The organism is Nakamurella antarctica (assembly GCF_003860405.1).
In the GTDB taxonomy this organism is placed as follows: Bacteria; Actinomycetota; Actinomycetes; order Mycobacteriales; family Nakamurellaceae; genus Nakamurella; species Nakamurella antarctica.
Genome location: NZ_CP034170.1, coordinates 2,992,573 through 3,107,915 on the forward strand (window position 1 = coordinate 2,992,573; position 115,343 = coordinate 3,107,915).

The following is a 115,343-nucleotide window of genomic DNA, read 5'->3' on the forward strand; positions in this document are numbered from 1 at the left end:
TAGCCCGCCTTCATAACCTACCGAACCTGGCCTGACCAGCCACAACAACCAACCCCAGCAACCCGAAGCAACAGGACCGGCACGTGGAACCGGCGCCCACCCAGCGACCCAAGGCCCACCAGACCTACCCACAACAGAAACGAGACCCCAAAACGACCAAAAACCTCTTCAACCAAGAAACCCCAACCACCCCATGAAAGATCGAGGCTAACCCGTACCCCCGCTCACCCCCCCGCCCCGGGGCAGTCGATGGTTATCGACGTGCGCCATCAGCAGTCTCAAAGTAGGTCCAAATAAACTATTGAATGATCGTAAGCCACGCGATTTAAACAATTTACATGAGCACCTAGGAATTGATTTTCTTGATGACCTTCCCGCTTAACCATCGCAACTACATAATCGGGCGTTTCGAAGTGCCAGATTGCGAATGAAAAAGAACATTTTCGGTAAGTCTGAGGTAGTCATTACCAGTTCCCGCTCGCTACCTTGGCATCAATGGAACTAAAAATGTTGTAATAGAGTAAATAAAGGGCCTTGATTGCCCGAAAATACAGTGTTGAATGGTACTTCACCGCTCCCCCATTCAGGGCCTTTGCCAAAAGAGTTAGCCCAGGAGTGGCCTGCAATTTGTAGGTGTTTGATGAAGGTGGGCAATTCAGCTGGTTCAGATTGAAGAACACAATCCGCTTCGGTAATTATAGTTAGGTAGGCTTTTGCCGGTAGATCGGAGAGGTCAGTAATGCATTCATTAAAAGCCGGCCAGTTTCCTCCAAAGTAGGAAGGAAATCTAAAAATCTCGGCATATCGCGCAAATAGTGAATCGAGATTTTTCATGTCCTTCCCATCAATTTTGATAGTTATTCCGAGCTTGTCGGTAACTACGGGCAGGTGCGCCTTTTGCTGATCGAGAAAGTGAACCCAAGGGCCACTGCGATCCTTCAAATTATAGTCAGCCATCATGGAACCCTCACGAAGCTTTTGTAGTGGTCAGGCGAGTAATAATATGATCCATCCGAACCAGTGACGATCCGTTCTCCTCCGGCATTAATGTTACCCGTTGCCGGTACCGTGCCCCACTCGCGGTAGGTGATCTTTGAGCCGTTGGCATCTGTTTGAGGGAGAATGCTGCTGCCTGACCGGCCATCATTTTGGAAAATCTTGGGAACGGATGGACCCTTAACGCCTGATTGCCAAATCACGCCGTTGGTTCGGATGCTATCGATCACGGCCTTTGATTCGGCAGGGATCGGCGCGCGAGCAGATACGGCTTTCCCTGCTGAGCTTGCATATTTGATGATGAATCCGGCCGCGAGGCCGAAGCCGGCACCTTCCGCGGCGGCTATCACTTGATCTCTGACGCTGGCACCGTTGTATGCGCTGCCGGACCAAGTGGCGGTGGCGCTTGCTAGGACTACGCACCCAACGACCATTGTTCCAGCTGTTGCAAAGGTGCAGGTCGCCGATGCAAGGGCCCCTGAAGTAGTTACAACAGCAATGGTGAGGACTGCGTTGACGAGCGGGTCTAGGTCGCTTGCGAAATTTGCTACCACCGAGACCTGAGCCCCCCAGGCTTCCCGCTGCAAATCATATTTGACGACAGCATCCGAGTAACACGACCAACTTTGGCAGCCTATAAATAGGCGCCAAAGTTCCTGCCCACTGAGCCTGGTGTCGAGTGCGAACTTAGCCACCCATTTGTTGTATTTGTCTTGTGGAAATGGGTGGGTGACTGAGACGTCACCCGCCTTGACTGGTGCATTTCCACCTGCTGGGGAGGTAACCGCGGGGACTTTACTGGGGCTACTCGAACGAATTTTGGAGGCGCTCTTTGCGCCTACAACGATGTTGTCGGACACCAGCGGTGGTGTGATTCTTACTGATGAGAGGTCTCCGGCTGACTGGGGGTCTCTGAGGAGCGCTGTGTGTCTGACGGGTTTGGGTTGGCCTCCGCAGCGGGGGCCGCCTGTGAAGTCGCTGGAATTGAGTGGGCAGTAACCGAGGTAGTCCGTGTTCGTAGTGGGGTTGCCTGCGACGAATGCGTACCTGTTTTGGGATTGCGACGCGAACACTGACCCCTGGTAGGGGTCCGGGCTGAGCCAGGTCGCGGTGACGGGGTCGTATTGGCGGGCGTAATAGGAGCTCAAATGGATGGTGGGATCAGTGATCTCGCCGCCGAACCCAACCCTTGCATTCCACCCAGGGGTGTTGAACGTCTGATTCCCATAGTCACCGTAGGTGGCTTGTTCGGTGACAGTTGCGCCGATTGTTTGGGCGATGGGTGAGCCTTGGGCATCGGTGAGGTTCCACCGCACCCCGGTGCCTGGGGTGGTGAGGGTGGAGGCTTGGATAGCGACGTTGCCGGTGATATCCCGAACCATGTTGGTGGTTCCGGAGGCGGGGTTGGTTTGCGACAGGACACTCAGGCCGTCCCAGACACTGGAAGTCACAGTGGGTTGCCCCACAGGGCTCCCCGCATTGCCGCCACCCGCGCCGCTGCTGGCGTTACCTGTGCTGCCGGTGGTGGTGGTGTCGGTGCTGGTTTGGAGGCGGCCGATGCCGTCGTAGGTGTTGTCGGTGGTGCGGCCGTCTCTGGTGATGTGGGTGAGCCGGTTTTGCGGGGACCACCCGTAGTTGGTGGTGGATCCGTCGACGGTTTCGGTGGTGCGTTGCCCAACCCCGTCGTAGCTGTAGGCGGCGGTGTGGGTGCCGGTGGCGGAAATGATTTGATTCAAGTTGTTGAACGTCGCGTTGGTGGTGGTGGGGTCGGCGCCGGTGGTGACTGCGGAAACCCGGTTCCCGGCCGCGTCATACCCATAGGTGGACGCCCCATCCCCACCCGCACCGGCTGCTGCAGCTCCGCCAGCACCTGCTCCGCCAGCATCTGCTCCCGTTGCGCCTGTCGTTGCGCCAGCACCTGTGTTGGTGGTGGTTGTTGCGGTGAGCCGGTTGAGGGGGTCGTAGGTGTGGGTTTGGGTGTTGGACGTGACTGGTTTCGCTGGGCCTGCGGCGACCCCGGCGACAGTCGTGGGCGTGAGCAAAGCGGCCAGCCCAGCCCGAGGGTCGATGCCGCTGGTGGTGACGGTATTGGTTTCGGTGGTGACGTTGCTGCGGGTGTCATACCCGTAGCCGAGAACAATTTTGCCGCCCGCCGGTACCTGCCCTTGCGCGGTCGGAACATCCCACCCGGCTAGGTAGTCACCGGGGGCGATCCCACCAGCTGGGTTCCCGCCGCTGCCGGGGACCACAGGGCCCAACGGTGTGGGGGTGGGGTCGGTGGGGAGTTGGTGGGTGATGGTGGTGACCCGACCAGCTTTGTCATACCCGAAGGTGGTGTTCACCCCATTCGACCGATCCTGCGACACCAAGCGCCCAGCTTTGTCGAAGGCGTATTTCAACTCCCCAAACGGCGACTTCTGCGCCACCGGCAACCCAGCCGCGTCGAAGGTGGTGGTGAGGGTTTCACCGGTGGGGTAGGTCAAGGCGGTTTGTTGGCCAGCTTTGTTGTAGGCGTGGGTGATGGTGGCGCCGGTGGGGTTAGTTTCGGTGAGGAGCTGCCCAGTGGGGTCGTAGGTCCAGCCGGTGACACCGACACTGTCGGTCATCGCGATGGGTCGACCTACTGCATCGAACTCCCACCCCACCGTCGTATCAGGTGCCGGGGCCTGTCCAGGTGCGGCGCCGGTGTTGGCGAACTTTTGCTGGGTGCGCAGTCCGGCAGGGGTGTAGGTGTTGGTGGTGGTGTCCCCATTGCCATCCACCGAAACCAGCACTTCCCCGACCGGGTCGAAAGTGTTTTTGGTGGTGACAACACCAGCGGCGTTCCTCACCTGGGTGGGTCGGGACAGGGCATCGAAGTTGGTGGTGGTGGTGTTGCCGTTCGGGTCAGTAACCGAGGTGCGGTTCCCAATTTTGTCGTACCCGTATGTGGTGGTCACATTCGCGGCCGCCCCCGCAATGCCGGTGGGGGTTGCTGCTTCGATGAGTGTGGTGAGTTGCCCGACCGGGTCGTACCCGAATGTGGTGACGGTCCCGGCGGGGTCGGTGACGGTGACGGGTTGCCCAGCTGGGTCGAACCCAGTGGTGGTGACGGCTCCCATCGGGTCAGTAACAGTGGTGACCCTCCCGGCGGGGTCCAGGGTTTGCGCTGTTACCGCGCCGAGGGGGTCGGTGGCCGTGAGGGCCCGACCCGCTCCGTCGTAGGTGAAGGTGGTGGTGTTCCCAGCGGGGTCGCTCGCCCCGGTGACGAGGCCCCTGGAGTCGAGGGTTTGGGTGCTGGTGCGCCCCAACGGATCCGTCGATGACGTTAATCGGCCGGCGGTGTCGTAGGTGAAGGTGTTCACCGCACCCAACGCATCCGTCACAGCGACGAGGTGGCCGCGGGTGTCGTAGGTGTAAGAAGTGACCTGCCCCGCCGGGTCCGTGACCGTCTTCACTTGCCCGGTGGGGGTGTAGGTGTTGGTGGTGACCCGACCATCGGGGTCTGTGACCGAGGCGATTTGCCCGTTCACTGTGTAGGTGTAAACGATTTCCGACCCGACAGCGTCGATGGTTTTCACCACCCGGCCCAGCACGTCGTAGATGTAACCGGTGACACCACCGGCGGCGTCGGTGGAAGCAATAACCCGGCCGACATTGTCGTATTCGGTGGTCCACACCCCACCCCGGGGGTCGGTCACTGTGATGACGCGGCCGTTGGCGTCCACAGTGTTGGTGGACACCGCACCCAACGGATCCGTGCTGCTGGTGACTTGCCCGGTGGCATCGAACCCGGTGCCCCAGGTGTTGCCGTTCGGGTCGGTGACACCCACCACCCGATACAGCTGATCCCGGGTGTATTTGGTAACCGCACCCATCGGATCAGTGGTCGCGGTCAAATTGTCTTCGGTGTTGTATTCAAACCCGGTCACCGCGCCGGTGGGGTCGGTGACGGAAGCCATCCGGAACAGCACGTCCCACACGTAAGAAGTGACTGCGCCCGCTGGGTCGGTGGAGGTCAGGACATGACCGTTGCGGTCATACGTGTATGAGGTGACTGCCCCCGCCGGGTCAGTGACTGTGGACAGGTTCCCGGCGGGGTCGTAGCCGAAGGTGGACGTGTTCCCCGCCGCATCCGTGGTACTCACGGCTTGACCGGCGTTGTCATAGCCAAGGGTGGTGATGTTCCCGGCGGGGTCGGTGCTGGACGTTAACTGCCCCACCGAATTCCACGCATACAGGGTGGTTTCCCCACCCGGATTAGTTTGAGACAGGACGTTCCCCGCCGCATCGAACGTCGCCGCAGTTGTGGACCCATCCGGCAGATGCGCACCGGTGACCAAACCCTGCGAGGTGACATCGAAGGTGGTGGTCCGGGTGGCGCCGCCCACCCCGCCGGTGTCAGTGCTGGAAGTAACCGTCCCAGTCTGGGAGTACGTAAACGACGTGACTGTGCCGTCGGGTTGGGTGATGCTGGTGGTGTTTCCGGCGGTGTCGAAGGTGTAATTCCAGGTCCGGCCCAACTGGTCGGTGGAGGCCACCACATTGTTGGCGCCGTCGTAGGCGAAACGTTTCACCCCGCCAGCAGCATCGACAATGGCGGTGACTCGGGAGGCGGTGTCGAATTCGTAGGTGGTGTTGTTGCCTTCGTTGTCGGTGTAAACGGTGCTGCCAGCGTTGTAGGTGAAGCGGCGGATGTTGTTTTGGGCGTCGCGTTGTTCCACGACCCGACCCGCGGTGTCGTAGGTGTTCACCAAATACAGCACATTTAGGGGGTCGGTGGCTGTCAGCAACTGGTGGGCGCCGTCGTAGGTGAAGGTTCGCACCCCACCGTCCGGGTAGGTGATGGATGTGAGGTCACCCGCGTTGTAGGTGAAACCCCACACCCGCCCGCCCGGCACCGTGTATGAGGTGATGTGACCGGCGTCGTCGGAGCCGACGGTGATGACTTGACCGTTGGTGTCAGTGATCGAAGCTAGGGGTAGGAACTGGGCGTTCGCCGAAGGGGCGCCGTATTGCAGGGTGTAGCCGTGACCGCGGGCATCAATGTATGAGGCGAGCTGCCCGATGCCTTCCACACCTGCGGCATCAAAAACCCACGTCCGCCCATCCGGGGACGTCATCGTTAACCGGCCGCTGCCAGTATCAGCCAAGGCAAGGTTCGCCCCTGGGTCCGAGGTGAAACCACCAGCCCCATCAGGGTTGAAGACGTAGGACGCGCCGTCGCCACCGGCCATCATCACCGACCCGTCGATGAACCGCTGCACATGCGCGCCCGGCCCCATCGACCACCCGGCGCCGTTTCGGGTGAGGCGGCCGTCTTGGGAGTTATACGTCAACCCCACATCCACCCCGCTGTCACCGGGCAGGCTGTAGATGGGCAGCTGCTCAATCAGGTTCCCGGTGGTGAACGCCACCGGCTCGGCCCCATACGTTTGATAGTTGTGCACACCCAGCTGCCGCCACCGGGCTTTCTCGGCATCCGAGGGTGGGGCCGGCCAACCAGTGGTGGCGGGGGTGCCGCAATCAAACCCCGCCCCCGTCAAGTACTGCGCGAACGAGGCGAACAAACCGTTGGCGATCGATTGGAACCCGTCGTGGATGACCGCCCAGTCGTAGTTGTTGTCCAAGTTCAACACCTCAAGGTGCGTGTAAGCGCCAGCAATATTCGCAAACGCCGCATGCGGCACCCCATTAGGTAGGGCGTTCCACTTCTGGGCCGGGCGACCCGTGTATGTGGGCAGACCAGCGATGATGTTCCCGGCCAACGCGTCATCAGCGGGGCGATTGAAGTTGAAAACCTTCGTCCCACCCTGCGACGGATTGGTGCCCCAGGCATGCCCCTCCGGGGCGTCGAAAGCGATCGTGGCGGTCAAAGCCGGATTCGCCGCCGCCGCAGTAGCCGCCCGCATCGACTCCGACACCACCCTCGTGTTCGGGTCATCGCGGGTGAGCGTCACCGTCGCTAAACACTGCTGCTCCAACAACACCTGCACGGCCTTGGACAACGCAATGTTGTAAGGCAACTCCGACGCCACCACACCCGGTGAAGTCGTGTTCGCCACACCATCATCAGGGTCCAACACAATCGACGGCCCAACAGGGGCAACGAACGGGAAACCGATCACCACGAACTGCGACAAATGCGCAGACTCCCCCACCACCCTGCCCGACCCCGCAGCCCCCGACCCCGCATCAAACCGGGACGCCAACGCAATCCACGGGTCGCCGGTGTTTTCGCGGGTGAAGATCTTCACCGTGGCCGGGTCCACCCCAGCCGCGGCCAACTGTGTTTTATCCACGTCGAAGGTGACAGTGACACCTGGGTCCACCGACGTCACAATCACCGGGCCGTCAGGGACTTTCACCGTCGTCACCGCAGCCTCAAACCGCGTCACCCCCACCCCAGCACTATCAGTGGCAGTAACTTCCACCGGCGCTGACACCGCAACACCATCCACCGCAATAGCCGCAGCCTCAGAAACCGTCACCGGTAACTGCGCAACATCAACGGCCAACACACCTGCGGTTTTCTCACCACCAAAAACGATCGACGCACCCACCGCATCAGCAGACACCATGTCACCAGACCCCGGGGTGACCCGACCGGAACCAACAACAACATCCCCACCCACACCGCCTGTGCCAGAGCTACCGGAACTGCCGAGGGTTGCAGGATCCGTACCAGCAGGACCGGTGCCAGTGGGGTCGGTGCCAGCCGGATCAGCGGGGCAGAACGGATGTTCGCAGCCGCCGCGGCCCGCACCTTCGCCAGCGTCACCACACCCGCCGCCGCTGTCCGTTCCTTCACGGCTTGGGCTGCGATACCGGCGTAATCAACGACCGGAATGGGGAACGCCTGCGCCGGAGCGACAGCAGAAACCACCAACGCTGCGGCAATCACCCCCGCCAACACACCGCGCATCCCACCCACACGCACACGAGCACCCACAAACCCCGAAGCTGCCCGCATCAGATCGAACCCATTTCATCAGAAGACGCAGAACCAGCACCAGCACCCGCAGAGCCGTTTGGCCCACCGTCGGGCCGGCGGCGCCGAGACACCGCCAACAACCCAGCACCCAGCAACAACAGCACCCCAGCCAAAACCACCCACACCGCCACATTCACACCCGTCACCGGCAACGCACCCCCACCGGAACCGCAAACACACCCACAGGTCTCACCACACCGCCGCCGCTGGCAGCAACACCACCACCCGCACCACGGCTAGCCTGCGCGTCACGGCTAGCCTGCGCGGCGGCAGCAGCCGCGGCCGCTGCAGCGGTGTCATCAAACAGTTTTTTCAGCTGCTTAGCATCCGAAACACCGTCGGCGTTGAAGTCCTCAGACCCCACAGCGCAAGTCACGTCGCCGCAGATCAACACCTCCACCCAATCGGGGATACCGTCGGCGTCAGCGTCAGCGGAACCGTCCTCACAACTAGCGCTCCCACAGATGATCTGTTCCACATAATCAGGAATGCCATCGGCGTCAGCGTCAGCCTTCGGGTCAGCACATACCGCCGTGCCGCACGCCCGCAGCTCCACCCAATCAGGAACACCATCCCCATCACTGTCCTGCCCCGGCGTCAAACACGTCGCAGTACCGCACACCTGACGCTCAACAACATCAGTGATCCGATCACCATCAGAATCGCACTTTGTGGCATCCACCCCCACACACGACACCGACACATCACCAAGCGCTGCAGAGACGCCCAAAGGAGATCTCGCTGAGGCAGCGATAGGCGTATCTGCGACAGCAGTGCTCACTGGTAACGCAAAAAGAACCATCAACACACTGGTGACACCCAGTAAGAACTGACGCATGATCGCCTCATTAGTCGAGTGATTTTCACCCCGAAGAGACGCATACAGACGAATCAAATGGGAATTGCTTGTGAATGTAGCGCACCTTTGGCGCTACCCCTTCCACCAGTTAAGCGTTGTGCGTCGAAAGCTCCATGCATTCTTCACTTACGAGACACCTGCCTTTGCCCCCTGGGTCCCAGGGGGGCACGGGCCGGTCGTGCTCAAAACCTCAGCCGCCGAATCACGCACAGCAACTATCAAAACCCCGCCGCCGCTACCACCAACAAACTAGCTAGCGCGGTTTCGATGCTGGCGCCGAGAACATCGCCGGTGATCCCGCCGAACCTCTTTACGCAGCGCCCCGTCAGCGCCGCCACCGCCAGCGAAGCGATAACCACGGCGAGTGCGCCCTGCCACCACGGGCGCCCAGTCGGGATCATCGTCGCGCATATGAGGCCAACGGCGACTACAAACCCAAACGCTGCAACAGCTTTCGGCACGACGCCAGCAACCACAGCGCCGAGACCTCCGGGCCTGGCAGCCGGAACCCCCACGGCGCACGTGAACCAGAGCGCCATTCGGGACACACAGATCACGACACCCACCAGCACCGGCGCCCACGGCAGGAGCAGCACCGCAGCGAGGGAACTCACCTGGATTCCGAGCACGATCACCACAGTTGCAGCGCCCATCGGACCAGTGTCGCCTCTGCGCATAATCTCCAGCGCCCGCTCGCGGTCATACGACGCGGAGAGTCCGTCTGCAGTGTCCGCAAGGCCGTCCAAATGCAGGCCTCGGCTCCCCAACGCCACCGTCCCCACAACAAGAAATGCCACCAGCAATGACGGCAAATGAGCCAGGCCACCCAGGTACGCAACAATCCCAGCAGGCACCGCAATGAGAGCGGACGCGAAGGGAGCCAACACCATCGCGGCGCGAGCCGTCGAACGATCGATGGTACTGGGGCCCCGGACCGGGACGGCCGTCAAAGTGCCGACAGCCATGGCAAGCCCGTTCTTCAACCAGCCTTTCGGCTCGCTCTCCTCCATCAGGTCGTCCTCCATCAAGTGGTTCCCATCAGGTGGTCCTCATAGGGCGACCCGTCACGGTGCCAAGTCCGCAAGCAGCGCCATATCGCCGGCAAGCCGAGCGGCCGCCCGCACCAAAGGCACTGCGGCGACGGCGCCCGTACCCTCCCCCAGCCGCATCTTCAGATCCAATAGTGGCTGCAATTCCAAAGCTTCGAGCGCCAACTGCTGCGCGGGCTCCGTGGAGCGGTGCCCCGCGGCGAACCAGGCAACACAATTGGCCGAGAAGGCCTGGGCCACCAGCGCTTCGGCTACCGAAACGATCCCGTCGAGCAGCACGGGCACCCTGCACGCAGCCGCGGTCAGCATAAATCCGACCCCTGCGGCTATGTCGGCGCTGCCCACGGCCGCGAGCAGTTCTATCGGCGTCAGGTCGTGATCTGAAACCCGTTCCAGCGCTTGGTTTATCAGAACGGACTTGGCCGCCAGCGCGGCATCATCAATCCCGGTGCCCCGGCCTACCACCTGCGCCGCAGGCAGTTCGAGAAGCGCCGCGATCAGGGTCGCCGCGACCGTGGTGTTGCCGATCCCCAAATCACCCACTATCAACAGGTCTGCGCCGGCGGCGATCTCTTCCAGCGCGACCTTGGCGCCGACCTCCAGAGCGAGCACGATTTCGCTAGTGCTGCAAGCGTTTTCGAGGTGGATGGGGCCACTAGATCGACGCACTTTATGAACAACAATCGCGGGATCAACGCCATCGAGGTCGTCGTCAACGGCAACGTCAAGTACCCGGAGGGCGATATCGTTGGCTGCGCACAGAACGGAGATGCCCGCTTTCCCAGCAGCAATGGTTCGCACCATGGCGGGTGTAACCTCGCGTGGGTAGGCCGAAACCCCGAACTGGGAAATGCCGTGGTCGCCGGCAAACACGACAGCACGTGCCTGGTGCGGCGCTGTCGGCGGGTTGTGGTCCTGACATCCGGCGAGCCAGACAGCAATCCCTTCGAGATCGCCCAAGGCCCCCAACGGTTTGGCCAAGGCATCGATGCGGGTTCGCGCGGCCTTGGCGGCTTGTGCCGATGGGCGATCAATGGCGGGCACAGCCCAAGAAGAAGTCACCGCGCTGAGGATAGTCGACCTGCCGACAGCGGTCCGAGGCTCTGCAAGTTCCATCGTCCGTTCTTGCCGCTCAGCACAGCGGTCGTCAAGGGCCCAACGTCGAGGCGATGGAAGAGCGTCATCGGCATCTCCAGCAGCGCCACCAACGAAGCCCGAACGACCATGGCAGACGCCACAACCACGGTCCGGCCCTCCCCCCACTGCTGCTCTCCCAGCCAGCTGCCGACCCTCGCAACTACATCCGGAAGCGACTCACCCTGGGGCGCAGGGGTTTCGCCAGCCAGAAACGGGCCAAGCAATTCCAGCGGCAGATCTTCCCACGCTTGGCCAGCCCAGGTACCCGCTTGCAAGTCTGCCAATTCGGTCGTTACTCGCGGCTGCAGACCAAGCCCCTTCGAGGTCTGTACGTTTGCAGGTTCCGGTCCGCACACAGCAGTCAACGCCCGGATGCCGAACCCCTCTAACAACTCGGGCCGCGCGAGGCTTTCCCCAGCCGGAAAGGCCATTCTCGTAGTCGCCGAGGTGGCCGCGTGGGCCACAAACTGCAGCTTCACCGTCATGCGCGCCTTTCCTCTGAGCCTGAAACGATTGACCCTACCGACCGGGTAGGGATAAGTTCGAACAGTTATAGTTCTGCTCGAGGAAGCCGGCGAGAATCCGGCACGGTAGCGCCACTGTGTGAATCAATGCGGGTCACGGGTCAATGCTGATCATTGATTGGTTTTGATTCGAGTCAGACCCTTGTTCACGAACTTCCGCTCCACATACGGGACGCTTAATCCCACAGGAGGTTTCACAGATGTCACAGGCCCTCACCGCAGCTCCGGGACTACCCGCCGTCGCGATTCCCAGTATCCCGGTGCGCGAATTGCTGCCGTGGGCATTCTTCTTCGGACTACTCGCCATGATCATCGTCTACTTCGTCGGCGCCGAACAGGGCGCAACCTCACTGTTCGCAGGTACCGACATTCACGAATGGGTCCACGACGGCCGCCACTTGCTCGGCTTCCCCTGCCACTGACCGAATCGCTGACCCAGCAACAGATTCGGGACACCCACACATGAATGCCACCAACGTTCTTTCTGCGCGCAATTTTCTGATCCGCGGACTTCTAGCCGGCTTCATCGCTGGCATCCTCTCGTTCGGCGTCGCCTACCTTGTTGGCGAGCCTTCGGTAGATGCCGCTATTGCGATCGAGGAAGCTGGCTCAACTACCGATGCTGCACCCGCACCGGCTGCGCAACATGCCGATTCCGACCATCACGACGGTAGCGAGGCCGCCGCTGGCCACTCCCATGGCGAAGAAGCGGTCGTATCACGTGCCACCCAATCCACCTGGGGCCTCCTGACGGCTACTGTCCTGTTCGGCACCGCACTGGGCGGCATTGTCGCGCTTGCGGCTGCCTTCGCGGCAGGCCGAGTCGGCAGGTTGCTGCCTCGAGCCTCCACCCTGGTGGTCGGCGCGGTCGGTTTCGTCGCCGTCTACCTCGTGCCGTATCTGAAGTACCCACCCAACCCGCCGGCTGTCGGCAACCCGGACACCATCGGCCCGAGGACCAGCCAGTACTTCATCATGTTGGCGGTTTCGATTGTTGCCGCCGTCGTGGCAATGGCGATCGTCCGCAAGATAGCCGCGCATCTGGGTGGGTTCAATGCCGCATTGATCGGAATTGCCGGCTTCGCCGCGGTGACCTTGGTGACGGCCAAGCTGCTGCCCGTGATTGATGAGGTTCCTGCCAGCTTCCCCGGCGATCTGCTCTGGAGCTTCCGGCTCGGATCCATCACGGTGCAAGCAACTCTCTGGCTTAGTCTCACAGTGATTCTCGCGGTTTTGGTGCACTCGATGACGCAACCTCGCGACGTCGCACTCCCACCCTCGCGGCCTGTCGCCTCGCTTTAGCTGCAGCAAACCCGGTGTGACAGGCTGGCACCATGCGTAACCTCAGAACATCCGGTGCCAGCCTGGCCGCCTGCTGTGTCGTTCTGCTCAGTTCCTGCAGCTCAAGTGAAGAAGGCCGAGCCACTGCTACCCCTTCCCCCAGCAGATCTGAATCAGCAACCTCAACGATGGTTCAACCGCCTGAGGTTGAAACGACATCTGTGGACAGCGCGCCCGAAGAGACCACCACCGTGCCCACCACCACCGTTCCCACCACCACCGTACCCACCACCACGATGTCGTCCAGCTCCACCTCCAGCACACCCGACCCCACTACCGAGCAATCGAACTTCCCCAGCGCGACGGTAAACACCAATTCACCCGAAGCCATCGACTTCACGAAACGTCTGAAGGCCGCGCTCCTTACGGCCGAGGAGGTAGGCGCCGGGTTTGAAATCCGGGACTACGCATCACCGACGGCAGAGCAATCTGTGAACGTGCCCTGCGGCCAACCAGCCACCTTTCTACAATTCCCGAACGTCCTGCGCGCAGGGACCAACGTGGTGCTCGGACAAAGCGTGCAGTTTCAGGAAGCCGTCAACCTCTATGTCGATGCTGCCACCGCCAGCGCTGCCTACGATTATGCGGTTGCCGGTCTGGCGTGCGGGGACGGCAAAATTGGCAGCACCGCAGTCACCATCTCCGAACCTGAGGATGTGACAGCGACTGTCGGCGGTGACTCCGCGACTACGTGGACAGTTGGCATCGAGGGCGAAACAGGCGTGCTGGTTTCTGTTCTCAGCGGGCCGCTCATCATTAATTTCACCTTCATCGCAGCCGCGGGTGCCGACAGCTCCGCCCTGCCCGACCCGCTGGAACTCGCGAAGGCCGCTACCGCAAAACTGATCGCCGCAGGCGGCTGATCTTCTTCGCGGAATTACAGCACCACAGTGTTGATCTCGCAATTGCCAACGGGCCGCCACGCCATATGACGTAGTTGCTCCCCGGCGTGGTCTGCGAGTGCGACGCGGATGGTGTCTCCATGGGACACCAGAACCACGTCAGATTCCTCCTGCCACAGGGTTTTCAGGAGTTTGCGCACCCGCCCCAGCGCATCTGTGAACGATTCACCGCCCGGCGGAGCGAGGTTCGGATCGAAGTCGGCGCCGTTGGACGCGTTTACCTCCCACCAGGCAGACGCCTGCGCCGAGGTACCTCCTTCCAGGCTGCCAAGACATATCTCTCTCAGCAGCGCGTTGGCCTCCGGTTCGATACCGGTTGCTGCGCCGATGATCTGCGCCGTTTGCTGGGCCCGCTGTAGGTCGGAGGTGATAATCCTGCGCACCGGGTACACCTGCAATGCTGCGGCAACTTCGGCTGCTTGCTGCAGTCCCACGGTGGTGAGCCGTGCCTCGTCAGACTGGCCTTGCAGCCGGCCCGCCAGGTTCCAGTCGGATTGACCGTGTCGCACCCAATGGATCCTTGTCACACAGCCACTTTCAGCGCTTCGACGGCGGCCAGGAAGGAGCGCATGACCGCGTCATCGCGGACCGCAATACGAATCCAGTCCGGGCCCAGGCCCGGAAAGCTCTCCCCACGCCTGACGGCAAACCCAGCCTCTCGCAACGCGAGTCGCATCCAGCCCGGCTCTCGACCGGCCACGCGCGTATCAACCACAACGAACGGTGTCTGCGGGTTTGCCACCACGCCGTATCCGAGATCAGTGAGGCCACAGACCAGCCGATCCCGAATCTCCTGCATGTAAGGCACAGCAGCGGCCGCCTCACGTATCGCAGACTCGGCGCTGCACGCCACCATCGCCGCCAGCGCAGGAGTGGAAACCGACCACGGCGGCTGCTGCTTCGCCAGGTCTGAGATTAACGCGGCCTCACCCAGCACATAGCCGGCCCGCAGCCCGGCGATACCCCACGTCTTCGTCAACGACCTGAGCACCAGCAGGCCCGGAATCTGCTCCGCCGCAAGGGATTCCCGCTCTCCCGGCACCGAGTCCATAAACGCTTCGTCCACCACCAGCGTTCGGCCGGGCCGGGTGAGAGCACGTAACAGTTCTGCCCGGTGCAGCACGCCCGTGGGGTTGGTGGGGTTGCCGATCATGACCAGGTCGGCCGGTTCAGGAATATCAGTGGCCGCGAGCCGAAACCCTTTTGCTGCAGTCAGAATCACCCGATCCACCCGGTGCCCCGCGGCCACCAACGCCGCCTCCGGCTCGGTGAACTGCGGATGAACCACCACAGCATGCTGCGGCGCGAAAGCGCGAGCAATCAACGTGAAAGCCTCCGCCCCACCGGAAGTGGGCAGCACCTGATCCAGTGGCCTGCGGTGCCGCTCGGCGATCGCAGCCCGAGCCGCCTCTGGCTGTGGGTAGGTGGCGAGGTCTCCCACGGTCGCGACCAGCACATCCTGCAGCCATTGCGGCGGCTCCGATAGCCGGACGTTGACCGCGAGATCCACCAAGTTCTCGGCGATGTCGCGGTCGCCGTGGTGCAACAGGTCCACTTCGTCGCTCAAAGGCTGGGCAAAGCTTCGATGGGAGCGTGCGCTTGGGTTTCAGCTTGGGCTTGGGCTTGGGCTTGGGCGAAGTCCTTGACGGCGCAGGCGAATTGGGCGGCGAGCTGGGGATATCCCGCCCAGTGTGTGTGCAGATACGAAGCGTGCACTGTGGCCCGGCCGGTGTCAGCTGGGTCCAACGCAAAACCCATTTCGGCGTCGCTGCGCACCCACGCGGGCACTTCCGACTGCGCCGGTTCGACGATGGTGCGGTGGAACTCGTGGCCTGTCACGGTCAGTCCCAACGGCGCCAGCGCGCTCATCGCCGGGGCTTTCGCCTGCCGGTACGACAGGGTCAGCTTCGGGCTCATCCTGCCGTCCGCTGGTACGGCTCCCACCATCTCCGTGCCGTCCAAGCTCCGACACAAGTACAGCAGTCCCGCACATTCGGCGACGGTCGGCATCCCCGAATTGATTGCTGCCAGCAGGTTTTCGCGCATGTGTGCGTTGCCAGCTAGATCTGCGGCGTGCACTTCCGGAAAACCGCCGCCAAGGTAAATACCCGCCGTCCCCGCTGGCAGCTCGGTATCCGTCATCGGGTCGAACACGACAGGATCCAGCCCGGCAGCACGCAGAAGCTCGTCTGTCTCCGGGTAGCGGAAGGTGAAAGCGCGCCCGCCAGCGATAGCTACCACCGGCCTTTGCGCACCTGGATACACCTGCAGCGCAGCCATTTCGGCCGCGGGATCCCACGGCGTCGCTTCCACTAGGGCGGCCCTGCCTGCAATGGCACGCACGGCGTCCAGATCAACGCCTGCGGCGACCTGGGCGGCGAGCAGGTCGAGCGCGAACTCAGCCTCCCCGCGCTCGGCCATCGGGATCAACCCCAAATGCCGTGAGGGCGCGGAGATTCCGTCATCACGCTTCAACACTCCGATGACGGGAATACCGGTAGCAGCCATCGCCCTGGTGACCTCGTCGGAATGCCGCACCGACCCGGCTTTGTTGAGGATGACGCCGCCAATGCGAATGCCCGGCTCAAAGGTGGCCAGCCCGTGGACCATCGCCGCGATCGTTCGCGATGCCGACGAGATGTCCACCACCAGAATTATCTCGGCACCCAGCACCCGCGCCACGTGCGCCGTGGAGGAGAACCCGTCGGTCCCGATAGCGCCGTCGTACAAACCCATCACGCCCTCAATGACGGCGATATCGGCTTGTACCGGGGTTGCCGCTCCGTGCAGCAGCAACGGCGCCAGCCGCGATTCGCCGACCATGTGGGCATCGAGGTTTCGGCCGGGCCGACCGGTCGCGAGCGAATGGTAGCCGGGGTCGATGTAGTCGGGGCCGATTTTGTGGCACGACACCACCAGCCCGGTGCGACCCAAGGCGGCCATCAAACCCGTTGCCACTGTGGTCTTCCCATGCCCCGAGGCGGGCGCCGCAATTACTACTCGAGGTAGCACGGTGCGTACTGGCTCTACCATTCGATCCCCCGTTGGCCCTTTTGACCCACATCCATCGGGTGCTTGATCTTCGTCATCTCGGTGACCAGGTCGGCGATCTCGATCAGCTTCGGGTCGGCTCTGCGGCCGGTGATCACGACGTGTTGCTGGCCCTGCCGTCCGGCGAGAGTCTCCACCACATCGTCAATGTCGACCCAACCCCAGTTGATCGGGTAGGTGAACTCGTCGAGCACGTAGAGCTGGTGGGTCTGGGCCCGGATACGCCGCTTGATCTCCGCCCATCCCTCCGCGGCCTCCGCCTGGTGGTCATCGGCGCTGCCAGCTCGACGCGACCACGACCAGCCGGAGCCCATCTTGTGCCACTCCATCGGCCCGCCGATGCCCTTTTCGGCATGCAGCTCAGCCAGGGTCTCCACCGCTGTTTGCTCGCCGATCCGCCACTTGGCGGATTTGACGAACTGAAACACCCCGACCGACCAGCCCTGATTCCACCCACGCAACGCGAGACCGAAAGCTGCGGTGGACTTTCCCTTGCCGTCGCCGGTGTGCACCATCAGCAGCGGGCGATTGCGCCGCTGACGGGTGGAGAGTCCGTCATTCGGGACGGCGACCGGTTCCCCCTGCGGCATCAGGCGGCGCTCGCGGCTCGGACCACATCGGTGAGACCAGCGGCACCGACCTCGCCGAGCGCGATGTACTGCGCTCGCATTGCCTCCGAAAGTCCGGCGGCCAGACCCATCCGGAAGCGGCCGGTCTCGCAATCCACCACCACGCCAGCGACGTGCGAGTCTGCAAGCAGCCCGCCAGCTTGTAGGGAGCGCGGAAGCGCTCGCGGGCCGAAGGTTGCGCGGCCGTCGGTGACGACCACCAGGAGTGCGCGCCGCTTCGGATCCCGAATGCGTTCAAGCCGCAGGGTTTCGGCCGCCATCAGCAAGCCTTCGGCCAACGGCGTACGCCCACCTGCGGGAAGCTCCTGCAACCGGCGGGCGGCAACTTCCACCGACGACGTCGGCGGCAGGGTCAGTGTCGCGCCGTCGCCCCGGAAGGTGATCAGTCCGACCTTGTCACGTCGCTGGTAGGCATCCATCAGCAGCGACAACACCGCGGTTTTCACCTGTTCCATCCGGCGCCGCGCCGCCATCGAACCCGATGCATCGACGCAGAACAGCACGAGGTTCGATTCGCGGCCCTCGCGAACTGCAAGGCGAAAATCGTTGGGGCGCAGCATCAAGGCCGTCCCCACCCGGCCGCGAGCCACCTGATGCGGTGCGGCTGCTCGGATGGTGGCCAACAGGTGGACCGGTCCGCGATGGCCCGCCGTCGGGGTGGACCCCACGGTTCTGCCCAACGTGGTGATCGCGCGGGATCGTCGCCCAGCCTCGCCCGCACCCAGGCCCGGAGCCTTGAACAGCTTGGTGCGCACAGGGTCTGCCGCAGATGCGGTGGTGTTGGCCGGCGCCTTGCCGTTGGCCGGGGCCGGTGTCGACTGTGGTTCCGCGGCTTCCGGCTCTACGGATTCGGCTTCGCTAGCCTTTGAATCGTTCGCCTCGGGTTCCCCCGGAGCCTTGTCCGCGGGGCCTGACTGCGGTGCATTTGCAGATTGCTGATCTGCGCTGTCGTCGCCGGAATCCGTGGCGTCCGGTGGGGTGGGGGCTGGTGGCTCCGGGTCGGGCTCTGGGTCGGGCTCTGTGTCTCCCAGAATCTGGTCTAACAAGTTCTCGTCGAGCCCGGGGGCGTCAAAGGGGTTGCGGCGCCGCCGATGTGGCAGGGCCAGCCGCGCCGCGGCCCGGATATCCTCGCGAAGCACCCGTAACCGGCCATGCCACGCCGCGTGCGCGACGGCGGCCCGGGCGGTGACGATATCGGCTCGCATGCCGTCCACCTCGAAGCCGGCGCAGACCTCGGCGATCTTTGTAATGGCCGCGTCGGAGAGCTGGACGTGCGCGAGCGCAGCCTGGGCGGCAATGATTCTCGCCGAGAGAGCCTGTTCCATGTCAGCAAAGCGATCGGTGAAGGCGACTGGGTCCGCGTCATAGGCCAGACGTCGACGCACCACCTCGGCGCGTACCTGCGGGTCCCGCGGAGCGGAGATTTCGACCGTCAAACCGAAGCGGTCAAGCAGTTGCGGACGTAGCTCGCCCTCCTCGGGGTTCATGGTGCCCACCAACACAAACCGCGCGGCGTGGGCGACAGACACGCCCTCTCGTTCCACAGTGGAACGGCCCATCGCGGCGGCGTCCAACAGTAGATCGACCAGGTGATCGTGCAGCAGGTTCACCTCGTCTACGTAGAGCAAGCCCCGGTGTGCAGCAGCGAGTAGCCCCGGCTCATACACCGTGCTTCCGGTGGCCAGCGCCTGCTGAAGATCAAGAGAGCCGATGACGCGGTCTTCTGTGGCGCCGACGGGCAATTCCACCAGCCTGGCTGGCCGGGTATGGCCAGATGCTTGGTGACTGTCGGCGTCAGGGCAACGGGGGTCCGGGGCGCTCGGGTCGCACGAGAAACGGCAACCCGCAAGCACACTGACAGCAGGCAACAGCGCCGCCAACGCCCGTACTGCGGTCGACTTCGCTGTGCCCTTTTCCCCCCGGACCAACACCCCGCCTACAGCAGGCGACACGGCGCACAGTGCGAGTGCCAGCGCCATATCCTCGCTTCCGACGATGGCGGTAAACGGGAAACCTGTTGATGCAGAGGTGCTCGTCATGCACGCCTTCCAGTCCGGCGGGTGTCCGCGCCCGCGCAGTTGTTGATGCGGGCGGCTTGCGAAGATCTGACTCCCGCAGGGCTTGCCCGCGGTCACAGTGGCTCAGACCGCTCCGGATTCGCACCGGATTCCACCCAAACCGTCCACCCACATGGTCCCACAGGCTCGGATCTGCGCGACCTGCTCCGCCGCAAACACACCTTGGGCTCTATTCCACCCAGTGCGCCAAAATTTCCGCAATCCTGGCGACGTCAGAAAGCTTGCCATCGGCAATCTGCATGATGAACTCGTAAGCGGCATCGTTCGTTGCAGTCACCTTGTAGCCATTGATCCCATAGAAAACGATGACAGCGGCGAGACCCAAGCGTTTATTGCCATCGACCAGTCCATGGTGGGACACCACAGAATGAACCAGCGCTGCGGCCTTCACGTGGATAGACGGATAGGCATCTTGGCCAAACACTGTCGCCGAGGGCCGAGCCGCCGCCGAGTCCAAAAGGCCGAAGTCCCGAACCGCAACTTGCCCGCCGACTACCCGGCGGGCGATCATCAAAAGGTCTTCCAAGCTCAGCAAAATCACTTGCCGAGTCGCTCCAGAGCTTCCGCGAACCGTGGAAGTTCCGAATCCATCACTTGGGCGAGCAGAGTAGCTTTCGAGTGGCGTTCGATGTACTCGCGCAACGCTTCTCGCGCAACCTCTTGCATAGATCGCGATTCCAACGTCGCGCGATCCCGCAGAGCTGTAGTTTCCGCCTCGGTCAGCCGCAATGTCATAGCCATGATCCGACGGTATCACCTCTGATACCAGCAGCAATCGAATAGGGTGGCAGCGTGAGAGCCCCTGACCATCCGCGCACCGTTTCCATTGTGGGGCTGCCCGCCGGCGGCTGGGCGGAGTTGGGCGAGCAGGCACGGTCCCGCATCGCCGCTGCCTCCGTGGTGGTCGGAAGCGCCAGGCAACTCGACCTCGTGCCCACCCATCCCGCGCAGACCCAGCGCGCGTGGCCGTCCCCGTTGCTGCCGGCACTTGCCGCGATACTGACCGAAAACGAGAACAGTGACGTTGTCGTACTGGCCTCCGGTGACCCGTTGGTCTCCGGCATCGGCAGCACCATCATCGCCCTCATCGGCGCGGCACGTGTGCACATCCTGCCCGCAGTTTCCTCCCTCGCTCTCGCTCGTGCCGCTATGGGTTGGGCCAGCGAGACCACGGTCGCCGTCACTCTTGTCGGGCGCGATCCGCACGCAGTGCTACGTGAGCTCGCCCCCGGTCGCAGGGTTATCGTGCTGTCGAGCGATTCGCGCACTCCCCAGCGCGTGGCGGACCTGTTGGTGGGAGCCGGATATGGGACCAGCACCATCACGGTGCTCGGAAACCTAGGAACAACAAAAGCGTTTCGCGCCAGTGCCTGCGCCGAATCGTGGCCGAGCGGCGAAGTCCCGGCACTCAACCTGTTGTGCATCGAATGCCGCCCATCTCCCGAAACCGTTCTGCTGGCTGCCGTTCCCGGCCTGCCCGACGACGCCTTCGAACATGACGGCCAGATCACCAAGCGCGATGTGAGAGCCAGCGCGCTGGCCCGGCTTGCACCGGTTCCCGGCCAGTTGCTCTGGGATGTCGGCGCGGGAGCGGGTTCAGTCGCCGTCGAATGGGCGCGCAGCCACCCCACCTGTCGAGCTATTGCAGTGGAAAAGAACTCGGAACGCGCACAGCGGATCGCCCGCAACGCGAGCATGCTCGGTGTCCCCAGCGTGCAGATCGTCATATCTTCAGCCCCGAGTGGGCTCGCCGATCTCGAAGCGCCTCACGCTGTGTTTGTTGGCGGCGGCGCCACCGCACCCGGCGTGCTCGAGTCTTGCTGGGAAGCGCTACTGCCCGGTGGCCGTTTCGTCGTGCACGGCGTCACGCTTGAGACGGAAGGTGTTCTCTTCCAGTGGTTTACGCGCCTCGGCGGCGAACTCATCCAGCTCGCTGTCAGCCGGGCCGAGGCCATCGGAACCTTCACCGGATTCACCCCGGCCCGTCCGATCACCCAGTGGTCCATCACCAAGCGGTCAACCAGCCAACATTCGGCCACTCCGAAGCAGGCCAACGAGCAGAACGTCCAGGGAGACTTATGACGGTCCACTTCGTCGGCGCTGGCCCCGGCGCAGCCGACCTCCTCACCCTTCGCGCGGCCAGTATTCTCGGGGCTTCGCCGGTGTGCCTGTACGCCGGGACGTACATCGGCGCCGCGGTTTTGCAGCACTGTCCTGTTGGCGCACAGCTCATCGACACCCAGCACTTGGATCTTGACGCCATTATCTCTCACCTGGTGGAGGCCGACCGCGCCGGCCACGACGTGGCCCGACTCTGTTCGGGTGACCCTTCTCTGTATTCGGCGCTCGCAGAGCAGACCCGGCGCCTCGACGACGCCGGTGTGCCATGGGATGTCACCCCGGGCGTGCCTGCCTACGCGGCGGCAGCGGCCATCCTCGGCCGGGAACTGACAGTCCCCGAACTTGCGCAGACTGTCATCTTGACCAGGGCGCAAGCACGGTCGACGGCCATGCCCACATCGGAGCGCCTCTCGGAGGTCGCGAAGATCGGCGGTACCCTAGCCCTGCACCTGGCGATCACTCGCACCCGGGCGGTGATGGCGGAACTACTTCCCGAATATGGACCAGATTGCCCAGTGGCAGTAGTCGCTGATGCATCGACCGACCGCGAGATAGTCTTGCAAGGAACGGTTTCCAGCATTGCCGACCAGGTTGAGGCAGCGGGGCTGAAGCAGGCGGCGGTGATTCTGGTGGGACCAGCTCTGGCCCGGCCGGGCAGCGCCGAGTCACACCTGTACAGCAAGCGTCCGCGTAGCGGGTCGCCGGGCTAGTCGACGTACCGGGGGGTCCACACCCCCTGAGGCGTCACCGAAGTGCCCGACGACCCGATGATCAGCAGACACTTCATGTCTACCAATGACGCGTCTAGCTCGCCCAGCGTGGTCACCGTCACCGACTCCTCGGCGCGGCCCACATCGCGGCCAATAATCACTACGGTCTCGGCAGACCTGCTGCGCAGCAGTACTTCCCGAGCCTTGGCCACCTGATCCACCCGGGTCTTCGACGCGGGGTTGTAGATAGCAAGGGCCAAATCGCTCGACGCGACGGCAGCCAACCGGGTCTCGATCACCGACCACGGCTTGAGTTTGTCCGACAGCGACATCACCGCGTAGTCCCCGCCCAAAGGTGCACCCGCTCGGGCCGCAACCGCCTGCGCAGCAGTCACTCCCGGCAAAACCCTCACTGTGACGCCCGCGTACCGCTCATCCCTGGCAGCTTCCAATACAGCCGAAGCCATGCCGAACACCCCGGCGTCACCACCGGAAACAACGGCCACCCGTTGGCCCATCGCGGCGAGGTCGAGCGCCTCTTGGGCCCGGTCCAGCTCCACGGTGTTGCCCGACGCGTGGCGCGTCAGGCCATCGCGTTGCGGTACTCGATTCACATACGGTGCGTACCCGAACACGTGGTCGACTTCCGAAAGAGCCTGCGTTACTTCGGGTGTGACCCAGCAATCCGGTCCCGGACCGAGGCCGATGACGAGCAACTCGTGTGGCTCCGCCAAGGATCGGCTCAGATCCACTGGAACCGTTTCGTCCGCGATGCGGCGATCCTGGCCCGGTACCAACACGATCGAAAAGTACGGAACCTGCGTGGGGTCCACTTCGGAGACGGGGAGCATCCGCTGTCCCGCCGACGATGCCCGCTCGACATACACGGCGCGCGCGAGCTGACCTGACTGCGCCAATGCCTCTCGTACAGCGGGAAAAGTGCGTCCCAGCTTCATGATTGCCGCGCCTTGGGTGTCTGCCAACCGACGGGCAAGCTCCGGCGCTGGCAAAGTCCCGGGCAGGATCGTGAGCACGTCCTCGTGCCGCACCAACGGCAACGCGGCAGCCGCCGATGCGGCCGACACGGACGTCACCCCTGGGACCACTTCGGTGACGAACTCACCGGCCAACCTGTCGTGCAGGTACATGTACGAGCCGTAAAACAGCGGGTCGCCCTCGCAGAGCACCACGACCGTCCTGCCGACCCGAAGGTGCACGGCAAGTCGGGCCGCGGACTCGTCATAAAATTCGCCCATCGCGCCGTAATAGCCGCCCGGGTGGTTCGTTCCGCCGACCGTCACCGGGTAGATCAGTGGCTCTTCGATCACATTGGCGGGCAGGAGGTCTGCAGCAATAGACCTGGCAATGGACCTGCCGTGGGTTCCCGAGTGGTAGGCCACCACGTCGGCGGCGGCCACCAGCCTCGCCGCTTTCACGGTGATCAATTCGGGGTCGCCAGGGCCGAGACCGACGCCGAACAGCAAGCCGGGAGTAATCATTCCTCCTCCTGCGCAAGAGCATTGACAGCCGAAGCGGCCATGGCGCTGCCACCGCGTCGGCCGTGGACCACCAAGTACGGGATTTGCGCCGGGTGGTCTGCGAGCGCCTGCTTGGATTCCGCGGCGCCAATAAAGCCCACCGGCACACCGATGATCGCCGCGGGCCGCGGGCCACCGTCGTCGATCACTTCCAGTAGGTGAAACAACGCTGTCGGGGCATTACCGATGGCCACCACCGCGCCTTCCAGCAGGCCGTCCCACAGCGACACCGCGGCCGCAGACCTCGTGGTGCGCCACGCCTTTGCCAGCTCTGGAACCCGGAGATCCCGCAGCAGGCAATGCACCTGGCTTCCGCCGTGCAGCCGCGCAAGGGTGATCCCCGCAGCCACCATGTTCGCATCGGTCAGGATCGGGGCACCGCTGTGCAGGGCGGCCCTGGCTGCGGGGACCAGTTCGGGATGGATGCGCAAATCCGCCGTCAGATCTGTTTGTCCGCTCGCGTGCACCATCCGGACGGCGACCTTTTCGGCATTGGCCGGCACAACGGTGAGGTCCGCTTCGGCTCGGATCATGGCGAACGACCGGCGATAGATTTCGTCGCCGTCACCCTCGTAGTTGTAGCGGCGGGGCGGCGGGGAGAGCGTCATGCAGGAAGGTCCGCTTCTGTGATGGCCGCGACCAGATCCGGTCGCACGATGGAGGTCAGGGTTCCGCGGTCGTAGGTGGTGTGGCCGGCGAGTACGGCCAGATGACGACCAGCTGGCGACCCGCAGCGCCGCTCGCAACCGGAGATATGGAGCGGCGACGCGAGTTGGTCCAATTCGGCGGCCAGTTCGGCGGCCAAGAGGTGGGTGTCGGCTGCCGATTTTGCGCAGCCGGGCGAACCAGTGCAAGCGCTGATCCGCGTCCAGATCGAGCCCTCGTCCATCACCAAACCGGCTGCAGTGAGGCTATCGGACGCGGCATCAACGTCGTCGGGGGAGAGGCCTGCCATGACGAAACCCCGCCACGGCGTCAGGATGATGTGGCTCGCGCCCGCGGCGGTGATCGCTTCGACGTGGCGTGCGGTCAGGACGCCCAGTGGTACGTGGACGCTCAGGGCGACGGTCGCGTCATCGGCGGCGATCCTGCTGGCGGCCCGCGGCACGGATACAGGCACAGCGGATACAGGCACAGCGGTAGAAGGCACAGCGTCAGCAGGCCCAGCGGTAGAAGGCACAGCGTCAGCAGGCCCAGCGTCAGCAGGCACAGCGTCAGCAGGCCCAGCGGCTGGATCACCATCTGTCCCCAGCAGCTCCGTCGCCAGCGGGCCCAGCTCCGCAGCGTCCAACTCCCGCAGATGCCACGCTGTCCCGCGAAAGCGCAGGAATTCCAGAGCCAGTTCGATCAGCACCCGCGGCGCGTCCGCCAACGACACCACCGCGCCCAGTTGGTCGCCGATCCGGAGTCGGCAGGACACGGTGTCGAGAGCGCGTATCGCCAGGTCGGACCGCAAATCTAAAACGTCACCACGGCCGTCATCGACGACGAAGAAGAAGCGCCCCGGCAGCGCCGCCAACCTCGGTTCTGCGCACAGGAGGGCATCCAACTGAGCAGCTGTACCGCGAATATCCGCAAGCCCGCCAGCGATTCCGCTCAGCGGGGACAGGCAAATGTTGCGGACCAATTCGTGGCTCGGGCTGCTCAGCAATCCCGCCGCAACGACCGCCTCGCGCAGCGCCGCGTCCACGTCACCACTGGCATCGAGTGTGATCCCCCGCATTTGCAGGTTGGCGCGTGAGGTGAGGGCAATGTTCCCGTCGGCATGTAGTGCGGCCGCCTGCGACAGCACACCCAAGGCCGCCAACGAGAGCCGGCCACCCGGCACACGGAGCCGCACCAACGCGCCGTCCGCTGCCTGAAACGGCCTGAGAACCCCGGGGCAGGCGTCGGCTGCTGACCGCACATGCGGATGGGGCACGGGAGGTTGGGAGACCGGCGGCTGGGGGTTTGGGGGCGTCACTGCAAGCACGCCCCCATGGTTGCACGAAGGCGGCGGCGGCCGATCCAGCTGGCACCCGAAAGACGTAGGCTCAGCGGAGAAAACCGCAGGAAGTGAGGGAACCCGGTGCAATTCCGGGGCGGCCCAAGCCACTGTGACCGGCAATGCCGGGAGTCAGATACCTGACCTGCGGTTCTACCTACGATCCGGGTCTTTGGGCCCCGGCCTGAGGAGCGATATGCCCCGCGTTGCACTGCTCTCGACCTCCGACACCGACCTGCTGTCGGCTCGCGCCAGTGCGGCCGACTACGTACTCGCGAACCCCACCAAGATGGATCACGCCGCGCTGCAAGAGTTTGTCGCCGGATCCGAAGTGGTGATCGTGCGGATCCTCGGGGCGGTCCAGTCGTGGCGCGACAAGCTGGATGCGATCGCGGCAGCCGGGCTGCCGACGATCGTGCTTGGCGGGGAGCAAACCCCCGACGCGCAGTTGATGGCGCTGTCCACGGTTCCCGTCGGCACGGCCGCGCAGGCGCACCTCTATCTCGCCCAAGGCGGGCCGGTGAACCTCGTGCAGCTGCACGCTTTTATCTGCGACACCATGCTGCTGACCGGTGAAGGTTTCGAGCCGCCACTACAGCTCGCCGAGTGGGACGCCCTGCCGCGGCCCGCAGGCGGAACGGGCCCGCGAGTGGGCATCTTGTTCTATCGGGCCCAGTTCACCAGCGGAAATACCGCCTATGTCCACGCGCTGGCCGACGCCGTCGATGCCGCGGGCGGCATCGGGATGCCGATCTACTGCGGTTCACTACGCAGCGCCCCGTCCGGCTTACTTGCGTTGCTCGGCACGTGTGACGCACTGGTGGTGACAGTGCTGGCCGCGGGCGGCACGAAGCCCGCAACCGCGTCAGCAGGCGGGGATGACGAAGCTTGGGACGTGGCAGCCCTGGCGGCGCTTGATATCCCGATTCTGCAGGGATTGTGTCTCACCAGCGATCGCGCCACGTGGGCTGCATCCGACGAGGGCCTGTCGCCGCTGGATGTCGCCACCCAGGTGGCGATCCCCGAGTTCGATGGCCGGATCATCACCGTCCCGTTCTCGTTCAAAGAAGTCGATGAAGACGGGCTACCGCGCTATGTCGCGGACCCCGAAAGATGTGCGCGCGTCGCGGGTATTGCTCTGGGGCACGCGCGACTGCGGCACACCCCGCCCGCCGAACGCCGGATCGCGATCATGCTGTCGGCCTACCCGACCAAGCATTCCCGGATCGGCAACGCGGTCGGCTTGGACACCCCGGTCTCGGCGATCCGGTTGTTGCGCGCGATGGCCGCCGCTGGTTACGACCTCGGCCCGCTCGATGGCCCGGATGCACTCCCCGGCCTGGGAAAGCTGGATCCCATCGAAGGCGAGGAGCCGGACACCACCGCGGGCAACGCGCTGATTCACGCGTTAATCGCCGCCGGCGGGCAAGACGAAGAATGGCTGACCAGCGAACAACTCTCGGGCTCGCCGGTGCGCATCTCCGCCGAGAACTACCGCACCTGGCTCGCCGAGCTACCGGCGGAGCTCACCGACGCGGTGACCGAAACATGGGGCGAAGCGCCGGGGTCACTCTTTTTGGACACTTCTCGCAACGCAGAGGGTGAGATCGTGCTGGCAACGCTGCAGGCTGGCAATGTCGTCATTCTCATTCAGCCGCCGCGTGGTTTCGGCGAGAACCCGGTCGCGATCTACCACGATCCGGATATGCCGCCATCCCACCATTACCTGGCCTGCTACCGCTGGCTCGAAAAGGAATTCGGCGCACACGCGGTGGTGCACCTGGGCAAACACGGTAACATGGAGTGGCTGCCCGGCAAAGCGGTCGGAATGTCGGCCAGCTGCGGTACCGATGCGGCGATTGGCAATATGCCGCTGATCTACCCGTTCCTGGTCAACGACCCGGGCGAGGGTGCGCAGGCCAAAAGGCGTGCACACGCCACCATTGTGGACCACCTGATCCCGCCCATGGCCAGGGCCGAATCCTATGGCGACATCTCCCGTCTGGAACAGCTTCTTGACGAGTACGCCAACGTCGCAGCCATGGACCCGGCCAAGCTGCCTGCCATCCGGGCGCAGATTTGGACGCTGATCCAAGCCGCGAAGCTGGATCACGATCTGGGGATGACCGACTCCGTCGACCGACCCGCAGACGCAGAGTTCGACGAATTCATCCTGCACGTCGACGGCTGGCTCTGCGAGATCAAGGACGGCCAGATCCGCGATGGGCTACATATTCTCGGCCAAGCGCCCGTCGGCGAAGCCCGGGTCAACCTCGTGCTGTCCGTGCTGCGGGCAACTCAGATCTGGGGTGGAGCCCAAGGCGCCGTCCCTGGTCTTCGCGCCGCGCTGGGGCTGAAGGAGAATGCCGAGCTCAAAGCAGTGGATGCCATCGAGACCCAAGCGCGCGCATTGATTCTAGGGCTCGAGGCCGCTGGTTGGGAGCTCGCAGCCATCCCCGGCGTCATCGCCGAAGTGCTGGGGGAAGTCAGCGATCCAGCGGTCGCCCAGGTTCTGGAATTCGCCACCCTCGAGGTGGTGCCGCGCTTGGCGGGCACCGCCAACGAACTGACGGCTGTGCTGCACGCGCTCGACGGCGGGTTCGTCCCCGCCGGCCCGTCCGGTTCTCCGCTCCGCGGGTTGGTCAACGTCCTCCCCACCGGCCGCAACTTCTACACCGTCGACCCCAAGGCAGTGCCGTCGAGAATGGCCTACGAGACGGGGACCGCGATGGCCACCTCCCTCATCGACCGGTACGTCAAAGACAACGGCGAGTACCCGCGCAACGTGGGCCTGTCGGTGTGGGGCACCTCGGCGATGCGCACCTCCGGCGACGACATCGCAGAAGTTCTTGCCCTGCTGGGTGTTTCGCCCGTCTGGGACGAGGCATCGCGCCGGGTGAGCCGCCTGGAAGTGATCGAGTTGGAAGAACTGGCTCGCCCACGCATCGACGTGACAGTCCGCATTTCCGGCTTCTTCCGTGATGCCTTCCCACATGTGGTCAGCATGCTCGATGACGCCGTGCAGATGGTCGCCGGCCTCGACGAGACGGACGAGCAAAACTACGTCAAGGCTCACACCAATGCCGACATGTTGGTGCACGGCGACACCCGACGCGCGACCACCAGAATCTTCGGTTCGCGGCCCGGCGCTTACGGCGCCGGCCTGCTGCCGCTGATCGAGTCCGGAAACTGGCGTGACGACAGGGATCTCGCCGAGGTGTACACCGTCTGGGGCGGGTTCGCCTACGGCCGCGGTCTCGACGGCGTGCCCGCCCGCGAGGATATGGAAGCCAACTACCGGCGGATTGCCGTCGCCGCAAAGAATGTCGACTCCAAGGAACACGACATCGCGGACTCCGACGACTATTTCCAGTATCACGGTGGGATGGTTGCCACCGTTCGGTCGTTGACCGGGTCCGAGCCTGCGGCATATATCGGCGACTCCACCACCCCGGACGCCGTCCGCACCCGGTCCCTCACAGAGGAAACTGCCCGCGTCTTCCGGGCTCGCGTAGTCAACCCCCGCTGGATCGCCGCCATGCGCCGACACGGTTACAAGGGGGCGTTCGAACTTGCCGCCACCGTCGACTACCTCTTCGGGTATGACGCCACGGCTGGCGTTGTTCCCGACTGGATGTACGAAACGCTGGCGAAAACGTACACGCTGGATCCGGAGAACCAGGCGTTCCTGCGTCATGCGAACCCCTGGGCGCTACGCGGCATCGTGGAACGGCTGAATGAGGCCGCCGACCGCGGACTGTGGGCCGAACCCGACCCGGCAATTATGTCGGCGATGGCGCAGGTATACCTCGACGTCGAAGGCGACCTCGAGGACGCCTAGGTCCCGTCAACTCCGCTGGCAGCCGGGTTGGCGTTCCCGAACCCATACACATCTGTCGACCTAGAGATCGAGAAAATCCCGAAGCCGCACCCGCACGGATTCAAGACACCCCGGTGCGACTTGTCCCGCGATTGCCGTAATGGGAAGGACAATGACCAGCGCCCCCGCGGGCAGCCTGAATCTTTAACTGGTCTCGAAGTGCTTTACTCACCTTAATCGTCGTTGTCGTACTTCAGGTATGACAACCGCGTCAAGGAGGCCGTTCACCGCCGGCGGATTAGGTAGGTGTCCATGATCCAGCCCTTGCGTTGCTTCAGTTCTGCCCGCAGGATCGCGAGCTCCGCACCTACCTCGGCGAGCGATCCGGAGAGCAAAGCCTCGTCCGCCGTGCCAAGGTAGGCACCCCAATAGATATCGAGTCCCGACTCGGCGATCTGCAGACACGTCAGATGTGAATCGAGCATGACGACCACGTCATTGAGCTCAGGACCCCACTCTGCGAGAAGCCGGCGGCCGGTGGTGATGTGCACCGATTCCCCGATGCGATGCAGCACGATCCGGTGCGCGGCCGTCAATGCCGCAACACTGGTAACGCCTGGTATCACGGTGATCTCGACCGGGAGGCGGTCCAAAATCCGCAGGGTGCTGTCGTAGAGAGCTGGGTCGCCCCACACCAGGAAGGCGCCAACCTCACCCGGCGCCAGCTGCGCCAGAGCGGTCTCATAGACCGCCGCGCGCGCGTCGTGCCAAGTAAGCACGGCGGCCGCGTAGTCAGCCGGCTGCCGATCCCGGGGCACTTCCGGGATGTCCACCACCCGGTGGCGTCCCGCATACAGCCTGATCATTTCCGACCGCACTGCCACGAGATCCGCTGTGGCATCGCCCTTGTCGAGCACGAAGAAGACGTCGACACTGGCCAGCGCGCGCGTTGCTTGGACCGTGAGCTGATCGACCCCACCAGGCCCGATCCCGATCACGAAGATCTGGTTCATGCCCCTACCGCGGCGAGAAGGGCCGCGGTGTCGAGGTTTTCCTCTACCGCGTCTGCGAGCGTATCGATCATTGCCTCCCGCGCAGCCGCGAAGCCCGGTCCGTCTGAGGCAACGAACGACGGCGCAACCTCGAGAAGCCACGCACGCCGGAACTTATCGTTTTCAAAGACGCCGTGCCACGTGGTGCCCCATACCGAGCCGAACCTGCACCCATCGAGGAACGCTTCGCCGGAGTTCACGGTAGCCACCCCGTGGTGAATCTCGTAGGCCTGCACCGGATGCCCTCGCCATTCGCCGGTGGGCCGACCCAACACCTTCTCCTCGTGGAAGACCACTGCCGTTGGTAGGAGCGCCAAACCGGAAACCCGCCCGACCTTGGATTCGATCGGATCCTCAATCGATCCGGCCATCATTTGGTAGCCGCCACAGATACCCAGAATCGGGACGCCCTCCGCTGCGGCCTTTTCGATCACCTCGGCTAAACCCCGCTCCTTCAACCACATCAGGTCCGACACGGTCGCCCTGCTTCCCGGGAGCACGATAATCTCGGCGCTAGCCAGCACCAGCGGATCAGTGGTCATGATCAGTTCGACGCCGGGCTCGCTTGCCAGTGCGTCCAAGTCGGTGACGTTGGACAGCCTTGGTAGTTGTACTGCAACTATCCGAACCCTGGGAGCCGTTGTGGCAACCGGGGTTGCGTCCCGCCACCGTCCCACCTGCAGAGTGTCTTCGCCGTCGAGCCAGACGTCGGGAAGCCAGGGCAGCACGCCCCAGAACGGCACCCCCGTCATCTGCGTCAGTTGGTCCAGGCCCGGTTTCAACAGTGTGACATCGCCGCGAAACTTGTTGATAATGAAGGCTTTAATCAAGGCGCGGTCTTGCGCCCCTAAGAGCCCCACCGTCCCGTAAAGCGAAGCGAAAATACCCCCGCGGTCAATGTCGCCGACCACGACCACGGGCAAGGAGAACTGCCGCGCAAGGCCCATGTTGACATAGTCGCCCGCGCGTAAGTTGATCTCTGCCGGCGAACCTGCACCCTCACTGATGATCACGTCGTACTTGGCAGCAAGTTCTTCATAAGCCTCAAAAGCCGCCAGAGCCAGGTGTTTACGACCGGTGGCAAACTCGCCAGCTTCCAAAACTCCATCCGCCCGCCCGCGAACCACCACATGTGAGCGCCGATCGGATCCGGGCTTCAAGAGCACCGGGTTCATCGCCGACTCCGGCTCTGCGTTGGCCGCCTGGGCCTGCAAGTACTGTGCCCGGCCAATCTCTGCCCCGTCTGCGCAGACCATCGAATTATTCGACATGTTCTGTGCCTTGAACGGCGCCACCAGGATTTTCTGACGACTCAAGAACCGGCAGATCCCCGTAGTAACAAGGGATTTGCCCGCATCCGATGACGTGCCCGCGACAAGCAGCCCGCGATACTTCATGGCGCCATCAAATGCTTGAAGGCCTTTAAATTCGCCAGCGATTCGCCGCGGTCGGTGCGCCACGCCCATTCGCGACGGATCGAGGACGCAAAGCCCCGTTCCAGGATGGGGTTGAAATCCGCGTCGGATGTCTGAAGAACCACGCCAAGCACGGTGTCGATCTCTTCTGGCGTTACCGAATCCAAGCCGATCCGGCCGACGAGGTGAATATCGCCCACCGCATCGAGGCAATACGCAACCGAACGCAGTTTGCTGTTGCGCTGCAACAGGAACTTGTATACACCCGCGAAATTCTCATCCGGCTTTCGGCACACAAAGGACTCAATCAACAGCTCGTGGTCGCCGATCAGCAGCCACACCAGTGTGCGATAACGACGCTCCCCCGGCAGGGTCAGCAAGAACGCCCCGTCCTCTGGCTCCGTGTAGTCAACACCCGCAGACGTGAGCGCAGACGTGATGAGTTCTGAGACCTCTGCACTCATCGTTGGTCCGCCCTCGCCCGTCGAGGAACTTGCTGCGGCATGGATGTGGAAAGGCCAGAGTTCGCAGAGCGCATCGCCGAGCGATAGCTCGCCATCAAAGAGTCCACCGTTGCCTCCCAAGAGAATTGACCCGCATGCGGGGAAGCGCCAGCAGCAAGTCGCGCCTGTCGCGCGGGGTCGAGAACCACCGATGCGAGAGCGTCTGCCCACGCCTGGATTTGGTGCCCCTTGACCAACACACCTGAAACGTCATCTGCCACAGCAACAGTGAGTCCACCCACCGCGGCGGCAACAACGGGAGTGCCGCTGGCTTGGGCCTCCAGCGCCACCAGCCCAAAGGACTCGTTGTAGCTCGGCACCGCCACCACATCGGCGGCGCGGTAGAGCTGCACCAGGTCGACTGGCGGCATCGGATCGAGGAAGGTGACCTGAGCGGCGATCCCCAAAGACTGGGCAAGCCCCGTCAAGGCGTGCGGCGCCGCCCGCCCAGTACCGGAGACCCCGCCCACAATGACGATCCGCCACTGCCGATCCGGGTATCTAGCCGCGAGCACCGCTGCAGCCTTGACCAACACATCCGGCGCCTTCAATGGCTGAATACGACCCACGAAGGCGATGACGATTTCGTTCTCGCCGAGCCCAAACCGGCGCCGGGCAATCCCCCGATCGCCGGGAACGAACACATCTGTGTCGACCCCCGGGAACACCACATCGATTCGCGCCGGGTCCGCCCCATACAGATCACGGAGGTCAGCCGCTTCGGCGTGGGTATTCGCGATCAGTCGATCAGCCTCAACAACCACCTGATCCTCACCGATCAACCGACCGGCAGGTTCGGGCGAATCGCCGTCGGCCATGGATGCGTTTTTAACCCTTGCGAGGGTGTGCGCCGAATGCACCATCGGCACCCCCCACCGATCTTTAGCCAGGTAGGCGACCTGGCCAGAGAGCCAGTAATGCGAGTGGATCAGGTCGTAATAGCCACGATCCCGACTGGCTTCGGCCCGCATGACCCCGTTGGCAAAGGAGCACAGCTGGCCGGGGAGGTCATTTTTGTCCAGTCCCTCGAAGGGGCCCGCAACTATGTGACGGACCAGCACTCCGGGCACCAGTTCCATCACCGGCGGAAGGTCCGATGACGTTGCTCGGGTAAAGATCTCCACTTCGATCCCACGGGCAGCCAACCTGCGCGCCGTCTGGTCTACGTAGACGTTCATCCCCCTGCGTCACCGGCGCCAGCCTGCGCCAGTGGGGACGTATGCAAGGAAATGGCGGCAACTCTACGAACTGGGTCGAAGCCGTTGGTTGACGTCATTTCCGCAGGTGTGCGCGGTCTCGGACGCCAACGGTTCTCACCCACAGAACTATACGCGGGCTGCGCAGGGCTACAGGGCTGAGAACTTCTTCCACTGGTCGTAGGTATACGACCAGTCGTAGTTGTAATCCGCTGGGCCAAGGTCGGGGGCACCAGGTGAATTACTCACCGTCACCGGGTCACCGTATAACGCCATGTCGTAGAAAATCTTCGCGTTGGCTGTGCTCATGTTGACGCAGCCGTGGGAAACGTTGGCCACGCCCTGCTGCGGGATGGTGCTGTCGTTCTCATGGATGAACTCGCCATTGTTATTAATGCGGACGGCCCACTTCACCTTCACGCCGCAGTAATTGAACTGCGTGTTGCACATATCGTAGTCCGGGAATTTCTCCTGCACGATGTGGATGCCGTTGCGAGTGGCCCGCCGCACGTCCTCGGTCTTGCCATAAGAAACTGGGAAGTCCTGCACCTGGGCTCCGTCTACCGTGACCTTCATCCTGAAGCTGGACACGTTCGCATCCACCCGAAGATCGCGGCCGATGGTGAAGGTTTGGGAGACATCCTCGCGGCCCCAGGTTCCACCCAGATTCACTCCGTACAGGTTGGCCTTCACCGTTACTGTCGTGTAAGCGGGCCAGAAGTCTTTTGGCCGGAAGTGCACCTGCGACTGCAGCACCCCAGCGGTCTTGATCTCCTCGTCCTGGAGCCAGCCCCAGCTTCCCTCGACATTCAGCGGCGCTCCACTTTTGTCGACCGCTGTCACTGTCAGTGCCCGCTGAGCAGCTGCTCGATCCTTCACTTGGCCGTAAAACTGTATGACAATCGGCGCCGCAACCCCAACGGTCTCTCCCTGGGACGGCGTAATGGCGGCGCGGTTTGTATCTGTCGGCGCGACCGTTGCCATCGTCCCGGTAATGGGAGTCTCAGTGCCGTCGGTGCCCTTGGCTACCCCGACAAAGTTGTAGGTCTGGCCATATTTCATCCCCTGGCTCAAGGTGAACGTAGCGCCGTCGGCCGAGATATCGCCTTTGAGTGCGGAGCCATCCGAACCGGTAACCGTCATACCCGTGATGTCGGCGTTGAACACCGTCACCGTGATCGGGGTGGCCGGCGCCAAGTCCGTGCTGCCGAAGGCGGGCAGGCTAATGATGTTGACCTTCGCCGCTGCAGGCGCCGCTGCCGAGGCAGCGGGTGCGGATGAGACCGCCACCGATTGCGTGGGCGGAACGGTTACTTGCGAGGGAGCGGGGGCTGCGTTTGCACCTGCGGTCTGGAATTCGGTGACGACCACGTCCTGACCTGTGCTGGAACATGCGCCCACGGTGAGGACGGCCGCCACACCCACAGCGATGATCGACAACGATCGACGCACGCCACTTTTCCTAGCAAGGAAACCAACAGCCACCAGTATCTCCACTTCACCGAATTTTTTGGATAATAGCTTTTCGCCCACGGTAGCGGCTCAACGTGTGATCTGCGTGGGATGGTTGAACTGCGCGGATGACTCAGTCGAGCGTCACGCCTACAAAAACCGGTTCTGGAATCAACGTCACACCGAATTTCGCAACAACTCCATCGCGGATATATCTGGCCAGGTTCACCAAATCCCTGGTGGTGCCGCCCCGGTTCACCAACGCCAACGTGTGTTTGGTCGAGACACCGGCGCCGGCGCCGAGGTGGAAGCCTTTGCCGAATCCGGCACGCTCGATCAGCCACGCTGCGGACAGCTTCACCCGGTCGCCGGCGGGAAAGTGCGGATAACTGACATCGGAGCCAAGCGCCCCGCGAATTCGACCATCCGCCTCCCGGGCCTGCTCGGCGGAGAGCAGCGGGTTGGTAAAGAAGGATCCGGCACTGCGGGAATCGGGGTCGCCAGGGTCGAGCACCATACCTTTGCTGCGCCGAAGACCCAAGACACACTCGCGGACAACGGCTGGAGGCACGCTCTCCCCCGGCGCAACCCCGAGCGATTTGGCAAGCTCGGCGTACTTCACCGGTGTCTCCCGGCGGCTCAGCCGCATCTGGATCCTGAGCACCACCGCCCGATCGCTACCGCGCAGCACGCTGGAGCGGTATCCCAACTGCAGCTGATCTGTGTGCAGCAGCTGCACGCCGCGCGTCGCCCGGTCGAAGACCGTGACGTTCTCGAGTACTTCGCTGACCTCCATGCCGTAGGCGCCCACGTTCTGCACGGGGGTGGCGCCGGTAGACCCTGGGATGCCAGAGAGGAATTCGATCCCGGACCAGCCTTCGCCGCAGAACTGCGCGACCAGCTCGTCCCAGTTCACGCCGGCTGCTGCCGTCACCAAGAGGTCATCGCCGTCACGAACAGCGCTCACACCCGTGTTTGCCACTTGGACCACGGGCCCCGCAATACCTTCATCGGCAATTACCAGGTTGGATCCACCGCCCACCACGAGCAGCGGTGCACCCGCAAAATCTGCCTCTGCCACCGCCGCGCAGATCTCGTCATCGGTGGCCGCAACAGTCAACGACGGCGCCGGACCGCCGAGACCGAGGGTGGTCAGCGTCGAGAGGTTGATGGATGCGGGCATTCGGTCACCGTACCGGGATGCGGTGGGCCACCGCCGCGAGTTCCGCAACAAGTCTCGAGTTCCACAACAAGTGGCGCGCGAAGTGGCGAATGGTCGGGCTCGAACACCATTGCCTTCAAGGGCTGCGTGGGAGGAGCCGGATAGTCTTCAACCCAGCACGTTTTTTTAAAACCCACCCAGGAGGCACCAGTGTCCACCCAGATGACCGTCACCCAGCATTACGCAGCCACCCCGGAGAAAGTGTTCGCCCTGTTTGGCAACCCGGTGTTCTTGGCCGCGCGCTTGGCGGCCAGTGGCGGCATCGACCCTGAAATTGTGTCCCAGACTTCCGACAATGAGACCGTTGAACTCGTGACCCGGCAGGGCATTCCGGCCGCAGTGCTGCCGTCCATCATCGGCTCGTTCATCAGCGGTGACCCATCCACCCAGCGCACCGAGAGCTGGAAGGCCAACGACGCGGGCGGCTACGACGCCAATTTTAAGGTCACCATCCAGGGCGCGCCGGCCTCTCTGAAGGGCACCATGTCACTGGCTGCGAGCGGCGAAGGCTCCGTGCTGCACATCGATGCCGAAGCGATCGTTCCCGTGCCAATGTTCGGCCCGAAGATAGAAAAGGTCATCGTCGAGCAGGTGTCGGAACTGCTGGCACGCGAGGAGATGTTCACCCAGGGGCAGCTCGCGCAGTAAGCGGGACAAGAAAAGGGCAGAGCGCGAGGCTTCGGATACCCATGGCCGGCCACGGTGATGTCCGGGTTCGGCGCTACGCCGCTGGCAGGGCGCGCACGCTCGGCGCACCCACGCGCGGCACAACCGCGCCAAACCGGCTGCGGCGCAACGATAACTGGATCGCTTCGTGGCCCGCCGTAGCCGCCGCTCTACAAAAGCCGGATGCGCTTGCCGTGGATCTTGGCTACGGAGCCAGCGCCGTCACGACGGTGGAGTTCGCCGCCCGGCTCAGGCGGAACCACCCTGGCGTTCGAGTGCTGGGTGTAGAAATCGAGCCCGCCAGGGTCGCGGCAGCCCAGCCCTTCGCCGACCCCCGCGCCTGGACTTCGCGCGCGGCGGATTCGAATTGGCGGGCCGCCGCCCACAGCTGGTCCGTGCGATGAATGTGCTGCGCCAGTATGACGAGGAGCCAGCACGGCAAGCATGGGTCGATGTCTGCTCCCGGCTCGCCCCCGGCGGCGTCCTGGTCGAGGGCACTTGCGACGAGATCGGCCGTATCGGCTCGTGGGTGCTGGCCTCCATGCATGGCCCCGAGTCGCTGACACTCTCCTGCTCCCTCAGGCACCTCGACCACCCGCGGACTCTCGCCGAAAGGTTGCCGAAAACCCTGATCCACCAGAACGTTCCGGGTACCGCAATCCATAAATTTGTGCGGGATCTCGGTCTTGCCTGGGATAGCTCGGCGGCGCTGGCGGTTTTTTCGGCCCGTCAACGGTGGATCGCCGCAGTGAAATCGTTGGGCCACGACTGGCCGCTCCTCGGACCCGAGAGCCGCAGCAGGTTCGGCGAACTCACCGTGGCCTGGTCGGCCATCGATCCAGACACCGGCTGAGCCACACTCGGCGTCAGGGCGTCAGGGCGTCAGGGCGTCAGGGCGTCAGGGATAATTACCCATCGTGACTTCCCCCGCAAGAACGCCAGGAACACCACCGGCGTCCTCCGAACGCCGCTATATCCTCACTCTGGCCTGCCCCGACGGTACGGGCATCGTTGCCCGGATCACCACATTTCTCGCCGACATCGGCGGCTGGATCGTCGAGGCGGCCTACCACTCCGATGACGAATCCGGCCGATTCTTTACTCGCCAAGAGATCCGCGCCGACTCTCTAGCCATCGACTACACAGAGCTGAGCGCGCGGTTCGCCGAAGTAGCGCAGGCTCTCAAAGCCGACCAGTTCCAAGTCATCGACACTCTAGGCCGCAAGAAAATGGTGCTGCTGGTCTCCAAGGAAGGGCACTGCCTCTACGACCTTCTCGGCCGCTGGCATTCGGGCGAACTGGATGTCGACATACCGCTCATCATCGGCAACCACCCGGATCTCGGCCCGGTGGCGCACATGTTCGACATTCCCTTTATGCACGTGCCGATCACGTCAGAAACCAAACCTGCGGCATTTGCCGAAATCGCCCGGTTGGTCGAGGAGCAGCAGCCCGACGTCATCGTTTTAGCTCGGTTCATGCAGGTTGTCCCGCCCGCGCTGTGCGAGAAGTGGGACGGACTGCTGATTAACATCCATCACGGATTCCTGCCATCCTTCCGCGGCGCGAAGCCCTACCATCAGGCCTACCAGCGCGGCGTCAAACTGATCGGCGCCACCTGCCATTACGTCACGGGTGAGCTTGATGCGGGCCCCATCATCGAGCAGGACGTGATCCACGTCGATCACACCGATTCGACGGCCGCCATGGTGCGTCGTGGCCGCGACATTGAACGTTCCGTGCTCTTTCGCGGCCTGAGCAACCACCTGCAGAACAGAGTGTTCCGCGATGGACTACGGACCGTCGTTTTTAAGTAGAGGCATCATGGAGGGTGCCCGAAGGAATCACTTCCCGCCTTCCGGTGTTTCAACCAGTACTAGCCACACCACTGCAGTCTGCGAAAGGTACGTCATGCCCCTCGAGCCCGGCGAGTTGTACGAGCTCCATTTGGAGGACTCGCGCATCGAAGATTTGAGCGAGCCCGTTCTGGTGCACGCCCTCGCCGGATTTGTCGACGCCGGATCTGCGGGCAAGCTTGCCGTCGACGCGATCTTGGAATCGCTCGAGCACTTCACGCTCGCCACCTTTGATGCGGATCAGTTAGTGGACTACCGCTCGCGCCGTCCACTGATGACGTTCGAGCAGGACCGTTTCACCGCATTCGAGGCACCGGAGCTCAAGGTTGTTCAGGTTATCGACCGCGCCGGCACGCCGTTCCTGCTCCTCACCGGTTTTGAACCAGACTTCGGCTGGGAAGGCTTCGTCGCCGCCGTCGGCCACATCGCTGACCGCTTCGGCGTCCGACTGACAGTGGGACTCAACGCAATTCCGATGGGAGTGCCCCACACTCGCCCCACTGGGTTAACCTCGCATGCCAACCGTGACGGTCTGCTGACAACCGCACCGTTCTGGAATGGCTCCATGCAGGTCCCCGGTCACATTGGCGGGCTTATCGAGTTCCGCTTCGGCGAGGCTGGCCGCGACGCCATCGGGTTCGCTGCGCACGTCCCGCACTACTTGGCCAGAGCCGAGTTCCCCGAGGCGAGTCGCGAACTCCTCCAAGCCGCTTCTGAAGCAGGCGGCTTGGATCTGCCGACCGAACGGCTCACCGAACTTGCCCAAGCCAATCGCGTGGCCATCGACGAGCAAGTATCGGGGTCCGAGGAGGTCGCCAACGTTGTTCAGGCGTTGGAGCAGCAATACGACACCTTCATTTCCGCGCGCGGAAAAGGCCTCCTCGCCGACAACGCCCCGCTGCCCACCGCCGACGAGTTGGGCGCCGAATTTGAGGCGTTCCTCGCGGGTCGTAGCACCGTCGAGGAGTAGAACAGCGCTCAAAGGTCGTAGTGTTGCCCTCGTGGCACAGGACAATGACGCGCGGCTCGCGTTTCCGGAACGTAAGCGCGGTCCGGTGCGCGCCATCTCGACCCGCATCCTCATCGCAATCGGCTGCATCGTTCTCACCGCCACGATCGTGTACTTGGAACGGGCCGGCTATCGCGATGTGGAAAACGACCACCCGATCGAGGGCTGGTTGGGCAGTTTTTACTACGCCACCGTCACCCTGTCCACCACCGGCTACGGCGATGTCACCCCCTTGTCGGATTCGGCTCGACTGACCAACATTTTGCTCATCACCCCGCTGCGATTCCTTTTCCTCATCGTCTTGATTGGAACCACCATTGAGGTGCTTACCGAGCGCAGCCGACAACAGTTCCGGTATGCCCGCTGGAGGAGACGCGTGAAGAAGCACACGGTAGTAATTGGTTACGGCATGAAAGGGCGCTCGGCAGTCTCTGCGCTGAAAGACCAGGGCCACAGCGTCGAAAGCATCGTGGTCGTGGATGCCAGCAACGCCAACATTAAGCTGGCGAATTCTGACGGCTGCGCCGGGGTGGTGGGCGATGCCCGACGCGAGGAGGTCCTGCGGCGGGCGGAAGTGCCCAGCGCGGACCGGGTCATTGTCGCCACCGACCGAGACGACGTCTCGGTGCTGGTTACCCTTACCGCCCGGAGGCTCGCCCCCCATGCGACCATCGCCGCGGCTGCCCGCGAGGAGCAAAACATCCCGGTGCTCCGTCAATCCGGCGCTGACGTCGTCATCCCCACGGCGGAATCTGCTGGCCGCCTGCTCGGCCTTTCCATCGTGGCTCCGATGGCTGGCGAGCTGATCGAGGATTTGTTGGAACCCGTTGCGGGACTTCAGATTCTCGAGCGGGAGGTGACACCCGCCGACGTTGGTCTCTCGCCCGCACGGCTGACCGCTCAGGGGGAAATTGTGCTGAACGTGGTTCGCAATGGGGTATCCCACCGCTTTGATTCCGGCGGCGTGCGCGTTTTCCAGCCCGGCGACCGCATCGTCGTCATCACCGCTAAGCAATCCACGCATCACTCCGCAAACTCACGAACCGACCCCCAAGATCCGCCACCGTTGAAGCCGGGCCGGTCTCGTACCTGACACCTACCAGGTCAGGTCTTTGCACATGCTGTGATCAGCAGGCTCGACCTGCAGCGTCGCGTGCTCTATCTCGTGTTTGGTGGTGAGCATCTGTTGCGCCGCGTCCAGAACGCGGTGCGCATCCGCGCCGGGCGCGAGCACCAAATGCGCGGTCGCCACGTTCATCCCCGACGTCAGGGCCCAGATGTGCAGGTCGTGAAGTTCAGCGACCCCCGGCACCTGACCCAGGTCGGCGCTAATCTCTTGAAGGTCAACCCCTTCCGGGATGTGCTGCCCCAGCACCCGCAACACCGAACGCGATAAGCTGACGGCCCGCACCACCACGAAGGCTCCGATACCGACTGCAACGATGACGTCCCAGATCGGGTTTCCGGTAGCGCTGATCAGGATGCCCGCGGCAAGGACCCCGACCGAACCGGCCGCATCTCCGAGCACCTCAATGTAGGCGCCACGCATAGTGATCGAATCCTGAGAACCCCTGCGCAGCAACAGCAACGACACCAGGTTGACGACCAACCCGATGACGCCGACGATCATCATCAGCCGCGTTCCCACCACCGGAGCCGCACCGATCCGGCCCACCGCCTCGATCACGACGAAGACCCCGACCCCGAGCATCAGCAAGCAGGTGAGGCCGGCTGCGAAAACCTCGGAGCGGTACCGGCCGTAGGTCCGCTTACCCGTGCTATCCGGCCGACCCGCGATGCGGGTGGCGACCAGCGCTGCCCCGAGGGCAACCACATCGGTGGCCATATGGCCGGCGTCGGCGATCAACGCCAATGAGTCCGAAAGTAAGCCTGCGACAAGTTCAATGACGAAGAAGCCTGCCGTCAGCGCGAAGGCGATGGCTAGCCGGCTGGTGTAGCGGGAACCGGTATTGGGGCCTGACCCCTGGCCGACCGGCGGAGCGTGGCTGTGGCCGCCGATACCGTGCGAATGGGAGTGGCCCTTGGGGGCTGGCTTGGCGGGATGCTCGTGGCTCATAGCTGGCCCGCGCTCTCGTGCCGGGCATGTTCGCGCGAGAGATCCAGCAGCATCCGTACGTGGGCGTCAGCGAGACGGTAGAACATCATGCGTCCGTCGCGACGGCAGGCGACGACACCGGCGGTGCGAAGCAGCCGCAGAGCTTGGGACACCGTCGTCTCGGCAACCGACACGGTGGCCGAGATATCGCACACGCAGAGCTCTCCGGCCTCCAGCAACGAGTAGAGGATGCGCGTCCGCGTGGGGTCGCCCAGCAGCTTAAAAAGCCCAGCCAGTTCGATGGTTTCGGCCAAGGACGGCCCTGCCTCGCGCGCGAGCGCCACTTTCTCGGGGTGCACCAGCGGCACCACACAGCCGTCGATAACAGCCGTCGCCGGATCAGACTGGGACATAGCGTTCGTCATTACGCTCCGATCACGATTCAATATCTGCACATCTATGCATATGTTGCCCGTAAGTGCGTACGGCTGTCAACCCTCGACTGTCAACCCCCGCCTGTTCACCCTCGCACCTGTGCAGCTGCCAGCCGGGTACTCGACGGGATGGGTCGGCCACCCGCATAGTGAGGCGTGATGAAAACTCTGATTCTGCTTCGCCACGGAAAATCCGGCTACCCCGAGGGAGTTGCCGACTAGGAGCGCCCACTTGCTGAACGAGGCTGGGCCGAAGCCGCCGAGGCAGGCCGATGGATTCGACAGCACGTGCTCACCAGCGCCATCCCCGGACGCGCCAGCGCCGAAGCAGCCAGCTCAATTAGTTCGGCGATCCCATCGTCCGGATTTGCAGCACTCTGCTCGTCTGCGGTCCGCACCCAACAGACGTATGACGCGACCGGATTCACCGGCCCTGTGCGCTTCTCGCGAGCGGTCTACGACGCCACCCCCGGCGAAATCCTGACCGAGATCGGCCGCACGGCAGCCGATGTGACGACATTGCTCGTGGTGGGCCATGCGCCGGGAATCCCAGGGCTCGCGGCCATGTTGGCTCTACCCGATTCCCACGAGGCCCACTTGACCGAACTTAGCGTGAAGTTTCCGACATCAGCGATCGCGGTGCTCACCACCGCCGGAAGCTGGGAGGACCTCGCGGCCACCGGAGCCACGCTCACTCACTTCTACGTCGCGCGGGCCTGACCCCTTTTCAAGCCCAGGGCGTCCCTACCTACTTCGGGTCATTTTTTGCTGTCCGCCGGCCGTGCTGAGCAACGTGATAAGCGAACAGCTCCAGCACCTGCCTGGCCGCCGTCGAATCCTTGCTGACCAAATATCCCAACTTGAGCCCGTCAACAGTTGATACGACCAAGTGGGTCAGCTCAGTGACCGGACGTTCCCACTTGATGCCGTGGCTCTGGGCGATGGCTTCCAGGATCTGCTGAACACACGCGCAGTAGGCCTCGTGCTGCGCCTGGGCAACAGAAATCGGCTCACCGTGTCGCATCCCCGAGAAGGTGAGTTCGTGGGCAGCTTGCTGGAGTTCAGGGTGTTCCTCGACCGTCGCCCACAACGCAAGCAAAGCCAACCTGACAGTTTCGGTCAAGGAGCGGCGCCGGCTGAGCGTCGCGCGCACGGCGGCATCCTCCATATGAGCCAACGAAGCTCCGATGTGCAGAAGCAGGCCCCGCCGGTCAGCGAAGAAATCCGTAAAGTCCGCCTCGTCCAGCCCTGCCCCAGTGCACACCTTGGCAATGGTGGCTGATTCGACGCCTGCGAGATTGATCTGGACCACCGCAGCCTGAACCAGTTGGTTTCGACCTAGCTCGATCATTTCCGCTTCCATCACGCTTTCCCCATCCAGACGGACCCACGTGGGCCGAACATTCGCCGCATGGGCGACGGTCCTCTGGATATCAAGGGCCGCACCGGCACTGGCGCACCATTACGGGGCTGGGAGGCAGAAGGTCTTTCCATCACGTGGCCCTGCAAGTAGGTGACTCAGTTCACCATGCTTTAACTCAGAGTATTCGCCATTCAGCCATGTGGCCTAATCCAGCATCGAGCAGTAGTGGGCAGATTCCAGGACCGAAACCGCGCGGTGGGAGAAAACAGTGTGCTCACCCCCGAGCTCAGCAACCCAGAGCACTCTGCCACCCTGGCAAGTTGGCGCGGTGGAAGCCGCAGATCTGCATCCCGCCTTTGGCCCACGCCCGTCACTAGCGAAAGATGGAGGGTACTTACAACGTCGGTCACTAGGAAGAGAAGCACTTGACGGAGTCGAATCTGTTGCTCCCACGGGGTTTTGGTTTTGGAATCGTGTCTGCAGCCACGGCCGTCGAGGGCCTGGATGCCGCACGCCTCGACGACGAGAGCGCCTCTGGGCTCACTCACGCCGGCGCCTCAATCTGGGACGTTTTTGCAGCCTCGCCGGGACGAATAGTCGATGGCACTACGCGCGCAGACGGTCCTGGTCACCTGCGCAGTTCCGCCAATGTCAGCACTGACGTCGATCTCATCACCCATCTCGGGGTTTCGCACAGTCGAATTTCACTCTCTTGGTCAGCACTAACGGGAGCCGAATCCGGCAACCGGTACGACCGCTACTCCCGCTATATTGACGATCTGCTCGCCAAAGGGGTCGAGGTTGTTGTCACTTTGACCCATTACGACATGCCCCTGACGGTAATGACGGACGGCGGGTGGCTCGTGCGTGACACCGCAGAGGTTTTTGGTGACTACGCTGCGACGGTCGCCGCCAAAATCGGAGACCGCGTCTCGCGCTGGGTCACCATGAACTCCCCGTTGGTGCATACCGCCTACGGTTACGGGCTCGGCATCGAGGCTCCGGGGCTCACGATGCTGGGAGAATCGCTCCGGGCCGGAATCAACCAGCTTGTGGGGCACGGATATGCAACCCAGGCACTGCGTGCCAGCGGAGCGCAGCAGATTGGCATCGCCAACCATCACACCCGCGTCCGTCCGGCCTCAGAGTCCCGCGAGGACATCGCCGCGGCCGAGCTCTATTCGATCCTGCACAACCGCGCCTTCACCGACCCCCTGTTCGGCCTTGGATTTCCAGGGGAATTGGCGGGCCTCATCGCCAGCTCCCCGGATCTGGACTTCGCCAGCGCCGCCGACGCCCACCTCGTGGCGCAGCCACTCGACTTTTACGGAGTCAACTATCACCACCCCGTGATGGTTGCTGCCGCCACCGACAACGCCACCATCCCGTTCACGCTGGTAGAAGATCCCGCTGCCGCCACCGATGACGCTGGCTGGCCCCTCGACCCGTCAGCGCTGACCCAGGTGCTGCTGGAACTCACTGCCCAATACCCAGCCCTACCGCCGCTGTATGTGACGGAGAACGGAACGCACACGGCGCCTGGCATCGACGACGCCGATAGATGTGAGTACGTGGACCAACACATCACAGCCATCGCTGCCGCTATCCGCGATGGCGCTGACGTCCGCGGGTACGACCATTGGACACTGCTCGACTGTTGGGAATTTGGCGAAGGCCTTACACGGCCAATGGGGCTCGTCGCAGTGGACCCGCTCAGTCAAGACCGAACACCGAAGGCCAGCTACCACCACTACGCTGCGCTTATCGCCGCTCACCGCGCACGCTCGTACTGACCACACCAGCATAACGGGCCACATTCAGCGGCGACCATAGCTACGGAGGGCCACAACGAGGCCAATAGGACACTTTCCGCACCGCCCAGATCTGATGCCGAGCTCACCCCGATGAGGTGGAGAAACGCGCGGTGCATCGCTTTACGAAGTCGTGGCCGCACGCCTACGTGCAGCAGCAAGCACACCGGCCCCCAGCATCAGCAGGATCGCGCCGACCCACATGAGTCCAATGGTCGCATCGGAGATGCCGGTGCTGGCCAACCGAGATCCATCGGCCTTGTCGGTGGCGCCAGCAGCTGTCCTTGCTTCTGGCTTGAGCGCGGTGGCGTGGGTGCCAGCCACGGCAATGCTCACAGCCGCGCTCGGCGATGCGCTAGGGGTCACGGAGTCGCTCGTGGGAGGCGCAGATAGTCCCGGGGCAGCAGCGGGCGCAGTTCGAATCGTGAGTGGAAGACGCACTGTGGTTCCGCTGGGAATCGCGGTGACCTGTAGGCGGTAGCTTCCACCCAGCGACTTCGGGATTGTGACACTCACTTCGGCGCCACCGTCAGTGACCGGGGTGACGCCCAAGTCGATCGCTGATGACGCAATCAGAATCGGTCGCAGGCCGCTACCTTCAGCCGCCTCCAAGGACACGGTGATGGCGCTATTTTCAGGAGCCCCGTTGCTGTCCATATTCAACCCGGCAACCTTGAAGGTCAGGGATTCCCCCGCCGTGACCGATCCGGCATAGCCCGTGACCTGTACAGAGTGCCGCGCAAAGTCCGGTGCTACGAGGGGCTTTGACTCCAGGTAGCGCACGAGTGCGTCACCATCGGAAATTCTGGTTGCCACCGAGTCTGTGGCCAAACCGAGCGCAGGGAAGCCTGCGCTGTCCCGCGCCAGCGTCGAGTACGTGCCGATCCGGTACGTTGCCGCGTTGTCGAGTTCAGCGCCATTAATGGTCACGGCACCGATGCGTGAACCTGCTGGGGCGGCGTCATCAAATGTGTACGTCACGTTGTCCGAGAGACCGAACTGCACGTACGACATATCTGCTTGCCATTGCTCTTCGAGCAGTTGCCTGAACTGCGCCCCGGTGAGTACAAACGTGGCGAGCAAGTCGTTTCTTGGCATCACCGCAGCTGCTTCGCGTGCGGTAACGATTCCGTCCGGAGCCAGCAGCAGGTCGCTACCGATGGCACGCGGGTCGACCAGGCCGATCTCTGTTGCGTTGTATTGCGGAGCTGCCACTGCGGCCTTCACCGAGTTAGCCAGCAAATTGCCAAGGGCCGATTCTTTGGCAGAATCGCTCGTCCCGTTGCCTACATAACTGCTGTTGACGTAGCTACCGGCGGTAAAAGCCCTGGTGATATCGGCGGCAACGGACCCAACGGTCCCGTCGGCTGGCACTGATGGCGGCGCCGGGAGGACTGGGCCCACTGGCACATTAGGGGTGCCCGGACCAGCGGGAACAATCGGCCCAGCCGGGATTACGGGCACAGCCGGGATTACAGGACCGGCCGGGATCATCGGGGTATCTCGCTGCGGGCCTGGAAGACCCACCGTGGGAGTGGCCGATGCAAAATCGGCAGCGCTGACGCCGGTGCGGGTGTTGGCGGCGTCTCGACTTAAAGCCTCCGATGGCCCGGCGGCCTGGGCAGGCGCGAGGACGGAGCCAGCCAACGAGCCATAAAACATATCGTCAAGAACCCCCGTGCCAGCGGTGCACGCATCCCCGTCGCACGTCAGAAGGTCCGTCCCCGCGACAAGAGCCACCCCGCCAGCGTTACTTCCCAGCTCTAATTCCGGCGAAATCAGTTGCGACACCGTATCCAAGGATTGCCCGGATCGGCCCCGCTCGGGTCCGGTCACGACAAAATAGCCACCGGGAAGAAGGGCGCCTGCCAGTGGGACCTGAGTCCAGGTGCGTCCGTCATCGGAGAACTGGAGAGAGACGCCGCTGAGCTGAACTGTGGAGGAACCGTGGTTGTAGATCTCGACAAAATCACTCACAAATGCAGAAGCAGCTTCGTTGCTGCCAGCGTAAATTTCGGAGATGACGAGGTCTGGCAGCACGTCCGCAGTGGCGACACCGGGCGTTATCAGAAGAGGGCTCACCAAGGCCAGACCAGCGACCAACGTGGCGGCCACAGTTCTCTTGGGACGATTCAAGCCCATGACGTACCGCTCCTTCATAAAAAACCGTTGTGCGCCCACTCCATGACCGGCCGAGGGCAATCCTGACTATGAGTCACACCTTAGGCCATTTGGGGGATCCATGTCCAGCCTGCGAGCCTCGATTATTACTCAGGGTATCCAATTGAGCGAATGTGTCTCAAACATTCAAGCAATCACCCGTTGAGGTGACTCTGCGGGCGCCGGCGCCCCAGCTGATTTTTAGGGCAGTAGCAGCGAGTCCGGCATGGCAACCCTAATCACGGACGCCAGCTAATTCGGCCGCTGTCATCACCAGCGACCGCAACTCGTCATGCAACGCGGGTGCGGCAGCCAAGACACCGGTTGCAACCCCCGTTGGCGTGAAGGTAGTGACGGTGGCACCCGCTTCGGCGGCGATCAGTCCCCCAGCCGCGATATCCCAACGCTGCACGCCCTCTTCGAAGTAGGCGTTGGTGGCGCCAGCAGCGACGCCGCACAAATCGAGCGCGGCGCTACCGATCCGGCGGATATCTCGAACTAGCGGAAGCACCCGAGCGATCACAGCGCCTTGGGCGGCGCGGCGCGGCGCGCTGTACCCGAAACCTGTTGACACCAGCGCTAGCGCTGCGGGTACGGCTGGCGCGCAGTGAATCTGCAAGCCGTTTCGATAGGCACCGCCGCCGCGGCAGGCGGAGAACATGAGGTTGCGCACAGGGTCATAGACCACCCCCACTACAGCGCCCTGTGCATCCTCGGCCGCCACGCTCACGGAGAAGTTATCGAGCTGGTAGAGGTAATTGACGGTGCCATCCAGCGGGTCGAGAACCCAGGTGATTCCGGACAAGGAGAGGACCGCTGCGCCTTCCTCACCCACAAAGCCGTCTCTTGGACGCTCTCCGCTGATCATCGCGACCAACAAGTCCTCGGCCGCGCGATCAGCATCCGACACTGGGTCCGTAGCGGAGCTTTTCGCATCCAACCCGGAGACAGTTCCATAGCGGGAGAGTAATTCGGCCCCGGCGGCCCGAGCAGCTCTCATAGCCAGATCGAGGAGGGATTCAGACAGGGCAACGGGATCCGGGCTCATCGACTCATTGTTTCACGCCCGGAACCCGTCCTCCGGGAGGCTTCCGGGAGGCTTCCGCCCGAGACAAACACAGCCCGCTACGGCGCGACGGCTAGCGCTGGCACCGCCGCTAGTTCCAGCAAAACAGCCTGCCCGGCAAACAGTTCGGCCGTATTCACCGACGTCAACTGGGCGAAGACGAGAGTCTCGTCATGCAGCCTGACCTGGACACGTCCGTGCGCGCCAAGGAAGCTGGTCGTCACCACCCGCGCATTGGCTACGGCTGGATCAGCTGGCATGACACGGACAGCCTCGGGGCGCACCAGCACCACTGCCGCACCCGATGGCACAGAACCCGGCAGCAGCGGGACCTGCGAACCGAGAACCGTTGCCGCGCCGCCAGAAACGGTGCCCACAAGCCGGTTGGTGGAACCGATGAATTCGGCTACGAACGCTGAATTTGGGTTGTTGTAAATCACTTCGGGGGCGTCGATCTGCTCGATCTTCCCTGCCTTCATGACCCCCACCCGGTCGGCGATCGCGAGAGCTTCCTCCTGGTCGTGGGTCACAAAAAGCGTAGTAATGCCCACTTCGAGTTGAATACGCCGAATCTCGTCACGGAGCTGTACCCGCACCTTCGCATCCAAAGCTGAGAGCGGCTCGTCGAGCAGTAGCACCTGAGGCTGAATCGCCAAGGCCCGAGCTAGTGCCACCCGCTGCTGCTGGCCACCAGACATCTGATGCGCGTAGCGATCTCGCTGGACGCCGAGCCCGACCAGTTCCAGGTACTCATCTGCGGTTTTGTTCCTCTTTGCCGCATCCACTCCGCGAAGACGCAACCCAAAGGCCACGTTTTCCTGCGCCGTCATGTGCGGGAACAGCGAGTAGGCCTGAAAAACCATGCCCATATCGCGCTTGCTGGTCGGGACGCTGGAGATGTCCTTCCCATTCACTACGACGTGACCGGAGTCTGCATCCTCGAGTCCGGCAAGTACTCGCAGTGCAGTAGTTTTGCCGCAGCCGGACGGGCCAAGCAGAACGACCAATTCGCCGGGCGCCAGCGTCAGCGTCATCCCGCTGAGAGCCTGAAGTTCGCCGTAGCTGCGACGCAAGTCCTGTAGGGAGACCCCCACGCCTGTCGAGCTGCGTACATCCGTGGTCACGAAGTTTTCCCCTTACGGCGGGTGCGGCCCTTGCGGGACGCGGTTAGGAGCGAAAGGAACAGGAGGAGGAAGAGCGCAACGAGCAACGACACCAGCGAGAGTGCCATCGCAAGGCGCGGATTATCCTGCCCGATACCCACGATTGAGGTCGAGAAACTCTGCCGTGCAAGCCTTTCGGCAAACGTAAACTCTCCCAGAACCAAGGCGAGAGAGATGAAGCTGGCGCTCACGAGCGCTGTCCTGATGTTCGGGATCACCACCCGCCAGAGGACCCCCAGCCACGACGAACCCAGCGAGCGCGCGGCTTCGGACAGCGTCTTGATATCGATCGCGTCCAACCCTGCGTCGAGCGAACGGTACGCGAACGGGAGAACCAGGATTGCGTACGCGAAGCAGAGCCAGAGTGTGTCGGTAGAGAGCACATTTGACAGCGTGCGATAGATCGGCGCCAACCCCACCACCAAGACGATCGCTGGGATCGTCAACGCTAAAAGGCAGGTGAATTCCATGGTGCGCCTGAGCCATGGGAGGCGAAGGCGAATCCAGATCATTGCTGGGACGAGCAGGAACAGCATCAGTGCGATAGTGAGGACGACTAGAACTAGCGAGTTCGTGAGGCCGGTCCAGATTTGCGCACTTTGGATGCCAACCCGCCTACAGGCAGCGATTAAGGTTTGATTTCCCTCGGCGGAGCAGTCCTTACTTCCGGCGGTTGCCAAACCGCCAACAGCTTTCCAGGCAGTCCAGATCCACTTCCCACTCAAGGTGTGGCTGCTGGAATAGAACAACGAGTACATCGGAATCAGGAAGAAGAGACCGACGACGGACACTGTCGCCCAGCGGAAAACAGTTGTTTTACGTCTGCGCGAGGCACGAAGCTTACGCGAGCTGGGACCCAAGGTCGCTGGGGTAGTGGACGTCGCAGGAATGATCGAAACGGAATCCGTCGTCATCTGAGCCATCTTGTCGCCCGCCTTTGAAGTCGCGCGTTGGCGAACATGATGATCGTGACAACGACGATCATTCCCAGCGCCAAGACTTGCGGATAGTTACCCTGGTCGGTTTGCTCATTCGTCATCGCGTCGGCGATTGCCGTAGGTACCACGGTGCTCGAACGGGTCAAAGCTGCGATGGTTGCGTAGGCAGAAAAGGAATTCGCGAATAGCAGCAGAAATGATGAAATAAAGGCTGGGGCCAGGATCGGACCAGCCACACTTCGCCAATACATCCAGGTTGATCCCCCAGGGTCTCTGCCGCCTCACGCCACTGCGGTTTGATGCCGTCGAGCGCGGGGAGGAAAATGATCACCATCAGCGGGATCTGGAAGTAGGCGTACACCAACACGAAACCGTTGAACTGGTAGAGCCACCCCTGGGATAGCTCGATTCCGAAGGAGTCTCGCAGCAGCCCGGTAACAAATCCCTCGTTGCCGACCGAGGCGATGAATGCGAACGCCAGCATGACCCCGCCGAACTGGGCGAGGACTGAGCAAGCAGCGACCAGTACTTTACGAACCGAGGCCGTGGGCGCAGCTGTCGCTAGCGCGTAACAGAGAAGACCGCCGACCACCACACCGAGGAAGGCGCTGGCAAGGGAAAGCAGCATCGATTCCTTGAACACGGTGAGAGCCGATGAGCTAAACAGCCGCTTCAGGTTCTCGGTGGTAAATGCACCTTTTTGGTCCTGGAAGGACTGCACGATCACCAGGATCGTGGGGAGGATGAGAAAGATAGCGACGTAGATGAAAAAAGGCGCCGTCGGCAGAGCGCTTTTCAGATTGCGTGTCCAGCTGCGCCCCCTGGCCTGAACGGCCGGGGGCGCAGCGGATACCGTGCTGATCATCGAAATTCGTTTCCCGGTCTGGAAAATCAGCCCGTGATTTGCTTCCACTGTACGAGCAGATCTGCCTTCGACTTCTCGGTCTGAGCTGCGGTCTGGCTCACTGGCGGGGTGGCGCCACCAAGTGCGTCGAGACTGGCCTGATCGACCGTCTTGTCCTTGATCATCGTGTCAAGCAGGATCGGTCGTGCGCCACCGGCGAGCCACAGATTCTGGGCTTCGGGGGTGTAGAGGAACTCCTGCCACAACCGAGCGGCGGCCGGGTTGGGAGCGTCGAGGTTGATTGCCTGGTTGTAGTAGGAACCAATTGCGGCGCCTTCCGGGACAAAGGTCTTCCAGTCGGTGCCTTCAGCGCTCATACCTTGGGCGTATCCGGTCTGCAGGTAGCTCCAGTCGATGACGACGCCGACTTCGCCCTGGGTAACGACGGCAGAGGTGACATCTCCGAGAAACATGTTGCCGGCGTCGTTGAGCTTCTTGAAATAGTTTACACCGGGAGTGATGTCGTCCAACGAACCGCCGTTAGCAAGCGAAGCCATCACGACGCCGTTATAGGCCGCGCCTGCTTCGTTCGGGTTACCGTTGACGGCGACGACGCCTTTAAACTTCGGATCAAACAGCTGGTCGAGGCTAGTGATTTCGCCGAACTTGGTGGAGTTGTAACCCACGGCCATGATGCCCGTGTAGTCACTGGTCCAGAGGCCGGTGGCTTCTTTGTTCAGCTCCGGAATCTTGTCCCACGCCGCGACCTTGTAAGGCGCGAATTTGTCGAGGCTACCCAAGGTGACGCTGGTGCCGAGGTCAAAAACATCGGGTGCCTTGTCGGTGCCCTTGTTAATCTCGGCTGCGGCGATCTCTTCTTTGGAGGATGAGTTGGGCGCCTGCTCTTCGACCTTGATGCCCGGGTACTTGGCCATGAAGGCGTCCAGAACCGCGCCATAGTTGGCCCAGTCACGTGGGAGGGCGATGACGTTGAGCTTGCCTTCTTTGTTAGCAGCTGCTTCCAATCCGGCCATGCCACCGAAGTCGGCCAGCGACGTTGCTTTCTTCGCATCTCCCATCGCCGCTGGTGCTGCAGAGCTGGAGGCATCCGAGGTGGGGGCAGCGGAGCTCGCCGCCTCAGAGCTGGAAGATGCCGGAGCTGCGGCCGAGGTGCTGCTGCTGGCGGCAGGTGCGGCAGCTGATGTGCTGCTGCTCATCGCACCCTTGTCGGAACTTCCACAAGCGGACGCGGCGAGGGCGAGGACTGCGAGTGAGGCGATGATGCCTACACGTTTTTGTGCGATGCGCACTTACTACCTCCTGAGGTGGGAACTGTCGATGATCGTGCAAGGACAACTCTGATGCAGCCAGATGAACACGCGGTGTCCTGCAGGCCGACTTGTAAGTAACGAGACCCAAAAGGTAACAACTTTGTAATGAGTTGCGGATCACGAAACGGCCTCAATTTTTGGCACGAATCTTCATCGCGTGGAACTCGTCGGCTCACTCGCCAGGCCGTCAATCACCTCGGCACCTGGCAATGCCGCGAGGGATGCGCCAGCGATAACGATCTTGGACTTGCGCAAACCACTTCCAATGACCACGAGGCCCGCCTCCACCACCGCGCGATCGATGTAGACAGACCAGGGCGCCGGCAACCCGATGGGAGTGATCCCGCCGTATTCCATCCCGGTGGCCGACACCGCTGCGTCCATGGGGGCAAAAGAAACCTTCCGCACGTCCAGCAGCCTTTTAATGGTTCCGTTCACATCCGCTCTCGTCGTCGCTAGCACCACCGCCGCAGCCCACTTCCACTGATCACCTCGTTTTCCCAGCAGCACCACGCAGTTGGCGCTGGAGGAGAGCCGCACGTCGTAGGCGGCGCAAAAGGCAGCTGTATCAGCAACTCCCGGGTCGATAGGGGCCACCGCGACGGCGAAGGTTGCAGAGGTTGCCAGCGCCTGCGACACCGAAGCGGCGAGTAACTCCGGCGCCTGCCTGGCGTCGACGGTGGCAAGATTTCCCAGTGTCAAAGCGGTCATGTTTTCACACCATAGTGCTGCGATCGCTGGCGATCAGGGACAATGGGCCAGTGAGTACCACCATTGAAACCCCGACCGCTGACGTCGCTGCCCACGGTCCGGCGAACCCCGCAATTGCCCCCCTGCAAATCGGGCAGTACAGCGTCTGGCCGCCGGTGGTGCTGGCGCCGATGGCAGGCATTACTAACGGTTCTTTCCGCAAACTGTGCCGCGAATTTGGCGCCGGCCTCTACGTCTGCGAAATGGTGACCACGCGGGCGCTGGTAGAGCGCGACCCCAAAACGATGGACATGGTGCGATTCGGCCCTGAGGAAAAGCCTCGCTCGCTGCAGCTGTATGGCGTAGATCCCGTAGTCGTCGGCCGGGCCGTGTCAATGGTGGTGGACGACAACCTGGCTGACCACATCGATCTCAATTTCGGGTGCCCGGTCCCCAAGGTGACACGACGCGGCGGCGGCTCAGCGCTGCCTTACAAGCGCAAGCTTTTCGAGTCGATCGTGAGCACCGCGGTTCGAATCGCTTCCACTGCAAACATTCCGGTGACGATCAAAATGCGCATCGGCATCGACCCCGAACACATCACCTACCTCAATGCGGGCCGGATCGCGGCAGATAGTGGGGTTGCTGCGGTCGCACTACACGGCCGCACCGCGATTCAGCACTATTCGGGAAGCGCTGATTGGTCAGCGATTTCACGGCTCAAGGAGGCGGTGACCACCGTCCCTGTCCTCGGTAACGGCGATATCTTTGCAGCCGGCGACGCGCTTGCGATGATGGAGCAAACCGGATGCGACGGGGTTGTTGTTGGCCGCGGCTGCCAAGGTAGGCCGTGGTTATTCGCCGAGCTTGCCGCCGCCTTCGATGGCCGAACCCTACCTACCCCACCAGACCTGCGGGCCGTCGCAGGCATCCTTCAGCGGCACGCCCAACTTCTCGGCGAAGAGATGGGGGCAGACCGCGGCATGCGCGATATGCGTAAGCACTTCGCCTGGTACCTCAAGGGTTTCGCTGTGGGTGGGGAGATCCGGGCCGCCCTCGGGACGGTGTCCTCGATGCCCGAGCTTCAAGATTTGCTGAGCCGAATGGACCTGGACCAGCCCTACCCACAGGCTGCCGAGGGCCCCCGGGGGCGTCAGGGAACGGCGCAGCGACGGGTACACCTGCCCGAAGGCTGGCTTGACGATCCGGAGGAGGACGTGGTGGTCGCCAAGGATGCCGAGTTGGACATCAGTGGCGGCTGACCGGCTCTGCGGCAGGGAAGAGACAACTCGTACTCTGACCCTGGCGCTGACGCTCCTGCTGGCTCTGACCCTCATCGGGTGCTCCGACAGTGAGAATTCTGCTCCAACAAGCTCCACCGCCACCGCCAGCGAAGTCGCGGTCACGTCTGCGCTAACGGCCGCCGCTTCCCCTGGTGCCGCTTCCCCCGCCGCCGATGTACCCGCCGCCGACCGCCGCGCAGTGGATGACGTGATCAGTCAGATCAACGCGACGTCCCGCGGAGATGTTGCCGCGCAGCGAGCACTCCTGGTGTCGCTGGCACACCCTGACTTTGCCGGCCAGCAGCGCGCCTGTGCTCCCTCAACCATCACTATCGGACTCGACCCTGCAAACGATCACCTGCTCGCGACTCCCGGCTGGCGACCACTTGGCGTCCAGGTGGACCCGTCGGGCATCCTTTATCGCGTTCCCGCGCTCATCACCGTCTACGTGGACGGTCGGCGGACCGGAACCGATATGACCATGTTGCGATTCGCTATTCTGGGCGGCGCTGCCAGGCTATTTCCCTTCTGCCTGAACTAAGACCCCCCTCCTTGTGCGGATCTTGCCGAGGTAGGGCTCACGATGTGTGCTTCCCGAGAACCCGGGAGAGTGATTGCGATGGCTTGAGCAACCCGCGCCGGGCGCCGAATATTGGCCTCGGTACTGGCTTGAACAGGCAAGACGGACAAGTGTGGGGTATCAAACATCCATATCCCGGCAAAACGGTTAATAATGAACGAGGGTTAGCAGGAACCGATGCCCTGCACAGCGCGTCTGAAACCTAGATTCGTAGCCACACCAGATTCTAGATTCCCGACCACAACAGCACGGCATCCGGAATACCGACCTGATGGCGAAGTAAAGGAGGTGGCGTGAGCGAGAGCCCACGCTCCGGCGGCGAAGGCCCCGGCCCAGCACTCACCGACGCGAACGTCGACGCTGGCGACACCGCCCCCCCGCAGCCCTGGGATCGTCCTCGAAGGTGGAACACGGAGAGGATGGACGCCACGCGCGTCGACGATCTCCTAGCAAGGCTTGGCCCGCCCGCTGCGGGCGACGCCCCTCGCCGCCGTCGACGATCTGACCGTGATTCAGACGCAGCAGCTTCCGCTCCGAGTAGCCCCAGCGCCGAACCGGCTCTGACCCCTCTTCCTGAATCGTCCACCTCCCCGTCAACCGCTCCGACTATCGCCGCCACACCGCAGCAGCAGGCCGTTTCTGTCGTTGTCCCTGCGTCGAACCCGGAAGAGGATCCCCCCTCGGCGCCGCAACCTGGACCGACCCTGAGTGCAACGCCGACGATAGCCGCGCCGCCGCAACAACCTCTTGGCCGCTCATTACCGCAGCCCCGCAACCACGAAGAATTTCGTCACCACCACCCTGTGACGCCCCCTAGCGATGATGCGAACTCTCGGACCGACGTCATGCCGCGAATGAGCGGCCTGCCTGTATCGGCCGAGGCCGCTGCCGTGCGGGAGTCTCTTCGCGCTTCGCTGGTCAGCGCCCAGGCGCTCGCATCCGTGCGGCCCGCAGATGTGGGCCACCCGGCAGCGTCTCGGGAGCGGGATGCCCCCGCTCCCCTTCCGGTTGGCGCACTAGCCGCAGTTCCTTGGGCGAAGGCAACTCCCCGGAAGCCGGCCACCACGTCACCTATCCGGCATCACTACGCCAAGCGCGGTGCCAGCGTCCTGCTGGCGTTGGTGTCAGCGCTGGTGCTGGTTGTCACCGGCATTTACTCAAACATCCTCGCCAATGGCGAATCCGGTCTTGCGGCCAATTCCGTCGATGCCGGCCTCAGTGATGCCCCACCACCGGCTGCTGTCCCCACCGGGGCTCTGCCCACCGACGCGGCTCCCGCAGCCGCAGCCGGCTTACCCATGTATCCGCCTGAGAACTTCCTTCTCGTGGGATCTGACTCGCGGACCGGCGAGAACATCGCGGGTGTTGGTGACAGCAGCCTTGACGGCGTGGTGAACACCGACACGATGATGGTGCTGCACATCAGTGGTGATCGGCAGCAGGTGTCGGTTGTTTCGCTCCCCCGCGACCTGTGGGCGGACAATGTCGTGTGCAACGACTACGACCGCTCCACCAATCAATATGGCGGCCCCTCTGACGCCAACAAGTACCCCCGCCAGCACCTCAATGCCTTTTACGGCGTTGGTGGCCCCAAGTGTTTGGTGAAAGCGGTGGAAAACCTCACCGGCATCGACATCACCCGCTACATCATGATCGACTTTGCCGGGTTCAAGTCCATGGTTGACAGCCTCGGCGGTATCACCGTCAACGCGTGTGGGCCTATCGATGACGCTGAACTGGGCCTTCTCGTGGCCCAAGGCGGCACCCAGGTAATTACCGGCACGCAGGCTCTCCACCTATCGCGGGCGCGGAACGTGACGACGGATGCTTCCTCGGATATTTCTCGCATCAAACGGCAGCAGCTGATCCTGAGTTCGATTTTGCGCCAGGTGAAGTCCAGTGACACGTTGCTCAACCCCGCCAAACTCAATGATTTCGTCACCGCATTCACCCAAGCGACACGTAACGACGGCCTTAAAATCAACGACCTGATGAACTTGGCGCAGTCGCTGGGCACTCTCGACCCATCGCGGGTCACTTTTTACACCTTGCCAACTGGGGAACCGGAAAATGACGGTCGCGGATCAATGGAGATCGATCGCGCGCGCTCCGATCCGCTTTTCTACGCTTTGATCAACGACCTCCCCGTGCCCGGAACCGAGCCTGCACCGGCCGCGGCTACGGCCACCCCTGGCGCGCCCAGTGCAGCGGAACCTTCCGCACCGGCTACCGCTGCGCAACCCCTCCTGATCAGCGTTGCACCAGCAGATGTCGACCTCACAATCGTCAATGCCGCAGGTCGCGACGGGCTTGCGGGCGAGGTGGCGGCGAAACTCACCACCTACGGCTACAGCCTTTCCGACAACAACTTGCAGCGTGTGGACGATGCCCCGCAGGCCAGAGTTACGGTCGAGTATTCGGCGGGCAACGAGGCCGCAGCCGCGACTGTTGCAGCGACGGTGACGGGCGCGAAGCTTGTCGTTAAGAGCGGTCTCGGAAAAAATGTCCGGCTGGTTCTGGGATCTTCCTACGATGGCCAGACCGTAGAGACTTCCGTCGGTGATTCGATACCTGCTGATGTTCTCGCCCAGATTCCAGCCAGCTCCGCAGTCGCCGCAACGACAGGCTCAGGTTCTCCCGCCGATACCAGTTCCGCGGGGAGCAGCCCCGAGCCTGCGACATCGCCGGAAGCAGCGACATCCGCCGTTGCCGACATTGCTCAGGTTCGGGCCGATACGTCGCAGTGTCTGTAAAGCCAGCGGCCGTTTAGCCGCGAGGGGTTCATCCAGCGTTCACGTGTTTTGGTCCCACTGCCTCACTCGTTAGCAATATCCTTGATTGATGCGCCACGCCTATCAAACCCGACTCCACGACCTCGGCGAACACGGTGCACGGATGTGCCACGTCGCCAGCGACGCGATGCGCGACGCCACGAAATCACTGCTGGACAGCGACCTTGCACTCGCCGAGCAAGTCATCGCTCGCGACATCCAGATCGACGAAATGCGCTCCAGCGCTGAGGATGTGGCACTGGAACTGCTAGCGTTGCAGGCGCCTGTGGCCTCTGACCTTCGCGTGGTGGTCTCCGCGTTGTGGATTGTCGCCGACCTGCAGCGAATGGGCGCGTTGGCCATTCACGTGGCGCAAGCAGCCCGACGTCGCCATCCCGCCGCAGTCATTCCCACCGATATCCGCCCTATTTTTGAGCGGATGGGGGCAGTGGCAATCCGGCTAGCTAGCCAGGCCGAGAAGGTACTACTTGAAAGGGATATCGACCTCGCTCGGAGCCTCGATATCGAGGACGACCTGATGGACGACCTACACCGCGAACTCTTTGCCGCACTGCAAAGCCCAGAGTGGTCACACGGAGCCGCACCAGCTGTAGACATCGCCCTACTTGGACGGTTCTACGAGCGTTTCGCCGACCACTCCGTTGCCATCGCCCACCGGGTTATTTTCCTCGTAACCGGCGAGAACGTCACGGGCACAGGCACTTCGGGGGCACACATATCAGATGCACCGGCGTCGATCACCGGTGAATCACCCGAGCGATCACGCTAGCTTCGCCCTGCCGTCGGATCTGCTCCAATATGCAGTGACGCCGCGGCGCAGATGCGCCCCCGCGCACCCGAGTTACTCACACCGACGGGCCCGCGCCCTATTCGCGCCGCCCTATTCGCGCCGCCCTATTCGCGTCGCCCTATTCGCGCCGCCCTATTCGCGCCGCCCTATTCGCGCCGCCCTATTCGCGTAGCCCTATTCGCGTAGCCCTATTCGCACGCGGGGGAAACAGAGGCGTCGGCCCCGCCGCCAGCGCCCTTGCTGAAGCTGCCCGCGAAAGATATCCGCGAGCTGAACCGACGAATCCGTCTCGGACCTCTTAGCCGAATCGACCCGAGATGTAGTCCTCGGTAGCCTTTTTCGTGGGATTTGAGAATATCTTGGTGGTCTCGTCATACTCAACCAGCTTGCCTGGCTGGCCAACGCCAGCCAGGTTAAAGAAGGCCGTACGGTCGCTGACCCGCGCCGCCTGCTGCATGTTGTGAGTGACAATCACGATCGTGTAGCGCTGCTTCAACTCAGTAATCAGGTCCTCAATGGCAAGCGTCGAGATCGGGTCGAGGGCAGAGCACGGCTCATCCATCAGCAGCACCTGAGGTTCGATGGCGATGGCGCGCGCGATACACAGTCGCTGTTGTTGACCACCGGAGAGGCCGCCGCCCGGGCGATTGAGCCGCGTCTTGACTTCCTCCCACAGGTTCGCCCCGCGCAAGGACCGTTCGACGATATCGTCGTATTCTTTCTTGCTCTTCTTCGCACCCGCGAGCTTGAAGCCAGCCACCACATTGTCGTAAATCGTCATAGCAGGGAATGGATTTGCCTTCTGGAACACCATTCCGACCGTTCGCCGCACGTTGACCGGATCCACACCCGGCCCGTACAGGTCCTCACCGTCAAGCAGCACTTTGCCGGTGACGCGCCCGCCGGGAATTACCTCATGCATCCTGTTCATAGTCCGCAGAAAAGTGGATTTTCCACAGCCCGAAGGTCCGATAAAGGCAGTCACCGTCAGGGGTGCAATTTTTATTGACGCTTCCTCGACGGCCAGGAAATCACCGTAGTAAACGTTGAGATCTTCGACATCAATACGCTTTGCCATGCTTAAGTGGCCTCCAAAGCCTGTACTGCTGGATGGAATGTTCTAGCGCGCCTTCGGGCGGACCAGCCTGGCGATGACGCGAGCAACGACATTGAGGATGAGCACCAGCAGAACGAGTGTCAGGGCAGCTCCCCACGCCCGTCCCGAGGTGTTGTCAGTGACGGACCCGCCGAGTTTGCCGAGTTGATCCCAAATCATCATTGGCAGCGTCGCCTGGTCGCCGGAAAACGGGTTGGTATTGATCGAGGCGGTGTAGCCGACAAGCAAGATGAGCGGCGCTGTCTCACCGGCGACTCGCGCCACTGCCAGGAGCGCGGATGTGATCAACCCCGACGCCGCCGTGGGGAGCACGACCTTGAGAATCGTGCGCCACCGCGGAACCCCCAGAGCGTAGGACGACTCCCGAAGTTCGCGCGGCACCAGCTTCAGCATTTCTTCGCTGGAGCGCACGGCGACCGGGAGCATGAGGAGAGCAAGAGCAATGGCGCCGGCAGCGCCGAAGGGGCGAAGCCCGAACCCGATCAACAGGAATGTGTACACGAACAGTCCGGCAACAATGGACGGAACCCCCGTCATCACGTCAACGAAGAATGTGACGACCTTGGCGTAGCGCCCCTTGCCGTACTCGACAAGGTAGATAGAGGTGAAAAGTCCTATGGGCAAAGCGATCACTGCGGCGATAGCGACCTGCTGCAGGGTTCCGATCAGCGCCGCGTATACGCCGCCGCCCTCCTTGCGGGTACTGACCCCGTTCATGGAATGCGTGAAAAAGTCTGCGCTGAGCGTGCCCCAACCCTTCACGACGATGTACCCGAGGATCAGAACCAGCGGTACCACCGCGGCTACGAAGGATGAATAGATCAGCGTCGACGCGAAGCGGTCCTTCGCGCGGCGCTTTCCTTCAATCGTGAAGGACCAGATGCTCAAGATGATGATGAAAAGCAGTGCTGCGGACCAGAACGCGGTCCCCCACCCTGACCAGCCGATCCCAAACTTCGCGGTCAGCGCGAGGGCAACGGCAGCAACGCCGCAGGCGACGGGAGCCCAGCGAGGAAGCCTCGCCCCGACAAGCGCAGAAGGTGCGGCTTTTTTGGTGGCTGAAGGTGACTGGATGCTCATCAGACGAACTCCTTCTTCCGGGCAACGACGATCCGGGCGACAGAGTTGACGACGAGGGTGATCACGAAGAGGAAGAGCCCTGCGGCGATCAGCGCGGGCACACCCAGCGCCGAACCGGAAGCTTCGCCGAACTTCAGGGCGATAGTGGAGGAAAAGGTGTCGCCGCCCGGCTCCGTGAGGTGCCAATTAATTTTGAAGCCACTGTTGAGAACCAAGGCCACCGCGATGGTCTCACCTAATGCTCGGCCCAAGCCCAGCATCGCAGCTGAGATCATCCCGGGCCGACCAAACGGCAGGACCGCAGTTTTGACCATTTCCCACTTTGTCGCGCCCAACGCCAACGCGGCGTCCATCGTCTCGCGTGGAACTTGGAGGAAGACCTCGCGGCTGACGGCGGACACGATGGGGATGATCATGATGGCAAGGACAATGCCTGCAATCAGCAAGCTCTTGCCGTATTGCCCCGCCTCCAGCGGCTTGTCGGTGGCGAAAAGCGGTATCCAGCCGAAGTAGTCGGTCAGCCACTTCTGAAATCCGGTGGTCTGGGGGATAAGGAAATACAGACCCCACATGCCGAACACCAGGGATGGAACGGCCGCCAACAGATCAATGATGCCGCCGAGGAACGTTGACACTCGGCGGGAAGAGTAGTGCGCGATAAATAGCGCGATGCCAATTGCTACCGGCACGCCAATCAACATCGCGATGACGGACGACACCACGGTGCCGAAGAGCAGTGCGGCGATACCGAATAGCGGCGGATTTGCAGCGGGCTGCCAGACCTGGGTGGTGAACAGGTTTCCCGCGTTGTCTCCGCTGAACGCGGGCCAAGCCTTCACGATGAGGAAGCCCGCGATGGCCGCCATGACCAAAAGCAACAGCCCACCTGAACCAGCGGCGAGGCTCTTGAAGACCCGATCGCCCAGACGAACCGAGGAGCCACCGATGGAGGATGGCGCACGGCCGGCGGGGCTTGAATCGCGCTGATCGTGCCGTGGTTCAGGCGCGTCGACGCTCACTGGCCTCGCATCGTCGACGACGCGGTCAGTCATTGGTTCGTACCCTCATGTGTGTGGTCTCGTCCCCTCGTGCGAACGCCCGTGTTGCGGTGGACAGTTTCCAGTGAATCTCCGGAGACTGGTGAAAATACGACTCACTGCTGCAGTAGTGCTGACCGAGAAGATGGCCCGTCCGCGAATCTTGCTGCGAACGGGCCATCATCAAGGGTGTCTCGTCTAACTTCTACTTCAGGCCTTGAATCGAAGCAATAACCTTTGCCTGAATTTCGGCGGGCAACGGTGCTGCGCCAACGCTGGCCAAAACCGCTTGGCCCTCGGTGGCGGCGTAGCCGAGGAACGACTTGATCAACGGCAACTTGTCACCGTTACCCGTCGAGCACACGATCTCGTAGGTGACAAGGATGATCGGGTACGCCCCGGCTTCCTTGGTGGCGTAGTCAAGCTTGAGCGCCAAGTCTGCTCCGGTACCTACAACTTTGGCGGCGGCGACGGCCTTGCCAGCGCTTTCGCCGGTGAGTTCCACCGGCCCGGAGCCGTCGTTGATCTGCGCTACCGAGAGCTTATTGTCGGTGGCGTAGCCCCACTCGAGGTAGCCGATGGAGCCTTCACGGCCCTTCACTTCCTGCGCCACACCATCGGATGCCTGCGCTGCGATCCCGCCTGGGGCGGCCCACGCCTTGGCTGGGTCGAAGGTCCAGGCGCCAGCACTCGCCGCCTTCAGGTATTTGGTGAAGTTCTCGGTGGTCCCTGAGTCTTCTGCGCGGTGCACCGACTGAATGGTGGTCGAGGGCAGCGTGGCGCCGGAGTTCAACTTAGCAATCGCCGGGTCGTTCCACGTGGTGATGGTGCCGGCGAAAATACCCGCCAGGGTGGGGCCATCAAGGACCAGCTTGTCGACTCCCGGCAGGTTGTAGGCCAAGGCGATCGGGCCGGTTACCAGCGGGAGGTTAATGGCGTCGGCGCCTTGGCACCGGTCGGTCTTGGCCGAAGCCGCCTGCTCTGGCTTGAGAGAGGAATCCGAACCCGCGAAATCGACCTGGTTGCCGATGAAGTCGGTGATGCCTTTACCGGACCCGCCGCCGCCGTACTGGTTGACGTTGGCACCGCATTTGGCGTTAAAAGCCAGAATCCACTCCTCCATCACCTTGCCCTGGGCGGTAGAGCCGGAGCTTCGCAGATCCCCGGTGGCGCAGGGGAAGTCGGCGGTCGCTGCACTGGACGGTGCCGAGCTGGACGCTGACGAGCTAGAAGCCGGGGCGGAGCTAGACGCTGCCGAGCTAGAAGCCGGGGCGGAGCTGGACGCTGCCGAGCTAGAAGCCGGGGCGGAGCTGGACATATCTGCTGCGCTCGAGGCAGCAACACTCGAAGCTACCGAGCTGGTGCTGGAAGAGCCTGCTGTCGAGTTGTTGTCGGTGCCGCATGCGGCCAAGGTCAGTGCGGCAGCGGTGAACAGGGATACTGCAGAAATCTTGCGCGTGATGTTCACGCAGGTCCTCCATACGTCGTCCGGCCGTGGTGCTGACCGTCATGAGTGTGATGAGCATCCAGGCGATGCACACGACAGGACGTTAAACACCCAGGGTGACCGGTTGACGCTGACGAGGTGAACCGCAGATGAACAGTGCCGAGACCGGCCACGCCCCGCGGCGCCCGGTGTCTAAACCCGCGAGTACACCACGTCTCGCAGATACCTCTGGAAGCCGAGCTTCTCGTACAGGTGAATCGCTTTGTCGTTGTTCCCTTCGACATACAAGCTCGTGCAATGCAGATTCTTTCGCTCCAGATACGCAAGGCCCGCCAGCGTGAGCGGAGTACCGAGGCCGCGGACCGGAGACTCGGGGTCTACGGCCAGCACATACACCTCACCCACGGACCGCACGGGGCCGGTGCCAGGCGTCGGATCCACTCCGTGCACTTTTGTCCAATGAAAGCCGAGAATCCGATCGGATTCGTCTACCGCGAGGAAGAACCCGGCGGGATCAAACCAAGGCTCAGCCTGCTCGGCTTGCAGCCCTGCAAGGTCGAGACGACCCTGTTCCGGGTGCCAAGAAAAGGCGCGCGCATTAACCCCGAGAAAGGCCTCCTCGTCCTGCCCCACCACGAAGGTCCGCACCGAAACCCCCTGCGGCCACACAGCATCCGCGACCGGCGCCGCGGGCCTGCGCAGCTGCAGTAGTTCACGTGTCGGTGTCAGGGATAGCTTCGATGCCAACTCCGAAGCGGCAACCAGATCTCCGTGCGCCCACACGTCGGGCTGTGCAACCAGCACAGCGGCAAGCAGCGAACTCCCGAGCCCGCAGCGCCGGTACAGCGGATCGACCGCGACTTCGGCGGGGTCGCCCGCATGGAGCACCGCAATCCCAGCGAGTTCTTCCTCGCTAAACGCCAGCAGGTAGGCGTCGGACTCGCTGCCCGAATCTCGATCGAAAGCGTCGAGTATGTGGCCAGAAAATGGAGCGACACCGTCAGCAATGGTGGAGCGTTTCACCAGGCCTAGTACTTCGACCTGTTCTTCGTCGGACAAGGCGGCTTGCCAGGGAGTCAATTCGAAGTTCATTCGGCCAAACCTAGCTGACGGTGCCGGATGGCTCCTCGCGCCCGCCGCTGGTGCGTGCCGGCGGCACCATTTTGTAGCCGACGTTGCGGACTGTTCCGATCAGCGACTCGTGTTCCGGGCCAAGTTTGGCCCGCAACCTGCGCACGTGCACATCGACGGTGCGGGTGCCGCCGAAGAAGTCGTACCCCCACACCTCAGTGACCAGTTGCTCACGAGTGAACACCCGCGAAGGATGTTGGGCGAGGAACTTAAGAAGCTCAAATTCTTTGTAGGTCAGCTCAAGGGTCTTGCCACGCAGGCGCGCGGTGTAGGTATCTTCCTCAATCGTCAGGTCGCCTAGGCTGATAAGTCCGGAATCTGCCACCGGGTTGAGTCGACCGGCCAAAAGCCTTAGCCTGCACTGCACTTCGGCAGGGCCCGCACTGGAGAGCACCACGTCGCAGACCCCCCAGTCGGGACCGATCGCGACGATGCCGCCGTCGGTGACCACCGCCAAGATGGAAACATTGAGCCCGTCGGTGCCCAGAAGGCGACACAGGTTTCGCGCCGCAGCTAGGTCTGAACGGGCGTCGACGACGACGAGCTCATACGGTTCCGAGGTGACGAGCGAAGCAGCTTCGGGCGCTGCCGCTCTCAGCTTCACCGGAAGGAGGTCCAGCGCGGCAAGCACGCTGTTCGGATCTGGGTCAGCGGTAAGTAGGAGAAGGTCCACGCATCCCGTTCCCTTCGGCTTTATGATTCCTCGTCCGACTCTGCAGGCACTTCGCCACGAACGATGCACCAAATACGTGCAGTACGTTGGAGGGACTCCGCAGGCCAATTCTAACCTTCCACCCACAGCCGCCGCGACCAGCGACAGCTTCGGTCAAGACTTGCCTATCCCCCATTTCCCTCCCGACCCCCTCTGCAGAAAATGAGCTCGCAACCACGCATGACGAAACCCGAAACGTCCGCTGCCACAACAGAAATGCACCAGATCTCGATCCACACCGCGGATGGCGTCACACTGCGGGGGATCTCGAGTACCCGAGGGGCAGATCAGCAGCCGCGCGAAGCCGACCGAATCTGTTTTGTCATCTGTCACGGCATGACGAATGCCACTCACAAGCCGAACACCCGGTCGGTGATCGACGCGTTCAGCGCCTTTGGGGCAGTGGTTGCCGTGGACTTTCGCGGCCACGGCTCCTCCGAGGGGCGTTCGTCCGTGGGGCAGATCGAAGTGTTGGACGTGGACGCCGCGATCTCCCAGGCGCGCCGCGAGGGGCACACCACCGTCGTCCTGGTGGGGTTTTCGATGGGGGCCGCCGTAGCACTGCGTCACGCCGGGTTGGCCGCAAGAGCCACGTCGGAAATGGGATTTCCGCTGCGAAACGCCGCTGACGCAGTCGTTTCGGTGAGCGCTCCGTCGCGTTGGTTCTCGCGGGAAAGCACTCCGATGCGCCGAATTCAGTGGCTGCTCGAGCACCCGTTCGGCCCGCTGATCGGCCCCCGGTTGGGGATTCGGCTTGGCAAGCCGTGGGTCCAGGTTCCCTTGACCCCACTCGAGCTTGTGGGCAGCATCGCACCCACGCCGCTCTTGATCGTGCATGGCACGTCCGACCACTACTTCGCGGCGGACCGAGCCCGCGAGTTGCACAAAGCTGCGCCAGCGAGCGAACTGTGGCTGATTCCGGGAATGGGCCACGCCGAGTCCGGGATCAGCGCTGCGACCATCACCGAAATAGCGCAATGGGCTCGCCGAGCCGTCGAAAATGCGAGCATTCTCTGATGCGCAAGTTGCTCATCACCCTCGTCATACTGGGCGCCGTCCTCGTCGCCGCTGACTATGGATTGCGCTGGATCGCGACGACCAAAATCAGTGATGCGGTGGCTAGTCAACTCCGACTCGCAGCCGCGCCGGAGGTGAAAATCGCAGGCTTTCCGTTCACATGGCAAGCAATTTCCGGCAGGTATGACGACGTGTCTATCACGGTGCCGAACCTCTCCCTCGGACCTGTGACCGGTGTAGATGCCGACTTAACGCTCCGCGACACCACCATCGGGCTCTCGGATGCCGTTGCCGGAAATATCGACGCCATGGTGGCCGGAGCAGCAGATTTAATCGTGACTCTCCCGGTATCGAGCCTGGCGGCGGCGCTCCGCCTGACCGGTCTGGCTATCGCCACCGCACCCGATGGGGCGTTAGCGATTTCGAGCACGATCGCGCTCGCGGGTCAGTCCATTCCCGTCACCGGAATTCTCCAGGCGAAAATCGTCGATTCCGTCGTGCAACTGCGCGTGGGCTCTCTGAGCGCGGTCGGACTTGCAGCGCCACCACAGTTGCTGGCAGCGGCCGGGGCGGGGCTTGGCGTCGACCTCCCACTCACCGCCGTACCTTTTCGTATCGACGCGGCATCTGTCTCCGCGGTAGGCGGCAATGTAGTGATAACCGGCGCCGCCAGCAATGTCAGGGTGGCAGATTTACGCAAGTGAACCAGGCCGGCGACCTCGCACACTGCTCCACCAGATGTGTTTCCGGCCTCGTTCCCCGACCCGGACCAGCAGGGCTCGGCGTCAAGCGTTAAGATGACGGGGTGGAATTCTTCTTTACGTCGCTCCTTGTAGCCACCGCTATTTTGATCACCTGGTTCGCCGTGTACGTCGTCTACCGACTGGTAAACGAAGAAAAGTGACCGGCCAGCAGTCCTCGGGCGCAGCCGAGCCTTCTTCCGCCATGCCAGTTTCACCCGCCGCAGACTCCACACCGGAGGCGGCTCTCGAAGTTCAGCGCGGGTCTGGGGATGCCGCCCTTGCTGCGGCCGTTGAGCGTTCCGAGTCGACCGCGTCCACTATCACTATCAACATCGCAGACGTCGCGCCCCTGCCGCTCCCTCTCGATACCGCCAATCTGCGCCTGGGTCCTGGACTTGCAGACGAGAACTTGATTCTGCTTCCCCTGGTTGGAGTGTGGCGCGGCGAAGGCAAGGTGCACACGCCCGGCAGCGCAGACACCGCTTTCGGGCAGCAACTCACGCTCTCCCACGACGGCCGGGGATTCCTTCGTCATGAGTCGCTCACCTGGCTGATCCCGGATGCTGGGCTCGACACCGGACCGGGGCCTGACACTGATCCTGCGCCTGTCCCCGCCAACCGCGAACTTGGCTGGTGGCGTCCGCAGCCTGACGACATCATTGAGCTGCTGATCGCACACTCCGAGGGCGTTGTCGAAATCTTCTACGGCCACGCACAGGGTGTGGCGGCCTGGTCTTTGGGAACTGACGCCGTGGTTCGCACCGTCAGCGCGCCAGCCGTCACCGGAGCGACCCGGCTCTATGGAATCGTCGACGGCAAGCTCGCCTACGTGGAGGAGCGCGCCACCGCAGAATACGAACTTCAGCCGTACCGATCAGCCTTGCTAGAGCGCGTCGCCGGCTGAGCCACCACAGCACTGACGACACCGCAGCGCTGACGACACCGCAGGTGTGATGAATTTTCAGGGCAGGCCCCTGCTGTAGGCGTTTTCCCTACTGATCTCGATCGCAGCCTGGCTGGGTCGGGCACGCGGGCGCACCACAATCATCATCGCGGTGATGTTGGGCTTCGCCAGCAGTTGGAACCGCGCCTAAGCGGTGGTGATCGACGGGTACGCGATCTGAGATCCGTTCGCCAGAAGCACTTTTAGTCCCCCAGCGCCGCCGCGACCACCACGCGCGCCTCAGCTTGCACCTGCGCCAGATGCTCCGGTCCCTTGAAGGACTCCGCGTAGATTTTGTACACGTCTTCGGTGCCGGATGGCCTGGCCGCGAACCACGCGTTCTCCGTGACGACCTTGAGGCCCCCGATAGCTGCGCCGTTACCGGGCGCGGTCACAAGCCGGGCAGTAATCTTCTCCCCCGCCAGTTCATCTGCCGTGACGTCCTCAGGAGCCAGTTTCGCCAGCTTGGCTTTCTGCGCAGTGGAAGCGGCAGCATCGACGCGCGCATAGGCGGGATCACCGTGCACCGCGACCAGCTCCGCGTATAGCTGCGACGGTGACTTCCCAGTCACCGCAAGCATTTCCGAGGCCAGGAGTGCAAGCACAATGCCGTCCTTGTCCGTCGTCCAGACGGTGCCGCGCTTGCGCAGGAAAGACGCGCCCGCCGACTCCTCACCGCCGAAGCCGATGGAGCCATCCAACAGGCCGGGGACGAACCACTTGAAGCCCACCGGCACCTCGTCCAGCCGGCGACCGAGGTCGCTGGCCACCCGGTCAATCATCGATGACGACACCAGCGTCTTCCCGATTCCGGCGGCAACCGGCCAATTCGGGCGATTGCGGAACAGATAATTGATAGCCACCGCGAGATAGTGGTTCGGGTTCATCAACCCACCGTCCGGCGTGACGATGCCATGCCGGTCGGCATCGGTATCGTTACCGGTCGCAATCTGAAACTCGTTGCGGCGAGCGACTAATGAAGCCATGGCCGAAGGCGAGGAGCAGTCCATCCGGATCTTGCCATCCCAGTCCAGCGTCATGAATTTGAAGGTTGGATCCACCTCAGCATTAACGACGGTGAGGTCGAGATCCAGTCTTTCCGCCATCACCCCCCAGTAGCCCACAGAGGCTCCGCCGAGGGGGTCGGCTCCAATTCTGATTCCAGCATCGCGAATCGCATCGAGGTTGAGGACGTTGTCTAGGTCGCCGACGTAGGCCGCGGTGAAGTCGTAGTAGCCAGTGGAGTCGGCATTCTTCGCTTCCTCATACGACATCCGTTTCACCGCAGACAGTCCGCCTTCAATAATGGCGTTGGCTCGGCCCGCGATCCAGGACGTTGCATCCGTATCGGCGGGACCACCGTTCGGCGGGTTGTACTTGAAACCGCCGTCACGCGGGGGGTTGTGGGACGGAGTCACGACAATGCCGTCAGCGAACCCGGAGGTGGCGCCCCGGTTAGCTTTCAAAATGGCGTGCGAGACCGCTGGTGTCGGGGTGTAGCCGTCGTTAACATCCAGCAGCACGGTCACGCCATTGGCGGCCAGCACCTCCAACGCGGTCTGCGTGGCCGGAGCGCTCAGGGCGTGCGAGTCCGCCCCCATAAACAGGGGTCCGTCATACCCTTGGCCCGCTCGGTACTCGCAAATCGCCTGGGTAATTGCGAGGATGTGGTCGCGATTAAAAGCGCCATCGAGTGAGGAGCCGCGGTGGCCCGACGTGCCAAAAATGACGCGTTGTTCGGCACTGGCGGGGTCGGGGTGAATGTCATAGAAAGCGCCGACAACGGCGTCGACATTTATCAGATCTTCGGGGTGCGGCAACTGTCCGGCGCGAGGGTCCATGGATGCATTCAACCTGACGAAGATGAACAGTGGAGCACGGGCGGCTGATTAGTTTTGCCGGAGCAGACCCAGAAGCCGGTCGTGGTCCGAAGAGATTCGGATCTTGCCGGAGTCGATGCTGGTGACGGGCGCGAGAAGACGCACACTGGACACCAGCCACACGCCGTCGGCGGCGATCAGGTCGGTGCGGGTCAAGGGCGATTCTTCGGTGGTCCACCCGTCGAGCGCGGCGTGATGGAACAACCGCCGCACCGTGATCGAGGGCAAAATCCCGTCCTCCGGCGGTGTGATGAGGGTGTCGCCGCGGGCCACCACCACTGCGGCGGTGGCGCCCTCCAGCACGTGGCCATCCGTGCCGACGAAGAGGGCGTCGTCAGCGCCGTGCGCGCGCGCGTACCGCAGAGCCGACATGTTCACGGCGTAGGAGATTGACTTCACACCCGTTAACAGCCACGGCAATGTTGCCGCCGCGGCGCCCGAATGGCCCCTGTCAAGGGTCAGCACACTGATCCCCTCCCGCTGCTGCCGGATCTTTTCCGGCACCTGCGTTCCAGTGACGAAACAGGTGGGCTGCGCGCCGGTCTCGGACCCGCGCGTTGCTGTCAATCGCAACACCATCTCGGCGGGTTCGCGCCAAGCGGTGAGAACAGCATCAATGCCGCGGTGCCACGCCGCAATCGGCGGCGTCGTCATATCGCTCAAGTGCGCCGAAACCTGCAGCCGAGCAAGGTGTTCAGACAGATCGCGCACCTGCCCGGACACCACCAGCAACGTTTCGAAAACGCCCTCGCCGCGCAACACACCGAGATCGTCTACGCGGATCAGCGGCGAGTTCGGGTCGTGGAGATTACCGTCGAGGGTCGCGAGCAGCATCACAACTTACGCAACCTGATCCGGTTCACCGAGTGGTTCGAACCCTTGCGGAGCACCAGGTTCGCCCGGCCCCGGGTGGGTCGGATGTTGTTGATCAGGTTGGGTTCATTGATAGAACCCCAAATGCCGGTGGCGAACTCGACTGCCTGCTCGTCGGTGAGCGAGGCGAATTGATGAAAGAAGGCACCCGGCTCGGCAAAGGCTGACTTACGCAGTTTCAAGAACCGCTCGACGAACCACTGCTGGATATCGCTGCCTTTCGCGTCCACGTAAATGGAGAAGTCGAAAAAGTCGCTCAATGCCAACGCACTGTTGCTGTCTTCGCCAAGTCGCGCGGGCTGCAGCACGTTGAGGCCCTCGACAATCAGCACATCCGGCCGGTGGACGACAATCTCATCGCCGGGGAGAATGTCGTACTTGACGTGGTCATACCGGGGCACCCGCACTTCGTTAACCCCGGATTTGACGTCGGCGACGAATTTGATCAGCGCCCGACGGTCATAGGATTCCGGGAAACCCTTGCGCTGCATCAGACCTTTGCGCTGAAGGACGTGGTTTGGGTAAAGGAAGCCGTCAGTGGTGACGAGCTCCACCCTGGGGGTATCCGGCCAGCGGCACAACAGTTCTTTCAGAACGCGTGCGGTGGTGGACTTCCCGACCGCCACCGACCCGGCCACGCCAATGATGAACGGCGTCCGTTGCTGCTTTTCCCGCAAAAACGATGACGTGACCCGGTGCAACTGTCCCGTACCCCCGACGTACAGGTTGAGCAACCTGGACAGCGGCAGGTAAATGTTCTGCACCTCTTCAAGGTCAATCGGGTCGCCGAGCCCGGACAACCGGTGGATCTCCTCGGCGGTCAGCGGCATCGGCGTTGATTCGGCGAGCTCACTCCACTCGCCACGGGTGAACTCCACCCAGGGGCTACCTGCCGGATGGCCGAGCAGGACGGGCGGGACAGCGGTGTCACCTGGCATGGAGACGATTCTGCTCTTACCGCCGCGAAGCTCTCGCATTGAGGTGCTGTGAGGTCGGACGCAAACACCGGGCGACACGGTCGTCGGCCTACCATCGAAGGTATGACGACTCACACCTCTGCCCTGCTCACGCTGCCCGGAGCCGTTGCGGCCTCTGGCGTAGATGGCGGCGTCGCCTGGCACTATGGTGACCCGACGGTCGAGCAACGGCGCGCCGAACAGGGCGTTGGCCTGGTTGATCGGGACCAGCGCGGTGTGATCACCGTCATCGGCGCGGATCGGCACGACTGGCTGAACAAGCTCACGAGCCAATTGCTGCTGCCGCTGGCCGACGGCACCACCACGCAAGCATTGGTGCTGACCCCGCAAGGTCACGTCGAATACCACTTCGGCGTCACCGAGGTCGGCGACACGACCTACCTGGATACAGACGCGGGGACTGACGAGGGCCTGAGCAAATACCTGCAGATGATGAAGTTCTGGTCCGATGTCGAGGTCACGGTTCGCAGCAACGACTTTCAGCAGCTGAGCCTGATCGGGCCTCGGGCATCTGAGGTTGGCGCCCGTCTCGGGCTTGGCCAGGTGGAGGCCGGGTGCGCCGTACCGCTACCCGAAGGTGGATTTTTACGTGCCACCGACACTGGCTTGGACTTCGTAGTGCCCCACGACCGGGCCTTGACGCTGGCTCAGCAGTTGATCGCCGGCGGCGCGACCCCCGTGGGAACCTGGGCGGACGACGCCTTGCGGATACCGACGAGGCGGGTCCGCACCGGAGTTGACACTGACGACCGCACCATCCCCCACGAGGTGGGCCTCCTCGGCGTCGCCGTCCACATGAACAAGGGCTGCTACCGCGGTCAGGAGACGGTAGCTCGCGTCGCGAACCTTGGCCGCCCACCCCGGCGCCTAGTGATGCTGAACCTCGATGGCACTCAGGACGTACTGCCCAACCCCGGTGACGACATCCTCACCGACCAGGGACGGGTGGTGGGCCGCGTCGGCACAGTCGCCATCCACTACGAGGACGGCCCCATCGCCTTGGCGCTCGTCAAACGGAATATTGGTCCCGAAACCCCGCTGCTCGCGGGCGGTGTCGATGCTCGGATTGACCCGGCGGATGTAGCTCCGGAGAATGCCGCACCCGCCTCAGCGATTGACCGAGCGACCTTCACCAAAATTCGACCGCGGTAACTCTGCATTACCCCGCCGCGCTGTGCTGATGTTTGCCTCACCCACTTACTGTCAGATATTTCGAAGGAGCCCACAGATGCCCGAACTTGTGACCCTGGAATCCATCCAGCAGGCCGCTACCGAAATCCAGGGCATAGCGGTGCGCACCCCGTTGTTGCCGTCGCCGTGGCCAGATCTGTGGTTGAAGCCCGAAACATTGCAGCCTGTCGGTGCTTTCAAGATTCGCGGCGCAGTGACTGCGATGTCTCGATTAACCCCGGAGGTACGGGCGCAGGGGATCCTCGCGCACTCCTCTGGTAACCATGCCCAGGCGGTTGCCTACGCCGCCAAAGTTTTCGGCATCGACGCCCACATAGTGGTCCCCGATAACGCACCAGTTCGAAAGATCGAAGCCACGCGCGCTTTGGGCGCAACGGTCGAGCTGGTTCCATTGACCGAGCGCTTCAGCCGACCCGCAGAACTGGCCGCCAGCACCGGCAAGGCCATGATCGCGCCCTTCGACGACGCCAACGTGATCGCAGGCCAAGGGACCATCGGCTTGGAGATCGCCGAGGACCTTCCAGACGTAGATGTCGTACTGGTGCCCGTGTCCGGCGGCGGGCTTATCTCCGGGATTGCCGCGGCGATCACTGCGTTACTTCCGAACGCGAAAGTTATCGGGGTGGAACCAGAATTAGCTGGCGACGCGGCTGCATCATTCCGCAGCGGGAGCCGCCAGGAGTGGTCACCGCACGACACCGCCCGCACCATCGCTGACGGACTCCGCACGTTTGCTGTAGGACACCTCCCCTGGGAACATATCCGCACCCAGGTGCACGACATCATCACCGTGACCGAGGACGAAATCGCTGAAGCCACTCAGCGGCTGCTGTTGGATGCCAGAATGCTTGCAGAACCGTCGGGGGCGGTCGCGACGGCCGCGTTTCTCTTCCACCGCTCCGAACTGCCGCCAGGAAAAACTGTGGCGATCGTTTCTGGCGGCAATATCGACCCCGCCGTGTTGAAATCCCTTGTTGCGCAGATTTAATGGCAGTGTCTCCGACTCCTCCACCCCCCCTCCCGGGGACGCTCATCACCCTGGCTCCGGCACCAATGGAATTGCCGATGCTGCTGCGGGTCGCTCTCGATGCTCAGCAGATAGGGGTTACGCGCTTCGAATTGTCCTGGCAACAAACAGATCTGGCGCAAGCGGTGGAGATGTTGCGCGCCGAAACGCAGGTAATTCTGACCGCGCCCGGCACCTCGCCGCTTGCGTCCATGGTCGATCTAGTCTGGCGGGACAGGTCCGTGACTGCGGATCTGCCGGGAATGGCGCCGAAGGAATTCTGCCCACCCGGCTCGAACCGGGTTCACCTGCTCGAGTTCCACCTGCATGCCACCGACGTCCTCGGCGAGATACCCTCCCAGGTAGGGCTTATCGCCGCCGGATCGCAGCTGCCGATCTCAGTAAGTAGCGATGGACCAACCGCCATGCTCGCCATGATGGCTGCGCTTTCCGGCGGCTGTCACCTCCGGGTCGGTACCGCGGACTCCGGCGGCGGGCCGCGGGAGAACGTGGCCCTGGCCGCTAAAGCGGTCGGATTTGCCAAACTCGGCGGGCGCCCACCGCTGACCAGTGCCGAGGCCCGCGTTCAGCTCGGCCTGGCGCCTGGCAAGATCGATGCGTGACTACTCCATCATCAGACGGCACTACTCCCGACGAAACCGCTCAGAACTCTACGGACTCTGTCAGCGCCGCACCGGTTGAACTGGTCCGCGTAATCCGGTCCGGGTTCCACGAATGCAGCCATTACGGCGCCATCGTCGTCACCGACGCGGATGGAACGGTGCTGCACTCCCGCGGGGATGTCACGACGCCGGTCTTCCCCCGGTCGTCGAACAAACCTTTCCAATCACTCGCCATGTTGGCTGCAGGCGCGGGTCTGCGCGACGCGGATCTCGCTCTGGCGTCCGCGTCCCATTCCGGCGAAGCCGCACACACCGACCGCGTCCACGCGATGCTGGCCGCGGTGGGTCTGTCCGAGGCCGACTTGCGTTGCCCAGTAGCGCTTCCCCTCAACGAAGCCACCCGGAATGACGTCATCCGCGCCGGTGGATCCGCGCAGCGGGTGTACATGAATTGCTCAGGCAAGCACGCGGGCATGCTCGCTGCGTGCGTCGCTGCCGGGTGGGACCTAGAGAGCTACCTGGACCCCGCACACCCGCTGCAAAAGGCCATCTTCGAACAGGTCGCGAAGATGTCCGGCGAAACCCCCACCGCCACCGGCATCGACGGCTGTGGAGCTCCCCTGTACGCGATCTCGCTGACTGGGCTGGCTCGCGCGTTCGGCAGGATGACGAGCGCGGCCGTCGGCACCCCCGAGCGCACTGTTGCCGATGCGATGCGCGCATACCCCGACATGGTCGGCGGGACCGGGCGTGACGACACCCTGCTGATGGCTGGAATCCCCGGACTTCTCGTCAAAGGTGGGGCCGAGGGCGTCCACACGGCGGCGCTCGCGGACGGTCGTGGCGTCGCAGTAAAAATCCAGGATGGCGGCGACCGAGCCCGGATGCCAGCTCTTGTCGCAGGCCTGCGATATCTGGGCGTCACGGGCGATGTGCTGGACCAGCTCGGCACCGGAACGATTCTCGGCGGCGGTATTCCTGTTGGAACTGTGGCGCTGGCTCCAGACGTGTTCTAGCGCTGCCGCCGATGTTCCCCCTCCCCCAGTGGGCGCCGCCGCCATCATTGTGGGCTGGCTCACTCGCGGCAAACACTCCGACTGCGTGATGTGGCTACGAGTAGCCACGGCGACCCTGTACGATCAAACTTACGATTGATCAACACTGTCGGAGCCGCCGCTAGTCGGCCGCTCCGCTTCTCTGCGTAAGGGGGTCCGCCAGATGGGGCGAGGCCGTCAGAAGGCGAAGCAGACCAAAGTGGCACGGGATCTGAAGTACAACACCCATGACATTGACGTCACCGCCTTACAACGCGAATTGTCCTCACGGCCGGGTTCAGCCCCGCCGAAGGATAGCGATCCCGATGAGGGATTCGAAGACCAGTATCAGGACGTCTACCACGCCGGCCGTTGAATTCGGTCGGGGTCACAGCAACTCAGTGACCTCGACGTCAGCTAATCGGTTATTGGTGTGTGAACGCGTGCAGGCAGCTCGGCTACTCCCACGAAAGTGGGTAGTCGGGAGCCTGTGCGGCGTCCAACAATAGGTGGATGCGTCTCGCGTTCAGCTTCCGCAGCATTCAGTCGCTGCTGCCTTCGAAGCTTGCTCCGCAGCCACTGCTTCCCTCGAAGCTTCCTCCGCAGCCACTGCTGCCTTCGACGTGGGAATGACTCTCGAAGCTTCCAGAACTCCCCTCGTCGACCTGCTTCGAACGAGCCTTCGGCCGCTTCCACGTCAAAGCCGCAAGCCCTGAAATTGCAGCGATCATCACCGCCGCTCCCCAACCGTTCATGAGGCTCCTTCGCCGCGAGTAGTGGGTTCGGCCCCGGAGCGTTGAGGACGCGGGAACCGGGCCATCGGGTCCACCCGCAAAAGATCGGACACCAGGGGTGGTCAGAAGCGGGGGTGGTCAGAAGCGGGGGTGGTCAGAAGCGGGGGTGGTCACCCTCGAGAAATGCCCGCACATCTGCGTCCCCGGTCTGGTCCGCAGTCTCGATCGATCCCAGTACCCAAGACGGCACGTGCCGCGCGGTCAGGATCGCTTGGGCACGGTCAACGTCATCCGGCGCCACTACGGCCACCATTCCAACCCCCATATTGAACGCCGTCTCCATTTCGGGGCGTTCGACGCGACCATGGGAGGAAACGAAACCGAAAACTGGCGGAGGCGTCCATGTACGACGATCTAACCTCGCGACGAGACCCTTGGGGATGACCCGCGCCAGGTTGTTGGCTAGGCCGCCGCCGGTGATGTGCGCGTAGGCGTGCACCTCCGTGTCGCGAGCGAGCGCCAAACAATCCAGAGCATAAATCCGGGTAGGCTCCAGCAATTCCTCGCCCAGGGTACGGCCGAATTCCTCGACATACCCTTCAAGCGACAGACGGGCAATCTCTAGGAGCACGTGCCGCACCATGGAGTATCCGTTGGAATGCACTCCGGATGCGGCCATCGCGATTACGACGTCACCGGGGCGCACGCGATCGGGCCCCAGGATGGCGTCGGCCTCGACAATGCCCACCGCGGTCGCAGCGAGATCATAATCATTTGCCTGCATGAGACCGGGGTGCTCGGCGGTTTCGCCGCCGACCAAGGCGCATCCAGAGCGGACGCACCCTTCGGCGATCCCGGAGACGATGGAGGCGATGCGCTGCGGATTCAGCGACCCGCAGGCTATGTAGTCCTGTAGAAACAGGGGCTCGGCGCCGCAGGCCACCAGATCGTCGACCACCATGGCGACGAGATCGATCCCGATCGTGTCGTGGATGTCCATGGCCTGCGCGATGGCGGACTTCGTGCCTACGCCATCGGATGACGATGCCAGTACGGGCTCGCGATACTTGCCAACAGGCAACTTGTACAACGATGCAAATCCCCCGATACCGCCGAGAACCTCTGGGCGCTTTGTCCTTTCGGTAAAAGGTTTCATCAGCTCGACGGCAGATTCACCGGCTTCGATGGACACTCCGGCGCCTGCGTAGGTCGCTCCGGTGCTAATGGGATGGTTCTGAATTGGCTGCTGTGAATTCATGGTCTGGTTAAGGCGTCCTCGGCGCCGTAGGCAGCGGCATGCATGGGGGCGGCATCGCCAGCGACTCCGCGAGCGATCCCCTCCAGCACGTGCTTGCCCGCTTGGTCGGGGATGGGAATGGGGTACTCGCCGGTGAAACAGGCTGTGCAGAGACGATTTTTGGGCTGCTCGCTGGCCGCGATGAGACCGTCCAACGAAACGTATCCGAGCGTGTCAGCGCCAATGAACGCGCGCACGGACTCGATCGCGGACTCATCGGGGCTTGCGTTCGCGATCAACTCGGTGCGAGAAGCGAAGTCAATGCCGTAGAAGCAGGGCCACCGCACGGGCGGGGCCGCGATCCGCACATGAACTTCGAGTGCGCCTGATTCACGGAGCATCCGCACAAGAGCGCGCTGCGTATTTCCACGGACAATCGAATCATCAACCACCACAAGGCGTTTGCCGCGGATCACATCGCGTAGCGGATTCAACTTCAACCGAATTCCCAGCTGACGGATGGTCTGCGAGGGCTGAATGAAGGTCCGTCCGACATAGGCGTTTTTGACAAGGCCCTGGCCGTACGGGATGCCCGACTGCTGGGCGTAACCAATAGCCGCGGGCGTACCGGACTCCGGGGTGGGGATCACGAGATCCGCCTCGGCCGGCGCCTCAATTGCGAGCCTGCGGCCCACGTCGACCCGAGTCGCATTGACACCGCGACCAGCGATGGTCGTGTCCGGGCGGGCGAGATAGGCGTATTCGAACAAGCAGCCTTTGGGGTCCGGGGTAGCGAATCGTTCGCTACGCAATCCGTCGGCGTCGATGGCGAGGAACTCGCCGGGCTCGACCTCTCTTACGAAAGATGCGCCCACAATATCCAAAGCCGCCGTTTCGGAGGCGACGACCCAACCGCGATCCAACCGGCCCAACACCAAGGGGTGGATGCCCTGCGGGTCGCGGGCTGCGTACAGGGTGTGCTCGTCACAGAACACAAGGCAGAAGGCGCCCTTGAGCGTCGGGAACAGCTCCATGGCCGCGGCCTGAATACTGGAGTCCGCGCTGCGAGCAGCGAGAAGTCTGGTGACGATATCGGAGTCGGTGGTAATCCCGCGGCGCTTGCCCGGGAAGGCGTCGGCCTGGGCCGACAGCTCTGCGGTGTTGACCAGGTTGCCGTTGTGACCGAGGGCGATTCCGCTGCCCACGGCGGTGGTGGCGAACGTGGGCTGCGCGTTCTCCCAGTTGTTGCCGCCGGTCGTCGAATATCGGCAATGCCCGACAGCGATATGGCCGTTGAGAGAAGACAAGGTCTGCTCGTCAAAGACTTGGGACACGAGGCCCAGATCTTTGAACACCACTATCTGCGACCCATCGGAAACGGCGATTCCCGCGGCCTCCTGGCCCCGGTGCTGCAGCGCATAAAGTCCGTAGTAGGCCAGCTTCGCGACTTCCTCGCCAGGTGCCCATACGCCGAACACCCCGCACTCTTCGCTGGGGCGGGGTCGACGATATCGGGATCGATCCGGATGCCTTGGGGAAGGTTCGGCTGTAGCCGGGACGTGCTGGGGGTCGGGTGCGGACCGTTTCCCACGTGATCGAGCTCCTCGCATAGCAGGGATCAACGATCCCTGACTCTAACTGGTCTCACGCCGACCTGCGGCCGCTTGTCCCGATGTACGTCTGAGCAGGCGGGTGCGGTGACCGACCTCACCAGAATCTGGCGGTTCGCGGGGTTCCTACGCTCCATCCATAGGTGGGCTCGTCATTGCTGTTGGGCTCGTCATCGCTGTTGGGCTCGTCATCGGGAAACAGCCAGCAAGGTCTGCTCGCAGGCCGCTGGCGTGAGCGCGTCCCTGCTCGACGGCCTCGTGCCAACTGAGCCGCCCAACGACCAGGTCCAGCCACGTTCCGCCGTCCATCTCGACCACGTTCGGCGGGGTTCCGCGCGTATGCCGCGGACCATCGATGGCTTGCACGGCCGCGAAGGGTGGCACGCGAATCTCAACGGTGTGCCCGGGTTGGATTTGCGCCAACCACCGCAGCGTGGTCCGGACCACCGATTGGGTCGTATTTCTATCCAGGCCGCCTGACCCCACGGCCGCCACCGCCGCCACAGCTGCGGCAAACTCGGCCTGGGTGATGGGTTTCTTGACCACGCCTGCAGCCTAGCCGCGGGCGGACAGGGCACTGTCCGGGCTGGCGCCCTCTCAGCACCGCTCGCCCGCTGTGGGCAGCCTCGGACATTACCGGCACTTTGCCTCAAATGGGTCAATTTGCCCGAATCACAGACGCGCCGGCCTCCGCAGTGCGATCCTTGCCAGACGCACTTCCTTTGCTGCGCACTCGCTCAGGTTCACCTCCATCACCAATGTCCCGAAGCTCTGAAGGTCACCATGAAACTAGCTGCACGATCAGCCCTTATCGCACTCGTCGGCATTGCCCTAGCTGCGTGCAGCACCACGGTTCCCGGCAAAGCGGGCATCAACAACGCTGACCTCGTGGCAGCGGCGGCAAATAAAGGTGAAATTCCGCAGATGACGGACCTGCCGAGTACTCAGACGCAGATTCCGGCAGCAACCGATACCCCTTCCAACCCCGAAACACCTGAATTACCCACCGATATCGCTCTTCCGACAGGCGAGTCCGGCTTCCCCACCGATCTTTCGGGGCTGCCCACTGAGGAGCTTCCCGCCAACTGGCCAGCAGAAGTAGCACTGCCTGACGGCGCAAAGGTGATCTCAGGGATGGTCGATCCGTCCATGGGGCTCGTTACGGTCTTCACCGTCCCCGCCACCACGCCGAAAGATCTGGCTGCCTATTTTGAAGGCAACCTCACTGCGGCTGGCTACGCCCCGGGGCAGAACTTCAGCTACGGCGGCGTCTATCTCGGTGAGTTCACCAAGGGCACGGTCACCGTCACCTTGACCATCACCCCAGTGGAAGCGGACAGTGCGGGCAGTATTTCAATCGCCGGCCTGTAACCCTCCGCGCCCCTGGCCGCACTCACGGTGTGCACCCTCATGGTCCACCGCCTGCCATCTGTTCGGCTATTGGGTACGAATAACGTCTGTGAACTCCCCTTCGCTGTTACCTGTCTCCGAACCTGATTCCCCTGCCGCCGTTGTACTCGTTCTGCATGGGGGCCGCGCAAATTCGATGGCCCCGGTGTCTGGCCGGAATTTGGCAGTGTTGCGGCTACGGCCCGTAGCGAGCGCCATTCGACGCGCCGGGCGGCGCGCTGGAACCCCGCTCGCGGTGTACCGGCTGCAACTCGCCGTCCGTGGGTGGAATGGCGATGGTGCAGGTGCCATATCCGACGGCAGGTGGGCGCTCGCGCAGATTAAGGCCCAGTATCCCGGCGTTCCCGTCATTTTAGTGGGCCATTCCATGGGTGGTCGGACCGCAATGCGGCTGACCGATGACCCCGCGATAGTGGGAATGGTCGGACTCGCGCCGTGGCTCGAGAGTGGTGACCCAATCGTCGCCCCCGCCGGATTTCCTCTTCGCGTCCTCCACGGCTCGAATGACAGGATTGTCCCCGAGCGCAACACGCTTCCCTACGTGGCGCGTGCTGTCGCGGCAGGCGTCCTGGTAGATCGCACGGTGTTGAGTGGCACCGCACACGGGATGCTGCGAAAGTGGTTCACGTGGCACCGCCTGACGGCTGAAGCCGTCCTGCGGTTCGCTTCCTAGACCCGGCGAGGCCCAGTTCCCGGCAAGTGCCCGATTCCGGCCAGGCACCGTTCCCGGCGGGCAGTGGCTGAGCCCCGGCTTTCGCGCAGAAACCGGGTGCCAGCGAACAATAGGCAAGAAGTTACCCGCCGAACTACCCGAACAGCGCCGGCAGGGTGCCTTCCCAAGCAGAGCGCAAATCTTCCAAGCCAAATATGCCCACACCCTGGATGTCCAGGGTCTGTCCGGCAGGGTCGTCCAACGCTGCCGGGTTGACGACTCCGATCCGCACCATCGGCTGCTTCCGCGCTTGGCACATTTCAGTGAAACGCAGCTCTTCGGTGCGCGGCACCGCCACCAGCACCCGAGCACTCGACTCGGAAAACATCTGGACGAATGCCTCGGCGACAGTAACCGCCGCACCGTTCGAATACGGCAGCACCAGGCGCGCACCGGTCTCGCCCACGATGCACATCTCCACGATCGCCTGCAGCAGGCCACCCTCGGAGAGATCGTGCGCAGCAGTGACCATGCCGTCGCGGGAGCCAGCGATCAGGATCTCTCCTAGTAGACGTTCGGCCTCGAGGTCCACCCGCGGTGGCAAGCCGCCCAAGTGCCCGTGCATGACGTTGGCCCACTCGGAACCGCCGAACTCGTCGTGGGTCTCGCCCAGCAGGATCAGAGTTTCGCCCGCTTCCTGGCCGATGCCGGTAATGGTGCGTCGACGAACGTCATCGATAACGCCGAGCACGCCGATCACGGGCGAGGGCAGGATCGCGGTGCCGCCGGTCTGGTTGTACAAGCTGACATTGCCGCCGGTGACGGGGATCCCCAGGACCGCGCAGCCGTCGGCCAACCCGTGGATCGCTTCGGAAAGCTGCCACATGACGCCCGGGTCTTCCGGCGACCCGAAGTTGAGACAGTCGGTCACGGCCTTGGGTGTGGCCCCGCCGGTGACGACGTTGCGGTAGGCCTCAGCCAGCGCCAACTGCGCGCCGTGATACGGGTCGAGCATCGTGAAGCGCGAGTTGCAGTCCGTGGCCATCGAGACGCCGAGGTGGGAGTCGTCGGAGACGCGGATCAGCCCGGAGTCGGAAGGCTGCGCCAGCACGGTGTTTCCCCGTACGTAACGGTCGTACTGGTCGGTCACCCAGGCTCGGGAACACAGGTTCGGCGACGAGATCATCGCAAACACCGTGTCGCGCAACTCTTCTAATGTCTCGGGCCGCTTCAGGGAATCCGGTGTGTTGGCCTGGAGCGCGTCTTGGAATTCAGGGCGCTGGATCGGACGGTTGTACACGGGTCCGTCATGGGCGACTGTCCGCGGGGGCACATCGACCACGACCTCGTCGTTGAAAGTGATGATGAGCCGCTGGGTGTCGGTGACTTCGCCGATGACATCGGCCTGCACCTCCCATTTCTTGCAGACCTGCAGAAACGCCTCCACCTTGTCCGGGGTGACGACAGCGCACATCCGCTCCTGGGACTCAGAGGAGAGTATTTCGGCTGGCGACATCCCGGTGGCCCGCAGCGGGACCTGGTCGAGCCAGATGTGCATGCCACCGTCTCCGGCGGCCGCGAGTTCGGAGGTGGCGCAGGACAATCCGGCCCCTCCCAGGTCTTGGATGCCCACGACCAAGTTGGCGGCAAAGATTTCGAGGGTGCACTCGATGAGCACCTTTTCGGCAAACGGGTCGCCCACCTGAACGGAGGGCAGCTTCCGACGAGAGTTGCTTCCGGCACCCGCATTTCCGTCATCGGAGAAGGTATCGGAGGCCAGCACCGAAACGCCGCCAATGCCGTCGAGGCCGGTGCGCGAGCCGTACAGGATGACCTTGTTACCGGCGCCGGACGCATGCGCGGTGTGCATGTCCGCCGAGCGAAGGACGCCGATGCAACCGGCGTTGACCAGGGGGTTGCCCGCAAAGCTGGCATCGAAGAACACTTCGCCACCAATGTTCGGCAGCCCCAACGAGTTTCCGTAGCCACCCACGCCGGACACGATGCCGGGGACGACGCGGGCGGTATCGGCGGCATCCGCCGGACCGAACCGTAATTGGTCCATCACGGCGACCGGACGTGCGCCCATGGCAAGGATGTCGCGGACAATCCCGCCCACACCCGTTGCAGCGCCTTGATAAGGCTCCACATACGACGGGTGATTGTGCGATTCGACCTTGAACGTCACCGCCCAGCCATCGCCAATGTCGACGACACCCGCATTTTCGCCAATGCCCGCCAGCATTTTCGAACGCATCTCCGGTGTGGTGGTCTTACCGAAGTAGGCCAAGTGCACCTTGGATGACTTGTAGGAGCAGTGCTCGGACCACATCACCGAGTACATCGCCAGTTCGGCGTCCGTCGGCCGACGGCCGAGGATCTCGCGGATAGCGACGTATTCGTCGTCCTTGAGGCCAAGTTCCCGGTAGGGCTGGACCATTTCCGGTGTGGCGGCGGCAGTTTCGACAGTATCAACGGCAGGCACAGGGTTTCAGACCTTCAGAAGCGAATCGATGATGGAGAAGAACATGCCGAGACCGTCGTCCGTCGGCCCGGTGAGTGGATCAATGGCGTGCTCGGGGTGCGGCATCAATGCGGCGATCCGGCCGTCGGCGGAGCAGATCCCGGCGATGTCGTTGAGCGATCCATTGGGGTTGCCTTGGCGGGGGCTCTCGCCGATGTAGCGGAACAGCACCCGGCCTTCGCCTTCGAGCTCGGCCAACGTGTCGGCGTGCGCAACGTAGCGACCCTCGGCATTTTTGAGCGGCACTAAAATCTCCGAGCCCGCTTGATAACGCGAAGTCCATACGGTATCGGTGTTTTCCACACGCAGCCACTGGTCGCGGCACTTGAACTTGAGGCCCGAGTTACGCATCACCACGCCGGGCAGCAGGCCGGCTTCGGTGAGGATTTGGAAACCGTTGCAGATGCCCAAGACGGGGAGCCCCTTGGCCGCGGCGTCGATGACGGCCCGCATGACGGTGGCATGGGCGGAGATAGCACCGGCGCGAAGGTAGTCGCCGTAGGAGAATCCCCCCGGGACGATGACGGCGTCGACGCCCTGCAAGTCGTCATCGGCGTGCCACAACGCTACGGCTTCAGCGCCGGTAAACCGGACGGCGCGGGCAGCATCGACGTCATCGAGCGTGCCCGGGAAGGTGATGACACCGATCCGAGCGCCAGCGACAGCCGAACTCATGTTTGCGGCCGAACTCATGCCGACGGCGCAGCGTCGGGAAGCCGGCGAATTTGCCATTCCTCGATGACAGGGTTGGCCAGCAACGTCGAAGCAATCTCTTCGAGTTCGGCGTCGGTGACACTGTCGTCGACTTCGAGGTCGAAGTGCTTACCCTGGCGTACCTGGGCGAATCCAGGGTGGCCGGTCCGACCGAGGGCGCCGAGAATGGCCTTGCCCTGCGGGTCGAGAATCTCGGACTTGATAACCACGACAACTTCTACGCGCGCCAAGACGAATCTCCAAAGGGCATGAGGGAGTAATCGGACGGGTTTAGCCTATCGCTTCTCGCCGTCGTTCACCCCCGGGGCAGATCAGCGGCGTCGTCACAGTGTGCAGTGGCCTCACGGCGCGAGGCGGGAAAGTGAGCCATCGATCAGCGCCCGCCCAGATTCAGGAGAGGCGCCCGCCGCGCTACCGTGGAGGGCTACGAAGGGGCTCCATCCATGAAGATCACTAAATTCGGACATTCCTGCCTGCTGGTCGAGACCGGCAATGCGCGGATCCTGACCGACCCAGGCGCGTTCTCCACCGGTTTTGGAGCCGTGGGATCGCTCGACGCCGTGCTCATCACGCATCTGCATGCGGACCACTTGGACCTGAGCCGGATATCAGCCCTGCTCGCCGCGAACCCCCTTGCTGTGATGTACGCAGACCCCGGCAGCGTTACGTCGCTGGCCGAGATTGGCATCACCGCCGCTGGGGTACATGCCGGTGACGTTCTAGAGATCGGCGACGTGACCGTGGAGGTTTTCGGCGATATCCACGCGGTGATCCACCACGACCTGCCGAACGTAGAGAACCGCGGCTACTTGATCGCAGGCCGCCTCTACCTTCCGGGAGATTCGCTGTCGGTGCCGGCTAACCCAGTCGAAATCCTCGCGCTGCCCACGATGGCGCCGTGGATGGCGGTAAAGGAATCGATCGAGTTCCTGCGAACGGTAGATCCGACAGTTGCCATCCCCATCCACGAAGCAATGCTGGCATCGACCGACATCGTGTACGGGCTCTTGCAAAAGCTGAAGCCCGCAGATACCCAGTGGCTCAACATCGACGATGGCCAGGCGGTTGAGCTCTAAAGCCCCAAGGCCACCACCCGGGCGTCAGCTGGCTCGGCGCAGCGCGGTGATGGGCTCGATTGTGGCGGCCTTAATCGCCGGATAGGCGCCTGCGAGGAGCCCGATCAGCGAGCCCAAAACCGGTGCCAACAAAGCGATTTGCAGGTCCAAGATCGGAGTCCAGTCTCGGGTCGCAGAAACTGCGACTACCGCGGCCACCCCCAGCGCAGCACCGATCAGGCCACCGAGCAAGCCGGTAATCATCGATTCGAGCAGAAACTGCCCTGCGATATGCCGTTTGCGCGCCCCGAGCGCGCGGCGCAAACCGATCTCGCCGGTCCGCTCCATCACCGACAGCAGCGTCACATTCGCAATTCCGAGTCCGCCAACCACCAGCGCTACTGCACCAAATGCCAGAAAGAGCGCGTTAACGTCGCCAAGGACGTTATTGCCAAGCCGCCCCGGAGCTGGTGGGACGTTGACGCGCACCGATTCTGGCCTATTAGGCGAAACGGCCACGGCTGCCTGTTTGCCGACTTGTTGCGCCGCACCCACGACCGTTCGGATGTCCAATTCCTGCGGGCCGGAGAGTGCGTACAAATTGGCGGCCGTGCCGTTCGGAATAATCACTGCATCGAGTAAATCGTCCCTGCGCACCACGTCGTCGAAGATCCCGATGACGGCAAACGGTGTCTCGCCGATAAAGATGCTCGGCCGCGAACTTACCCGGTTGATGGCAAGTTTCAGAGCCGCCCGAGATCCCAACACAACGACGCGATCGGCGCGTTCGTCATGCCCGGAATCGAAGAACCGACCGTCGGTGACAACGCCACTTTCTGCCTCTAGCAGGCCTGAAGACCCTGCTATTACGGGGATTTCAAGCAGATTTGCCCCGGCCGGATCGTTGAGGACCACCCCGGAAACCTTGTCTTTCCCGGTAGTGACCGTGGAATAGGTGCCCGCCGCGGCGACGCCGTTCAGCTCCAGCACCCGGTCCGCTGCATTCCACGGCATCACAAACGCGCCCTCTTGGCCCTCCATCCCCTGCGGGTTGTTGGGCTTCACCACAATGCGGGTCGCCGCGGCTTCGTCGAAACGCTGCGTTATCTGGCCGGAGGCCGTTTGGCCAAGTCCGAGAGTTGCTACCAGGGCAGCGATTCCGACGACTGTGCCCATCATGGTCAGGATCAGCCGAGAGGTTTTGATGCTGATGCCCAACACCGACTCGTCGGCCAAATCGACCAGCCTCATCCGGGAGCGCACCGACTTCGCGAGCCGGGACGGCTTGGGACTGGAAGCCAGGTCCTCGCCCGGGTCTACAACCTGCCTTCCTGCGACCGTGTCCTGCTCACTTTCCGGTTCCGCCGGGCTCGGCGGCTCGATCCATACGCCCGTGAGCCCATCCGCGTCGTTCCTGCTCATGCCTGGGTCAGTTCGCCGTCGGTGATCCGGACCGTGCGCTCGGCCCGGGCGCTTACGTGCTCATCATGGGTGATCACGGCGATGGTGATCCCCTCGGCGTGGAGATCGTCGAACAAATCCATGACGCCAGCGGCGTTGGTCTGGTCGAGGTTGCCGGTGGGCTCGTCGGCCAACAACAATGACGGTCGCCCCACCAGAGCTCGCGCCACCGCTACCCGCTGCCGTTCCCCACCGGAGAGCGTGCTCGGCGAGAAGTCAAGCCGCTCAGCCAATCCCACCCGTTCCAGTGCGTGGGTGGCGCGGGCTTTGCGCTCCTTGCGTGGCACATGCTGGTACACCATGGCCAACATGACGTTGTCGAGCACCGTACGGGCTGAAAGCAGGTGAAAAGCCTGAAATACGAAACCTATGCGGCCGCCACGCAGACCGGACCGGCTCCCCTCGCTCATCTGCGCAACGTCGAACCCGTCGAGGAAATACTGGCCGGATGACGGGCGATCGAGTAAGCCCAACAGGTGCAGCAAAGTCGATTTCCCGGATCCGGAGGGGCCAATGATGGATAGATACTCGCCCTGGTCGATCTTCAGGTTCACCCCCCGTACAGCGTGTACTACGGGGGCCCCGGGAACGACCGATAAACGTCGACCAGTTCGACCACCGCCGTCATCGTCCGACCACCACCAAAGAGCCCTTGTCCAGCGAGGACTTATCCGCAGCCACCGGTTGGCCGCTGTCGCTGATGGGGCTCACTTCCACGTCGCCGCCAGTGGACAACCCCACAGAGATCTTCTGAAACCGAGTGCTGCCATCACCGAGCAGAACTTCGACCCGCGGGACTCCCTTGTCATCGGAAAACAGAGCGGCCACGGGAACCGTGAGCACTTCACCAGCAGTGCTGGCAACCGGAATAGTGATCTTGACGTTAATCCCGCGCAGCGCCTGGGCCTGCTCATTTGTCACATTTTGCGGTTGCAGATAGACGATGGTGCCGCCCTTTCCGGCAGCGTCGCTGCCATTGCTGCCGGTGCTGGAATCGCCCCCGCCAGCTCCTCCACTACCGTCCGCACCCCCCTCTGCTGCGCCAGACTTTAGTGGACCGGTTTCACCGATCTGGCTCACCACTGCGTCGATAAAACCGGCCCCGGGAACCGTGAGCTTGGCCTTCATCCCGGTCTTGAGCAACGCAGCTTCCTGCGCACTGACGGAGGCTCGCACTGTCAGGTCCGCACCCGACACGCTCATCACCGCCTTGGTGACGAGCGAACCACGCTCCACCGCCACCGAGTCAACACGCCGCGGCAGGTTCGCCAGCCACACCACTTCGGTCGCGGGCAGCGGAGTTGCCGACGCGGCCTGAGCGGCAGCAAACTCCGTCTGCGCGATGGCTGCAGCTGACTGGGCTGCGGCAACAGCCGCCTGGGCGGAAGCGGTGTCGGGTGGTTTTAACCCTTCGGCTTGGCTAGCTTGCGCGATCTTGAGCTGATCCAGAGCCTGACTGATCGCCGCGTTGTCCGGTGGGCCGCCAGCGTTCGCCGCGTCCAACGCTGCCTGCGCTGATGCGACACCGTCCCGCGCCTTCTGTGCTGCCACCTGCCACTCTCCGACGTTCTCCGCCCCCTGAGCGAGGGCGGTTGCTAGGCCGTCGTCCGCGTACTGCTTGTATTCCTGCGCAGCAGTCAGATTCGATTGAGCGCCAGCGACCCTGGTTGGGTCCGGCGCCGAGGGCGTTGTTTGAGCCAGTTTGTACGCCGCTTGCGCGCTGTTCACCGCAGCCTGCAAGCTAAGCCGCGCCGACTCGGTAGATCCCTTTGCCGCGGCCGACAGCGCGGTTTGGGCATCGAGAATAGCCTGGTCCGCAGATGCCTTCGCAGCGGTGGCCGAGATCAATTGCGCTCGGACATCCTCGCCCGGTTGGGGTGACTCGTAGCCCAGTGAGGCGTAGAGGGCGGCCACCGCACCGGCCGTGGCCGCGTCATAGAGCTTGTCCTGCGCGCCCGGGTCGAACCCCAGTGCAAGTAGGGCACTTTCGAGCTGCTCCACATCAGGGCCCGTGTTACCCGGTCCTAAACTCCGATAGGTCGGCAGCTCACCGGACATCGCTAATACCGGCCGTCCGGTGACTTCCAGCAGGATACTGCCGCTGGTGACGACCGAGCCCACCTCGGCGATCCGGCCGGTTACCACCGCTGTGGCGCTCGTACCGGTGGCGAGCTTCACTTCGACTGATCCGTCGAAGCCAATATCTCCTCGAGTCACGATCTCAGCGTTAAGTATCTTGCGCTCCACCGGCGCGGTGATGGGCCCGGCCGCTGGTGGAGCTGTCCGAGCCGCCGCGTCCGCAGGAGACACGATCAACCGGGCAGCAGCAAACCCCCCACCCGCCGTCACCACCGCGACGGCAGCGACGATCAATATATTTCTACGACTGGAAGCCATGTGCCCTCTTCATGATTCACGGTGCTTCACGAGAACTACTGGGCGGCGGGAGAATCGTCCGCCGTCAGCCATCAGGACCCTCAGGTGCCATCCGCTAGCGAGTGATCGGGCCGAATGCGATCCGATCAGCGGCCAGCATTTTGGGCGTCCCGAAACTTGTCCAGCTCCGCTTGGTGATCGATGATGAATTGCTTTTCTAACGCAATGCGCACTTCATCCGATTTGTTGCGGTAGTCGCCTTGACAGTCGTAATCGGCAAGTGCCAATTCGATTTCGTATTTTTTCAATTCCGCCATTTTGCCCGGATCGGGTACGACCTCAGCACCGTTACCACCGTCTGCGGACGAGTACATAGTGCTTCCGTCTGCACCCACTGTGATGGTGTAGCCACGTAGAGCAGCGGCTTTAGTCTCTACATCATTTCTCGGCTCTGGCATTTTTTGAAAGCCAGGATATCCCTTGCCTTCTAGACAAGAAGTCCACGCCTTGATCGTATCGACGAGTGCTGGATCTTTTTCGACTTGTTCGTAGAGCAAACTTTGGGCATCAAAGAGATCTTGAAATTCTGAGTTGTCGGACATCCCGAACTGTGGCCCGTAGACCTCCTCCTGCGCGACGCCGTAACAGCCCTTCTCCTCCGGGGTGCTGGGCATAGTTGTGACCATGGATGCGGGGGGAGCCTCGGCAATGGATACGGCAGCAGTTGAGGCTGCAGTATCCGCAGTGGTCCCCGCATCACCAGAAGCCGCCTCACCAGAAGCCGCCTCGCCAGGCGCCACTGACTCACCGGGCGCCGCTGACTCGCCAGGCGCCGCTGACTCGCCAGGCGCAGTTGCCGCGGCGCTGGATCCCACGAAAACATCGGGGCCACCGTAGGAGAATTTTCCGTAGAGCGCCTCTTGATACGCCGTTCGCTCGGAATCACTCATCGCGTCCTGGATCGCTTGATTCGGATCCGTGTTTTGTGAAGACTGCGGGCCCATTGGGTCTTCCATGGTGGTAATCCCGTACCCGTATTTGGCGACGGAGTCCCGCTCAGACATCCCCCCGCCAGGGCCTGCTCCATCGGTTGCCGTGACTGGATAGTTGGGAACGTATTCGAATCCCTGCTCTTTCATGCATACGGCAACTTGTTCTTCGAGTTTTTTACCCTGCGCATCCCAGTCTGTGGGAGTCGAGTTCGCCAATTCCGGGTACATGTAGTCGCCCAGCGGGCTCTGATAGGACGAGCTGCTAGTGGTCGCCGCGGAGGTGTCCGCGTTGGTGGGCGTATCTGCCGTACTGCACCCGGAAAGGACGAGTGCGCCCGCAACGAGGGGCGCCGCTGCACGCGTCACCTTCGCCCTTGACAGTGCCATCACAGTGCGTATAGCGATTACTACCCCACTGCGATTCTGTGTTGCGCCTTTTTTCATCACGAGCGTGTCCCCTTAATTTGCTCACACATACTTGTCCCCCTGCGGCATTTCAGCCGTAGAGCTCGCACACTAGCAACCTTTGCCGACAAGACGGAAGTGCAAAGGCAGAAGGTTGCTTCCGCCCACACACTTTTTTTATCGAATTCTTCATTCGGTGAGAGCGCTAGCGTCTCTGAATGTTTTTCTCACCTATCGCGCGGACGGACCGGCGTAGACGGCAATGCTGCGGGTTCAACGTCATTGTTCTGCGCGAGCAGGCGGTACCAGCGACCACTCGAAGCCGTGGCTCGCTCTAGGCTGAGGACATGACCGATAGCGGGTTCGACGATGACCTCAGGGTAGGTAACCCCGAACGGGAGCGCGCCATCGAGCTGCTGAATAACGCGCTCTCCGACGGGTACCTGGAAATTCATGAGTTCGATGAACGAGCGGCCATCGTCTATGCGGCTCGCACTCGGGGAGAACTCGCTCGGGTTGTGACAAACCTTCCGGGGGAGGACCGACTCTTTCCGCATCGCTTTATCCCTACCAAACCCGATGGTGTGGCGAAGGTTTTACCACCGCTGGAAATCGATATCAATTGGAAGACCGTGGCACGGAAAGGCTCTTGGCAGGTGCCCGCGCGGATAGTGGTCTCGGGGTATCTGGGCAAAGCCGACCTGGACTTTTCGGGCGCCGTGTTCACCTACCACCACGTCGACATCGAACTGCAAGTCTCTGCCAGCACCGTCAAGGTGCTGCTGGGAAGCGACCACGTCATCTCTACCGAGGACGTGGCGTGCGGTTCTTGGTCTTCGATCAAGGACAAAGCTGGTGCACCCTCTACCCGCATCGGCCCCACCCTCCGATTGCACGGAGCGCTATCGGGATGGAGCAGCGCCATCATTCGGCGCGGCTGATCGGCGGCTGCGGTTCATTCCCACTCTGAGGCGTTTAGCCGGGCCAATCGTCGAACTTGAGCCCTGAGAGTCGTTCGTAGGCCTGAACATAACGCCCTCTCGTCGCCGCAATCACGGCATCGGGCAGCGGCGGCGGCGCAGTATCAGCGGCTCTGTCCCAGCCAGACTCGGCTGAGGTCAACCAGTCTCGTACGTACTGCTTGTCGAACGACGGCTGCGCCCTGCCGGGTGAATACCCCTGGGCTGGCCAGAAACGCGAGGAGTCCGGGGTAAGAACCTCGTCGCCGAGGATGAGCGAGGTGCCCGAGACACCGAACTCGAACTTGGTGTCGGCCAAGATCACGCCGCGCGAAGCAGCATGGTCGGCAGCAACGCCGTACACCTGAAGCGTCAACGCGCGCAACGCTTCGGCTCTGTCCTTGCCTACCGTCCGGATGACGTCCTCGAAGCTCACGTTCTCGTCATGCTCGCCCAGCTCGGCTTTGCTGGCTGGGGTGAAGATAGGGGTCGGGAGCTTGTCCGACTCCACCAACCCAGCGGGTAGTTCCACTCCGCACACGGCTCCGGTGCGCTGGTAATCGGCCAGACCAGAACCGGTGAGATAGCCCCTGGCGACGCACTCGACGGGCAACATGTCGAGCTTCTTTACTAGCAGTGCCCGTCCACGGACAGATTCGGGAATTCGCGAATCCTCCACTGCCACCACATGATTGCCGATAACGGGCGCTAACAAATTGAACCAAAACACACTCATCGCTGTGAGGATGCGCCCCTTGTCCGGGATGGGCGAGGGAAGCACATGATCGTAGGCGCTGATCCGATCGGAGGCTACGAGCAGCAACAGCTCGTCATCGACGGTGTACAGGTCGCGCACTTTGCCGGAGGCCAGATGACGGTAGTCGCCCACATTCAAGGAAGTCACGGGTTCCAAGGCTAGTGCACCCACTGCGCCCTCTCGCGGCGTGTCTCCCGCCGCCCACCGCCCAGCACCGCGGCTGCGCCTACCTGCGCCGAAACTTAATGAGGTGTCGCGCCGTCAAGGCCAGTGTGGCTCTCTATCCGCCCGCCCTTTCTCCTTGAGCGCCATCCGCGGCTAGGGACTCGTCAGCGGTTGTTTCGCCATCAAACCCCTCCGGCGGAGCAGCGGCAGGATCTCCGGTTCTCGGCCCAATAGTGATCGCACCGCCGCCATGGGGTCGCGCGACCCGCCGACGGAGAGCAGCTCAGATCGGAACTTGTCGCCATTGGCTCTCGTCATGCCGCCGTGCGCCTTAAACCATTCGACAGTCTCTGCATCGAGAATCTCGGCCCAGATGTAGGCGTAATAGCCAGCTGCGTAACCTCCGGAGAAGATGTGTTGGAAGTACGTGGTGCGGTACCTGGGCGGGACCATATCCATTGCCAGACCGGCATTCTCCAAGGCCTCGGCCTCAAACTGCTGGGCGTTTTCTATCACAGTATCGGTGGTGATCCGGTGCCACGCCTGGTCGAGCAGGGTCGCTCCCAAATACTCAGCGGTGGCGAACCCTTCGCCCCACAGCTCTGCCGCGCGAATTCGGTCGATGACAGCGTGATCCAGAGCTTCGCCGGTGACGACGTGGCGAGCGTAGTTTTGCAGCACCTCCGGCCAAAACTGCCACATTTCGTTCACCTGTGACGGGAACTCGACAAAGTCGCGGGGCACCGACGTCCCCGACAGCCGCGGGTATCCGACGTCCGAGAACAGTCCATGCAGGGCGTGCCCAAACTCGTGGAACAGTGTCTTGACTTCTGCGATCGTCAGCAACGCGGGCTCGCCGGTGGCCGGCTTGGTGATGTTGAGATTGTTCACGATCACCGGGGCAAGTCCGGTGATCGCCGATTGATCGACGAGCGAGTTCATCCATGCCCCGCCGCGTTTTGTTTCGCGGGCAAAGAAGTCACCGAGAAACAACCCGAGCGGTTCGCCGGACTCATTCTTTACCTCAAACACCCGGACATCATCGTGGTAACCAGCGAGATCTTCCCTCGGCTCGAAACTGATGCCGTACAGCGCTTGTGCCGCGAAAAATACGCCCTTCTGGAGCACCGCGTTCAGCTCGAAGTACGGTCGAAGCGCTTCGGTGTCCAGCTCAAAGCGAACGGCCCGAACCTTCTCCGAGTAGTAAAGCCAGTCCCAAGCGGCAATCTCGACCCCATCCGCCGCGGCGAGTTCGGCAAGGATCGCCGCCTCGGCGCGCGCGTTTCCTACCGCTGGGGGCACCAACTGGGAAAGAAGCGCATCGACCTTGGCCGAGGTCGAAGCGGTACCATCCGCCGCAACATAGTCGGCGTGCGTGGAAAAACCAAGCAGCGCAGCGCGTTTAGCCCGAAGCACGGCCATCTCGATGGCGATGGGCCCATTGTTGTGCTCGCCGGACGAGGCACGCGACGTGGAAGCCTCGTGTACCCGGCGCCGCAACTCGCGATTATTGAGCCTGGGTAAAATTGGTTGGCCGGTCGGCAGAATCAGCGTCAGCAGATATTTGCCGTGATGCCCTCGCTCGTCAGCGGCAGCGGCCGCCGCAGCGATGTCATCGGCTGAGAGCCCGTCACATTGCGCGGGGTCGTCGACGATCACGGCCGCGGCTTCCGTTGCGGCCTGGAGGTTCTGGTGGAAACGAGTGGATAGCACCGCCAGTTGCTGGTTGTACGCCTTTAAGATCTCCGCGTCATCGGCGCCCAGAGATGCACCAGCCCTGCTGAAGTCGGAATAGTAGCGCTCGACCAGCCTGATTTGTTCGGCGCGCAGACCTGCGTCGTTGCGAGTTGCGTAGACGGTGCTCAAGCGCTCGAAAAGCGCTCGGTTGAGGTAGATCTCGTCCTGATGGGCGGTGAGACGCGGCGACAACTGCCCCTCCACCCACTGCAATACCGGCGTCGCCATTGACGAGATGAGGTTATAGAAGACCTGAACCGTGCGGGTCAGCGTGGTGCCAGCGGTTTCCAGGGGAATGAGGACATTCTCGAAGGTCGCAGGGTCAGTATTCGAGACGATTTCCGCGAGTTGAGCAAGCTGTTCGGCAGCGCCAATCTGGAAAGCGGGGAGGAAATGCTCCGGTTTGATACGCGAAAACGGGGGCAGCTGATAGGGCAGGGATGACTGGGTAAGAAGTGGATTGTCCGGCGCACTCACAGGTTTCCTCCTTTGGCGAACCCGCGCGGGCTCACTAATTCCACTCTAGGTCGAACCGCCCTGGGCTACTTCTCAGACCCGGGGGATCACCGACCTCGACTGCCACAACATCTACGATGGGTGGCGGGCGTCAGATGGGGCGCCGGTAAATCACGGGGGATGCCAAGTGAAACGCGTGGGGGTGCTCGTCATCGGCGGGACGTTATTACTTGCCGGAATTGCCATGTTGGTGCTCCCCGGGCCGGGTTTTGTCCTCATTGCCGCAGCACTTGCGATACTGGCGACTAAATTCGAATGGGCCAAAAAGCCCCTGGATTACGCCAAATCCAAGGCACAACAAGGTGTCGATGAGATGGCACGCAGCCGGTGGAACGCCATCTTCGCACTCGTGTGTGCGCTGGGGCTGGCCGCCTTAGGCGTGATGGAACTGCTCGGCATCAACATTCCGTTCGTCAACATGCTCACCGCCGGGTTGCTCATTCTGAGCGGACTGTTCCTCCTCGGAACGGTGATTTACGCCCGCAAACAGGGCAGCTCCACCGCAGGCAAAGCTGAACCAGCAGGAGGATGAAGCTAATCCGGCTGCTCCGGCCAGCGGCGCTCGCTCAGTCCGGATACCAGACCTGCCAACGCATCTCGAAGTTGCGTCACGTCTTGGCCGCGCGCGGTAAGTACCTGTTCTGTGAGCTTCTCGCCGTCGCCAGCCAAGCTCAGCAGTAACTCACGTCCGGAATCGGTGATTTCTACCCTGCGGCGGCGCTTGTCGGCCGCATCGACGCTCCTGCTGACATAACCGCGCTCCTCGAGGTGGGTCAGCGTGCGGGCGATGGTTTGCTCCTGAACGCCTTGAGCCTTGGCAATGTCGCGTTGCGACCCCGCTCCGGCATCGAGCCGGTGCAGCACCATCATTCCAGCGTGCGTCACGTCCGCGGCGGCAAGCGTCTGGTTCCACGCGTGCTCCACCATTCGGGCGGCCATCGACAATAACCGGCCCGTAGGCCAAATGGCCGGGTCGGGATTGGCGCCCGGGACATGCGCAGATTGCACCATTCGACCTCCTCTGGACGGTGGTGTACAAACCAATGGTGTACAAATTACTCAGCACGCTGAGTAATTTGTGATGAGACTAGACCCCGCCGACTGTATCGGCAGCCAAACCCTGGAGTGACCCGTGGCCGACATCAAAGCCAGACGCAACACCGATGCCAACTCGCACCCCGAAAAAGTCGGCAAGCGCGGCCCATTGCTGCGCGCTCTAGGTGCCATCGCGGTGGTGATCGCCTGGCTTGCCATCGCAGGCGTGGGCGGGCCGGCGATCGGCAACTTGTCCAGCGTGCAGTCCAACAGCCAAACGGATTTCCTCCCCAAGAACGCGGAGTCGGTGAAAGCGGCGCAAGCATCAGCCGCATTCACTGACAACACCGCCATCCCCGCATTCGTCCTATTCGAAGCTGACAGCGAAGCGACGCCGGCGCAGATCGCCGCCTGGAAAAGCTTCGTCCAATCACTCCCGAGCTTGCCACTCGAGGTAGGCGGAAAGCTCGGCGACTACCTCGCTCCCGCTCCCGTCATCCCCACACTTTCTGCTGACAAAACCTCTCAGCTGGCCGTCGTGCTGCTGTCCAACAAAGTAAACGAACTCGACTCCGCGGGCGCTAAGCCGCTTCGCTCCATTGTCACCGACATCCGCACTGCCGCAACGGCTGCCAGCGCTGGGGCAAGCGCACACGTCGGTGGTCCCGCTGGCCTGGCCGCGGACCTTGGCGAGGCTTTTGCCGGTATCGACGGCCTGCTGCTTCTCGTGACACTCCTCGCGGTTCTCCTCATCCTGGTGTTGGTCTATAGGGCCGTCGCGCTGCCGCTCGTAGTACTGTTCAACTCGATTTCCGCCCTCGCGCTCGGTGGCGGTTTGGTGTACTTGCTCGCGAAATCCGATGCGATCACCCTCAACGGCCAATCGCAAGGCATTCTTTTCATCCTGGTGGTAGGTGCCGCCACCGATTACGGACTGCTCCTCGTCGCCCGGTACCGGGAAGAGCTGACGCGCAATGAGCACGCCGCAGCAGCAATGAAGAAGGCCTGGAAAGCATGTGTGGAGCCTATTCTGGCCTCCGCCGGAACTGTCATCGCTGGCCTTCTGTGCTTGTTGTTCAGCAACCTCAACAGCAACCGCTCCCTAGGGCCGGTGGGCGCTGTCGGTATTGGCGCCGCGGCACTAGCGGCGTTGACATTGCTCCCCGCGATTTTGTTATCGGGTCGCTGGTTGTTCTGGCCGCGGGTCCCGCACTTCACCCAAGAAACCCCGAAGAAAGCAACGCGCCAGGGAATCTGGCACAAGATCGCCGCATTTGTTGGCCGGAGCCCCCGCAAGATCTGGGTGGTCACCGCGCTCCTGCTCGCCGTCGCCTTCGCCTTCGTTCCGACCCTCAACGCAACCGGCACCAAGACCACCGACGTTTTCGTTAAAGCCGCCGATTCGGTAGCGGCCCAGGACATTCTGGGTAAACACTTCAGCGACGGCGCCGGCGACCCTGTTCTCATCATCACGACGCAAGAGAAGAGTGCGGCTGTGATCGCCGCAGCCACCTCCGTCAACGGCGTGGTCGGCGCCGACGTCAAGCCCGGGCGCGACGGCAAGCCGCTCGTGATCAACGGATTGGTGGAGGTCGAGGCCACGCTCGGCTCCGCTGACGCCTCAGACCAAGCTATCCGCGATCTTCGAGGCGCCGTTCAGGCATTGGACCCGGGAGCCCTGGTCGGCGGCAGCGCCGCGCAGTCCCTCGACACGAACACCACCGCCGAAAACGACTTGCTGGTCATCATCCCGATCGTCTTGCTGGTGGTGCTGCTTGTGCTGATCGCCTTGCTGCGCTCCATCGTGGCGCCGCTGCTACTGGTGGGCGCCACCGTGCTTTCCTTCGGGGCCTCCCTCGGGGTGTCGGCCATCGTGTTCAACCACATCTTCGGATTCCCAGGCTCAGATCCGGGAGTTCCACTCTTTGCCTTCGTGTTCTTGGTGGCATTGGGTGTGGACTACTCGATCTTCCTGATGAGCCGCGCGCGCGAAGAAGTACTCCTGCTCGGCCCCCGCGAAGGCGTACTCGACGCTCTGCGCGTCACGGGCGGCGTGATCACCAGCGCCGGCGTCGTATTGGCCGCGACATTCGCTGCGCTGGCCGTGATTCCGCTGCTCTTCCTCGTGCAGATCGCCTTCATCGTGGCGTTCGGCGTCCTGCTCGATGCGTTGGTGGTCCGAACACTTCTGGTGCCCGCGTTGGTCATCGACTTGGGCAAGAAGGCCTGGTGGCCGAGCAAAATCAGTAAGTAACGCCAAGGACGTCTACAGAATGGCGCTAGGTGCGTATCCGGCTGCGGCCGGGTGCGCACCTGCGACTGCGGCGATCTGCGCGATCATCGACGTAATCTGGCGGCCGGCATCGCCAGTGAACGAAAGCCGTTGTGCGAGCAACTCATCGAGCTCGTCGCGGTCCAGCGGGATTCGATCGTCGCTGGCTAACCGTGCCAGCAAATCGTTCTCGGTTTGACCGTTTTCTCGCATCGCCAGGGCCACCCCGACCGCATGTTCCTTGATCGCTTCGTGCGCCGTCTCTCGGCCCACGCCGGCGCGAACGGCCCCCATCAGAACTTTGGTGGTTCCGAGGAACGGAAGGTACCGCTCCAGTTCCCGTTCGATGACGGCGGGGTAGGCGCCGAAATCGTTCAGCACCGTCAAGAACGTTTCGAACAATCCGTCAAGGGCGTAGAACGCGTCCGGCAGCATGACCCGGCGGACGACGGAGCAGAACACGTCGCCCTCGTTCCACTGGGCGCCGGAAAGCTCGCCAGCCATCGAGGCGTATCCGCGCACAATGACCGCGAGACCGCAGACCCGTTCGCACGAGCGAGCATTCATCTTGTGCGGCATCGCAGACGAACCAACCTGCCCGGGCTTGAACCCCTCGGTGGCGAGTTCGGCACCGGCCATCAAACGCACGGTGGTGGCAAACGACGCCGGCCCGGCGGCAAGCTGTACGAGCGCGGACAGCACCTCCCAATCGAGCGAGCGCGGATATACCTGACCCACACTGGTCAGAACCCGACTATTCCCGGAGATCTCCTGCACCACTTGGCTTTCCAGCTCGTCCAGCGCCTGCGCGGAGCCTAGTAAATCAAGCATGTCCTGCGAAGTACCCACGGGGCCCTTGATGCCGCGTAACGGGTATCGCTGGAGCAACGATTCGATGCGCAAGTACGCCTGGTAGACCTCGTCGGCAGCGGAGGCAAACCGCTTTCCCAGCGTGGTCGCCTGGGCTGGCACATTGTGGGACCGGCCGGCCATCACCAGATCCGCGTATTCCGCAGCCCGCCCACCCAACTTGACCAAGATCGCCACCGTGCGGTCCCGAATCAGCGTCATCGACTGCAAAATCTGCGCTTGCTCGACATTCTCTGTCAGGTCGCGGCTCGTCATTCCCTTGTGCACCTGCTCGTGCCCGGCAAGGGCATTAAATTCCTCGATGCGCGCCTTGACGTCGTGTTTGGTAATCCGCTCCCGCGCCGCGATCGATTCGAGGTCCACGTGATCCATGACGGCGGCGTAGTCAGCCAGCACCCGCTCATCAACTTCAAGCCCGAGTTTCCCTTGCGCTCGCAGCACCGCAAGCCATAGCCGTCGCTCCGCCACAATCTTGTTCGCCGGGGACCATATTGCGATCATCGCCGGCGAGGCGTAGCGGCTGGCCAATATATTTTCGACAACGGGCTTAGTCACGAGCGTCATTGTCTCACCGGGCGCAAAGCACACCAATTCAGCTCCTGCTTGCCCACTTACTGACAAGCAGACCGCACCCCGGGAAAGTGCCGCGCTCAGGCGCTGGCCTTCAACGCGCTCCGCGCCGCATCGAGAAGTTCGGCGGGGGTGAACGGCAGCGCTGGAATAGCGGGTGTCGCCGACCCTCCGGGTGCGGTCGTCACGCCAATCACCATCGTCCGCCCGTCACTTGCGGTCACCACCACAGCGAGGTTGCCGAGGGCATCTGGGCGGTACCGAACGTCATCGGCAGGTCCGGGCACGCAGGTCTCATCGCAGGGGTTGATGCTCACCGGATACAAGGAGACCACAAGCCCCACGTCGCCGCCGTCGGTGGCGATGACAATCCCCGACCCGAGTTCAGCGCCCCCGCAGCTACCCTCGAGCGCCACAGCCGTCTGCGCAGCACCAGGCAGGTCGAGGAGAATTTTCAGCGCAGTATCCGGCAACATTTCCAGCATGCAGTACCCGCTTGACCCGTCGTTTTGGCTAGAAGGCCCCGAAGTAGTCGTGGCATCTGGGGCAAACCGCAGGCTGTCGGGGCCAGCCGCAAAACCCGTCGCCGCAGGGCCGGGCTGGCTTTCGGGCTCGGGGCTTACCGCCCCAGCAGCGCTGCTGGTACCCAGATCGGGGGCAGCACCATCAGCCTGGGCAGCGCCGTCAGCTCGGCCAGCACTGTCAGCCTGGTCCTTGGGCGCTTCTGGTGACGCTGCGGCTGATGGTAGCGCCGCTGCGGCGGCGCTACTGGCCGATGACTGGGCAGCTGCCGCGACGGCCTGCATCCCGTCAGCCTCCTTCGCCGCACTCAGTGCGTCTGAGTTCTGACCCAGCATCGTCACTGACACGACCACGACGGCAACTACTGAGGCTGCGGCGCCACTGAGCACATATCGCAGGCGCTGATGACGGGCGGCGCCAGCTTGGGCCACAATCGCCAAATGAGACAGGGAGGACACTGGCGGGTCGGCAGCCAAACCCGAAAACATCTGCATCAAGCGCTGTTCGTCCTTCGGCGAAGAGCCTGCAGCAAAGACGGCGGTGTCGGGGGGACAACAGATTTCCCGTTAAGCGCGCTGTTATGGAATGCGCTGCCGCCATCGCTCGTCATGCCGCGGTACCTCCTGCCTGGCTCGTCATCGCCGCGCGCATGGCGGTCAGTCCGCGCGCCGTTTGCGACTTCACATTTCCTTCTGAACACCTCAATGTCGACGCCGTTTGCGCCACGTCAAGCCCCTCGAAATATCGCAATACCAACACCGCACGCTGCCCGGGCGGGACCACCGCCAGCGCTTTCTCCACTGCCTCCCGCTCCACCACCATTGAGGCGATATCTGCGGCCGCAGTATCAGCCGATTCGGGAAGTATCTCCACTGTGCGCTCTCTGCGCCACGGGCGACGCGACTCGTCAATAGAAGTCCTGACCAGGCAAGCTCGCACATACGCATCAAGCGCGGCGCGCTCCCGAATTCGCTCCCACGCACCATAAAGCTTCACAAAGGCGACTTGTGTGAGGTCGTCCGCCTTATGCCAATCACCACACAACAAGAACGCTGTACGTCGCACGTGGTCCCTGCGGGCGGCAAAGTAGGAAGCAAAATCGGACTCGTCCTGCGCTTTCACCTGCTGGAACCCTCCGTGTCGATGTGTTGACGGAGCAAGAACCCGTTGGGGTTGCACCAGTGCACAGTATTTACAGGTTCATCCGCTGATTCTGGCAGCATCAGCACAGTGCCAGCCCCCTCGAAAACACCCGGACCCGTCGCCGAGCCAGCCCGATCACGTCAGTCACTCTGGGCGCTTGTCGCATTGCTATCGGTGGCTGCCGCATGGGGCTCGTCCTTCCCACTGACCAAGGACCTACTGGAACGGATGAGCGCCGTGGACTTCCTGGCGGTCCGCTTCACCCTAGCGACAGTGGTCATGTTCGCGGTATTTTCGCCGGCGGTACGGCGGCTCTCACGCGCGAGCGTGAAGAAGGGACTGGTGTTGGGCGCGCTGTACGGCATCGCCCAAGTGATCCAAACCAGCGGACTAGCGATGACGTCGGCGAGCGTATCCGGTTTCATTACCGGTATGTACGTGGTTCTCACCCCGATCTGCGCGGCGGTATTACTCAAAAAACGCATCACCGGGCGATGGTGGGTGGGCGCGGTAATGGCCATGATCGGGCTTGCGGTAATGGCGTTGAACGGGTTTTCCGTAGGACTCGGCGAAGGCATTACATTGCTGGCGGCCCTCTTGTTTGCGTTGCACATCGTGGGGCTCTCACACTGGTCCACTGGCTCAGAGGCCCTCGGCCTCGCGGTCGTACAGATCGCCGCTACGGCCGCCATAAGCGTCATTTGTGCAGGGCCGGGCGGCATTAGCCTGCCCACCAGCGGTTTCGATTGGGCAGCGATCGTCTATATGGCCATCGTGTCCGGTGCGCTAGCGATGATTTTGCAATCTTGGGCGCAAGCACACCTACCCGCTTCGCGCGCGGCGATCGCGATGGCCACCGAACCCGTGTGGGCGGCGGCCTTGGCTATTACCTTTCTGCACGAACCTCTGACGGCCCGTATTGGGCTAGGTGGCGCCCTGATGCTCGCAGCCATGCTGGTTGTCGAAGTGCCACCTCGACAGTCCAGAGCAGGCTCCGCGGTGGTCCCTCCTCAGCGAAAAAGCGCTACGTAACCGGGATTTTCACGACCGCGTCAGACGTGGGCAGTGCAGATCCGCCGGTTGGTTCGACTGTCACACCCAGCACATCGCCGACTCCAACCGGAACCACTACGACTGGCATTGTGCCATCGGAATCCGGCACCATCGTGTCGACCGATCGCGGGTTGTTGTCTGTAATCACCCACAGTTGGTACGTCTTGTCCGCCGTGAGCGCTCCGACTTTGCTCAACCGAATAATTGCGCCTCCACACGAGCTGGAGAACTGCACGTCCGCTGCTGCTGCCGCCTTGGAGCCATCGGTGGCCACGAGAGCATGCGTGTCACGAGCAACGCCGACACAGCTTGCCATGGCGGCCTCGGGATTCTCGTCCGAGGTTCCTCGGAATATCGAGAAGCCCCCAATAGCAACAACAATCACCGCCGCGGCGGCAAGCAGTCGACCGGTAAATCGACGTCTCGTGCTGATATCGGTGACCGAGGCAAGACCCGGGGCCGCCTTACCGCTCAGCGAGCCGGCTGCCGGATGCGTGGCGATTTGCTCTTCGGCAGATCGCTGTTCGGCGGATCGTTGTTCGGCGGGTTCGTCCACTCCGGCAACCGGCGCATAGCGGGAATCCGAAGCCGCGGCTTCCCGAGCATTCCCGGAATCTGGCGGAAGACTCGACACCGACCGGAGAGATCCAGCTCGAGTGGAGGAGGAGCCCGCAGCGGGCGACTGGGCCTGCGGCGCACCGACCTCCGGTGGCAGCTGCCGGGTCACCGCAAGCAGCGCCATGACTGATCCACGCATGGTGACAGGAGGCGCTTGCGCAACAGCCGCGCCGAGTCGAGCAGCGGTCTCACGGAAACCACGCAATTCCGCAGTGCACATCTCGCAATTGACTAAATGGCTGTCGAGCTCAGCATGCTCGTGCTCATCCAACGCATCCAAAGCCGCTCCACCAATGGCGAGCGACGGATCATGGACCATCATGCTGGCACCCCCAAACAGTCACGTAGACGAATAAGTCCGTCGCGCAGCCGGGTCTTCACTGTTCCCAACGGCGCTTTCAGAGCTGTAGCGACCTCCGCCTGCGTATAGCCGGAGTAGTAGGCGAGGTTGATCGACTCCCGCTGAAGCTCGGTCAGCCCCTCCAGACACTTGCGTACCTGGTGACGCTCGAACGAGCTTTCTACTGCATCTGCCACAACATCGACGTCGCGCTCCACTGTATTCACGGCATATTTTTGATCGCGGTCGCTCGCAGATTGAGCCGAGCGCACCCGGTCAACAGAGCGGGCGTGCGCAATCGTCATGATCCACGACAGCGCGGAGCCGCGGCTCGCGTCGAAGCGGCTCGCTCGCCGCCATATTTCCAACATGACTTCCTGACCTACTTCTTCGGCCTGGGAAGGGTCCCGCACAATCCGGCGGGCCAACCCAAACACACGGGGGACATCAGGTCGTATAGGCGGCCGAAGGCGGGCTGATCACCGAGGGCAATCAATGCCATCAGATCCTCGGCCCTCTCCGATGTTTCGGATAGGTAGAGGGAAGTCGCGCTCGGGTTGTCCGCGCCGGCGTTTGAGCCTGGCCATTCGTTGGTCACCCGACCATCATTCCGTCTTCACTGCCCTGAGCGCCACCAGGTACCCACATTCGGGTCTGTTGCCACCTTCCAGCCTGTACGTAAGAGATGTTCGTTCTTTGTACTCGACAGGTATTCGGAGGTACGGAGGCGCCGGATGGGTCGCGTTTGGCAGCAAACGTCGGATGGGCAGCGATCGCAGGTGCCCGCACCGGCCCGCGCAGTCTTGCCACCCCCATGGAGGAAAAGTGTTCCCCATGCAGAAGAATCCCGCAGATAGAACGACGAGCGTCAAAGGACACAAATGGAAAGACACCGTCTATATCGCAGACCCACCGGTGTGCCTCGAAGGCGGTTACCTCTCCAGAGCAGAGCGTCGGAATCTAGCCCGCGACCGTGATCTAAGGGCAATACTGTTGCGCCGCAGGGCTTTAGGTCGCATTGTGTGCGCCCTTCGAGGAGGCAACGAGAAAAAAATTGAAATGGGACCCATCCGCTGAACGGGGGCCCCGAATGACCCACATGACCATCCCGACGCAAGCACAGCCCACTGCGGAAGCAGCCAGCGGCGCACCAAGCAGGATCGGCCGCATCGCGGCAGCCCTCGTGGGGCTCGCAGTTGTCGCCGCAGCAGTGGGGCTTGCCGAGTTGGTGGCAGCGATTGGCTCCTACTTCAACGCGGTCACCTCGGCGACCTCAGCCTCCCCGCTCAACGGGCTCGGGGCAACGTTCATCCAGTTCACGCCCGAGTGGCTTAAACAATTCGCCATCGCCCAGTTCGGCACCAACGACAAAGTGGCATTGCGCGTGGGGATGGGGATTACTCTCATCATCCTGGCGGCCGTTATCGGTGTGATCGCACGATCGAAGCCGTTGATTGCACAAGCATTGTTCGTTGTGTTGGGCGTAGTAACCGTCATTGCAATTCTGACGAGGACCGGAGCCGGCCCTGCGGACGCAATCCCCACCATCCTGGGTATCGCTGCGGGCGTCGTTCTTTTGCGCAAGGTTCTCTCCCCCGATAAAGATGCCACAGTCGCTGCAGACACCGGGCCCAACCGTCGGCGCTTCGTTCAGCTTGCTACCGGCAGTGCGGGCCTGGCAGTTGCCTCCGGCGTGCTCTCGAGGGTGATTCCGACCTCCGCTGCGGCAGAGGCTTCCAGGAAATCGGCAGCAGCTGAAACGGCCAGCATCGGGGGCGCCAGTCTCGACAAAATGAAAGCCCTTCCTGCTGGATACCAACTCGACAATGCTGGGGTCGTCAGCTTTGTCACCCCCAACACAGATTTTTACCGTATCGACACCGCGATCACCGTTCCCCGGCTGGATGCCAACACGTGGGAACTCAAAATCACCGGAATGGTCGAGAACCCCATCACCATCACCTACAAAGACCTGCTGGACCGTCCGCTGATTGAGCGGATGATCACGTTAACGTGCGTCTCCAACGAAATTGGTGGAGAACTTGTTGGCAACGCGAAATGGCAGGGTGCCCGGCTTGCTGACATTTTGGCTGAAGCAAAGCCTATGGCAGGAGCCGACATGGTGATGTCACGTAGTAGCGATGGCATGGAAATCGGTTCGCCCCTAGCCGTCCTCCTCGAAAAGGACCGTGACGCAATTCTTGCTGTCACTATGAACGACGAAGTGCTTCCCTTCGAACACGGTTTCCCGGTTCGGATGGTTGTCCCAGGCCTCTACGGTTATGTTTCAGCCACCAAATGGGTCGTCGAGCTCGAAGTCACCAAGTACTCCGACCAAAAGGCTTACTGGACAAACCGCGGCTGGGGCGAAATGGGTCCCATCAAAACTGCGAACCGCATTGATACCCCGAAATCTTTCCAAAAACTTCCGGCCGGCAAGTTCGCCATCGGCGGCATCGCCTGGCACCAGCACCTGGGAATCTCCAAGGTAGAGGTCCAGATCGATGGCGGAGAGTGGATGGAAGCCAAAATTTCCACCGAAGTCACCATCGATACGTGGCGCCAATGGTCTTACGTCTGGGACGCCACTCCAGGACAGCACACGATTAAGAGTCGGGCTACCGATTCGAAAGGTGAAGTCCAGACCGAATCCGTCGCCGGGGTTCTCCCCGATGGCGCCACGGGCTACGACTCCCGATTCGTGACTGTCACCTAAAACTTTCGACAATTCCCGCCGGCCATCCGGCTCCACAGAACTTTTGAGCGCCAGCGCCCCTGGCGCCCAGACTTCTGCGGCCTTGACCAGTCCCATCCCCCTTCACCCCGGTAACACGGCCCAAATTGGGCCCCACGAAAGGAAACACCCCCATGTCAACGAAATTCCTGACTCGCGGAATTGTCGCCGCAGTCGCAGGCACGCTGCTGGCGCTGACCGCCGCATGCGGTAGCTCCGACTCCACGGCCGCCAGCTCCAGCATGACCTCGGCTACCTCTGCCGCGTCCTCCAGCGCTGCAGCTGCCCCCAGCTCCTCCGCCGAGATGACCACCAGTGCAGCAATGGCCGGCGGCGGAATGGTCGGCGCCGGATGCGCCGCTTACGCCGCCGCAAACCCCAGTGGCGCTGGCTCCGTCGACGGCATGGCCGCTGACCCAGTCGCTGTCGCCGCTGGCAACAACCCCATCCTGACCACCCTGACCGCCGCTGTCTCCGGCAAGCTCAACCCCAAGGTCGACCTGGTCAACACCCTCAACGGCGCAGAATTCACTGTCTTCGCACCCGTCGACGATGCTTTCGCCAAGATCGACAAGGCCACCATCGAAACCCTGAAGACCGATGACGCGCTGCTCAGCAAGATCCTGACCTACCACGTGGTGCCCGGCCAGATCGCACCCGACGCCATCGTCGGAACCCACACCACCGTCGAAGGCCAGGACCTCACGGTCACCGGATCCGGCGACAACCTCAAGATCAACGGCGAATCAGCCGTCATCTGTGGTGGAGTCAAGACCAAGAACGCCACCGTGTACCTGATCGACACCGTTCTGATGCCGCCAGCAGCTGACGCCGCAACCCCTGCAGCATCTGCAGACATGACCACCTCGATGGCCGCAGCACCCATGGACAACGCCTCCGGCCTCGTCGGAACTGGCTGTGCCGCATACGCTTCTGCAAACCCGAGTGGCGCTGGCTCCGTTGACGGCATGGCCGCTGACCCGGTCGCCGTCGCTGCTGGCAACAACCCGATCCTCAAGACCCTGACCGCCGCTGTGTCCGGCAAGCTCAACCCCAAGGTCGACCTGGTCAACACCCTCAACGGCGGCGAGTTCACCGTCTTCGCCCCCGTCGATGACGCTTTCGGCAAGATCGATCCCGCGACCATCGAAACCCTGAAGACCGATGACGCGCTGCTCAGCAAGATCCTGACCTACCACGTCATCCCCGGCCAGATCGCTGCTGACGCAATCGTTGGAACCCACACCACCGTCGAAGGCCAGGACCTCGTTGTCACCGGCACCCCCGACAAGCTGATGGTCAACGGACAGTCCGCCGTCATCTGTGGTGGAGTCAAGACCAAGAACGCCACCGTGTACCTGATCGACACCGTTTTGATGCCCCCGGCTGCCTAATTTTTTCAGCTGGAACTGGCTTTAAGACTCTGAATTAAACTTCCCGGCCCCGACTGAGACTCTCAGTCGGGGCCGGGTTTTGTTTATGGTGAGCACGGCGCATGCGGCCCATCCGCCGGGCTCGCCGCCGCGAATCACCTGCACTTATTTCTCGCCCTACACATTCGCTTCGATCTCGCAGTCCGGATTGAATGCCATAGTCTCGCAGTCAGGATCGAAGATGCCCAAACATTCGCTGGAAAAAGCCCGGCCCCGAGTTGCCGTCATCGGTGCTGGTGTCGCAGGCCTGACCGCCGCGTACCTGTTGCAGCGCGCCAACGACGTGACCCTGTATGAACAAGACAGCCGGCTGGGTGGCCACGCGCATACGCATGACCTCGTCGACGGCTCGGGTGACGCCGTATCGGTGGACAGCGGCTTTATCGTGCACAACAACCGGACTTACCCACACCTGCTGCGCCTCTTTGCCGAATTAGGAGTTGCCACTCAGGAGTCGGAAATGTCCATGAGCGTTTCCTGCGCAGGCTGCGGGCTGGAATACGCTGGCGCACGGGGTATCTCGGGGCTCTTCGCCTACCCAGGGATAGTGGGCAACACGCGTTACTTGCGAATGCTGTTAGAGGTCAAGACGTTTCACCGACAAGCCCACAAAGTTCTCGCGGGCACCGGCCGCGATATCACCCTTGGCGAGTTCCTTGCCGCGGGCAACTTTTCAACCTACTTCACCCAGCACTTCATCCTGCCTGTCGTCGCATGCGTGTGGAGCTGCGGCCACGAAAGCGCGCGACAATACCCGGCCCGCTATCTCTTTCGGTTTCTGGATCATCATGGCCTGCTTTCCGTCACCGGTTCCCCCGCATGGAAAACGGTGACCGGGGGTTCCCGCACCTACGTCGAGCTGGCGGTGAAAAACCTCACGGCCGCACACACCTCCGCGAGGGTTAAGGCGGTGAGCCGCGTTACCGACGGCGTCGAGATCCGCACCGAGGCAGGCGATGTCGCAGTCTTCGAGAGTGCGGTGATCGCCACTCACCCGCACCAGGCTCTAGCGATGCTGGCCGCACCCACCGTCGCCGAAACCGAAGTGCTGGGTGCCATTGAATACACGCCGAGCACCACCGTGCTGCACACCGATGCATCGATCCTGCCGCAGCACCCGAAGGCGCGTGCCTCGTGGAACTATCGGATGGACTCCTGCGCGGGCGGCGACGACAAAGTTCACGTCACGTACGACATGACCCGCCTGCAGCGACTAGATTCTCAGACGCCTTACCTGGTAACGCTGAACTCCGATGAGTTGATGACCGCGGAGTCCAAAATCGCCACCATGCACTACGAACATCCGCTGTACACACCGAGTTCGGTTGCCGCACAGGGGCGGTTACCGGAGCTCAGCCGCGACGGCTTGGTATTTGCCGGCGCGTACCACGGTTGGGGCTTCCACGAAGACGGCTGCGCGTCCGGGGTTCGGGCCGCCGAAGCACTCGGCAGTGCGTGGTGACACGATGAGCCTCGTGGAATCCGCACCTCGTTCGCCACTTGCCGCGCTACAGCCCGGAGCGTTTGGCCTATACGACTGCGTCATCACCCACGGCCGACGTGCCGTAATCGAACACCGCTTTGCCCACAAGAGCCCCTTGTGGGTGCTGGACGTTGACCATATTCCCCTGCTGCCCAGGCCCTTTCGGTTCGTCGGCCGATTCGATGTAGCAGACCACTGGACCACAACCACGCCGTCGCTGCGGGCCGGGGTCGAAGTCTTCCTCCAGTCCCACGGAGTGACAGAAGCACCCGCGCAGATTTTGCTCCTCACCGGCGCCCGTTCAGGTGGGCATTGCTTTAACCCGCTCTCGGTGTATTGGTGCTACGACTCGCTGGGACAGCAGACGCACATCGTTGCCGAGGTTCATAACACCTATGGGGGCCGTCATGCCTACTTACTCGCCCCCGACGAAGCTGGCCGGGCCGATGTCACCAAAGACTTCTATGTTTCCCCGTTTTTCAGTCCCGACGGTCGCTATCGAATGCGGATTTCTCCGCCCGGGGAAAAGGTAGATGTGGTGATAGCGCTGGAGCAGGGCGGCGAGGTTCCGTTCACCGCGGCATTGCACGGCACTCGTGCGAGAGCATCCCGCTGGACTCTGATCAGGCGCCCGTTGGCTCAGCTCCGTGTTACCGCTCTGATCAGGATCCAGGGAATTTTGCTGTGGAAGCGGGGGGTGAAGGTTCAACCTCGCACCGGTAGCCCAGAGGTCGATCTCGCCGTCGCTGGCAACTTGCGGCTCATTTCTGGCAACGGTGTCGATATCGCTTCTGACACCGCAGCGACCTTGGTGCAGGAAGGCCCGCAATGACGAAGTTCTCCCTGACCGGTGCGCGGGTGTGGGTCACCGGAGCATCGTCCGGGATCGGCGCCGCGCTCGCTAACGAGCTCACAGATCGCGGTGCGCTTGTCGCGATTTCCGCGCGGCGCACGACGGAGCTTGAAGCCGTTTCCGCCGGACGAATGGCAGTCGTACCAGTAGATGTCAGTGATACTGCTGCGGTGGCTCAAGCCGCAGTGAAAGTTCGAGAGGCGTTGGGCGGTATCGATCTAGTGATCCTCAACGCCGGAACCTGGCAGCAAATGAAACTCGACACACTCGACGCCGCCGCGTTTGCTCGTCATCTCGACGTCAATGTCATGGGCACCGTCAACACCCTGGCAGCTGTGATGCCCGAGATGCTGGCGGCCAGATCCGGCACGGTGGCAATAGTTGCTTCCGTGTCCGGGTTTCGCGGGCTTCCTGGCGGAATGGCCTACGCCGCATCCAAAGCCGCTCTCATCAACCTTGCCGAGACGGTGCGCGCAGAGGCAATTGGACGACGAGTGCGAGTGGTCACCATCAACCCCGGCTTCGTCCGAACCCCGATGACCGCGGAAAATAAGTTCCCGATGCCGTTTCTGGTGGACGTAGATGACGCGGCACGCACTATCGCCGACGGCCTGGCTACACGGAAGCAGGAAATTATCTTTCCGCTGCCGATGGCAATAGTGATGAAAACCGCCCGCTTGCTTCCGGTACGGGTATGGACCTTGATTTCGCGTCGACTCGCGGGTAAGTAGATCCGTCCGCGAGCAGTACGGGGTCAGTAGCCGTCAGGCCCTGACCTTGCTGCTCTTCTTGCCGACCAGCGCGACGGTCAGGAACACCACTGCCCCTACGATCCCTAGCCAGAATACGCTCTTGATCAGGAACCCGATAACGCCGAAAGCGATCCAAGCGGCGGCAATAAGCAGCAGAATTTTGGCGAAGGTGCTCATAATGGGTTCACTTCTCCTGAGGTTGATACGTTGTGGCGCAGCGCATGTGAGGAAAATAAGCGCCGATCTCGAGTGCGCGGCTGCGCCCCGACTGCCCATAACGGTGCCAGGTTCGATGCACCGCCGCATCCGGCGTCGACCCTGAATTTCTGGTGCGGGGTAACCCTGACCTTTCGGGTGAATCTCAGATCCTTGCATCCGATCGCAGCCCCGACCCGGTAACTATCCACAGCACCATCCCCCACCCCATCCCCCCATTCTGGAGGAACAATGAAGAAGCTTGTTGCTGTCGCCGGGGCCTGCGCCCTCGGACTCGCCACCACTCTGCTCGGCGCGGGAAGCGCCTCGGCCGCTGACACCGGCACTGTCTACGTGGTGCACGGAATTCCTGGCCTACCCGTCGACGTCTACGTTGATGGCGCACGCGCCCTTGACGATTTTGCGCCGCTCACCGTCGCTGGCCCACTTGAACTGCCCTCCGGCGCCCACAAAATTGTGATTGTTGCTGCCGCCGATGCCGACGCTTCAAAGCCGCTTCTGTCCGCGGACGCCACAGTCCCCGCGGGCGGCAACGTGAGCCTTGTCGCGCATCTTGATGCCGATGGCAAGCCCACGGTGACCCCGTTTGTCAATGACGTCAGCGCCGTAGCAGCCGGTCAAGCGCGGCTGGTTGTTCGCCACACCGCCGCAGCCCCCGCTGTGGATGTCCGCGCAGGTGGCAAGGTAGTACTGCCCGGAGTCACCAACCCCCAGCAGGGCGCCCTCGTCGTACCCGCGGGCACTGTCTCCGCTGATGTCGCACTCGCAGGCACCGACACCGTAGCCATCGGCCCGGCTGACCTGAAGCTTGCCGAAGGCACTGCAACCTTCGTTCACGCAGTCGGAAGCGCGGCCGACAAGACCCTCGGCTTGGTCTCGTTCACCGTAACCGGATTGCACTCCAGCCCGGCTGGCGTTCCCGCAGGTAATGGCCCGGCTGACAGCCCGTGGTCCATGATTGTTCTTATCACCATGGTCGCCGCTGGCGGCTTGTTGGTGACCGTTGGCGGTCGTCGTCTGGTGACGTCGACCTCGACCAACTGACCGAGCAGGAGCAACGTCGGGTCCCCCGGCGTTCGGCCCGCTCCCAGGGGCTGATCGCCCTGGGAGCGGGTTTCGTGCTGATAGTGATCGGAATAGTGGGATTCCAACTTCTGCAGCCGAAACCCGCTGGGCAAGAGGTGGTTTCGGAAGGCGCGAGTGCGGCGGCTGCTCTTCAAAGCGGGCCGGCAAGCTCCTCCTTGCGGGCGACTTCTGCGCCGTCCAGCATGCTGGCCGCTGTCTCGCAACCCAGTCCCTCCGATCAGGCCGCGGAACCGACCACCAGCACGGCTGCGTCTGAGACCCCCGCTCCCCCACCTGAATCCGCACCCACACCGGGAACCGCGCCGTCTCTGGCGGCAGAGCCAGCGCCCGCACCGCCCGCAGCTCCTGCTTCTGTGCCGGTGCCTGTGCCTGTGCCCACCGAAATCTCCTTACCGTCACTCGGTGTCAGCGCTCCCGTCGTCTCGGTGGGCGTGGAAGCCGACGGTTTGATGGCGGTACCCGCAAATGTTCAGACGGTTGGTTGGTATCAATTCGGGCCGGCACCCGGAGATGCGGCGGGTTCTGCTGTGATCTCCGGTCATGTCGACGACCGGGTGCAAGGCGAGGGCGTGTTCGCTCGTATTGGCGACCTCGCACCAGGTGACACGATCCAAGTAACAGACGAAACCGGAATGGTGCGAACCTTTTCCGTCATCGCCCGTGAGTCCTGGCCAAAGTCTGAAGTTCCGCTAGACCGGATTTTCGATCGAGGTGGACAACCCCGGTTGGTCCTCATCACCTGTGGCGGAGTCTTCGACCGCAGCAGCCGCAATTACGAAGACAATATTGCGGTCACCGCGGTGCAAGTACCGTCGTGAACTACGCTGGAGCCGTGAGCACTCCCTCTCCTATGGACACAGCGCTGAGCGCTGACCCCCTGTGGGTCAAGAGGTTTCACGACGGCGATCAGCTTGCATTGAAAGAAGCATTCGATCGACACAGCGGAATGGTGATGCGGGTGGCTAGTTTTGCCCTGCATGATTTCCATGACGCTGAAGACGTGGTCCAGCAGATTTTCGTGCGTGCCTGGAAGGGTCGCCTGGGATTCGATCCGGACCGGGGATCAATGGCGGCATGGTTGCTGGGCATCACCCGGCGGCAGCTGGCAGACCGTTTTGCGGCGCTGGATAAGGAGCGTCGCATCCATGCGGCCGCTACCCTTCTCGCCGCCTCGCCACCCGAGGAGAACGACCAGGAGCGGGCGATCGACCGCATGGATGTGGGCAGCGAGCTAGACAGGCTCCCCATACAGCAGCAAACTGCGTTGCGACTCGCTTTTTATGATGGGCTCTCGCACACCGAGATTGCAGATACGACGGGGCTACCGCTGGGAACAGTGAAAAGCCATATTAGACGGGCCTTGGCCACGTTGAAGAAGAGTAGGGAGGTGGACGATGCAACATCTTGATGACGATCAGCTGATAGAGCTTGCTATCGACCAACTCCCGAACACCAGCTACCCCGTCATTCACCAAGCCGCCCTCGACCACCTCACCCAATGCCCCCAGTGCACCGAAGCTCTCGCCGAGTGGGGAACAGCCGTCACCATAGGACGCGCGGCAAGTCTTCACCAAGGCTCCGAGCCTGCTGCTGCCAACGTGTGGGAGGCCATCCTTGCCGACATCGCCGAAGGCGCCTCGCACGCCTTCCCCGATCCCAGCACAGATCACGGCGCAGAACTCCCGCAACAGCGAACTCCGTTAGAGGTCGTTGGGCCACCGCGAGCCACGAAGGATTCCGGAACTACCGAGCGCACCAAAGTCGGGGAGATCCACGCTGGCAACGCAGGAAATGTGGTCGTAGGTCTCACGCCCAAGGCGCTGCCGCGGACCATCGCCCCCGCGCCAAAAGCTGCTCCCGAGCCGCGCAGCAGGTGGGCCGTTCCATTGTTGGCAGCCGCGGCGGCCGCTGTGATCGCCAGCGGCGCAACGTACCTCGCCACCCGTTCGGACTCGGCCACGACCGCGACTGCGCCCAGCACTGTGGAGGCCATTGCCGATCTGAATCCAGTCAAGCAGGACGCAACGCCCGGTTCTCTGGGTACAGCGGATCTTCTGAGTACCCCCGACAGCACCGAAGTGGTCGTAGACGCGGTCGGATTGCCAGCTATCGCTGGCGCCTACGAGGTGTGGCTTTTTGGCGACGATGGCCGGATGGTCTCACTCGGTGTTCTGCACGATGGGCACGGCACATTCACAGTTCCGCAGGGGATAAGCCCCCGGGAGTACAAGGTTCTCGACATCTCCAACGAGCCGGCCGACGGCAATCCCGCACACTCCAAAAATAGCGTCGCCCGCGGCAAGTTCGCTTAACTTTCGGAGCAATTTCACTCACTGGACGCTAACCTGCGGTGCCCGCACCCAGATAGTCCTGCAGAGCGCCTAATGCTTGCTCGATGACCTCCGTCTGCCCAGCGAAACTCAGTCGCATTGTCTTGCGGCCACCCACCGGGTCGAAGTCGACGCCGGGCGCCACTGCCACACCGGTACGGGCCAGCAATTCCGCACACCAGGCCAACGAATCGTTGGTCAGGTGGGAGATGTCTGCATAAACATAAAAGGCTCCGTCCGCCGGTGCTAGCTTGGAAAACCCCAGCGCTGCAAGACCCTCCAGCATCACCGTGCGGTTGCGCGCGTATCGAGCTACGTGGGAATCGCATTCGGCATAGGAGTCGAATGCGGCCACCGCGGCAAACTGCGCAGGCGCCGGCGGACAAATCGTCATGTTGCCCGCCAGGCCCTGGACCGCATCGATCACATCGGCCGGAACGAGCGCCCACCCCACTCGCCAGCCCGTCATCGAAAAGTATTTGGAAAACGAGTTGATGACAAACCCCGATCGGGCCGTCGCCCATGAACAGGAAC

106 protein-coding genes, 5 pseudogenes and 1 riboswitch (2 of these 112 only partly in view) are annotated in these 115,343 nt (G+C 62.7%); of the genes and pseudogenes, 45 read left to right on the forward strand and 66 right to left on the reverse strand.

The window, feature by feature from the left end; all coding sequences use genetic code 11:
• Window positions 1-35: the final stretch of a transposase gene (locus EH165_RS16590; RefSeq protein WP_338418511.1), read on the forward strand. It extends 187 nt beyond the left edge of the window; only the last 35 of its 222 coding nucleotides appear in the window; its start codon lies off the left edge, out of view; its stop codon occupies window positions 33-35.
• 466 nt (window positions 36-501) lie between these two features.
• On the opposite strand, the gene EH165_RS13455 is transcribed toward EH165_RS16590, so the two are convergent.
• The 8 genes from EH165_RS13455 to EH165_RS13490 all read right to left on the reverse strand — a co-directional run bounded on the left by EH165_RS13455 (window position 502) and on the right by EH165_RS13490 (window position 11,499).
• Window positions 502-957: a barstar family protein gene (locus EH165_RS13455; protein ID WP_164479238.1), complete on the reverse strand. Its 456-nt coding sequence runs from the start codon at window positions 955-957 to the stop codon at window positions 502-504.
• On the reverse strand, window positions 957-7,556 hold the full coding sequence (locus tag EH165_RS13460; protein ID WP_124799908.1) for an RHS repeat-associated core domain-containing protein: 6,600 nt from the start codon (window positions 7,554-7,556) through the stop codon (window positions 957-959). The genes EH165_RS13455 and EH165_RS13460 overlap by 1 nt, the downstream gene beginning before the upstream one ends.
• On the reverse strand, window positions 7,463-7,948 hold the full coding sequence (locus tag EH165_RS13465) for a hypothetical protein (protein ID WP_124799909.1): 486 nt from the start codon (window positions 7,946-7,948) through the stop codon (window positions 7,463-7,465). Before EH165_RS13465 ends, EH165_RS13460 begins: the two co-directional genes overlap by 94 nt.
• Window positions 7,948-8,115 carry an LPXTG cell wall anchor domain-containing protein gene (locus EH165_RS13470; RefSeq protein ID WP_164479239.1) on the reverse strand — a complete coding sequence of 56 codons (168 nt, stop codon included), beginning with the start codon at window positions 8,113-8,115 and terminating at the stop codon, window positions 7,948-7,950. The genes EH165_RS13465 and EH165_RS13470 overlap by 1 nt, the downstream gene beginning before the upstream one ends.
• Window positions 8,112-8,807: a hypothetical protein gene (locus EH165_RS13475; RefSeq protein WP_124799911.1), complete on the reverse strand. Its 696-nt coding sequence runs from the start codon at window positions 8,805-8,807 to the stop codon at window positions 8,112-8,114. The genes EH165_RS13470 and EH165_RS13475 overlap by 4 nt, the downstream gene beginning before the upstream one ends.
• 239 nt (window positions 8,808-9,046) lie before the next feature.
• Window positions 9,047-9,853, reverse strand: coding sequence for an adenosylcobinamide-GDP ribazoletransferase (locus EH165_RS13480; protein WP_239020582.1), 807 nt, complete (start codon window positions 9,851-9,853; stop codon window positions 9,047-9,049).
• A gap of 39 nt (window positions 9,854-9,892) precedes the next feature.
• On the reverse strand, window positions 9,893-10,939 hold the full coding sequence (cobT, locus tag EH165_RS13485) for a nicotinate-nucleotide--dimethylbenzimidazole phosphoribosyltransferase (protein ID WP_239020583.1): 1,047 nt from the start codon (window positions 10,937-10,939) through the stop codon (window positions 9,893-9,895).
• A complete protein-coding gene (locus EH165_RS13490) occupies window positions 10,936-11,499 on the reverse strand; it encodes a histidine phosphatase family protein (protein WP_124799913.1) in 564 nt (187 codons plus the stop codon). The genes cobT and EH165_RS13490 overlap by 4 nt, the downstream gene beginning before the upstream one ends.
• Window positions 11,500-11,738: 239 nt before the next feature.
• Between EH165_RS13490 and EH165_RS13495 the strand changes: the two genes are divergently transcribed.
• The 3 genes from EH165_RS13495 (at window position 11,739) to EH165_RS15515 (ending at window position 13,742) form a co-directional block, all read left to right on the forward strand.
• Window positions 11,739-11,960: a CbtB domain-containing protein gene (locus tag EH165_RS13495; protein WP_124799914.1), complete on the forward strand. Its 222-nt coding sequence runs from the start codon at window positions 11,739-11,741 to the stop codon at window positions 11,958-11,960.
• 40 nt (window positions 11,961-12,000) lie between these two features.
• Window positions 12,001-12,840, forward strand: coding sequence for a CbtA family protein (locus tag EH165_RS13500; RefSeq protein WP_124799915.1), 840 nt, complete (start codon window positions 12,001-12,003; stop codon window positions 12,838-12,840).
• 167 nt (window positions 12,841-13,007) lie between these two features.
• Window positions 13,008-13,742, forward strand: coding sequence for a hypothetical protein (locus EH165_RS15515; RefSeq protein WP_164479240.1), 735 nt, complete (start codon window positions 13,008-13,010; stop codon window positions 13,740-13,742).
• Window positions 13,743-13,756: 14 nt separating this feature from the next.
• On the opposite strand, the gene EH165_RS13510 is transcribed toward EH165_RS15515, so the two are convergent.
• The 7 genes from EH165_RS13510 to EH165_RS13535 form a co-directional block, all read right to left on the reverse strand.
• Window positions 13,757-14,290 carry a histidine phosphatase family protein gene (locus tag EH165_RS13510; protein ID WP_164479241.1) on the reverse strand — a complete coding sequence of 178 codons (534 nt, stop codon included), beginning with the start codon at window positions 14,288-14,290 and terminating at the stop codon, window positions 13,757-13,759.
• A gap of 14 nt (window positions 14,291-14,304) precedes the next feature.
• A complete protein-coding gene (cobC, locus tag EH165_RS15870) occupies window positions 14,305-15,348 on the reverse strand; it encodes an Rv2231c family histidinol phosphate aminotransferase CobC (protein ID WP_206425966.1) in 1,044 nt (347 codons plus the stop codon).
• Window positions 15,345-16,814 carry a cobyrinic acid a,c-diamide synthase CobB gene (locus tag EH165_RS15875; protein ID WP_206425967.1) on the reverse strand — a complete coding sequence of 490 codons (1,470 nt, stop codon included), beginning with the start codon at window positions 16,812-16,814 and terminating at the stop codon, window positions 15,345-15,347. The genes cobC and EH165_RS15875 overlap by 4 nt, the downstream gene beginning before the upstream one ends.
• A complete protein-coding gene (gene cobO, locus EH165_RS13520) occupies window positions 16,808-17,422 on the reverse strand; it encodes a cob(I)yrinic acid a,c-diamide adenosyltransferase (protein ID WP_124799918.1) in 615 nt (204 codons plus the stop codon). Before cobO ends, EH165_RS15875 begins: the two co-directional genes overlap by 7 nt.
• Window positions 17,422-19,500, reverse strand: coding sequence for a putative cobaltochelatase (locus EH165_RS13525; protein ID WP_124799919.1), 2,079 nt, complete (start codon window positions 19,498-19,500; stop codon window positions 17,422-17,424). The genes cobO and EH165_RS13525 overlap by 1 nt, the downstream gene beginning before the upstream one ends.
• A gap of 208 nt (window positions 19,501-19,708) precedes the next feature.
• Window positions 19,709-20,080 (reverse strand): type II toxin-antitoxin system death-on-curing family toxin, encoded by a 372-nt coding sequence (locus EH165_RS13530; protein WP_124799920.1) that lies wholly within the window; start codon window positions 20,078-20,080, stop codon window positions 19,709-19,711.
• Window positions 20,077-20,274: a hypothetical protein gene (locus EH165_RS13535; protein ID WP_124800524.1), complete on the reverse strand. Its 198-nt coding sequence runs from the start codon at window positions 20,272-20,274 to the stop codon at window positions 20,077-20,079. Before EH165_RS13535 ends, EH165_RS13530 begins: the two co-directional genes overlap by 4 nt.
• A gap of 57 nt (window positions 20,275-20,331) precedes the next feature.
• Here EH165_RS13535 and cbiE point away from each other — a divergent pair, with 57 nt between their 5' ends.
• Together cbiE and EH165_RS13545 are read left to right on the forward strand one after the other, a co-directional pair.
• A complete protein-coding gene (gene cbiE, locus EH165_RS13540; RefSeq protein ID WP_124799921.1) occupies window positions 20,332-21,621 on the forward strand; it encodes a precorrin-6y C5,15-methyltransferase (decarboxylating) subunit CbiE in 1,290 nt (429 codons plus the stop codon).
• A complete protein-coding gene (locus tag EH165_RS13545) occupies window positions 21,618-22,370 on the forward strand; it encodes a cobalt-precorrin-4/precorrin-4 C(11)-methyltransferase (RefSeq protein ID WP_124799922.1) in 753 nt (250 codons plus the stop codon). The genes cbiE and EH165_RS13545 overlap by 4 nt, the downstream gene beginning before the upstream one ends.
• Here the strand turns inward: EH165_RS13545 and EH165_RS13550 are convergent.
• Genes EH165_RS13550 through cobG form a run of 3 tightly spaced genes read right to left on the reverse strand, consistent with a single transcriptional unit; the run spans window position 22,367 to window position 25,829 of the window.
• Window positions 22,367-23,869 (reverse strand): precorrin-2 C(20)-methyltransferase, encoded by a 1,503-nt coding sequence (locus EH165_RS13550; RefSeq protein WP_124799923.1) that lies wholly within the window; start codon window positions 23,867-23,869, stop codon window positions 22,367-22,369. The two genes, EH165_RS13545 and EH165_RS13550, sit on opposite strands and share 4 nt — an antisense overlap.
• Window positions 23,866-24,516 (reverse strand): precorrin-8X methylmutase, encoded by a 651-nt coding sequence (locus EH165_RS13555; RefSeq protein ID WP_124799924.1) that lies wholly within the window; start codon window positions 24,514-24,516, stop codon window positions 23,866-23,868. Before EH165_RS13555 ends, EH165_RS13550 begins: the two co-directional genes overlap by 4 nt.
• Complete coding sequence (gene cobG / locus EH165_RS13560; RefSeq protein WP_206425969.1) at window positions 24,513-25,829, reverse strand: precorrin-3B synthase; 1,317 nt, start codon at window positions 25,827-25,829, stop codon at window positions 24,513-24,515. The genes EH165_RS13555 and cobG overlap by 4 nt, the downstream gene beginning before the upstream one ends.
• Before the next feature lie 92 nt (window positions 25,830-25,921).
• Window positions 25,922-26,054, forward strand: a riboswitch (cobalamin riboswitch).
• Window positions 26,055-26,088: 34 nt separating this feature from the next.
• On the opposite strand from cobG, the gene cobN reads away from it, so the two are divergent.
• Window positions 26,089-29,733 (forward strand): cobaltochelatase subunit CobN, encoded by a 3,645-nt coding sequence (cobN, locus tag EH165_RS13565; protein WP_124799925.1) that lies wholly within the window; start codon window positions 26,089-26,091, stop codon window positions 29,731-29,733.
• A 263-nt stretch (window positions 29,734-29,996) separates the two neighbouring features.
• Here the strand turns inward: cobN and cobF are convergent, their stop codons facing one another.
• The 6 genes and pseudogenes from cobF to EH165_RS13595 all read right to left on the reverse strand — a co-directional run bounded on the left by cobF (window position 29,997) and on the right by EH165_RS13595 (window position 36,513).
• Entirely contained in the window at window positions 29,997-30,725 is a 729-nt protein-coding gene (gene cobF / locus EH165_RS13570) for a precorrin-6A synthase (deacetylating) (RefSeq protein ID WP_124799926.1), read from the reverse strand.
• Window positions 30,722-32,161 (reverse strand): cobyric acid synthase, encoded by a 1,440-nt coding sequence (locus tag EH165_RS13575; RefSeq protein WP_124799927.1) that lies wholly within the window; start codon window positions 32,159-32,161, stop codon window positions 30,722-30,724. The genes cobF and EH165_RS13575 overlap by 4 nt, the downstream gene beginning before the upstream one ends.
• Window positions 32,158-32,643 carry a type III secretion system chaperone family protein gene (locus EH165_RS13580; protein ID WP_124799928.1) on the reverse strand — a complete coding sequence of 162 codons (486 nt, stop codon included), beginning with the start codon at window positions 32,641-32,643 and terminating at the stop codon, window positions 32,158-32,160. Before EH165_RS13580 ends, EH165_RS13575 begins: the two co-directional genes overlap by 4 nt.
• Window positions 32,640-33,958 (reverse strand): annotated as a pseudogene (gene mshA, locus EH165_RS13585) (D-inositol-3-phosphate glycosyltransferase). The gene EH165_RS13580 and the pseudogene mshA overlap by 4 nt, the downstream one beginning before the upstream one ends.
• 70 nt (window positions 33,959-34,028) lie before the next feature.
• Window positions 34,029-35,363 (reverse strand): L,D-transpeptidase, encoded by a 1,335-nt coding sequence (locus tag EH165_RS13590; RefSeq protein ID WP_164479242.1) that lies wholly within the window; start codon window positions 35,361-35,363, stop codon window positions 34,029-34,031.
• A gap of 100 nt (window positions 35,364-35,463) precedes the next feature.
• Window positions 35,464-36,513, reverse strand: coding sequence for a UDP-N-acetylmuramate dehydrogenase (locus tag EH165_RS13595; protein WP_124799930.1), 1,050 nt, complete (start codon window positions 36,511-36,513; stop codon window positions 35,464-35,466).
• Window positions 36,514-36,702: 189 nt separating this feature from the next.
• Here EH165_RS13595 and EH165_RS13600 point away from each other — a divergent pair, with 189 nt between their 5' ends.
• From EH165_RS13600 to EH165_RS13620, 5 genes and pseudogenes are all read left to right on the forward strand, one after another.
• Window positions 36,703-37,200, forward strand: a complete 498-nt coding sequence (locus tag EH165_RS13600; protein ID WP_124799931.1) for a DUF2505 domain-containing protein — start codon at window positions 36,703-36,705, stop codon at window positions 37,198-37,200.
• Between the two features lie 41 nt (window positions 37,201-37,241).
• A pseudogene (locus tag EH165_RS16920) lies at window positions 37,242-38,071 on the forward strand (class I SAM-dependent methyltransferase).
• 64 nt (window positions 38,072-38,135) lie between these two features.
• Window positions 38,136-39,035 carry a formyltetrahydrofolate deformylase gene (gene purU, locus EH165_RS13610; RefSeq protein WP_124799932.1) on the forward strand — a complete coding sequence of 300 codons (900 nt, stop codon included), beginning with the start codon at window positions 38,136-38,138 and terminating at the stop codon, window positions 39,033-39,035.
• 94 nt (window positions 39,036-39,129) lie between these two features.
• A complete protein-coding gene (locus EH165_RS13615; RefSeq protein WP_124799933.1) occupies window positions 39,130-40,044 on the forward strand; it encodes a proteasome assembly chaperone family protein in 915 nt (304 codons plus the stop codon).
• A 31-nt stretch (window positions 40,045-40,075) separates the two neighbouring features.
• Window positions 40,076-41,176 carry a potassium channel family protein gene (locus EH165_RS13620; protein WP_124799934.1) on the forward strand — a complete coding sequence of 367 codons (1,101 nt, stop codon included), beginning with the start codon at window positions 40,076-40,078 and terminating at the stop codon, window positions 41,174-41,176.
• A 3-nt stretch (window positions 41,177-41,179) separates the two neighbouring features.
• Here the strand turns inward: EH165_RS13620 and EH165_RS13625 are convergent, their stop codons facing one another.
• Together EH165_RS13625 and EH165_RS13630 are read right to left on the reverse strand one after the other, a co-directional pair.
• A complete protein-coding gene (locus EH165_RS13625; protein ID WP_239020587.1) occupies window positions 41,180-42,160 on the reverse strand; it encodes a cation diffusion facilitator family transporter in 981 nt (326 codons plus the stop codon).
• The gene (locus tag EH165_RS13630) at window positions 42,157-42,564 is read right to left on the reverse strand and encodes an ArsR/SmtB family transcription factor (RefSeq protein WP_206425970.1); all 408 of its coding nucleotides are present in this window, start codon (window positions 42,562-42,564) and stop codon (window positions 42,157-42,159) included. Before EH165_RS13630 ends, EH165_RS13625 begins: the two co-directional genes overlap by 4 nt.
• Window positions 42,565-42,732: 168 nt before the next feature.
• On the opposite strand from EH165_RS13630, the pseudogene EH165_RS13635 reads away from it, so the two are divergent.
• A pseudogene (locus EH165_RS13635) lies at window positions 42,733-43,293 on the forward strand (SixA phosphatase family protein).
• 28 nt (window positions 43,294-43,321) lie between these two features.
• On the opposite strand, the gene EH165_RS13640 reads toward EH165_RS13635, so the two are convergent.
• Entirely contained in the window at window positions 43,322-43,924 is a 603-nt protein-coding gene (locus EH165_RS13640) for a TetR/AcrR family transcriptional regulator (protein ID WP_164479243.1), read from the reverse strand.
• Window positions 43,925-44,379: 455 nt separating this feature from the next.
• Between EH165_RS13640 and EH165_RS13645 the strand changes: the two genes are divergently transcribed.
• Window positions 44,380-45,729, forward strand: coding sequence for a glycoside hydrolase family 1 protein (locus EH165_RS13645; RefSeq protein ID WP_277870560.1), 1,350 nt, complete (start codon window positions 44,380-44,382; stop codon window positions 45,727-45,729).
• Window positions 45,730-45,870: 141 nt separating this feature from the next.
• Here EH165_RS13645 and EH165_RS16595 read toward each other — a convergent pair whose 3' ends face one another.
• The 7 genes from EH165_RS16595 to EH165_RS13675 form a co-directional block, all read right to left on the reverse strand.
• Window positions 45,871-47,889, reverse strand: coding sequence for a 5'-nucleotidase C-terminal domain-containing protein (locus EH165_RS16595; RefSeq protein ID WP_164479245.1), 2,019 nt, complete (start codon window positions 47,887-47,889; stop codon window positions 45,871-45,873).
• A gap of 253 nt (window positions 47,890-48,142) precedes the next feature.
• Window positions 48,143-48,955 carry an inositol monophosphatase family protein gene (locus EH165_RS13655; RefSeq protein ID WP_124799938.1) on the reverse strand — a complete coding sequence of 271 codons (813 nt, stop codon included), beginning with the start codon at window positions 48,953-48,955 and terminating at the stop codon, window positions 48,143-48,145.
• A 77-nt stretch (window positions 48,956-49,032) separates the two neighbouring features.
• Window positions 49,033-50,097, reverse strand: a complete 1,065-nt coding sequence (locus EH165_RS13660; protein ID WP_206425972.1) for an ABC transporter ATP-binding protein — start codon at window positions 50,095-50,097, stop codon at window positions 49,033-49,035.
• On the reverse strand, window positions 50,094-51,050 hold the full coding sequence (locus EH165_RS13665; protein WP_124799939.1) for an ABC transporter permease: 957 nt from the start codon (window positions 51,048-51,050) through the stop codon (window positions 50,094-50,096). Before EH165_RS13665 ends, EH165_RS13660 begins: the two co-directional genes overlap by 4 nt.
• The gene (locus EH165_RS15880; RefSeq protein WP_206425973.1) at window positions 51,047-51,220 is read right to left on the reverse strand and encodes a hypothetical protein; all 174 of its coding nucleotides are present in this window, start codon (window positions 51,218-51,220) and stop codon (window positions 51,047-51,049) included. Before EH165_RS15880 ends, EH165_RS13665 begins: the two co-directional genes overlap by 4 nt.
• Window positions 51,217-51,939, reverse strand: coding sequence for an ABC transporter permease (locus EH165_RS13670; protein WP_206425974.1), 723 nt, complete (start codon window positions 51,937-51,939; stop codon window positions 51,217-51,219). The genes EH165_RS15880 and EH165_RS13670 overlap by 4 nt, the downstream gene beginning before the upstream one ends.
• A 26-nt stretch (window positions 51,940-51,965) precedes the next feature.
• The gene (locus tag EH165_RS13675) at window positions 51,966-52,952 is read right to left on the reverse strand and encodes an ABC transporter substrate-binding protein (RefSeq protein WP_206425975.1); all 987 of its coding nucleotides are present in this window, start codon (window positions 52,950-52,952) and stop codon (window positions 51,966-51,968) included.
• Between EH165_RS13675 and EH165_RS15885 the strand changes: the two genes are divergently transcribed.
• A complete protein-coding gene (locus tag EH165_RS15885; protein WP_206425976.1) occupies window positions 52,951-53,280 on the forward strand; it encodes a hypothetical protein in 330 nt (109 codons plus the stop codon). The two genes, EH165_RS13675 and EH165_RS15885, sit on opposite strands and share 2 nt — an antisense overlap.
• A 119-nt stretch (window positions 53,281-53,399) precedes the next feature.
• Here EH165_RS15885 and EH165_RS13680 read toward each other — a convergent pair whose 3' ends face one another.
• The gene (locus tag EH165_RS13680) at window positions 53,400-53,960 is read right to left on the reverse strand and encodes a YbaK/EbsC family protein (RefSeq protein ID WP_124799940.1); all 561 of its coding nucleotides are present in this window, start codon (window positions 53,958-53,960) and stop codon (window positions 53,400-53,402) included.
• Between the two features lie 50 nt (window positions 53,961-54,010).
• Here EH165_RS13680 and dusB point away from each other — a divergent pair, with 50 nt between their 5' ends.
• The 4 genes from dusB (at window position 54,011) to phoU (ending at window position 59,363) form a co-directional block, all read left to right on the forward strand.
• Complete coding sequence (dusB, locus tag EH165_RS13685) at window positions 54,011-55,201, forward strand: tRNA dihydrouridine synthase DusB (protein ID WP_239020588.1); 1,191 nt, start codon at window positions 54,011-54,013, stop codon at window positions 55,199-55,201.
• Window positions 55,173-55,763: a hypothetical protein gene (locus EH165_RS13690; RefSeq protein ID WP_124799941.1), complete on the forward strand. Its 591-nt coding sequence runs from the start codon at window positions 55,173-55,175 to the stop codon at window positions 55,761-55,763. Before dusB ends, EH165_RS13690 begins: the two co-directional genes overlap by 29 nt.
• Before the next feature lie 332 nt (window positions 55,764-56,095).
• Window positions 56,096-58,555 carry an LCP family protein gene (locus EH165_RS13695; protein ID WP_124799942.1) on the forward strand — a complete coding sequence of 820 codons (2,460 nt, stop codon included), beginning with the start codon at window positions 56,096-56,098 and terminating at the stop codon, window positions 58,553-58,555.
• Between the two features lie 88 nt (window positions 58,556-58,643).
• Window positions 58,644-59,363: a phosphate signaling complex protein PhoU gene (gene phoU, locus EH165_RS13700; protein WP_124799943.1), complete on the forward strand. Its 720-nt coding sequence runs from the start codon at window positions 58,644-58,646 to the stop codon at window positions 59,361-59,363.
• Window positions 59,364-59,682: 319 nt separating this feature from the next.
• Here phoU and pstB read toward each other — a convergent pair whose 3' ends face one another.
• From pstB to pstS, 4 genes are all read right to left on the reverse strand, one after another.
• A complete protein-coding gene (gene pstB, locus EH165_RS13705; protein WP_124799944.1) occupies window positions 59,683-60,462 on the reverse strand; it encodes a phosphate ABC transporter ATP-binding protein PstB in 780 nt (259 codons plus the stop codon).
• 42 nt (window positions 60,463-60,504) lie between these two features.
• A complete protein-coding gene (gene pstA, locus EH165_RS13710; protein WP_124799945.1) occupies window positions 60,505-61,581 on the reverse strand; it encodes a phosphate ABC transporter permease PstA in 1,077 nt (358 codons plus the stop codon).
• Window positions 61,581-62,633, reverse strand: a complete 1,053-nt coding sequence (gene pstC, locus EH165_RS13715; RefSeq protein WP_124799946.1) for a phosphate ABC transporter permease subunit PstC — start codon at window positions 62,631-62,633, stop codon at window positions 61,581-61,583. The genes pstA and pstC overlap by 1 nt, the downstream gene beginning before the upstream one ends.
• Window positions 62,634-62,823: 190 nt before the next feature.
• Window positions 62,824-63,741, reverse strand: coding sequence for a phosphate ABC transporter substrate-binding protein PstS (gene pstS / locus EH165_RS13720; protein ID WP_338418497.1), 918 nt, complete (start codon window positions 63,739-63,741; stop codon window positions 62,824-62,826).
• A 4-nt stretch (window positions 63,742-63,745) separates the two neighbouring features.
• On the opposite strand from pstS, the gene EH165_RS16300 reads away from it, so the two are divergent.
• A complete protein-coding gene (locus EH165_RS16300; RefSeq protein WP_239020806.1) occupies window positions 63,746-64,207 on the forward strand; it encodes a hypothetical protein in 462 nt (153 codons plus the stop codon).
• A gap of 50 nt (window positions 64,208-64,257) precedes the next feature.
• On the opposite strand, the gene mshD is transcribed toward EH165_RS16300, so the two are convergent.
• Both mshD and EH165_RS16665 read right to left on the reverse strand, forming a co-directional pair.
• Entirely contained in the window at window positions 64,258-65,157 is a 900-nt protein-coding gene (gene mshD / locus EH165_RS13725; protein WP_124799947.1) for a mycothiol synthase, read from the reverse strand.
• A gap of 10 nt (window positions 65,158-65,167) precedes the next feature.
• Window positions 65,168-65,869, reverse strand: a complete 702-nt coding sequence (locus EH165_RS16665; protein WP_124799948.1) for a winged helix-turn-helix domain-containing protein — start codon at window positions 65,867-65,869, stop codon at window positions 65,168-65,170.
• 219 nt (window positions 65,870-66,088) lie between these two features.
• Here EH165_RS16665 and EH165_RS13735 point away from each other — a divergent pair, with 219 nt between their 5' ends.
• The 3 genes from EH165_RS13735 to EH165_RS13745 all read left to right on the forward strand — a co-directional run bounded on the left by EH165_RS13735 (window position 66,089) and on the right by EH165_RS13745 (window position 68,572).
• A complete protein-coding gene (locus EH165_RS13735; RefSeq protein WP_164479246.1) occupies window positions 66,089-66,925 on the forward strand; it encodes an alpha/beta hydrolase in 837 nt (278 codons plus the stop codon).
• On the forward strand, window positions 66,925-67,629 hold the full coding sequence (locus tag EH165_RS13740) for an LmeA family phospholipid-binding protein (protein WP_164479247.1): 705 nt from the start codon (window positions 66,925-66,927) through the stop codon (window positions 67,627-67,629). Before EH165_RS13735 ends, EH165_RS13740 begins: the two co-directional genes overlap by 1 nt.
• A gap of 241 nt (window positions 67,630-67,870) precedes the next feature.
• Window positions 67,871-68,572 (forward strand): heme-binding beta-barrel domain-containing protein, encoded by a 702-nt coding sequence (locus tag EH165_RS13745; RefSeq protein ID WP_124800532.1) that lies wholly within the window; start codon window positions 67,871-67,873, stop codon window positions 68,570-68,572.
• A 242-nt stretch (window positions 68,573-68,814) separates the two neighbouring features.
• On the opposite strand, the gene pgm is transcribed toward EH165_RS13745, so the two are convergent.
• From pgm to coaA, 3 genes are read right to left on the reverse strand one after another with little or no spacing between them, the layout of a single operon-like run.
• Complete coding sequence (pgm, locus tag EH165_RS13750) at window positions 68,815-70,452, reverse strand: phosphoglucomutase (alpha-D-glucose-1,6-bisphosphate-dependent) (protein ID WP_124799951.1); 1,638 nt, start codon at window positions 70,450-70,452, stop codon at window positions 68,815-68,817.
• A gap of 48 nt (window positions 70,453-70,500) precedes the next feature.
• Window positions 70,501-71,325 (reverse strand): aminodeoxychorismate lyase, encoded by an 825-nt coding sequence (locus EH165_RS13755; protein WP_239020796.1) that lies wholly within the window; start codon window positions 71,323-71,325, stop codon window positions 70,501-70,503.
• Window positions 71,325-72,302: a type I pantothenate kinase gene (coaA, locus tag EH165_RS13760; RefSeq protein ID WP_206425977.1), complete on the reverse strand. Its 978-nt coding sequence runs from the start codon at window positions 72,300-72,302 to the stop codon at window positions 71,325-71,327. Before coaA ends, EH165_RS13755 begins: the two co-directional genes overlap by 1 nt.
• Before the next feature lie 102 nt (window positions 72,303-72,404).
• On the opposite strand from coaA, the gene ygfZ reads away from it, so the two are divergent.
• The 5 genes from ygfZ (at window position 72,405) to EH165_RS13785 (ending at window position 76,571) form a co-directional block, all read left to right on the forward strand.
• The gene (gene ygfZ, locus EH165_RS13765; protein ID WP_124799954.1) at window positions 72,405-73,493 is read left to right on the forward strand and encodes a CAF17-like 4Fe-4S cluster assembly/insertion protein YgfZ; all 1,089 of its coding nucleotides are present in this window, start codon (window positions 72,405-72,407) and stop codon (window positions 73,491-73,493) included.
• A gap of 76 nt (window positions 73,494-73,569) precedes the next feature.
• Window positions 73,570-74,520, forward strand: coding sequence for a threonine ammonia-lyase (locus EH165_RS13770; RefSeq protein ID WP_124799955.1), 951 nt, complete (start codon window positions 73,570-73,572; stop codon window positions 74,518-74,520).
• Between the two features lie 77 nt (window positions 74,521-74,597).
• Window positions 74,598-75,161, forward strand: a complete 564-nt coding sequence (locus tag EH165_RS13775) for a 3-keto-5-aminohexanoate cleavage protein (RefSeq protein ID WP_206425978.1) — start codon at window positions 74,598-74,600, stop codon at window positions 75,159-75,161.
• Window positions 75,158-76,177, forward strand: a complete 1,020-nt coding sequence (locus tag EH165_RS13780) for an asparaginase (protein ID WP_124799957.1) — start codon at window positions 75,158-75,160, stop codon at window positions 76,175-76,177. Before EH165_RS13775 ends, EH165_RS13780 begins: the two co-directional genes overlap by 4 nt.
• 202 nt (window positions 76,178-76,379) lie before the next feature.
• Window positions 76,380-76,571: a DUF3073 domain-containing protein gene (locus EH165_RS13785; protein ID WP_124799958.1), complete on the forward strand. Its 192-nt coding sequence runs from the start codon at window positions 76,380-76,382 to the stop codon at window positions 76,569-76,571.
• Between the two features lie 166 nt (window positions 76,572-76,737).
• On the opposite strand, the gene EH165_RS13790 is transcribed toward EH165_RS13785, so the two are convergent.
• From EH165_RS13790 to EH165_RS13805, 4 genes are all read right to left on the reverse strand, one after another.
• Window positions 76,738-76,950 (reverse strand): hypothetical protein, encoded by a 213-nt coding sequence (locus EH165_RS13790; RefSeq protein WP_124799959.1) that lies wholly within the window; start codon window positions 76,948-76,950, stop codon window positions 76,738-76,740.
• Between the two features lie 133 nt (window positions 76,951-77,083).
• Window positions 77,084-78,187, reverse strand: coding sequence for a phosphoribosylformylglycinamidine cyclo-ligase (gene purM / locus EH165_RS13795; protein WP_124799960.1), 1,104 nt, complete (start codon window positions 78,185-78,187; stop codon window positions 77,084-77,086).
• A complete protein-coding gene (gene purF, locus EH165_RS13800) occupies window positions 78,184-79,776 on the reverse strand; it encodes an amidophosphoribosyltransferase (RefSeq protein WP_124799961.1) in 1,593 nt (530 codons plus the stop codon). The genes purM and purF overlap by 4 nt, the downstream gene beginning before the upstream one ends.
• Before the next feature lie 126 nt (window positions 79,777-79,902).
• On the reverse strand, window positions 79,903-80,322 hold the full coding sequence (locus EH165_RS13805) for a sterol carrier family protein (protein WP_206425979.1): 420 nt from the start codon (window positions 80,320-80,322) through the stop codon (window positions 79,903-79,905).
• A 237-nt stretch (window positions 80,323-80,559) separates the two neighbouring features.
• Between EH165_RS13805 and EH165_RS13810 the strand changes: the two genes are divergently transcribed.
• Both EH165_RS13810 and EH165_RS13815 read left to right on the forward strand, forming a co-directional pair.
• Window positions 80,560-81,147 (forward strand): hypothetical protein, encoded by a 588-nt coding sequence (locus tag EH165_RS13810; protein ID WP_124799962.1) that lies wholly within the window; start codon window positions 80,560-80,562, stop codon window positions 81,145-81,147.
• An 88-nt stretch (window positions 81,148-81,235) separates the two neighbouring features.
• A complete protein-coding gene (locus EH165_RS13815) occupies window positions 81,236-81,859 on the forward strand; it encodes an alpha/beta fold hydrolase (RefSeq protein WP_206425980.1) in 624 nt (207 codons plus the stop codon).
• Between the two features lie 133 nt (window positions 81,860-81,992).
• On the opposite strand, the gene purL is transcribed toward EH165_RS13815, so the two are convergent.
• Genes purL through purS form a run of 3 tightly spaced genes read right to left on the reverse strand, consistent with a single transcriptional unit; the run spans window position 81,993 to window position 85,306 of the window.
• The gene (gene purL, locus EH165_RS13820) at window positions 81,993-84,278 is read right to left on the reverse strand and encodes a phosphoribosylformylglycinamidine synthase subunit PurL (protein WP_124800535.1); all 2,286 of its coding nucleotides are present in this window, start codon (window positions 84,276-84,278) and stop codon (window positions 81,993-81,995) included.
• 51 nt (window positions 84,279-84,329) lie between these two features.
• Entirely contained in the window at window positions 84,330-85,055 is a 726-nt protein-coding gene (gene purQ, locus EH165_RS13825) for a phosphoribosylformylglycinamidine synthase subunit PurQ (protein WP_239020594.1), read from the reverse strand.
• Window positions 85,052-85,306, reverse strand: a complete 255-nt coding sequence (purS, locus tag EH165_RS13830) for a phosphoribosylformylglycinamidine synthase subunit PurS (protein ID WP_124799963.1) — start codon at window positions 85,304-85,306, stop codon at window positions 85,052-85,054. Before purS ends, purQ begins: the two co-directional genes overlap by 4 nt.
• A gap of 213 nt (window positions 85,307-85,519) precedes the next feature.
• Here purS and EH165_RS13835 point away from each other — a divergent pair, with 213 nt between their 5' ends.
• Entirely contained in the window at window positions 85,520-86,152 is a 633-nt protein-coding gene (locus tag EH165_RS13835) for an MBL fold metallo-hydrolase (protein WP_124799964.1), read from the forward strand.
• Between the two features lie 24 nt (window positions 86,153-86,176).
• On the opposite strand, the gene EH165_RS13840 is transcribed toward EH165_RS13835, so the two are convergent.
• The 4 genes from EH165_RS13840 to EH165_RS15520 all read right to left on the reverse strand — a co-directional run bounded on the left by EH165_RS13840 (window position 86,177) and on the right by EH165_RS15520 (window position 91,347).
• Window positions 86,177-87,553, reverse strand: a complete 1,377-nt coding sequence (locus EH165_RS13840; RefSeq protein WP_206425981.1) for an ABC transporter permease — start codon at window positions 87,551-87,553, stop codon at window positions 86,177-86,179.
• Entirely contained in the window at window positions 87,550-88,146 is a 597-nt protein-coding gene (locus tag EH165_RS13845) for an ABC transporter ATP-binding protein (protein ID WP_239020595.1), read from the reverse strand. Before EH165_RS13845 ends, EH165_RS13840 begins: the two co-directional genes overlap by 4 nt.
• Before the next feature lie 70 nt (window positions 88,147-88,216).
• Window positions 88,217-89,989: a hypothetical protein gene (locus EH165_RS13850; protein ID WP_124799966.1), complete on the reverse strand. Its 1,773-nt coding sequence runs from the start codon at window positions 89,987-89,989 to the stop codon at window positions 88,217-88,219.
• 125 nt (window positions 89,990-90,114) lie between these two features.
• Window positions 90,115-91,347, reverse strand: coding sequence for a hypothetical protein (locus tag EH165_RS15520; protein ID WP_164479248.1), 1,233 nt, complete (start codon window positions 91,345-91,347; stop codon window positions 90,115-90,117).
• Window positions 91,348-91,712: 365 nt separating this feature from the next.
• Here EH165_RS15520 and EH165_RS13865 point away from each other — a divergent pair, with 365 nt between their 5' ends.
• Entirely contained in the window at window positions 91,713-92,306 is a 594-nt protein-coding gene (locus EH165_RS13865) for a DUF1707 SHOCT-like domain-containing protein (protein WP_124799969.1), read from the forward strand.
• 34 nt (window positions 92,307-92,340) lie between these two features.
• Here the strand turns inward: EH165_RS13865 and EH165_RS13870 are convergent, their stop codons facing one another.
• Both EH165_RS13870 and EH165_RS13875 read right to left on the reverse strand, forming a co-directional pair.
• On the reverse strand, window positions 92,341-93,219 hold the full coding sequence (locus EH165_RS13870; protein ID WP_422392159.1) for a phosphoribosylaminoimidazolesuccinocarboxamide synthase: 879 nt from the start codon (window positions 93,217-93,219) through the stop codon (window positions 92,341-92,343).
• Between the two features lie 180 nt (window positions 93,220-93,399).
• On the reverse strand, window positions 93,400-95,460 hold the full coding sequence (locus EH165_RS13875) for a M3 family metallopeptidase (protein ID WP_124799971.1): 2,061 nt from the start codon (window positions 95,458-95,460) through the stop codon (window positions 93,400-93,402).
• Window positions 95,461-95,626: 166 nt separating this feature from the next.
• On the opposite strand from EH165_RS13875, the gene EH165_RS13880 reads away from it, so the two are divergent.
• Window positions 95,627-96,031 carry a PGPGW domain-containing protein gene (locus tag EH165_RS13880; RefSeq protein WP_124799972.1) on the forward strand — a complete coding sequence of 135 codons (405 nt, stop codon included), beginning with the start codon at window positions 95,627-95,629 and terminating at the stop codon, window positions 96,029-96,031.
• Window positions 96,032-96,033: 2 nt separating this feature from the next.
• Here the strand turns inward: EH165_RS13880 and EH165_RS13885 are convergent, their stop codons facing one another.
• On the reverse strand, window positions 96,034-96,510 hold the full coding sequence (locus EH165_RS13885) for a MarR family winged helix-turn-helix transcriptional regulator (RefSeq protein WP_124799973.1): 477 nt from the start codon (window positions 96,508-96,510) through the stop codon (window positions 96,034-96,036).
• Between the two features lie 121 nt (window positions 96,511-96,631).
• Between EH165_RS13885 and EH165_RS13890 the strand changes: the two genes are divergently transcribed.
• The gene (locus EH165_RS13890) at window positions 96,632-98,788 is read left to right on the forward strand and encodes an MMPL family transporter (RefSeq protein WP_206425983.1); all 2,157 of its coding nucleotides are present in this window, start codon (window positions 96,632-96,634) and stop codon (window positions 98,786-98,788) included.
• Between the two features lie 12 nt (window positions 98,789-98,800).
• Here the strand turns inward: EH165_RS13890 and purB are convergent, their stop codons facing one another.
• From purB to EH165_RS13905, 3 genes are all read right to left on the reverse strand, one after another.
• On the reverse strand, window positions 98,801-100,240 hold the full coding sequence (purB, locus tag EH165_RS13895) for an adenylosuccinate lyase (protein ID WP_124799974.1): 1,440 nt from the start codon (window positions 100,238-100,240) through the stop codon (window positions 98,801-98,803).
• A gap of 86 nt (window positions 100,241-100,326) precedes the next feature.
• Window positions 100,327-101,262: a hypothetical protein gene (locus tag EH165_RS13900; protein WP_124799975.1), complete on the reverse strand. Its 936-nt coding sequence runs from the start codon at window positions 101,260-101,262 to the stop codon at window positions 100,327-100,329.
• 112 nt (window positions 101,263-101,374) lie between these two features.
• Complete coding sequence (locus tag EH165_RS13905) at window positions 101,375-101,890, reverse strand: SigE family RNA polymerase sigma factor (protein ID WP_124800539.1); 516 nt, start codon at window positions 101,888-101,890, stop codon at window positions 101,375-101,377.
• Window positions 101,891-101,998: 108 nt separating this feature from the next.
• Here EH165_RS13905 and EH165_RS13910 point away from each other — a divergent pair, with 108 nt between their 5' ends.
• Window positions 101,999-102,943, forward strand: coding sequence for a DMT family transporter (locus EH165_RS13910; protein ID WP_124799976.1), 945 nt, complete (start codon window positions 101,999-102,001; stop codon window positions 102,941-102,943).
• Here EH165_RS13910 and EH165_RS13915 read toward each other — a convergent pair.
• The 3 genes from EH165_RS13915 to EH165_RS16310 are packed head-to-tail and all read right to left on the reverse strand — an operon-like array spanning window position 102,936 to window position 104,520.
• Window positions 102,936-103,904, reverse strand: a complete 969-nt coding sequence (locus tag EH165_RS13915; RefSeq protein ID WP_124799977.1) for an anti-sigma factor — start codon at window positions 103,902-103,904, stop codon at window positions 102,936-102,938. The genes EH165_RS13910 and EH165_RS13915 overlap by 8 nt on opposite strands.
• A complete protein-coding gene (locus EH165_RS13920) occupies window positions 103,901-104,335 on the reverse strand; it encodes a sigma-70 family RNA polymerase sigma factor (RefSeq protein ID WP_239020597.1) in 435 nt (144 codons plus the stop codon). Before EH165_RS13920 ends, EH165_RS13915 begins: the two co-directional genes overlap by 4 nt.
• Complete coding sequence (locus tag EH165_RS16310) at window positions 104,305-104,520, reverse strand: hypothetical protein (RefSeq protein ID WP_239020598.1); 216 nt, start codon at window positions 104,518-104,520, stop codon at window positions 104,305-104,307. The genes EH165_RS13920 and EH165_RS16310 overlap by 31 nt, the downstream gene beginning before the upstream one ends.
• A gap of 501 nt (window positions 104,521-105,021) precedes the next feature.
• On the opposite strand from EH165_RS16310, the gene EH165_RS13925 reads away from it, so the two are divergent.
• The 6 genes and pseudogenes from EH165_RS13925 to EH165_RS13945 all read left to right on the forward strand — a co-directional run bounded on the left by EH165_RS13925 (window position 105,022) and on the right by EH165_RS13945 (window position 111,156).
• The gene (locus EH165_RS13925) at window positions 105,022-106,638 is read left to right on the forward strand and encodes a molybdopterin-dependent oxidoreductase (protein ID WP_124799978.1); all 1,617 of its coding nucleotides are present in this window, start codon (window positions 105,022-105,024) and stop codon (window positions 106,636-106,638) included.
• Window positions 106,639-106,790: 152 nt separating this feature from the next.
• A pseudogene (locus EH165_RS16925) lies at window positions 106,791-107,474 on the forward strand (fasciclin domain-containing protein); the annotation flags it as partial.
• 15 nt (window positions 107,475-107,489) lie between these two features.
• Window positions 107,490-108,050: pseudogene (locus EH165_RS16930) on the forward strand (fasciclin domain-containing protein); the annotation flags it as partial.
• 220 nt (window positions 108,051-108,270) lie between these two features.
• On the forward strand, window positions 108,271-109,551 hold the full coding sequence (locus EH165_RS13935) for an NAD(P)/FAD-dependent oxidoreductase (protein WP_239020599.1): 1,281 nt from the start codon (window positions 108,271-108,273) through the stop codon (window positions 109,549-109,551).
• Between the two features lie 4 nt (window positions 109,552-109,555).
• On the forward strand, window positions 109,556-110,404 hold the full coding sequence (locus EH165_RS13940; RefSeq protein WP_124799979.1) for a DUF1365 domain-containing protein: 849 nt from the start codon (window positions 109,556-109,558) through the stop codon (window positions 110,402-110,404).
• A complete protein-coding gene (locus EH165_RS13945) occupies window positions 110,401-111,156 on the forward strand; it encodes an SDR family NAD(P)-dependent oxidoreductase (protein ID WP_124799980.1) in 756 nt (251 codons plus the stop codon). The genes EH165_RS13940 and EH165_RS13945 overlap by 4 nt, the downstream gene beginning before the upstream one ends.
• 33 nt (window positions 111,157-111,189) lie before the next feature.
• On the opposite strand, the gene EH165_RS15525 is transcribed toward EH165_RS13945, so the two are convergent.
• Window positions 111,190-111,354, reverse strand: coding sequence for a hypothetical protein (locus EH165_RS15525; protein WP_164479249.1), 165 nt, complete (start codon window positions 111,352-111,354; stop codon window positions 111,190-111,192).
• Between the two features lie 270 nt (window positions 111,355-111,624).
• On the opposite strand from EH165_RS15525, the gene EH165_RS13950 reads away from it, so the two are divergent.
• From EH165_RS13950 to EH165_RS13965, 4 genes are all read left to right on the forward strand, one after another.
• Window positions 111,625-112,437, forward strand: coding sequence for a DUF4397 domain-containing protein (locus EH165_RS13950; RefSeq protein WP_124799981.1), 813 nt, complete (start codon window positions 111,625-111,627; stop codon window positions 112,435-112,437).
• Window positions 112,438-112,511: 74 nt separating this feature from the next.
• The gene (locus EH165_RS13955; protein WP_124799982.1) at window positions 112,512-113,297 is read left to right on the forward strand and encodes a class F sortase; all 786 of its coding nucleotides are present in this window, start codon (window positions 112,512-112,514) and stop codon (window positions 113,295-113,297) included.
• Window positions 113,298-113,311: 14 nt separating this feature from the next.
• Window positions 113,312-113,887: an RNA polymerase sigma factor gene (locus EH165_RS13960; protein WP_239020600.1), complete on the forward strand. Its 576-nt coding sequence runs from the start codon at window positions 113,312-113,314 to the stop codon at window positions 113,885-113,887.
• Window positions 113,874-114,791 (forward strand): anti-sigma factor, encoded by a 918-nt coding sequence (locus EH165_RS13965; protein WP_124799983.1) that lies wholly within the window; start codon window positions 113,874-113,876, stop codon window positions 114,789-114,791. The genes EH165_RS13960 and EH165_RS13965 overlap by 14 nt, the downstream gene beginning before the upstream one ends.
• A 28-nt stretch (window positions 114,792-114,819) precedes the next feature.
• Here EH165_RS13965 and EH165_RS13970 read toward each other — a convergent pair whose 3' ends face one another.
• Window positions 114,820-115,343, reverse strand: partial view of an aminotransferase class I/II-fold pyridoxal phosphate-dependent enzyme gene (locus EH165_RS13970; RefSeq protein ID WP_124799984.1) — the 3' portion only. The gene runs 634 nt beyond the window's last position; only the last 524 of its 1,158 coding nucleotides appear in the window; the start codon falls outside the window, past its right edge; the stop codon is at window positions 114,820-114,822.

Coding starts and splice junctions, on each gene's coding strand:
- purF (WP_124799961.1), bottom strand. CDS start 79,776: ATGCGAGGAGCTCGATCACGTGGGAAACGGTCCGCACCCGACCCCCAG.
- EH165_RS13840 (WP_206425981.1), bottom strand. CDS start 87,553: ATGAGCAGGAACGACGCGGATGGGCTCACGGGCGTATGGATCGAGCCG.
- EH165_RS13640 (WP_164479243.1), bottom strand. CDS start 43,924: ATGATCGAGCTAGGTCGAAACCAACTGGTTCAGGCTGCGGTGGTCCAG.
- EH165_RS13670 (WP_206425974.1), bottom strand. CDS start 51,939: ATGATCAGCACGGTATCCGCTGCGCCCCCGGCCGTTCAGGCCAGGGGG.
- EH165_RS13810 (WP_124799962.1), top strand. CDS start 80,560: ATGAAACTAGCTGCACGATCAGCCCTTATCGCACTCGTCGGCATTGCC.
- EH165_RS13630 (WP_206425970.1), bottom strand. CDS start 42,564: ATGACGAACGCTATGTCCCAGTCTGATCCGGCGACGGCTGTTATCGAC.
- EH165_RS13935 (WP_239020599.1), top strand. CDS start 108,271: ATGCCCAAACATTCGCTGGAAAAAGCCCGGCCCCGAGTTGCCGTCATC.
- EH165_RS13775 (WP_206425978.1), top strand. CDS start 74,598: ATGCTGCTGCGGGTCGCTCTCGATGCTCAGCAGATAGGGGTTACGCGC.
- cobN (WP_124799925.1), top strand. CDS start 26,089: ATGCCCCGCGTTGCACTGCTCTCGACCTCCGACACCGACCTGCTGTCG.
- cobO (WP_124799918.1), bottom strand. CDS start 17,422: ATGCCGCAGGGGGAACCGGTCGCCGTCCCGAATGACGGACTCTCCACC.
- EH165_RS13940 (WP_124799979.1), top strand. CDS start 109,556: ATGAGCCTCGTGGAATCCGCACCTCGTTCGCCACTTGCCGCGCTACAG.
- EH165_RS13500 (WP_124799915.1), top strand. CDS start 12,001: ATGAATGCCACCAACGTTCTTTCTGCGCGCAATTTTCTGATCCGCGGA.
- EH165_RS13850 (WP_124799966.1), bottom strand. CDS start 89,989: ATGGCTTCCAGTCGTAGAAATATATTGATCGTCGCTGCCGTCGCGGTG.
- purB (WP_124799974.1), bottom strand. CDS start 100,240: ATGACGCTCGTGACTAAGCCCGTTGTCGAAAATATATTGGCCAGCCGC.
- EH165_RS13740 (WP_164479247.1), top strand. CDS start 66,925: ATGCGCAAGTTGCTCATCACCCTCGTCATACTGGGCGCCGTCCTCGTC.
- EH165_RS13525 (WP_124799919.1), bottom strand. CDS start 19,500: ATGACGAGCACCTCTGCATCAACAGGTTTCCCGTTTACCGCCATCGTC.
- EH165_RS15515 (WP_164479240.1), top strand. CDS start 13,008: ATGGTTCAACCGCCTGAGGTTGAAACGACATCTGTGGACAGCGCGCCC.
- EH165_RS13865 (WP_124799969.1), top strand. CDS start 91,713: ATGACCGATAGCGGGTTCGACGATGACCTCAGGGTAGGTAACCCCGAA.
- EH165_RS15885 (WP_206425976.1), top strand. CDS start 52,951: ATGCCACCGAAGTCGGCCAGCGACGTTGCTTTCTTCGCATCTCCCATC.
- EH165_RS13770 (WP_124799955.1), top strand. CDS start 73,570: ATGCCCGAACTTGTGACCCTGGAATCCATCCAGCAGGCCGCTACCGAA.
- pstB (WP_124799944.1), bottom strand. CDS start 60,462: ATGGCAAAGCGTATTGATGTCGAAGATCTCAACGTTTACTACGGTGAT.
- EH165_RS13675 (WP_206425975.1), bottom strand. CDS start 52,952: ATGGCCGGATTGGAAGCAGCTGCTAACAAAGAAGGCAAGCTCAACGTC.
- EH165_RS13925 (WP_124799978.1), top strand. CDS start 105,022: ATGACCATCCCGACGCAAGCACAGCCCACTGCGGAAGCAGCCAGCGGC.
- phoU (WP_124799943.1), top strand. CDS start 58,644: ATGCGCCACGCCTATCAAACCCGACTCCACGACCTCGGCGAACACGGT.
- EH165_RS13735 (WP_164479246.1), top strand. CDS start 66,089: ATGACGAAACCCGAAACGTCCGCTGCCACAACAGAAATGCACCAGATC.
- EH165_RS13465 (WP_124799909.1), bottom strand. CDS start 7,948: ATGCGGGCAGCTTCGGGGTTTGTGGGTGCTCGTGTGCGTGTGGGTGGG.
- EH165_RS13580 (WP_124799928.1), bottom strand. CDS start 32,643: ATGAGTGCAGAGGTCTCAGAACTCATCACGTCTGCGCTCACGTCTGCG.
- EH165_RS13495 (WP_124799914.1), top strand. CDS start 11,739: ATGTCACAGGCCCTCACCGCAGCTCCGGGACTACCCGCCGTCGCGATT.
- EH165_RS13555 (WP_124799924.1), bottom strand. CDS start 24,516: ATGACGCTCTCCCCGCCGCCCCGCCGCTACAACTACGAGGGTGACGGC.
- EH165_RS13575 (WP_124799927.1), bottom strand. CDS start 32,161: ATGAAGTATCGCGGGCTGCTTGTCGCGGGCACGTCATCGGATGCGGGC.
- EH165_RS13785 (WP_124799958.1), top strand. CDS start 76,380: ATGGGGCGAGGCCGTCAGAAGGCGAAGCAGACCAAAGTGGCACGGGAT.
- purM (WP_124799960.1), bottom strand. CDS start 78,187: ATGAATTCACAGCAGCCAATTCAGAACCATCCCATTAGCACCGGAGCG.
- pstC (WP_124799946.1), bottom strand. CDS start 62,633: ATGACTGACCGCGTCGTCGACGATGCGAGGCCAGTGAGCGTCGACGCG.
- EH165_RS13475 (WP_124799911.1), bottom strand. CDS start 8,807: ATGCGTCAGTTCTTACTGGGTGTCACCAGTGTGTTGATGGTTCTTTTT.
- EH165_RS13665 (WP_124799939.1), bottom strand. CDS start 51,050: ATGACGACGGATTCCGTTTCGATCATTCCTGCGACGTCCACTACCCCA.
- EH165_RS13690 (WP_124799941.1), top strand. CDS start 55,173: ATGCCGAGTTGGACATCAGTGGCGGCTGACCGGCTCTGCGGCAGGGAA.
- EH165_RS13550 (WP_124799923.1), bottom strand. CDS start 23,869: ATGATTACTCCCGGCTTGCTGTTCGGCGTCGGTCTCGGCCCTGGCGAC.
- EH165_RS15520 (WP_164479248.1), bottom strand. CDS start 91,347: ATGGCACTGTCAAGGGCGAAGGTGACGCGTGCAGCGGCGCCCCTCGTT.
- EH165_RS13625 (WP_239020587.1), bottom strand. CDS start 42,160: ATGAGCCACGAGCATCCCGCCAAGCCAGCCCCCAAGGGCCACTCCCAT.
- purL (WP_124800535.1), bottom strand. CDS start 84,278: ATGGTCCAGCCCTACCGGGAACTTGGCCTCAAGGACGACGAATACGTC.
- EH165_RS13755 (WP_239020796.1), bottom strand. CDS start 71,325: ATGCTGCTCGCGACCCTCGACGGTAATCTCCACGACCCGAACTCGCCG.
- EH165_RS13945 (WP_124799980.1), top strand. CDS start 110,401: ATGACGAAGTTCTCCCTGACCGGTGCGCGGGTGTGGGTCACCGGAGCA.
- EH165_RS13965 (WP_124799983.1), top strand. CDS start 113,874: ATGCAACATCTTGATGACGATCAGCTGATAGAGCTTGCTATCGACCAA.
- purQ (WP_239020594.1), bottom strand. CDS start 85,055: ATGAGTTCGGCCGCAAACATGAGTTCGGCTGTCGCTGGCGCTCGGATC.
- EH165_RS13950 (WP_124799981.1), top strand. CDS start 111,625: ATGAAGAAGCTTGTTGCTGTCGCCGGGGCCTGCGCCCTCGGACTCGCC.
- ygfZ (WP_124799954.1), top strand. CDS start 72,405: ATGACGACTCACACCTCTGCCCTGCTCACGCTGCCCGGAGCCGTTGCG.
- EH165_RS13885 (WP_124799973.1), bottom strand. CDS start 96,510: ATGGTGCAATCTGCGCATGTCCCGGGCGCCAATCCCGACCCGGCCATT.
- mshD (WP_124799947.1), bottom strand. CDS start 65,157: ATGAACTTCGAATTGACTCCCTGGCAAGCCGCCTTGTCCGACGAAGAA.
- coaA (WP_206425977.1), bottom strand. CDS start 72,302: ATGCCAGGTGACACCGCTGTCCCGCCCGTCCTGCTCGGCCATCCGGCA.
- pstS (WP_338418497.1), bottom strand. CDS start 63,741: ATGGAGGAGTGGATTCTGGCTTTTAACGCCAAATGCGGTGCCAACGTC.
- EH165_RS13900 (WP_124799975.1), bottom strand. CDS start 101,262: ATGCAGATGTTTTCGGGTTTGGCTGCCGACCCGCCAGTGTCCTCCCTG.
- EH165_RS13455 (WP_164479238.1), bottom strand. CDS start 957: ATGGCTGACTATAATTTGAAGGATCGCAGTGGCCCTTGGGTTCACTTT.
- EH165_RS16595 (WP_164479245.1), bottom strand. CDS start 47,889: ATGGGCTTGAATCGTCCCAAGAGAACTGTGGCCGCCACGTTGGTCGCT.
- EH165_RS13535 (WP_124800524.1), bottom strand. CDS start 20,274: ATGACATTGCGGCTGACCGAGGCGGAAACTACAGCTCTGCGGGATCGC.
- EH165_RS13480 (WP_239020582.1), bottom strand. CDS start 9,853: ATGGAGGACGACCTGATGGAGGAGAGCGAGCCGAAAGGCTGGTTGAAG.
- pstA (WP_124799945.1), bottom strand. CDS start 61,581: ATGAGCATCCAGTCACCTTCAGCCACCAAAAAAGCCGCACCTTCTGCG.
- EH165_RS13655 (WP_124799938.1), bottom strand. CDS start 48,955: ATGAGCCCGGATCCCGTTGCCCTGTCTGAATCCCTCCTCGATCTGGCT.
- EH165_RS13545 (WP_124799922.1), top strand. CDS start 21,618: ATGACGGTCCACTTCGTCGGCGCTGGCCCCGGCGCAGCCGACCTCCTC.
- EH165_RS13915 (WP_124799977.1), bottom strand. CDS start 103,904: ATGATGGTCCATGATCCGTCGCTCGCCATTGGTGGAGCGGCTTTGGAT.
- EH165_RS13460 (WP_124799908.1), bottom strand. CDS start 7,556: ATGGTGTCTGCTGATGCGGTGGGTGCGTCGATCGTTTTTGGTGGTGAG.
- EH165_RS13615 (WP_124799933.1), top strand. CDS start 39,130: ATGCCCCTCGAGCCCGGCGAGTTGTACGAGCTCCATTTGGAGGACTCG.
- EH165_RS13745 (WP_124800532.1), top strand. CDS start 67,871: ATGCCAGTTTCACCCGCCGCAGACTCCACACCGGAGGCGGCTCTCGAA.
- EH165_RS15875 (WP_206425967.1), bottom strand. CDS start 16,814: ATGGTAGAGCCAGTACGCACCGTGCTACCTCGAGTAGTAATTGCGGCG.
- cobF (WP_124799926.1), bottom strand. CDS start 30,725: ATGAACCAGATCTTCGTGATCGGGATCGGGCCTGGTGGGGTCGATCAG.
- EH165_RS13835 (WP_124799964.1), top strand. CDS start 85,520: ATGAAGATCACTAAATTCGGACATTCCTGCCTGCTGGTCGAGACCGGC.
- EH165_RS15525 (WP_164479249.1), bottom strand. CDS start 111,354: ATGAGCACCTTCGCCAAAATTCTGCTGCTTATTGCCGCCGCTTGGATC.
- EH165_RS13595 (WP_124799930.1), bottom strand. CDS start 36,513: ATGCCCGCATCCATCAACCTCTCGACGCTGACCACCCTCGGTCTCGGC.
- EH165_RS13680 (WP_124799940.1), bottom strand. CDS start 53,960: ATGACCGCTTTGACACTGGGAAATCTTGCCACCGTCGACGCCAGGCAG.
- pgm (WP_124799951.1), bottom strand. CDS start 70,452: ATGGACCCTCGCGCCGGACAGTTGCCGCACCCCGAAGATCTGATAAAT.
- EH165_RS13490 (WP_124799913.1), bottom strand. CDS start 11,499: ATGACGGTGAAGCTGCAGTTTGTGGCCCACGCGGCCACCTCGGCGACT.
- EH165_RS13790 (WP_124799959.1), bottom strand. CDS start 76,950: ATGAACGGTTGGGGAGCGGCGGTGATGATCGCTGCAATTTCAGGGCTT.